The following is an 86,799-nucleotide window of genomic DNA, read 5'->3' on the forward strand; positions in this document are numbered from 1 at the left end:
GGAGAGACCTTCAAAGAGCTTCCTATGCCACCCAAGAGGGCTCTGCATGACCGTCCGTTCCCCTATGGCTAGACCACGTCGGAATCCACGAAGGGCTTATGATGAGAACGGCAAGGAAATCCAACCTGTAACAGTTGCCTCTAGTCGAGCATCGGGTTTGCATACGGTGGCTGTCTTCTGTGAAGCAAGAGGCTGCCACCACGATGCTGTTGTCTCAATCGACGGTTGGCCAGATGATTTGCCCGTGCCTGATATGGCTCTTCGCCTTCGCTGCTCAAAGTGCGGAGGGAAAAGCATCAAAGTGATGATCAACGTGAAGGAGCTATACGCGACAGCTCATGGGGCGGGGTATCAGCGATGAGAGGGCCTCACTGCGGCTTTGACGCATCTGCTTGGATGGTCGCCAGAACAATCGCGGAGGCTTGAGCCAAGGCGTATCTCTCCCCGTCTGTGAAAGTTGAGATGTCCATGCTGCCAACCCGAGGAGCGCCGCTGAGCGCCTGTTGAGAGAATTCGACGAGGGCTTTCTTGGCGAACCTCTGACCATCCTCCGAGCCCATCTCGACGAGCATCTTTGAGACACTCTGGGACAGGTCGGCAGACACCAACTCAACGAGAGCGCTGTGATCCATCGTTCTTATTCCTTGCTATGCGTTGACCTTGGCCAGTTTCATTCAAAGCAAGGCTAGGATGAGGCAGCTATTCTTGAGACAAGCTTAAAGGCCGGACGATACTGCTACAGACAGGCGTTTGCTGCCGCGCGAGGTCCGAGTCCCTCCGGCTAAGAAGTTGCCGCTGGTGACGGGACGGCGACACGGGAAAGGGCATCTTAGAGCTAGGCGGGAACCGAACCGCAGCAATCGCGTTATTGGGGATTGTTGTGTCAGGGGTAGCCCGTGTCCAAGCAGTTGACTTCAGCCATCGACCTAGGGCTTCTGACCACCGCAATCGCAGCCGCGACCGTCGCCCTGACCATCTGCGTTCAACTCCCATAGCCAGATATGAGAAGGGGCCGCACATGGCAGCCCCGGCGGATCTAATGCTCTAGAGCGGAGTTATCCCCACGGCGAGAGCCCTTCATGATGTCTCTAAGTGAATGTTGAGAGCCTCAGGTCCGCGAACCTCCTGGGGCTCTCTTCATGTCTGGGATCAGCCAGCCTTCCGCTCAGGCACACGGCTCCAGATCCAGCCCTGCTTAGGGTTCCAGAAGGCTTCCCACTTGTTGGTCCCGAAGAACAGCCCAAGGCCATCAACGATAAAGAACTTAGAATTGGTACGGATCTCGATAGTCACTGGCAGACGCTACTGATGTGGCTCTCTCAAGCATCTCAAGGGACCTGGATGCACTTGGGGAGGTGCATAGAAGCAGAAGACCAGGGCTTGGACTGATCGCCAAAGATTGGGACCCGAGGGAGCCTAGGAGGATGGTCGCTTGGTTGACCCCTAAGGGGAGGCAGGTAGTGGGCCGGTTGCTGGAGACGGTGGTGCCTTGAAGAGCCGTAAACCTTCTGAAGAGAAGGGATCGTGCTTGATCTTGTGGCCATGGGCGCGAACCTAAGCCCTTAATTGCCCCTACAGGTGAGACCGGAAAGTGTTCTATCATAAGGGGCTTTGTTTTTGGTGCGTGTAACAGTCCCTCGAATCTAGACCCAATCCTCCGCGGAGGGCGCAACGATGGCTGAAGCACGGGTCGGCATAAAGGTTGCTGATGACCAGCAGACGGTCACCATCGATATTGGCCCTATTGAGGGTCCATCAGCGCCTGTAGCTTTAGACCTTGAGCAACTCACCAAGCTCATAAAATTACTTGGTCAGGCAAGGTCGAGTATGGTCGTGGGGACGCGCAAGCAGTCCCTTGATGGACAGACGGTTGAGACGGTCTTCAGTCCGCCGTGGTACATCCAACTCGCCCAGATTGAGGGTTCCCTCCTAGCGTTTGACCATCCCTCTTACGGGCCTATTGCCTATGCAATCCCAAGAGGAGACGTAGCGAGGATTGTTGAGGTCCTGAGCGCCCACCTTACCCTCCCTGAAGCCTCAAAGGCGAAGCCGAACTGAGGCATTCGATAGACTGACCCCTAAGGGGCAGCAGGTGGTGAACCGGCGGCTGAACGCGGTGTCATATCCCGCGTGAGTAGCCTTGATGCGACTGATGCAATGTACAAGACCTGATTAGGCTCAAAGGTATATTCGGCTGACAGTCCAAGGATTCGTCTGGCTTTTGCCCTGTGTTGGCCCAGATTCCACGTAGCGATAACGATCAACAAGAGTTGCGGGAGGTTGCATGAACTTAGATGATCCATTTCCTCTAGAACTAGTCTCTCCGCGAGTAAGGACAGCCATCCTTCGTGAGTTTCAGGATCGACACCCCAGCATCCGTGAGATGACGCGGATTTCGAATAAGGACTGGTTGGCGACGCCTGGCATCGGTGAGACTGCCCTTGAGGATATCCGAAGTGTCGTTGATGACCGACTTTCCAGAGAGGAAAGCTCTTCCTCGACAGTGATGTCAGACGCTGAACTGCTCAAGTGCTTTGCCAATGTTCAGAATGAGCTTAAGCAAATTCGAACAATCATTAGGGACAGGATGACCAACGTTCCTGTGTGATCAGGACTGGGCGTCTGACAGGCCAGAGCGAAATCCAAGCAAGGGCACTTAATGCGCTCGCCAACGTCGACTTAAGGTATCGATGTCGGGTGCTCTATGGACACCCATGACCTCAGATCTCTCGTGATCCCGCTGACGGTCGCCTTTGGCCTCACAATCCTTGGGGTGCTGGTGGCTGTCTATCTTGAGTTGGCTTGGGATTGAGGTGAGGGCGTAAAACGTCACTCCTCACTCTCTGACGTCTGCCACAGGCTCGTTTCTTCTGCTGTAGCTCGCCGTCTGCTCAGAAGTTCAGCCAAGTGGTGGGCTGGAAACCGAACAGTCCTATGAACAGCCTGAATGAAACCATTCTCGTCCAAGTCTAGCAGGCTAATCGTGACAGCGTCGGGTCGCTCCTGATCGAACTCTATATCGAATGATAGGGAGGGATGCTTCTGTCCGAATGAGCCCTCGGCTGAAATGTTCAAGGACGAGACCCGATCGTCAGGCGCGGAAAAGCCGAACCGGATGTCATCAACATGGCCTTGCCCTAGGTGGTGCCCTATGTCGGGATTCATTGGAACACTGAGAGGCACTAACTCGCTAGTTGGCTCACAAGCGGCTGACCCTGATGGAGTCTCAGAGGTGGCTGTGGACGATATAATCGTGGATCTAAGCGACCAAACCTTGTGACGGCGCTTCGGTGTTGGCATCCACTTTGCTTCACCGGACGTGTCGTTGCAGATGTCGTGTTCAGTGATCGAGAGACGCCGCACAGCGTCACTTCGGCTTGCCATCATGATAGATCCCCCAGCCAAGACCGACGGAGGCATAGCGAACGCCTTCAGTCTCCAGCAGACATAATCCTGCTGGAGCTAAGTTAAAAAATAGCGAGGGAAACGCTTCAGGGCTTCCGCCTTCATGCCTACGGTAGGCGTCTCATAGCTCCGCGCTACAGAGCCCGTGCTGTGACCGGTGATGGCATCGCTGAGCCGCTCAGGTACGCCAACAGCTAGGGCCTTGGACTTGAAGGTGTGCCGCCATCCGTGGTTGGGATCTACAGCCTTATCCAGCTTCGTCTGAGCCCTTACCCAATCCGCCAGTTTAATAGCCCGTTGCTCTGACTGTGGAGTCTGAAGTAGCCCCTGAATGGACCGGACACGATCTCCCACCTCGCTAAGAGATAGGAGTAGTGTTGGTGCTATGACTGGTTCTTCCAAGATTGAGGTCCTTGATGGACCGCAACGTCGCCGCCGCTGGACGGCCGCCGAGAAGCTGTCCATCGTCCAGGAGACCTTTGAGCCTGACGCCACGGTGAGCCTGGTCGCCCGCCGGCATGGAGTGGCTCCCAACCAGCTCTTCCGCTGGCGCAAGCTGGCCACCCAAGGAGCCCTCACGGCCACGAGCGCTCAGGAGGAGGTGGTCGCCGCCTCCGAATACCGTGCCCTGCAGAACCAGATCCGCGAGCTGCAGCGACTGCTCGGCAAGAAGACCTTGGAGGCTGAGATCCTCAAGGAGGCGCTGGAGGTCGCCACCGGGCCAAAAAAGCAGCTGTTGCGCTCGCTGTCGTGGCCCAAGGGCGGTTCGCGATGAGCGCCGTCTGCGCCACGCTCCAGGTCGCCCGCTCCAACATCGCCGAGCAGGCGGCAGGGCGGCCAGCCAAGCGCCGGGGCCGTCCTGCGCTGCCGGATGAGGACCTGGTGGCGGCGATCAAGGTGATCATTGGCAACCTGCCGACCTACGGCTACCGTCGCGTGCACGCTCTTCTGGTCCGCCAGGCGCGGGAGCAGGGTCGACCTGCTCCCAACCACAAGCGCGTCTACCGGGTCATGAAGGCTCATGACCTGTTGCTGCAGCGCCATGCCGGCGGGGCCGAGCAGCGCCGGCACGATGGGCGCGTGGCCGTGGAGCGCTCCAACTTGCGCTGGTGCTCGGACGGGTTCGAGATCGGCTGTGACAATGGCGAGAAGGTGCGGGTGGCGTTTGCCCTCGACTGCTGCGACCGGGAGGTGCTGGGGCATGTGGCCACGACTGAAGGGATCAAGGGTGAGGACGTGCAGGACCTGATGATCACCGCGGTCGAGTACCGCTTCGGGCCGGTGAATCGCCTGCCGCAGACGATTGAATGGCTCTCCGACAATGGCTCAGGCTACATCGCGCATGACACGAAGAGCCTGGCACGGGAGATGGGGCTCGAGCCGAGGACCACACCCGTGCAGAGCCCACAAAGCAATGGCATGGCGGAAGCCTTCGTGCGCACGATCAAGCGCGATTACGTCCGCGTCAGCCCGATCCCGGATGCACGGGCGGTCCTGGACAGCCTTCCCTTATGGTTCGAGCATTACAATTGCCTTCACCCGCACAAGGCGCTCGGCTATCGTTCCCCGCGTGAGTTCATCGCCTCACGTCAACTGGGATGATCTGTCCGATCTTTCGGGGGCAACAACAGAGTCTTGGCCTTCCCGGTGCTTCTCTTAGGATCGTAGAAGAGGGGGCCTGTCTTCCTGCTCCTGACGAAATCGATGAAGCCCATCTCGATTAGATGTTCGTGGATAGGGACTGTCCTGGGCTGACCTGTCTTCGTCTTATGAAAGTGCATGACCCAGATGCCGCCTTCCTCTTGGATGTCCTCCACCTTAAGCCCTGTAAGCTCCTGAATACGGGCTCCCGAGTAGGCAGCAAGCCAGGGGCACCAACGCTTCGCAAAAGCTGATGTCGGGTTCTTAGGGTCATCCTTAACGGCTAGGGCAGCCTTGAGGATGGCTGTGATCTCATGAGCCCTGAGGGTAGATTCCCTCTGCTTCTGGACCTTGGGAAGATCGAGGCGAACGTCTCTGGTGACAGGGTTGCCTGGAATCAGCTTTCCACCTTGTCTGCTGGAAGCCCATATGAAGACCGAACTGGCAGCCACAAGGTCAACCTGATTGACCACCTTAGGGCTGATGTTCTCCACATCACGCCTATGGATAGCCCATGCATAGAGATCATCGCTTGTGACGGACTCTGCTGCTTTGCCCTTAGTGAAGGTGGCCAAGGACCGGAGGCTGGCCTCATACCGCTCTATGGTCGTCGGGGCCTTCTTATCCGCATGATAGGTCTTCCATTGCTCCCACAGGTCAGCGACCGAGACCGTAGGGCTGGACTTCCTAGCCTCAGGCTTATGCTCAATAGGCTTCCACTTCGGGAACCGTGAGGCTGCCGGATCAGGCGAGTAATCGAACTCAGCGTTACGCTCTAACTTCGCGGCTGCTGCATCGAGGGCATGAGCGAGAGCCTTGATGAGGAGATTTCTGCTGTCCTGATCAACGGCCAAGCCTTCACGCCTGAGAACGGCATCGGCAATAGGACCGAAGCGGAAAGCCATTGAATGAGCCTGAGCGGCTTCCTTGCCAATCATAAGGGGACCAGCGCCTAACTTTCCGTCTCTAGCCATTTGGTTGATGTTTTGCATCAGAGCCCACCTCTCAGGCGACCCAGGGTTGCGCTCAAGGGTCTCGGCAAAAGCTGTGTAGATGGTGCCAGCTAGGGCGGCTGCTTGTTGATGGCTTAGTCGGGTAGGGGTGTTGTTCCGCTGGCTGTCCCAGAAGCGACGTAGGGCAGCATCGGCCACAGCATGGCGTTCCTTGGCTTCCCTTTGGTCCTTAGTTCGTAACGAGACTTGGACCACCTCTCCGATCTTCACTGAGACGAACCGGTCCCCCACAGGGAGTGTGACTAGATGCCCTTTTAGTTGAATAAGATCCTTAGGAACTCTTTGACGAAGGTGCCAAACGCCACTCTTGGGGTCTTTCCAGGGTCTAGCCATTAACAACGCCATGTGAGCGTCCTGTGTGAGAGTTAGGACGCTTCTAAGTGCTTGTTATCGCTGAAAGCCTTACCACTCAAGGAGAATGAATGGTGCCGGTGGAGAGGATCGAACTCCCGACCTTCGGTTTACAAAACCGCTGCACTACCGCTGTGCTACACCGGCTAATCTCGAAGGGGTGAGGTAGCAGCACGCGAGGCAGGACGCAAGTTCCCTCAAAAAGTAAATATTAAGTGCTCCAGCACACCGAAACCAACCTCCGATTCTGGAATTGTAAGGCAAACAGCAATCACGGAGTTGGTGCTATGAAAGCCTTAGGGGCTTCTGTTCAAACGAGGGTCCTGTCGCAGGGCGCCCTAAAGGTTCTCGTCGTTCTTTCGGTTTTTGCGGGCGCGGGCTTGGTTGGGTCAGCTGAGGCTGCGCCGGCAAGCCACGGTGTGGCTGCAAAGCCTGCCAAGGAGACTGTGACAGCGATTGCCGCCAAGGATGTGGAGACCACGTCGTCGGTTCAGTCCGCCACGGGCAGTGACGCTTACTGCGATATCTCCCGCAAGCGTATGTTCGTTGAGGGCGAGGGCTGGATCGTCCGCCGTGTGACCACCTGCTACTGACGACCGGCTCCCTCCTGGCCCAACGAAAAGCCCCGCCTTTCGGCGGGGCTTTCCTGTTGTGCTCAGTAGCAGGTTGGAGGTTTAGCGCCTCGCGCCAGCGCCCTCGTAGGTCATGATATCCCGGTCCTTGGTCTCCGGCACGAAGAGGAGGCCGACCACGAAGGTCACCAGGGCAATCACGATCGGATACCACAGGCCGTAGTAGATATCGCCGGTGGCTGCCACCATCGCGAAGGCTGTGGGAGGCAGCAGACCGCCGAACCAGCCGTTGGCGATGTGGTAGGGCAGCGACATCGCAGTGTAGCGGATGCGGGTGGGGAAGAACTCCACCAGAGCTGCCGCGATCGGGCCGTAGACCATCGTGACGTAGATCACGAGGATCGTCAGGATGCCGATAGCCTTCAGGGCCTGAGTGTTGCCGAGGGCATCGAAGAAGCCGCCGACCTTCAGGATGCTCGGATCGCCCGCCTTCGGATAACCCGCTTCGCTAGCCGCGGCCGTGAAGGCCGTGATGTTGGCCGCGATGGCTGGAGCGATCGGGGTTTCCTTGCCGTTGAATGTCACCCTCGCAGGCGTGCCTGCCGGAGCGGGGACGAGTTCATACTTGACCGCAGCGCGGGCAAGCGACACGCGAGCAACATCGCAAGGTGAGGTGAAGGTCCGGATGCCCACCGGGTCGAACACCGAGCCGCAGGTAGCAGGATCAGCCACAACCTGGACCTTTCCGGTCTCAAGCGCTTGGTTGAGGCGCGGGCTGATCACGCTCGTCAGAGCCCCGAAGAGCGGGAAGTAGGTGATCGCCGCAATCAGGCAGCCGCCGAGAATCACCGGCTTGCGGCCGATCTTGTCGGAGAGCGCGCCGAAGAACACGAAGCCACCGGTGCCGAGGATCAACGACCAGGCGATCAGCACGTTCGAGGTGAGCAGGTCGACCTTCAGGATGCTCTGGATGAAGAACAGGGCGTAGAACTGGCCCGTGTACCACACCACAGCCTGTCCGATCGCCAGACCGACCAGGGCGATGAGCACCATCTTGGCATTGCTCCATTGGCCGAATGCCTCCTTCAGGGGAGCCTTCGACTGGGTGCCCTCATCCTTCATCTTCTGGAACGCAGGCGATTCGTGCATCTGGAGACGAATCCAGACCGAGATGCCGAGGAGCACCACGGAGAGCAGGAAGGGAATGCGCCAGCCAGCGATCGGCCAGCCTTCGCCCGTCTGGAAGCCCTGCTCACCCATCCAGGTGCGCAGTACGAGAATGACCACGAGGGACAGCAGCAGGCCGACCGTTGCCGTGATCTGAATGAAGCTGGTGTAGAACCCGCGACGGCCCACCGGGGCGTGCTCGGCCACATAGACCGCAGCGCCGCCGTACTCGCCGCCGAGGGCCAGGCCCTGGAGCATGCGCAGCGCGATCAGGACCACCGGTGCAACCCAGCCGATCTGATTATAGCTGGGCAGCAGGCCGACCAGGAAGGTCGAGAAGCCCATGATCAGGATCGTGACCAGGAAGGTGTACTTGCGGCCGACGAGATCGCCGATGCGGCCGAAAAAGATCGCGCCGAAGGGGCGGACTAGGAAGCCGGCCGCGAAGGCCAGGAGCGCGAAGACGTTACGGGTCGTTACGTCGAAGGCGGAGAAGAACTGCGCGCCGATGATCGTGGCGAGAGAGCCGTAGAGATAGAAATCGTACCATTCGAAGACGGTGCCGAGGGAGGAGGCCAGGATGACCTTCCTCTCCTCCTTCGTCATCGGCCGCGGTGCGGCGGCCGAATGCGGCGTCGTTGCTGCTGTTGCCATAGGGTTCCCTTCCATTCATGTGCCCGGTCTGGTCCGGGTTCTGGGCCGCAAGCCCGAATGCCGAGCTTTGAGCCGAGGCATCGTGACTGCTCTGCACAGTCAAGAATCCATCGAATGGGAGGCTACCTCCGGCCTTTCTTTCCACAATTCCCAATTGGTATTTGCGACTTCCGTCTAAGAAGTTGCCAATAACCTATGATTTACAAGCAATAACAGACGGTTCGCTCCAGGCGCGGGTTCGTTATTTGACGTTGCGGAAGGCGCCTTTGACCACAGCAAAAAGGGAAATTGCGGCTGCATTCGAGACGTTGAGGCTCTTGATGGCTCCCGGCATATCCAGGCGTCCGATCGCATCGCAGCATTCCCGCGTTCTCTGTCTCAACCCCTTTCCTTCGGAGCCGAGCACGAGAACGACCGGCAGTCGGATGTTGATCTCATCCAAGTTGGTTTCGCCCGAAGAATCGAGCCCGATTCGCTGATAGCCGCGCTCGCCCAGCGCTGTCAGCGTGTCGCTGAGATTGCGGACGATCATGAAGGGGACATGCTCGAGGCCTCCAGAGGCGGATTTAGCCAAAACGCCTGTTGCGGCGGGGCTGTGTCGGGCCGTCGTGATGATGGCTTCCACGTCGAAGGCCGCCGCCGTGCGGACGATGGCCCCGACATTGTGCGGATCGGTGATCTGGTCGAGAGCCAGCACGACGCGCTGGCCGCTCAAGGTGTCGACGGACGGAGAGGGCAGGGGATCGGCCTCGGCATAGAGCCCTTGGTGGACGGCGTCCGGCTCCAGGAGACGGTTGATTTCGTCCGGCCGGACGATCTCGGGTTCGATCGGCAGAGGGGCATCCAGCTCCTCGCTCAAGCGGCGGGCAGAGTTCTCGGTCGCTAGAAGGCGGCGAATCGTACGCTTGCCGTTGCGCAAGGCTTCGAAGACCGGGTGCCAGCCATAGAGAATGGTCGTGTCGATCTCGAAGTTAGGCCGCCAAGCCTTGGGGTCTCGGCGGCCCGGCTTACCGTGCGGGCGCTGGAATCGGGGTTTGCGGGATTGGAAGGGGCGCTCGCTCATGCTCTTTGGATCTCACGTGTTGTCTGGAGGCCATAGCACAGGGAACGGTCATTCACGACCATCCGATTTCGACGCGCTTTGAGGTTGACACCGGCCATCCACCTCACCATAAGAGCGCCACGGAGCGCCGAGCCAAGGCAAAGCGGTCCGCGGAACAGCCTCGGCGTTGTGCGTTTGGGTTGGGTTCTAAGGGGGAATGTCCCGAGCGGCAAAGGGGGCGGACTGTAAATCCGCTGGCTATGCCTTCGTAGGTTCGAGTCCTACTTCCCCCACCACCCAATCAGACTGGCATGCGGGTGTAGCTCAATGGTAGAGCAGCAGCCTTCCAAGCTGAATACGAGGGTTCGATTCCCTTCACCCGCTCCAATCCCCTAATTCCGACAAATCTTCTCTTCCAGACCTTGGTGCTTTCATGTTTCTCAGGTGCATCGTTGTATCGTTAACATGTGTGTTTCTGGGTGGATGTCTTTCCGTCCCGCCCCATGATTTGGCTGCCGAAGATCTTGGACGATACAGGATCGTCGAGGTTGCTGTGGAAGGTGCAGAGAGCATCCGGTCGTGGCCCACGGAGGAGGAGCGTTTCGTTCAATCCGGCGCCGTCGATGCTGCCACGGGTGATCGGATCAGATCGGAGCCTGCCACGAACTTTCCGCAAGTGGGAGCGCATTTCAAGCAGGTGCTGACGGCGCGACTGAAGGACGAGTTCATTGGCCTGACCGCGCCGGTCTTTGCCGGAAATCAGCCGGCCACAGCGGTGGTTCGTGTGAAGACATTCGACATCCCGTCCGTCGCGCGGCGCGTCTTCGTCGACAATACGGCCAAGTTCCAGGCCGATATCGAGATCCGCGACAAGGCGACGGGGCGAGTTATTCTGCGATACGATGGGCGCTTGCAGACGAAACCGCTGATTGGCGGCGTGGCGACGGGTATCGCTCTGGCTTTCGAAGGTCCGGATCTTGGTTATTCAATGATCACCGATTATCTGTCCACCTATCGAAACTGGCTCTTGCGTAACTGAGCAAAGAGCCCTATTGGGCGGCACGAGTTTGCCGTTCAGGTATCAAGCGTGTCGAGGATCTAAGGACATGGCGAAGGAAAAGTTTGAGCGCAATAAGCCGCACTGCAACATTGGGACGATTGGTCACGTGGACCATGGCAAGACGTCTCTGACGGCGGCGATCACGAAGGTTCTGGCGGAGTCGGGCGGGGCGACGTTTACGGCGTACGACCAGATCGACAAGGCGCCGGAAGAGAAGGCGCGCGGCATCACGATCTCGACCGCTCACGTGGAGTACGAGACCAAGAACCGTCACTATGCCCACGTGGACTGCCCCGGCCACGCCGACTACGTGAAGAACATGATCACGGGTGCGGCCCAGATGGACGGCGCGATCCTGGTGGTGTCGTCGGCCGACGGCCCGATGCCGCAGACCCGCGAGCACATCCTGCTGGCCCGCCAGGTGGGCGTGCCCGCCCTGGTGGTGTTCATGAACAAGGTCGACATGGTCGACGACGCCGAGCTGCTCGACCTGGTTGAGCTCGAGGTGCGCGAGCTTCTGTCGAAGTACGACTTCCCGGGCGACGACATCCCGATCGTGAAGGGCTCGGCTCTTTGCGCTCTGGAGGACCGCCAGCCTGAGATCGGCCGCGATGCGGTTCTCAAGCTGATGGCCGAGGTGGATGCCTACATCCCGCAGCCTGAGCGTCCGATCGACCAGCCGTTCCTGATGCCGATCGAGGACGTGTTCTCGATCTCGGGCCGCGGCACGGTGGTGACGGGTCGGGTGGAGCGCGGCATTGTGAAGGTCGGTGAGGAAGTGGAGATCGTGGGCCTGAAGGCGACGGTCAAGACGACGGTCACGGGCGTTGAGATGTTCCGCAAGCTGCTCGACCAGGGCCAGGCGGGCGACAACGTGGGCGTTCTGCTGCGCGGCACGAAGCGCGAGGACGTGGAGCGCGGCCAGGTGCTGTGCAAGCCGGGCTCGATCAAGCCGCACACGAAGTTCAAGGCCGAGGCCTACATCCTGACGAAGGAAGAGGGCGGCCGTCATACGCCGTTCTTCGGCAACTACCGTCCGCAGTTCTACTTCCGCACGACGGACGTGACGGGCGTGGTGACGCTGCCTGAGGGCACCGAGATGGTGATGCCGGGCGACAACATCACCATGGAAGTGACACTGATTGCGCCGATCGCCATGGAAGAGAAGCTGCGCTTCGCCATCCGTGAAGGCGGCCGTACCGTCGGCGCCGGCGTCGTCGCCGCCGTGATGGACTAACGAGATCCAGGTGGCGGGTTTCCGCCACCTGTTGACCGCCGGAGGAGTGTAGCTCAATCGGCTAGAGCACCGGTCTCCAAAACCGGGGGTTGGGGGTTCGAGTCCCTCCACTCCTGCCAGCGGTCGACAAAGCGAGCGTTTTGTTCTAAAGAGCGCCTCGCAGATGGTTTGAACAGGTGGCGCGAGGCTTGAAAACAGCCTCGCGCCCCTTCAATTTGGGCACAAGCGTGCCTCAGAGGACGTTCGCCGCCGCTCTAAAGGCGGTGCGGGCGCAGAGAAATGGCGAAGACGAACCCGTTCGATTTCATACAGCAGGTCCGCTCGGAAGCCGCGAAGGTGACCTGGCCGACGCGCAAGGAGACCATGATCACGACCGCTATGGTGTTCGTGATGGTGGTGCTTGCCAGCATCTTCTTCCTGGTCGTCGATCAGGCGATCGGCTGGGGCGTTCGCTCGGTGATCCTTGGGCTTGGCAGTTAAGGGGTAGGTGCAATGACGAAGCGTTGGTATATCGTCCACGCCTATTCGAATTTCGAGAACAAGGTCGCCCAGTCGATCAAGGATCAGGCCGCCCAGCGCGGCCTCGAGGACAAGTTCGACGAGGTCATGGTCCCGACCGAGAAGGTCGTCGAGGTGCGCCGCGGCCGCAAGGTCGACACCGAGCGCAAGTTCTTCCCGGGCTATGTGCTCGTGAAGTGCGACCTGACCGACGAGGTTTACCACCTCATCAAGAATACCCCGAAGGTGACGGGCTTCCTGGGCGCCGACAAGTCCAAGCCGGTTCCGATCCCGGATCGTGAGGCCGAGCGGATCAAGGGCCAGGTGGCCGAGGGTGTCGACCACCCGAAGCCCTCCGTCAGCTTCGAAATCGGCGAGCAGGTGCGCGTCTCGGACGGTCCTTTCGCCTCGTTCAACGGCGTTGTCGAGGAAGTCGACCATGCCCGGGCCCGCCTCAAGGTGGCGGTGTCCATCTTCGGCCGCGCGACGCCGGTCGAACTCGAATACGGTCAGGTCGAAAAGGTCTGACCGGCGTGAAGTGGCACCTTACTGGTGGCACTTCTCAGGCTCTCTGAGAGAGCCTTTCATCCGCGGGAGGTCTGCCCGGTCGCCAGCCGGGGTTTTGGACTGGACCGCGATCTGCAACTGCCATTCCGTTCGGTAGGCTCCGGGCGGATGGTCCATTAGGAGCAGTCCTATGGCAAAGAAAATCTCGGGCTACGTTAAGCTTCAAGTGCCCGCAGGCGCAGCCAACCCGTCGCCGCCGATCGGTCCGGCGCTCGGTCAGCGCGGCCTGAACATCATGGAATTCTGCAAGGCCTTCAACGCGAAGACCGCGCAGATGGAGAAGGGCACCCCGATCCCGGTGATCATCACCGCGTATCAGGACCGCTCCTTCACCTTCGAGATGAAGCAGCCCCCGGTCTCGTACTGGCTCAAGAAGGCCGCGAAGATCGACAAGGGTTCGCAGACCCCCGGCAAGGGCGGCAATGTCGGCCGCGTGACCCGCGACCAGATCCGCGAGATCGCCGAGAAGAAGATGGTCGATCTCAACTGCGACACCGTGGAATCCGCCATGGCCATGATCGAGGGCTCCGCGCGCTCGATGGGCATGGAAGTGGCATAAGGAGGGCATGATGGCTGTGAAAGAAGGTAAGCGCATCCGCGCCGCCCGCGAGGGTGTTGATGCCACCAAGCTGTATCCGATCCAGGACGCGGTGAAGCTGATCAAGGAACGCGCCAAGGCGAAGTTCGACGAGACCATCGAGATCTCGATGAACCTCGGCGTCGATCCCCGCCACGCCGACCAGATGGTCCGCGGCGTCTGCAACCTGCCGAACGGCTCCGGCCGTACGGTGCGCGTGGCCGTGTTCGCCCGCGGCGCCAAGGCTGACGAAGCCAAGGCGGCCGGTGCCGACGTGGTGGGCGCCGAGGAGCTCTTCGAGGTGGTCAACGGCGGCACGATCGATTTCGACCGCTGCATTGCCACCCCGGACATGATGCCGCTCGTCGGTCGTCTCGGTAAGGTTCTCGGCCCGCGCGGCCTGATGCCGAACCCGAAGGTCGGAACGGTCACCATGGACGTGAAGGGTGCCGTGGAAGCCGCCAAGGGCGGCGCCGTCGAGTTCCGCGTCGAGAAGGCTGGTATCGTCCATGCCGGTATCGGCAAGGCTTCCTTCGACGAGGTCAAGCTCGTGGAGAACATCAAGGCTTTCGCCGATGCCGTCTCCAAGGCCAAGCCCTCGGGTGCCAAGGGCACCTACATCCAGCGCGTCGCCGTCTCCTCGACGATGGGCCCGGGTGTGAAGGTCGACCCGGCTTCGGTTCTCAACGCCTAAGGTTGTCCTTTTCAGGATTACGGAAGGGCTGGCGTTTAAGACGCCAGCCCTTTTCTATTATGATTTGTATGATTATATGCCGTTAGGTGAGGGCTCTGGACAGAGCCTGATCCGGGTCCACACAATCCTTAAAACTTACTTCACCCTGCCCCTTGGCAAGGTGGGGAAAAAGGATTATAGGGATTCTTTGAGTTTCCAACATAGGCCGAGGCTCCGCTTTTGCGCGGGCGTTAGGCTGAGAATCCGTCCCGGAGACGGGGCGGTGACAGGCCGGCGAGCCAAGAGGCAACTTTTGGCGCGTTCCGGCTATGTCCTGTCCAAGACTGCAGGTGCCGGCTTAGCCGGTTTAATTCGAGAGGGCCTGCATAGACGGGGAAGCCGAGTTTACCATCTGCTAACGCAGATGACGGGAGTCGGTTCGAACCATCTCACCCGGTGCGCCGCCAGGCGTCATTTGGGGGACAGGGCTTGCGAGAGCGTCGTTCAGGATGCCTCGGATGCAAGTCCGGGCCTTGAGCGGCAAATGCAACCGGCGGAAAATTTCCGCCAACCGGAGAGAGCCCAGTGGAAAGAGCAGCAAAGCGCGAGCTCGTCTCGACTCTCAACGACGTGTTTTCGAGCACGAGCGTTGTCGTCGTCGCCCACTATGCTGGCCTCACGGTCGCCGACATGCAGAAGCTGCGCGCGCAGATGAAGCAGGCCGGCGCCACCGTGAAGGTCGCAAAAAACAGCCTCGCCAAAATCGCTCTCGAAGGCAAGGACGTCGCGTCCATCTCGGGCCTTATGAAAGGTCCGACCCTGATCGCTTATTCGAGCGATCCGGTCGCGGCGCCCAAGGTCGTTGTTGATTTCGCCAAGGGGAACGACAAGCTCGTCATCCTCGGCGGCGCAATGGGCACGACCGCCCTGAACGTGGACGGAGTGAAGGCACTTGCCACTCTGCCGTCCCTTGATGAACTGCGCGGCAAGCTGGTCGGCCTTATCCAGGCTCCGGCTACGAAGATCGCTCAGCTCAGCACTGCGCCGGCGGCGAAGCTCGCCCGCGTATTCGGGGCCTATGCCAAGACAGGCGAAGCGGCGTGAGGCCGTACCTCAACACCATCAATCGTTCGAACTGAACCTAAGGAACTAAGAAATGGCTGATCTTGCCAAGCTCGTTGACGATCTTTCGTCGCTGACCGTTCTCGAGGCTGCTGAGCTCTCGAAGATGCTCGAAGAGAAGTGGGGCGTTTCCGCTGCTGCGGCTGTTGCCGTTGCTGCTGCTCCTGGCGGCGCTGCTGCTCCGGCTGCTGAAGAGCAGACCGAATTCACGGTCGTTCTGGCCGGCGCCGGCGACAAGAAGATCGAGGTCATCAAGGAAGTCCGTGGCATCACGGGCCTGGGCCTCAAGGAAGCTAAGGACCTCGTCGAAGGTGCGCCGAAGCCCGTCAAGGAAGGCGTTTCCAAGGACGAAGCCGAGAAGATCAAGGCGACCCTCGAGAAGGTCGGCGCCAAGGTCGAGCTCAAGTAATTTTGCGGCCATCACGGCCGCAGGGTTACCCCCGAGAAATCGGGGCTCAAAGCACACGGTCCCAGGCGTTTTTGCCTGGGGCCGTTGTGTCGTCAAAGAGGCCGGGCTTCTTTGATGATGTCTAGAAGGGCTCGCAAAGAGCCCGGATTGGTTCGAAAACCGGCGCTTTCCGCCGGGCGGCTCATCCAGGGTCCCGATCCCGGGATTCTCGATTAGCCGTGTATGAGGAACGAGGTCCAGATGGCCAATACACTGATCGGCCGGAAGCGCATTCGCAAGTTCTTCGGGAAAATCAAGGAAGTGGCGGAGATGCCGAACCTCATCGAGGTTCAGAAGGCATCCTACGACCAGTTCCTGATGGTCGAAGAGCCAAAGGGTGGCCGGCCGGAAGAGGGCTTGCAAGCCGTCTTCAAATCGGTTTTCCCGATTTCGGACTTTTCTAATACTGCCCTGCTCGAGTTCGTGAAGTACACGTTCGAGCCGCCGAAGTATGACGTGGACGAGTGCCGCCAGCGGGGCATGACCTTCGCTGCGCCGCTGAAAGTCACGCTGCGCCTCATCGTGTTCGATGTGGACCCGGATACCGGCGCCCGCTCCGTGAAGGACATCAAGGAGCAGGACGTCTACATGGGCGACATGCCGCTCATGACCGACAACGGCACCTTTATCGTGAACGGCACCGAGCGCGTGATCGTGTCTCAGATGCACCGTTCGCCGGGCGTGTTCTTCGACCACGACAAGGGCAAGACGCACTCCTCCGGCAAGCTGCTGTTTGCTGCCCGCATCATCCCGTATCGCGGTTCCTGGCTCGACATCGAGTTCGACGCCAAGGACATCGTCTATGCGCGTATCGACCGCAAGCGTAAGCTCCCGGTCACGTCGCTGCTCTACGCCCTCGGCCTCGACGGCGAGGAGATCCTCAACACCTTCTACAACCGCATCACCTACACCCGCGACGGCGACGCCTGGTCGGTGCCGTTCGATGCGGAGCGCATGAAGGGCTTCAAGGCCTCCGTGGACCTGGTCGACGCCAAGTCGGGCGAGGTCGTGCTCGAAGCCGGCAAGAAGCTGACGGCCCGCACGGCCCGCCAGCTCGCCGAGAAGGGCCTCAAGAACCTGCGCGCGACCGATGAGGACCTCTACGGCCAGTATATCGGCGAGGACCTCGTCAACCCGTCTTCCGGCGAGATCTACGCCGAAGCCGGTGACGAGATCACCGAGAAGCTGCTGAAGGGTCTGGACGAAGCCGGGTTCACCGAGATTCCGGTGCTCGACATCGACCACGTCACGATCGGCCCGTACATCCGCAACACGCTTGCGGTCGACAAGGCTTCTTCCCGCGAAGACGCCCTGTTCGACATCTACCGCGTCATGCGCCCGGGCGAGCCGCCGATCCTCGACACGGCGGAAGCGATGTTCAACTCGCTGTTCTTCGATGCCGAGCGCTACGACCTCTCGGCCGTGGGCCGCGTGAAGATGAACATGCGCCTCGACCTCGACGCCGAGGACACCGTGCGCACCCTTCGCCGCGAGGACATCCTCGCGGTCACGAAGGCGCTCGTAGACCTGCGCGACGGCAAGGGCGAGATCGACGACATCGACCACCTCGGCAATCGCCGTGTGCGCTCGGTCGGCGAGCTCATGGAGAACCAGTACCGCCTGGGTCTGCTCCGCATGGAGCGCGCGATCAAGGAGCGTATGTCGTCGGTCGATATCGACACCGTCATGCCGCAGGACCTGATCAACGCGAAGCCTGCGGCTGCCGCCGTGCGCGAGTTCTTCGGCTCCTCGCAGCTCTCGCAGTTCATGGACCAGACCAATCCGCTCTCCGAAGTCACGCACAAGCGTCGTCTCTCGGCGCTTGGCCCGGGCGGTCTGACCCGCGAACGTGCCGGCTTCGAAGTGCGCGACGTGCACCCGACGCACTATGGCCGCATCTGCCCGATCGAGACGCCGGAAGGCCCGAATATCGGTCTGATCAACTCGCTGGCCACCTTCGCCCGCGTGAACAAGTACGGCTTCATCGAGACGCCGTTCCGCCGCGTGCGCGACAGCCGCGTGACCGACGAGGTGATCTACCTCTCGGCCATGGAAGAGGCGAAGTACAACATCGCCCAGGCCAACTCGCTGCTCGACGGCAATGGCACGCTTACCGAAGAGCTCGTGATCTGCCGCCGCGCCGGTGAGAACATCGTCGTGGCTCCGGACCGGGTGGACCTCATGGAGGTGTCGCCGAAGCAGCTCGTGTCTGTTGCGGCCGCGCTTATCCCGTTCCTCGAGAACGACGACGCGAACCGCGCGCTCATGGGCTCGAACATGCAGCGTCAGGCCGTGCCGCTCGTGCAGGCGGACGCTCCGTTCGTCGGCACGGGCATGGAAGCGATCGTGGCCCGGGATTCCGGTGCCGCCATCGGGGCCCGCCGCACCGGCATCGTCGACCAGGTGGACGCGACCCGTATCGTTATCCGCGCGACGGAGAACACGGATCCGACCCGTCCGGGCGTCGACATCTACCGCCTGCAGAAGTTCCAGCGCTCCAACCAGTCGACCTGCATCACGCAGAAGCCGCTGGTCCGCGCCGGAGACATCGTGCGCAAGGGCGACATCATCGCCGACGGCCCGTCGACCGAGTACGGCGAGCTGGCGCTCGGCCGGAACGTGCTCGTCGCGTTCATGCCGTGGAACGGCTACAACTTCGAAGACTCGATCCTGCTCTCCGAGCGGATCGTGAAGGAAGACGTCTTCACCTCGATCCACATCGAGGAATTCGAAGTGATGGCCCGCGACACGAAGCTGGGTCCTGAGGAAATCACGCGCGACATTCCGAACGTGTCGGAAGAGGCGCTGAAGAACCTCGACGAAGCCGGCATCGTGTATATCGGCGCCGAGGTCCATGCGGGCGACATTCTCGTCGGCAAGATCACCCCGAAGGGCGAGAGCCCGATGACGCCGGAAGAGAAGCTTCTGCGCGCCATCTTCGGCGAGAAGGCCTCCGACGTTCGCGACACCTCGCTGCGTGTGCCCCCGGGCGTGACCGGCACCATCGTGGAAGTCCGTGTCTTCAACCGTCACGGCGTCGACAAGGACGAGCGTGCCCAGGCCATCGAGCGCGAGGAGATCGAGCGTCTCGCGAAGGACCGCGACGACGAGCAGGCGATCCTCGACCGCAACACCTATGCGCGTCTGGCCGAGATCCTCTCGGGCAAGAGCGCCGTTGCAGGCCCGAAGGGCTTCAAGAAGGACACGAAGATCACCCGCGAGCTGCTCAACGAGCACCCGCGGTCTCAGTGGTGGCAGTTCGCGGTCGAAGACGATGCTCTGATGACCGAAATCGAGGCCATGCAGAAGCAGTACGACGAGTCGAAGAAGCGCCTTGAGCAGCGCTTCCTGGACAAGGTCGAGAAGCTGCAGCGTGGCGACGAACTTCCTCCGGGCGTCATGAAGATGGTCAAGGTCTTCGTCGCTGTGAAGCGCAAGATCCAGCCGGGCGACAAGATGGCCGGCCGTCACGGCAACAAGGGTGTCGTGTCGCGCATCGTTCCCATCGAGGACATGCCGTTCCTTGAGGACGGCACCCATGCGGACATCGTGCTCAACCCGCTGGGCGTGCCGAGCCGCATGAACGTCGGCCAGATCCTCGAGACGCACCTTGGCTGGGCTGCTGCCGGTCTCGGCAAGCAGGTCGCCCAGGCGGTCGACGCCTACATGCGGTCGGGCCAGTCCAAGGGGCTTCGCGATCAGCTCGTGTCGATCTACGGCAACCTGCCGGAAATCGAGCAGGCTTCCGACGAGGAACTGGCCGAGCTCGGCAACAAGCTGCGCCGCGGTGTTCCGTTTGCCACCCCCGTCTTCGACGGTGCGAAGGAATCGGACATCGAGGTCATGCTGGAGAAGGCCGGCCTCGACCCGTCGGGTCAGGTGACGCTCTACGACGGCAAGACCGGTGAGCCTTTCGACCGCAAGGTGACCGTGGGCTACATCTACATGCTGAAGCTCCACCACCTCGTGGACGACAAGATCCACGCCCGCTCCATCGGCCCCTACAGCCTCGTCACCCAGCAGCCGCTGGGCGGAAAGGCCCAGTTCGGCGGCCAGCGCTTCGGCGAAATGGAGGTCTGGGCACTGGAGGCTTACGGCGCCGCCTACACCCTGCAGGAAATGCTCACGGTCAAGTCGGACGACGTGGCCGGCCGTACGAAGGTCTACGAGGCCATCGTTCGTGGCGACGACACGTTCGAGTCGGGCATTCCGGAGAGCTTCAACGTTCTCGTGAAGGAAATGCGTTCGCTCGGCCTCAACGTGGAGCTGACCAATTCCAAGAAGGCCGCCAACGAGGCGGGGCAGCTGCCCCCGTCCGAGGCTGCCGAGTAAGAGACCGCTCAACTATGACGCTTGGCCGCGGCGATGATGCCGCGGCCCCATGCAATTGCCGGTGAGGGTGCTTATCTAGCGCCCTCCAGCCCAGGAGACGGCGATGAATCAAGAGGTCATGAATCTCTTCAACCAGACGGCCCAGCCGCAGAGCTTCGATCAGATCAAGATCTCGATCGCGAGCCCTGAGAAGATTCTGTCCTGGTCCTACGGCGAGATCAAGAAGCCGGAGACCATCAACTACCGTACGTTCAAGCCCGAGCGCGACGGCTTGTTCTGCGCGCGCATCTTTGGCCCGATCAAGGACTACGAGTGCCTGTGCGGCAAGTACAAGCGCATGAAGTACAAGGGCGTGATCTGCGAGAAGTGCGGCGTCGAGGTGACGCTGGCCCGCGTCCGTCGCGACCGCATGGGCCACATCGAGCTCGCAGCCCCCGTGGCTCACATCTGGTTCCTCAAGTCCCTGCCGAGCCGCATCGGTCTGCTGCTCGACATGACCCTGAAGGATCTGGAGCGCATCCTCTATTTCGAATCCTACATCGTCGTCGATGCGGGCCTGTCGCCGCTCAAGGATCGTCAGCTCCTCTCCGAGGAGGAGTACATCCGTGCTCAGGACGAGTTCGGTGAGGACTCGTTCACGGCCATGATCGGCGCGGAAGCCATCCGCCGGATCCTGCAGGAGCTCGATCTCGAGAAGACCGCTCAGCAGATCCGCGAGGAGATCGCGGTCACCACGTCCGAGCTGAAGCCCAAGAAGCTCATGAAGCGCCTCAAGATCATCGAGGCCTTCGTTCAGTCGGGCAACAAGCCCGAGTGGATGATCATGACGGTCGTTCCGGTGATCCCGCCGGACCTGCGTCCGCTCGTGCCGCTGGACGGCGGCCGCTTCGCGACCTCGGACCTGAACGACCTGTACCGCCGCGTCATCAACCGTAACAACCGTCTGAAGCGGCTCATGGAGCTGCGTGCGCCGGACATCATCGTCCGCAACGAGAAGCGCATGCTCCAGGAGGCGGTCGACGCCCTGTTCGACAACGGCCGCCGCGGCCGCGTCATCACGGGTGCCAACAAGCGCCCGCTGAAGTCGCTCGCCGACATGCTCAAGGGCAAGCAGGGCCGGTTCCGTCAGAACCTTCTCGGCAAGCGCGTGGACTACTCGGGCCGCTCGGTCATCGTGGTGGGTCCGGAGCTCAAGCTGCACCAGTGCGGCCTGCCGAAGAAGATGGCGCTCGAGCTCTTCAAGCCGTTCATCTACGCCAAGCTCGATGCGCGCGGTCTCTCCGCCACCGTCAAGCAGGCGAAGAAGCTCGTCGAGAAGGAGAAGCCCGAGGTTTGGGATATCCTGGACGAGGTCATCCGCGAGCACCCGGTTCTCCTGAACCGCGCGCCCACGCTGCACCGCCTCGGCATCCAGGCTTTCGAGCCCACCCTGATCGAGGGCAAGGCGATCCAGCTGCACCCGCTCGTCTGCGCCGCGTTCAACGCGGACTTCGACGGCGACCAGATGGCCGTCCACGTGCCGCTCTCGCTCGAGGCTCAGCTTGAAGCCCGCGTGCTGATGATGTCGACCAACAACATCCTGCACCCGGCCAACGGTCAGCCGATCATCGTGCCCTCGCAGGACATCGTTCTCGGCCTCTACTATCTGTCCATCGTGTCCGACGGCCAACCCGGCCAGGGCAAGGCTTTCGCCGACATGGGCGAGATCGAGCATGCCCTGAACGAGAAGGTCATCACGCTCCACACCAAGATCCGGTATCGCTGGGAAGGTTTGGACGAGGACGGCAAGCCGGTGTCGAAGATCGTCGACACCACGGCCGGCCGCGTGATGCTCTCGCGTCTCCTGCCCAAGCACCCGATGCTCCCCTACGAGGTCGTGAACAAGCTCATGACCAAGAAGGAGATCTCCAACATGATCGATGCCGTGTACCGGCATTGCGGTCAGAAGGAGTCGGTGATCTTCTGCGACCGCATCATGGGCCTCGGCTTCTACAATGCGTTCAAGGCCGGCATCTCGTTCGGCAAGGACGACATGGTGATCCCGGAGAACAAGTGGGACATCGTCGAGGAGACCCGTGCCCTCGCGAAGGACTACGAGCAGCAGTACCAGGACGGCCTCATCACCCAGGGCGAGAAGTACAACAAGGTTGTCGACGCCTGGGCGAAGTGCTCGGACCGCCTCGCGGCCGAGATGATGAACCGCATCTCGACGGTTCAGAAGGACGAGAACGGACGCGATAAGCCGGTCAACTCGATCTACATGATGTCCCACTCGGGTGCCCGTGGTTCGCCGGCCCAGATGAAGCAGCTCGCGGCAATGCGCGGCCTCATGGCCAAGCCGTCCGGCGAGATCATCGAGACGCCGATCATCTCGAACTTCAAGGAAGGCCTCGACGTTCTCGAGTACTTCAACTCGACCCACGGCGCCCGTAAGGGTCTGGCCGACACCGCGCTCAAGACCGCGAACTCGGGTTACCTGACCCGCCGTCTCGTGGACGTGGCGCAGGATGCGGTCATCCGTGAGCCGGATTGCGGCACCGAGAAGGGCATCAAGATGCGTGCCATCATCGACGCCGGCCAGGTGGTCGCGTCGCTGGCGTCCCGCATTCTCGGCCGCTCGACGGCCGAGGATCTGGTGGCCCAGGACGGCACCGTCATCGTCCCGACAGGCACGATGATCGAGGAGCACCATCTCGAGGCGATCGGCGCTGCCGGTATCCAGGAGGTGAAGATCCGCTCCGTGCTCGTCTGCGCGTCGAAGAACGGTGTCTGCGCCACCTGCTACGGCCGCGACCTGGCCCGGGGTACGCCGGTCAACCACGGCGAGGCTGTGGGCGTGATCGCGGCGCAGTCCATCGGCGAGCCTGGCACGCAGCTCACCATGCGTACCTTCCACATCGGTGGTGCCGCACAGATCGCTGACTCGTCCTTCATCGAGTCGAGCTTCGAGGGCACCATCGGCTTCCGCAACAAGAACATTGCGCGCAACTCCGACGGCGATCTCGTCGTCATGGGCCGCAACGTGGCTGTTGTGGTCATCGGCCAGGATGGCGCCGAGCGGGCGGTTCACCGTCTGCAGTATGGCTCCCGCCTGAAGGTGGACGAGGGCGACACGATCAAGCGCGGCCAGCGTATCGCCGAGTGGGATCCCTACTCCCGCCCGATCCTGACGGAAATCGACGGTACGGTGGGCTACGAGGACCTCGTGGACGGCGCATCGATGATCGAGTCGATGGACGAGTCGACCGGCATCGCCAAGCGCGTGGTCATCGACTGGCGCGGTTCTCCGCGTACGGCCGATCTACGCCCGGCGGTAGTCATCCAGGGCGCCGGCGGCAAGGTGGCCAAGGTCGCTCGCGGTGGCGATGCCCGCTACCTGCTGCCCGTGGACGCGATCCTCGCGGCCGATCCAGGCTCGAAGGTCAAGGCCGGCGACATCCTCGCCCGTGTCTCGACCGAGAGTGCCAAGACCCGCGACATCACGGGCGGTCTGCCGCGCGTGGCGGAGCTGTTCGAGGCCCGTCGTCCGAAGGATGCTGCCATCATTGCGGAGAAGTCCGGTACGATCCAGTTCGGCCGCGATTACAAGAGCAAGCGTCGCCTGACGCTCAATCCGCACGATGGTTCGGAGCCGGTGGAGTACCTGATCCCCAAGGGCAAGCACATCCACCTGCAGGACAACGACGTGGTCGAGACCGGCGACTTCATTGTCGACGGCAACCCGGCACCGCACGACATCCTGGCGATCAAGGGCGTCGAGGAGCTCGCAGCCTACCTCGTGAACGAGATCCAGGAGGTCTACCGCCTCCAGGGCGTGCTCATCAACGATAAGCACATCGAGGTGATCGTTCGCCAGATGCTGCAGAAGGTTGAGATCACCGAGGGCGGCGATTCCGAGCTGCTCACCGGCGAGCAGGTGGATCGTCTCGAACTCGAGGAGATCAACGAGCGTCTTGTGTCCGAGAAGAAGAAGCCCGCCGAAGGCGTGCCGGTTCTCCTCGGCATCACCAAGGCCTCGTTGCAAACCCGCTCCTTCATCTCGGCGGCGTCCTTCCAGGAGACCACCCGCGTCCTCACCGAGGCGGCGGTCAACGGCAAGGTCGACACTCTTGAGGGCCTCAAGGAGAACGTCATCGTCGGCAGCCTGATCCCGGCCGGCACGGGTGCGCTCACCGCTCAGATCAAGGCCGTTGCGACCCATCGCGACGAGCTGATCCTGCAGCAGAAGCGCTCCGAGTCCCAGGCTCAGGTGAGCGAGCTGCCTCCGGCGGCCGAGTAAACCGCGAAGACCTTATAAGAATGGAAAAGGCCGCCCCTGGGCGGCCTTTTCGTGGGCTTTTACTGGGAGGCGCTTGTCCCGAGAGCAATTGTGAGCAGCCCGAGCTTCGCCAGCCACACGAGGGCTCTGACGGTCAGGGCAGGCGAGGCATTTTGGTGCCCGGCAATGATGTTCCGGACGGTCGTGCATTGGCCACCCGCCAGCTTCCACACGGTGAGAAGGAAGGCAGAGGAGATATCCGGCGACGCATTCACCAAGGCCACCCTCAGGCCTAGCCGCTCCAGCACCTCAGCCTCGCTGATCCCGGCTGCCTGAGAGACCACGTAGTGGCTGGAGAAGGGAAGCGACGGGAAGCTGGCGAAGAGATCGAACGGATCGGGTCGAGCCGGCCAGAAGCCGCGCATGGCTTCAGGGGAGGGCGCTGACTGTCCGGCATCTCTCATGGCGGCCAGTTCCTGCCACAACTCCTCATAGGCCTTGACGATAACCTGCCAGTCGAAGCGCTCCCTTGCACGGACCGCGCCGCTAGCGCCCATACGGCGGCGCAGGTCCGGATCGGCCGCGAGGCGCTCGAAGGCTGCTGCCGTTGCATCGACGTCCACCGCGACGGCGGTTGATGCCTGACCGATATAGGAATCGTATGTGTCGACCTCGAGCGCGTGGCGTGTGGCGAGGTGGTGCCCCGCGCCTGGCGGGGCAGCCATGGTCGGGACGGCAAACCCGTCGATGCCGTTCCTCACCGTATCCTTGTATCCATCCAATCGGTCACCACCACCGGCAGCTCGGCCGCCATGGCTTCGATGGGGGTAAGGCCAAATGTCTCCTGAATGTTGTCGGACAGGGAGCAGAACACATCCGCCGCCGCCCAGGCGGTATCTCTGACGTCACTGATGCGACCGTCGAGGACGATGGAGCGCACGGACGGGCAGAGCTTGGCTCTTGCCTCAGACAAAGCCTGGGCGATATGATCGTTGGCCGTCCAGCCGCACTCGATCAGCACGACGCGATGGCGGCGGGCCAAGCGCTCCAAGGCCAGGTACATGGGGGTCGGGTTCGCCTTGGCGTGGAAGGAAAGGCGCCCGAGGAACAGGACCACGAAGTCAGCCGAGCTGATACCGAGAGATGAGCGTGCCTCGTTCCTGCGTTCCATCCGTCCAGCTTGAACCTCGCATTCCACGCCAAGGGGAATCACCGGTAGTTGCGGCCTGACGAAGCGGGTGGCACCCAGGCGCCGGGATAGATGTTCCTCCTGGCGCGCGAAAAGCGTCTCGATAACGGCTCGGGATACTGCCGACGTGCAGATGATCGCGTCCCAGGGCTGCACCGCAGCCGTCAGGAGACTGGTGAGTCCATCTATCGCGGGCGGACGACAGGGTGTGGTTCACCCCGCACAGGCTCCAAGACCTCGGCCCATGAAGCTCCCGCTGCCACGTTTGCGCTGTGTTAATCGGGCTGGGGGTAAAAAGGCAGCCAACCTCCCTGAGGGCACCAGCCTTGCCAGTTGTGATGTAGCGTGGCGAGCGATCTGGGCAGAAGCCTTTGACAAAGCTGCAGAATTGGTTCCCCGCCTTCGCATTCCCCACATAACCGATGGGCGCATTCTCGGAGGAATGACGGGCGAAAGCCGAAAGGAAGCTATGGCCGGCGAAGTGTCGGCCCATCGGTTTCCCATGGGTAACGTCATAAGCCTCCGCCTCGAAGTGAATCGCCGCCGTCACCATCTGCCCTCCATCTTCCGGTGCTACTTCATAACCTTGTGTCAAACGGTGCGAAACCCATGTAGAAGAGACAGGGCCGGCTACATCCCGTCTTCAGGGACAGCCTTTCTGGATCGTTACCGAAAAGTGTTGACTTTGCACGACTCGGGCGCTAGAGAGACCGGACTTTCCGGCTGGCCGTAGGTTTTCGCCAGTCGAGGCGCCTAGCTTCGACGGATGCCACCTAAACGCTGCCGAACTCAACCTTGACTGACACTCGTCAGATTTAGGGCACGACCGCGGTCTAAAAATCGTGGTCCTCTGCAATCGCACCACGCCATGGGCTTACCCAAGTCAATGGCGTGGCTTCGTTTTGTGCAACCTGAAAAGGTCCGCAGAAAGCGAAGAGCGGCGTTCAACCGTTGAAGACACATTCATGGCCACCTGCTGGGTGGCCGGTCAAAGAGGGCACAGGATGCCAACGATCTCTCAGCTGATCCGCAAGCCGCGGACTGCGCAAAAGAGCCGGAATAAGGTTCCCGCGCTTGAGGCCTGCCCGCAGAAGCGTGGCGTGTGCACGCGCGTTTATACGACGACCCCGAAGAAGCCGAACTCGGCTCTGCGTAAGGTCGCTAAGGTTCGTCTGACGAACGGGTTCGAAGTCATCGGGTACATACCGGGTGAGGGTCACAACCTTCAGGAGCACTCCGTGGTCATGATCCGCGGCGGCCGTGTGAAGGACCTTCCGGGTGTCCGCTATCACATCCTCCGCGGTGTCCTCGACACCCAGGGCGTGAAAAATCGTAAGCAGCGTCGTTCGAAGTACGGCGCGAAGCGGCCGAAGTAAGCCGTCAACTGTATTTGAGGTCGGAGCTAGCTCATGTCCCGCCGCCATAGCGCCGAAAAGCGTGAGATCATCCCGGACGCCAAGTTCGGCGATATCGTCGTCACGAAGTTCATGAATTCCATCATGTACGACGGCAAGAAGTCCGCTGCAGAGAGCATCGTTTACGGTGCGTTCGACAGCATCGAAAGCCGTGCCAAGGCGAACCCGCTTGAGGTCTTCAAGCAGGCCCTCGACAACGTCGCTCCGGCAATCGAGGTTCGTTCCCGCCGCGTCGGCGGTGCGACCTACCAGGTCCCGGTCGAGGTTCGCACCGAGCGCCGTCAGGCTCTGGCGATCCGCTGGATCATTCAGGCCGCTCGCGGCCGTAACGACAAGACCATGATCGAGCGTCTCTCTGCTGAGCTGCTCGATGCCTCGAACAACCGCGGCAATGCCGTGAAAAAGCGCGAAGACACCCACCGTATGGCGGAAGCCAACCGTGCGTTCTCGCATTACCGCTGGTAAAGGTCTGAGGAGCTGAGCGATGCCCCGCACGCACGCGATTGAGGACTACCGCAACTTCGGCATCATGGCCCACATCGATGCCGGCAAGACCACCACGACCGAGCGCATCCTTTACTACACCGGTAAGTCCCACAAGATCGGTGAAGTGCACGAGGGTGCCGCCACCATGGACTGGATGGAGCAGGAGCAGGAGCGTGGCATCACGATCACGTCCGCTGCGACCACCTGCTTTTGGAACGACAAGCGCCTGAACATCATCGACACCCCCGGCCACGTCGACTTCACCATCGAAGTCGAGCGTTCGCTGCGTGTGCTCGACGGCGCTGTCTGCGTTCTCGACGGCAACCAGGGCGTCGAACCCCAGACCGAGACCGTGTGGCGTCAGGCCGACAAGTACGACGTTCCCCGTGTCGTGTTCGTCAACAAGATGGACAAGACCGGCGCGAACTTCTTCAGCTGCGTCGCCGATATCATCAAGCGCGTGGCCGGCAAGCCTGTCTGCCTCCAGATCCCGATCGGTGCGGAGAGCGATTTCCGCGGCATGGTCGATCTGATCAAGATGAAGGCCCTTGTCTGGTCCGGCGAGGCGCTCGGCGCCAGCTTCGACGAAGTCGAGATCCCGGACGACCTGAAGGACCAGGCTCTCGAGTATCGTGCAAAGCTCGTCGAAGCTGCGGTGGAGATGGACGACGACGCTCTGGCGGCTTATCTCGACGGCCAGGAGCCGGACGAGACCACCTTGCGTCGCCTGATCCGTACGGCCGTGCAGCGTCGTGCCTTCCATCCGGTGCTCTGCGGCTCCGCGTTCAAGAACAAGGGCGTGCAGCCCCTGCTCGACGCCGTCGTGGACTTCCTGCCGTCCCCGGCAGACCGTGAGGCTATCCAGGGCATCGACTTCAAGACCGAAGAGCCGACGATCCGCAGGCCGACCGACGAGGAAGGCTTCTCCATGCTTGCCTTCAAGATCATGGATGACCCCTTCGTTGGTACGATCACCTTCTGCCGCGTCTATTCCGGCAAGGTGAACGCTGGCGATACGCTGCTCAACTCGTCACGCGACAAGAAAGAGCGCGTTGGCCGCATGCTTCTGATGCATGCGAACAACCGTGAGGACATCAAGGAAGCCTATGCTGGCGATATCGTCGCTCTCGCAGGTCTCAAGGAAGTCCGCACTGGCGACACGCTGTGCGACCCGAGCAAGGCTGTTATCTTGGAGCGCATGGAGTTCCCGGAACCGGTGATCGAGATCGCCATCGAGCCGAAGTCGAAGGCCGACCAGGAGAAGCTGGGCCTTGCCCTGTCGAAGCTGGCCGCTGAGGACCCGTCCTTCCGCGTCTCCACCGACCAGGAGTCGGGCCAGACGATCCTGAAGGGCATGGGCGAGCTTCACCTCGACATCAAGGTCGACATTCTCCGTCGTACCTACAAGGTCGATGCGAATATCGGCGCTCCGCAGGTCGCCTATCGTGAGACGGTCACGAAGAAGGCCGAGATCGACTACACCCACAAGAAGCAGACCGGCGGTACGGGCCAGTTCGCCCGCGTCAAGATCGTCGTTCAGCCGAACGAGCAGGGCGCAGGCTTTGCCTTCGAGTCGAAGATCGTCGGCGGCGCGGTGCCTAAGGAGTACATCCCGGGCGTCGAGAAGGGCCTGCAGTCGGTCGTGGGTGCTGGCGTCGTCGCCGGCTTCCCGGTGGTCGATCTCAAGGTCGAGCTCGTCGACGGTGCCTTCCACGAAGTCGACTCGTCGGCCCTGGCCTTCGAAATCGCCTCTCGCGCTGCTCTGCGTGAAGCCCTCCAGAAGGGTGGATCGGTTCTCCTCGAGCCGGTGATGAAGGTCGAGGTCACGACTCCGGAAGACTATACGGGTTCGGTGATCGGCGATCTGAACTCCCGCCGTGGTCAGATCCAGGGTCAGGACATGCGCGGCAACGCCGTGGTAATCAACGCGATGGTCCCGCTCGCCAACATGTTCGGCTACGTCAATACCCTGCGCGGCATGAGCCAGGGTCGTGCGAGCTACACCATGCAGTTCGACCACTACGAGCAGGTGCCGTCGAACGTGGCTGCCGAGGTTCAGGCGAAGTACGCCTGAACCCATTAAGCGAAATTTGAACGATCAAAGGAACGGGTGCCACGATGGCGAAGGAAAAGTTTGAGCGCAATAAGCCGCACTGCAACATTGGGACGATTGGTCACGTGGACCATGGCAAGACGTCTCTGACGGCGGCGATCACGAAGGTTCTGGCGGAGTCGGGCGGGGCGACGTTTACGGCGTACGACCAGATCGACAAGGCGCCGGAAGAGAAGGCGCGCGGCATCACGATCTCGACCGCTCACGTGGAGTACGAGACCAAGAACCGTCACTATGCCCACGTGGACTGCCCCGGCCACGCCGACTACGTGAAGAACATGATCACGGGTGCGGCCCAGATGGACGGCGCGATCCTGGTGGTGTCGTCGGCCGACGGCCCGATGCCGCAGACCCGCGAGCACATCCTGCTGGCCCGCCAGGTGGGCGTGCCCGCCCTGGTGGTGTTCATGAACAAGGTCGACATGGTCGACGACGCCGAGCTGCTCGACCTGGTTGAGCTCGAGGTGCGCGAGCTTCTGTCGAAGTACGACTTCCCGGGCGACGACATCCCGATCGTGAAGGGCTCGGCTCTTTGCGCTCTGGAGGACCGCCAGCCTGAGATCGGCCGCGATGCGGTTCTCAAGCTGATGGCCGAGGTGGATGCCTACATCCCGCAGCCTGAGCGTCCGATCGACCAGCCGTTCCTGATGCCGATCGAGGACGTGTTCTCGATCTCGGGCCGCGGCACGGTGGTGACGGGTCGGGTGGAGCGCGGCATTGTGAAGGTCGGTGAGGAAGTGGAGATCGTGGGCCTGAAGGCGACGGTCAAGACGACGGTCACGGGCGTTGAGATGTTCCGCAAGCTGCTCGACCAGGGCCAGGCGGGCGACAACGTGGGCGTTCTGCTGCGCGGCACGAAGCGCGAGGACGTGGAGCGCGGCCAGGTGCTGTGCAAGCCGGGCTCGATCAAGCCGCACACGAAGTTCAAGGCCGAGGCCTACATCCTGACGAAGGAAGAGGGCGGCCGTCATACGCCGTTCTTCGGCAACTACCGTCCGCAGTTCTACTTCCGCACGACGGACGTGACGGGCGTGGTGACGCTGCCTGAGGGCACCGAGATGGTGATGCCGGGCGACAACATCACCATGGAAGTGACACTGATTGCGCCGATCGCCATGGAAGAGAAGCTGCGCTTCGCCATCCGTGAAGGCGGCCGTACCGTCGGCGCCGGCGTCGTCGCCGCCGTGATGGATTGATAGATAGAGGATCAAAGGACAGCGGCCGGGTTACGGCTCGGTCGCTTCCCTTGTTGAATGGATAAGCCATGAACGGTCAAAACATTCGTATTCGCCTTAAGGCGTTCGACCATCGGATCCTCGACGCTTCGACACGGGAAATCGTGTCGACCGCGAAGCGGACCGGCGCTCAGGTTCGCGGGCCCATCCCGCTGCCGACGCGCATCGAGCGCTTTACGGTGCTTCGCTCGCCGCACATCGACAAGAAGTCGCGCGAGCAGTTCGAGATGCGCACTCACAAGCGTGTGCTCGATATCGTGGACCCCACCCCGCAGACGGTTGATGCCCTTATGAAGCTCGATCTTGCTGCTGGTGTGGACGTGGAAATCAAGCTCTAAGCCGTTAGGCTGGAGCTTTCGGTAGACACGCCGAGAGGATACGCACATGCGCTCAGGCGTCATTGCACAGAAACTAGGGATGACCCGCATCTTCACGGATGCCGGCGAACACATCCCCGTCACGGTTCTGAAGGTCGACAGCTGTCAGGTCGTCGCCCACAGGACCAAGGAAAAGAACGGCTATACCGCGCTGCAGGTCGGCGTCGGCAAGGCCAAGGTCAAGAACGTTTCGAAGGCCGAGCGCGGCAACTTTGCCGTCGCCAAGGTCGAGCCGAAGCGCAAGCTCGCGGAATTCCGCGTCTCCGAGGATGCTGTCATTCCGGTCGGCGCAGAGATCACCGCTGATCACTTCATTGCCGGTCAGTTCGTGGACGTCACGGGGATCACCACCGGTAAGGGCTTCGCCGGCGGCATGAAGCGCTGGAACTTCGGCGGACTGCGCGCCACGCACGGCGTGTCGGTCTCCCACCGCTCGATCGGTTCGACCGGTGGCCGCCAGGATCCAGGCAAGACGTTCAAGAACAAGAAGATGCCGGGTCACCTGGGTGTCGAGCGCGTCACGACGCAGAACCTGCGCGTGGTGTCGACCGACGTCGAGCGCGGTCTGATCCTCGTCGAAGGCGCCGTTCCCGGCGTTGCCGGCGGTTGGATCTTCGTCCGCGACGCGGTGAAGCGCAAGCTGCCTGCCGAAGTGCCGATGCCCGGCTCCTTCCGCACGGCCAACGACGCTGCGCCGGCCCCCCAGGCTGAGCAGGCCCAAGAGGAGAATGCGTGATGAAACTTGATGTCACCACGCTTGAGGGCAACACCGCTGGTTCGGTCGATCTGAACGAGGCCATCTTCGGTCTCGAGCCGCGCGCCGATCTTCTTGCCCGCTGCGTCCGCTGGCAACTCGCAAAGCGCCAGGCCGGTACGCACGCTGTGAAGAACCGGTCGCTCATCGATCGGACCACGAAGAAGGTCTACAAGCAGAAGGGCACCGGTGGCGCCCGCCACGGCGCCGCGAGCGCTCCCCAGTTCCGGGGCGGCGGTCGTGCCTTCGGCCCGCAGGTCCGCAGCCATGCTCACGACCTGCCCAAGAAGGTTCGCGCTCTCGCTCTGAGGCACGCGCTCTCGTCCAAGGCCAAGGACGCTTCTCTCGTCGTGATCGACGACGTGACGCTGTCCGAGCCGAAGACGAAGGCTCTCGTCGAGCGCTTCGGCAAGCTCGGCCTCGGCAACGCCCTGATCATCGGCGGCGCTGAGATCGAGACGAACTTCCAGCGGGCTGCTCGCAACATCCCGAACATCGACGTCCTGCCGGTGCAGGGCATCAACGTCTATGACATCCTGCGTCGCGAGAAGCTCGTTCTCACGAAGGCGGCTGTCGATGCGCTGGAGGCGCGCTTCAAATGAGCCTGGACCCGCGCCATTACGATGTAATCGTGAGCCCGGTCATTACCGAGAAGGCCACGGCCCTGTCCGAACAGAACAAGGTCGTCTTCAAGGTTCGACTGGATGCGACGAAGCCGCAGATCAAGGAAGCGGTTGAGAAGCTGTTCGATGTCAAGGTGAAGAGCGTTAATACGGTCCTCACCAAGGGCAAAGTGAAGATGTTCCGCGGCACCCGCGGCCAGCGGTCGGACGTGAAGAAGGCGGTTGTAACCCTCGCTGAGGGCCAGACCATCGACGTCACGACGGGCCTCTGATCGGTTGAGAGAGTGATCCGATGGCTTTGAAAACATTCAAACCAATCACCCCCGGCCTGCGCCAGCTGGTGATCGTGGACCGCAGCGAGCTCTACAAGGGCAAGCCGGTCAAGAAGCTGACGGAGGGCAAGAGCTCCTCCGGCGGCCGTAACAACATGGGTCGCGTGACCGTCCGCTTCCGTGGCGGTGGTCACAAGCGCACCCTGCGCCTGGTCGACTTCAAGCGTCGTGCCCGTCTGGGCGATGTGGCGACCGTGGAGCGGATCGAGTACGATCCGAACCGCACAGCCTTCATCGCGCTCATTGGCTACGCTGACGGCGAGCAAGCCTACATCCTGGCCCCGCAGCGTCTGGCTGTCGGCGATCAGGTGTCGGCTGGCGAGCAGGTCGACATCAAGCCGGGCAACGCGATGCCGATCGGCAACATGCCGGTGGGAACGATCATCCACAATGTGGAGCTGAAGGTCGGCAAGGGTGGCGCACTCGCCCGCTCCGCCGGCACCTACGCCCAAATCGTGGGTCGTGACCAGGGCTACGTAACGGTCCGCCTGAACTCCGGTGAGCAGCGTCTGGTCCATGGCCAGTGCTTCGCCAGCGTCGGTGCGGTGTCGAACCCGGACCACATGAACACCTCGATCGGTAAGGCTGGTCGTAACCGCTGGCTTGGCAAGCGTCCGCACAACCGCGGCGTTTCCATGAACCCGATCGACCACCCGCACGGTGGTGGTGAGGGCCGTACCTCCGGTGGTCGCCATCCGGTGTCCCCATGGGGCGTTCCGACCAAGGGCAAGAAAACCCGTTCGAACAAGCGGACCGACAAGTTTATCGTGTCGAGCCGTCACGCTCGGAAGAAGTAAGGATAGAGGCACGTCATGGCACGTTCGCTTTGGAAGGGTCCGTTCGTCGACGGCTACCTCCTCAAGAAGGCCGAGGCTGCCCGTTCCTCGGGCCGCAACGAGGTTATCAAGATCTGGAGCCGCCGCTCCACGATCCTCCCGCAGTTTGTGGGCCTCACGTTCGGGGTCTACAACGGTCAGAAGCACATTCCCGTCAACGTGAGCGAGGAAATGGTGGGTCATAAGTTCGGCGAGTTCTCGCCGACCCGCACCTTCCACGGCCACGCGGCGGACAAGAAGGCGAAGAGGAAGTAAGATGGGTAAGGCCGCGACTCCTCGCGCACTGAGCGACACAGAGGCACAAGCCGTCGCTCGCATGCTGCGCGTCAGCCCCCAGAAGCTCAACCTTGTTGCGGCCCTTATCCGCGGCAAGAAGGTTTCTGCAGCTCTCGCCGATCTCGAGTTCTCCCGCAAGCGCATCGCTCGCGACGTGAAGAAGTGCCTCGAGAGCGCCATTGCCAACGCCGAGAACAACCACAATCTCGATGTGGACGATCTCGTCGTCAGCCAGGCCTTCGTCGGCAAGGCGCTTGTCATGAAGCGCTTCCACGCCCGGGCCCGTGGCCGGGGTGCTCGTATCGAAAAGCCGTTCTCGAACCTCACGATCGTGGTTCGGGAAGTTGCCGAACAGGCATAAAGGAGAACCAGATGGGTCAGAAAGTTAACCCGATCGGTCTTCGGCTCGGCATCAACCGGACCTGGGACTCGCGCTGGTTCGCCGGCAAAGGCGAGTACGCCAAGCTGATGCACGAGGATATGGCGATCCGCGAAGCGCTGATGAAGCAGCTGAAGCAGGCCGCCGTTTCGAAGATCGTCATCGAGCGTCCGCACAAGAAGTGCCGCGTCACCATTCACTCGGGTCGTCCGGGTGTGGTGATCGGCAAGAAGGGTGCCGACATCGAGAAGCTCCGCAAGCTCGTCGCTAAGATGACCGACGCGGATGTGGCGATCAACATCGTCGAAGTCCGCAAGCCGGAAGTCGACGCGACGCTGGTGGCCGATTCCATCGCCCAGCAGCTCGAGCGCCGCGTTGCGTTCCGCCGTGCCATGAAGCGTGCCGTTCAGTCGGCCATGCGTCTGGGCGCCGAGGGCATCCGTATCAACTGCTCGGGCCGTCTCGGTGGCGCTGAAATCGCCCGCCTCGAATGGTACCGCGAGGGTCGCGTTCCGCTGCACACGCTGCGTGCGGATGTGGACTACGGTACGTCCACGGCTTTCACGACCTATGGCACCTGCGGCATCAAGGTCTGGATCTTCAAGGGCGAAATCCTTGAGCACGATCCGATGGCCCAGGACAAGCGGATGAACGACGAAGGAGGCCGCTCCGGTGGCCGCCGCGAGCAAGCGGCGTAACCGAGAGGTCAGGAGAGGTTTGCCATGTTGCAACCGAAGAAAACCAAGTTCCGTAAGCAGTTCAAGGGCCGCATCTCCGGCACCGCGAAGGGCGGCACGGACCTCAACTTCGGCCAGTTCGGCCTGAAGGCGATGGAACCCGAGCGTGTCAACGCTCGCCAGATCGAGGCGGCTCGCCGCGCCATTACCCGCGCCATGAAGCGCGCGGGCCGGGTGTGGATCCGCATCTTCCCGGACGTGCCGGTGTCGTCGAAGCCGACGGAAGTGCGTATGGGTAAGGGTAAGGGCGCTCCCGAATTCTGGGCGGCCAAGGTTAAGCCTGGCCGTATCATGTTCGAGATCGACGGCGTGTCAGAGGATATCGCTCGTGAGGCCCTGCGCCTCGGCGCTGCGAAGCTTCCGATCAAGACGCGCTTCATCCAGCGCATTGCCGAGTAAGGAGGGGATCATGAAGACCAAGCAGAGATTCTCTGATCTTAAGGCAATGTCCGCCGACCAGCTGTCGGATGAGCTGCTGAACCTGAAGAAGGAGCAGTTCAACCTCCGCTTCCAGCGCGCCACGGGCCAGCTCGAGAACACCGGACGCGTCCGTGAGGTCCGTCGGGACGTCGCCCGCGTCAAGACACTGCAGCGCCAGAAGGCCGCTGCGGCCAAGGCTTAAGAGGAAATCAAGATGCCAAAGCGCGTTTTGCAGGGCGTCGTTGTCAGCGATAAGCAGGACAAGACGGTCGTTGTGAAGGTAGAGCGTCGCTTTACGCACCCGGTCATGAAGAAGACCGTGCGTAAGACGAAGAACTACCATGCTCATGACGAGAACAACACTGCCAAGGTGGGCGACACGGTCTTCATCGAAGAGACCAAGCCGCTCTCCAAGCTCAAGACCTGGGTGCTCGTCGACCAAGCGAAGGCCTAAAAAGCCTTCCCTAGGGGTTGTCAATCGAGGGCGGCTCGTGTATACGGCCGCCTTTCTCGACATATGAAGGGCAGGGGACATTAGATCCCCGTCAGGCGTAGTCCGGGGGGCAATCCTGCCTTGGCCTGGAAACCTGTCTGAAACAAAGGAAAGGATCAAAGCCATGATCCAGATGCAGACGAATCTTGACGTCGCCGACAATTCCGGCGCCCGTCGCGTGATGTGCATCAAGGTTCTCGGCGGTTCGAAGCGTAAGTACGCTTCCGTGGGCGATATCATCGTCGTATCCGTGAAAGAAGCTATCCCGCGCGGCCGCGTGAAGAAGGGCGACGTCATGAAGGCGGTCGTCGTGCGCACCGCCAAGGACATCCGTCGCGCTGACGGTTCGGTCATCCGTTTCGACCGTAACGCCGCCGTTCTGATCAACAATCAGAAGGAGCCGGTTGGCACCCGTATCTTCGGCCCCGTTCCCCGTGAACTGCGTGCCAAGAACCACATGAAAATCATTTCGCTTGCGCCGGAGGTGCTCTAATGGCCGCGAAGATCAAGAAGGGCGATAAGGTCGTCGTCCTGACCGGTCGCGACAAGGGCAAGACCGGTGAAGTTGTCCAGGTGCTTCCGAAGGAAGAGCGCGCGGTTGTCCGTGGCGTGAACGTCGTGAAGCGCCATCAGCGCCAGACGGCAAACCAGGAAGCTGGCATCGTCTCGAAAGAGGCCGCCATCCATCTGTCGAACCTGGCTTACGCGGACCCGAAGGACGGCAAGCCGACCCGGGTTGGTTTCAAAGTTCTCGAAGACGGCCGCAAGGTTCGTTTCGCCAAGCGCTCGGGGGACCTGATCGATGGCTAAGGCTCAGGTGGACGGCTACACGCCGCGAATGAAGAAGCACTACGAAGAAGTGGTGCGTCCGAAGCTGATTGAAGAATTCGGCTACAAAAACCCCATGGAAGTTCCGTCGATCGAAAAGATCGTCCTGAACATGGGCGTTGGCGAGTCGACTGCGGACTCGAAGAAGGCGTCGGTGGCCGCTGCCGATCTCGCTCTCATCGCCGGCCAGAAGCCGGTGATTACCAAGGCCCGTAAGGCTATCTCGCAGTTCAAGGTTCGCGAGCACATGCCGATCGGTGCCAAGGTCACGCTGCGCAAGGCTCGCATGTATGAGTTCCTTGACCGCTTCGTGACCATCGCGCTCCCGCGCGTCCGCGACTTCCGGGGCCTGAACCCCAAGTCGTTCGACGGCCGCGGCAACTACGCAATGGGTATCAAGGAGCACCTGGTGTTCCCTGAGATCAATTACGACAGGGTCGAGCAGGTTTGGGGCATGGACGTCATCATCACCACGACGGCGAAGACTGACGATGAAGCCCGCGCCCTGCTGCGTCACTTCAACTTCCCGTTCCGGCAGTGAGGATAACTGTCCTCAAACGCGGACACTGGAGATAAAAGCATGGCTAAGAAAAGCGCTATTGAGAAGAACAAGCACCGTCGTGAGCTGGTGAAGAAGTTCGCCGGCCGTCGCGAGCGCCTCCTGGCGGTCGCCAACGACGAGTCGAAGTCCATGGAGGAGCGCTTCGAGGCGCGCCTCAAGCTGGCCGAGCTGCCGCGCAACGCGAGCCCGACCCGCATCCGCAACCGTTGCGAGATCACGGGCCGTCCCCGCGCTTACTACCGCAAGCTCGGCATGTCCCGTATCGCTCTGCGCGAGCTCGGCAACAAGGGTCTGATTCCAGGCCTCGTGAAGTCCAGCTGGTAAGGGGAGGGCATCATATGATCAACGATCCGTTGGGCGATATGCTCACCCGTATCCGTAACGCGCAGATGCGCCGTCGCGGGACCGTCTCCACCCCTGGCTCGAAGCTGCGCGCTCGCGTTCTCGAAGTTCTCAAGTCTGAGGGCTACATTCGCGACTATTCGCAGACCGAGTTCGGCAATGGCCGGACCGAGTTTTCGATTGAGCTGAAGTACTATGACGGCCAGCCGGTGATCCGCTCGATCGAGCGCGTCTCCAAGCCGGGCCGCCGCGTGTATGCCTCCGTCGACACCATGCCTCGCGTGGCCGACGGTCTCGGCATCACCATTCTCTCGACGCCCCAGGGCGTGATGGCCGATCACGAGGCCCGTGAGAAGAACGTGGGCGGCGAAGTGCTCTGCAAGGTCTTCTAAGGCCAGGCACCCGCACAGAACCACGAGGATTCGAAAATGTCACGAGTAGGCAAGAAGCCCGTTCCGGTTCCGTCAGGTGTGACGGCGACCGTCGACGGTCAGATGGTGAAGGTTAAGGGCTCGAAGGGCGAACTTTCGTTCCTCGTTCCCGAAGAAGTGCTGGTTGCTTTCGAGGACGGCGCCGTGTCGGTGAACCCGCGCGACGAGTCCAAGACGGCCCGTGCGAAGTGGGGCATGTCCCGCGCTCAGGTGGCGAACCTGGTCGAAGGCGTGTCCAAGGGCTTCGAGAAGCGCCTTGAGATCAACGGCGTCGGCTACAAGGCCGCCGTTGCCGGCAAGGTGCTGAAGCTGTCGCTGGGCTACAGCCATGACATCGACTACGCGATTCCGGCAGGCGTGACGATCACGACGCCGAAGCCGACCGAAGTCATCGTCGCCGGCATCGACAAGCAGGTCGTTGGTCAGACCGCCGCCGAGATCCGCGAGTATCGCGGTCCGGAGCCCTACAAGGGCAAGGGCGTCAAGTATGCCAACGAGTTCATCTTCCGCAAGGAAGGCAAGAAGAAGTAAGGACGACGTATCATGGCTGAGAAGAAAGGCGCTGAAGATCGCCGCAAGGCTCGTGTGCGCCGTGCGATCAAGAAAGCAGCGAACGGTCGTCCGCGTTTGTCGGTCTTCCGTTCGTCCAAGCAGATCTATGCCCAGATCATCGACGACGTGCGCGGCCATACGGTCGCTGCGGCTTCGACCCTCGAGACTGACCTGAAGGGCAAGCTCAAGACCGGCGCTACTGTCGACGCGGCGAAGGAAGTTGGCAAGCTCGTGGCTGAACGCGCGGTTGCTGCCGGCGTGAAGCAGGTCATCTTCGACCGCTCGGGCTACCTCTATCACGGTCGCGTTAAGGCTCTGGCCGACGCTGCCCGTGAAGGCGGTCTGGATTTCTAACGGCGGGTTCAATCCAAGCAACCCTTAGCGAGCGGGCCCGCCGCCCGCGCAAGTGAGAGGTCTCATGGCTAGAGAACCAAGAGAACGTGCTGATCGCGAAGAGCGCGACAGCGAATTCGTGGACCGCCTGGTCCACATCAACCGTGTCGCCAAGGTGGTGAAGGGCGGCCGTCGCTTCGGCTTTGCTGCTCTCGTCGTCGTCGGCGACCAGAAGGGTCGCGTCGGCTTCGGTCACGGCAAGGCTCGCGAAGTGCCGGAAGCCATTCGAAAGGCTACGGACGCTGCCAAGCGCTCCATGATCCGCGTTGCGCTGCGCGAAGGCCGTACGCTCCATCACGACGTGAACGGCCGCCACGGCGCCGGCAAGGTCGTGCTGCGTGCCGCTCCCCAGGGTACCGGCATCATCGCCGGCGGCCCAATGCGCGCCGTCTTTGAGGTGGTGGGCATGCAGGACGTGGTCGCCAAGTCGCTCGGCTCGTCGAACCCGTACAATCTCGTTCGCGCAACCTTCGATGCGCTCAAGAACGAGGACAGCCCGCGTTCGGTCGCCGCTCGCCGTGGCCTGAAGGTCTCGACGCTGCAGGCTCGCCGCCGTGACGCTGACACCAGCGAAGCCGCTGGCGCTGAAGCGTAAGGGAGACTTTGACCATGGCAAAGAATCCTGCTTCCGCAGCAAAGACCGTCACCGTTGAGCAGATCGGCTCGCCGATCCGCCGCGAGGCCAAGCAGCGTCAGACGCTGGTCGGTCTCAAGCTCAACAAGCTTCATCGTACTTCGACCTTGGAAGACACGCCTGCGGTTCGCGGCATGATCGAAAAGGTCAAGCACCTCGTGCGCGTTGTCGACGGGCAGTGAGGAGAGCGTCATGAAACTCAACGAAATTCGTGACAACGAAGGTTCTACCAAGAACCGCATGCGTGTCGGCCGTGGCATCGGCTCCGGCAAGGGCAAGACCGGCGGTCGTGGCGTCAAGGGACAAACGTCCCGTTCAGGCGTGGCGATCAAGGGCTTCGAAGGCGGTCAGATGCCTCTGCACCGTCGTCTGCCGAAGCGCGGCTTCAACAAGCCGAACGCAATCGACCTCAACGAGGTCAATGTCGGCCGCATCCAGCAGGCCATCGAGGCCGGCAAGCTCGACAAGGGCGCTGCCGTCACGGTTGAGTCGCTGGTTGCAGCCGGTGTGGTCTCCAAGCCGCGCGACGGCGTGAAGATCCTCGGCGTCGGGGAGCTCAAGACGAAGCTTTCCTTCCAGGTTGCAGGCGCGTCCAAGTCGGCCGTCGAAGCGATCGAAAAGGCCGGTGGCTCTGTCACCCTGCTGGGTGGCGTTGCGCAGGCGTGAGCCAGCGCCCACATTGACTAAGATCCAAGCGGCGGCCCGCGTTAAGATCGCGTGGCCGCCGTTTGCGTGATAACCGTCACGGTTCTAGTATTTCGGGGACACCACTATGGCCTCAGCAGCCGAGCAACTTGCGGCAAACATCAATTTCGGCGCCATCGCCAAGGCCGATGAGCTGAAGAAGCGCATCTGGTTCACCCTGGGCGCCCTCATCGTCTATCGTCTCGGCACCTACATCCCGCTGCCCGGTATCAACCCGGAAGCCCTGGCACAGAGCTTCCAGAATGCCAGCGGCGGCGTTCTCGGCCTCTTCAACATGTTCTCGGGCGGCGCCGTAGAGCGCATGGCGATCTTTGCCCTGAACATCATGCCGTATATCTCGGCCTCGATCATCGTTCAGCTTCTCACCTCCGTTCTGCCCTCGCTCGAGGCGCTCAAGAAGGAAGGGGAGGCGGGCCGCAAGATTCTCAACCAGTACACCCGCTATCTCACGGTAATGCTCGCGGTGTTCCAGTCATGGGGCATTGCAGTGGGCCTGCAGAGCTCCGGCACCATCGTAGACGCGCCTGGTCCGTTCTTCCTGATCTCGACAGTGATCACCCTCACCGGCGGCACCATGTTCCTCATGTGGCTCGGCGAGCAGATCACGTCGCGTGGCATCGGCAATGGCACCTCGCTGATCATCTTCGCTGGAATCGTGGCGAACCTGCCATCAGCCATCGCCGGCACGCTCGAACTCGGCCGTCAGGGCGCGATCTCGACCGGTTTGATCATCGGCGTGATCGTCATGGCCGTTGCCATCATCTACTTCGTGGTGTTCATGGAGCGCGCTCAGCGGCGTCTCCTCATCAACTACCCGAAGCGCCAGGTCGGAAACCGGATGTATGAGGGACAGACCTCGTTCCTGCCGCTCAAGCTGAACACCTCGGGCGTGATCCCGCCAATCTTCGCCTCTTCGCTGCTTCTGCTGCCCGCGACCATCGCCAGCTTCCAGACCAACGCGGATGGAACAGGGTTCATTTCCACGCTGACCGCTTATCTCAGTCACGGGCGTCCCGCCTATATGTTCCTTTACGCGGCGCTGATCGTGTTCTTCGCCTTCTTCTACACGGCCATCGTCTTCAATCCGACGGAGACGGCAGACAACCTGAAGAAGCAGGGCGGCTTCATCCCGGGAATTCGTCCCGGTGAGCGCACGGCGGACTTCATCGACCAGGTTCTCACCCGCATCACGGTGCTCGGCGCAATTTACCTGGTGATCATCTGCCTGATTCCCGAACTGCTGGTGTCTTATGCAGCTTTGCCGTTCTACTTTGGCGGCACTTCGCTTCTGATCGTCGTGTCTGTTACCATGGACACGGTTGCTCAGGTGCATGGTCATCTGCTCGCGCACCAATATGAGGGCCTCGTCAAGAAGGCGAAGCTCAAGGGATCGCGTAGGCGCTAACAATGGACACCTCGCCCGAAGGCGAGCATTCTCGACGAAGTCAGGGGGGCGTCGATGAGGATCATCCTGCTGGGGCCGCCGGGGGCCGGTAAAGGCACTCAGGCTGTGCGTCTGGTGGAGCGGCTGGGGATCCCCCAGCTGTCTACCGGCGACATGCTCCGCGCAGCCGTGGCTGCCGGTACACCGGTCGGCCTCAAGGCTAAGGCCGTGATGGACCGGGGCGATCTGGTGTCGGACGACATTGTCGTCGGCATCATAGCGGACCGTATTGAGGAGCATGACGCCAAAGCCGGCTTCATCCTCGACGGCTTTCCGCGGACTGTCGCTCAGGCTGAAGCCTTCGACCGGATGCTGGCCGATAAGGGCTTGAAGCTCGATTCTGTCATCGAGTTCAAGGTCAACGAAGCCGATCTGGTCGAGCGGATCGTCAGGCGGGCCAAGGACACCGAGGCCCGTGGCGAGCCTGTCCGCAAGGACGACAACCCTGAGGTCTTCAAGACCCGGCTTGAGGCGTATAGAAATCAGACGGCCCCGCTTTCGGCCTATTACGAGCGCACGGGCATGCTGAAGACCGTCGATGGCATGAAGCCCATCGACGACGTGACCCTGGAGATCAAGGAAATCCTCGGTCGCTGAGGGGTAGGGGCTTGACGGACGGGTTAATTTCCGTTAGGGGCAAGCTCTTGCACAAGAACCTGCATATCCAGAGGGTCTCTATGGAGGGGCCCTTCTGGTTTGTTGTGTTTTTCGCATAAGGAACCCGCGCAAGGGCCGGCCTCCACCGGACGCGCGATAATCATAACCCGAAGCTTTTGCTTCCCACATGGAGACGGACGATGGCCCGTATTGCAGGCGTCAACATCCCGACTGCCAAGCGCGTTGTAATCGCGCTTCAGTATATTCACGGCATTGGGGCCAAGAAGGCCCAGGAGATCATCGAGAAGGTCAACATCCCGGCCGAGCGTCGCGTGAACCAGCTGACCGACGCCGAGGTTCTGGCCATCCGCGAGACCATCGACCGCGACTACGTCGTCGAGGGCGACCTGCGCCGCGAAGTGTCTATGAACATCAAGCGCCTGATGGATCTCGCTGCTTATCGTGGCCTGCGCCACCGCCGCAGCTTGCCCGTTCGTGGTCAGCGCACCCATACGAATGCCCGCACTCGCAAGGGCAAGTCGAAGCCGATCGCCGGCAAGAAGAAGTAATTTCCCGAGCGGCCACCCCTGGCGGGTGGCCCTTTCTCCCGAGCGCCTGGCATGACGGGCGCGCTTGAAGGATCTTTGGAATGGCTAAAGAAGCTACCCGCGTCCGCCGCCGCGAACGCAAGAACATCGTTTCCGGCGTGGCGCATGTGAACGCCTCGTTCAACAACACCATGATTACCATCACGGACGCCCAGGGCAACACGATATCGTGGTCCTCGGCCGGCGCGATGGGTTTCAAGGGTTCGCGTAAGTCGACCCCTTATGCGGCTCAGATCGCTGCTGAAGATGCTGCCCGCAAGGCTGCCGAGCACGGCATGCGCACCCTCGAGGTCGAGGTGTCCGGCCCCGGCTCCGGTCGTGAGTCCGCCCTGCGCGCCCTGCAGTCGGCCGGCTTCACCGTCACTTCGATCCGTGATGTGACGCCGATCCCGCACAATGGCTGCCGCCCGCGCAAGCGTCGCCGCGTCTAAGGTTATCCTGCGCGTGGGGCACCCCCACGCGCGTTCCGGTTTCAAGGGCTGGCCTAGGCCTTCCCTTCAAGCCGTACCTCGAGAGGTGTGGTTGTGATCCAAAAGAACTGGCAAGAGCTGATTAAGCCGAACAAGCTCGAAGTCTCCCCAGGCGACGATCCGAAGCGTATTGCGACGGTTGTTGCGGAGCCGCTCGAGCGTGGCTTCGGCACGACGCTCGGCAACTCCCTGCGTCGCGTCCTGCTGTCGTCCCTCCAGGGCGCCGCCGTCACGGCCGTCCATATCGACGGCGTGCTGCACGAGTTCTCGTCCATCCCGGGCGTCCGCGAGGACGTGACGGATATCGTCCTCAATGTGAAGACGATCGCCATCAAGATGCAGAGCGAAGGCGCCAAGCGCATGACGCTCCGCAAGACCGGCCCTGGCGCCGTGACTGCTGGCGACATCAACACGGTCGGCGATGTGCAGATCCTGAACCCCGAGCTCGTGCTCTGCACCCTCGATGAGGGCGCCGAGATCCGCATGGAGTTCACGGTCGATACCGGCAAGGGCTATGTTCCCGCAGAGCGCAACCGCACCGAGGACGCCCCGATCGGCCTCATCCCGGTCGACTCGCTCTACAGCCCGGTGAAGAAGGTCTCCTATCGTATCGAGAACACCCGTGAGGGCCAGATCCTCGACTACGACAAGCTGATCATGACGGTCGAGACCAACGGCGCCGTGACGCCTGAGGATGCCGTGGCCTATGCCGCCCGCATCCTTCAGGACCAACTCCAGGTCTTCGTCAACTTCGAAGAGCCCCGCAAGGAAGAAGCTGCCGCCGCTGCGCCGCAGCTGCCGTTCAACCCGGCGCTCCTCAAGAAGGTGGACGAGCTCGAGCTGTCGGTCCGTTCGGCGAACTGCCTGAAGAACGACAACATCGTCTATATCGGCGACCTGATCCAGAAGTCGGAAGCGGAAATGCTCCGTACTCCGAACTTCGGCCGCAAGTCGCTCAACGAGATCAAGGAAGTTCTGGCCGGCATGGGCCTGCACCTCGGCATGGACGTGCCGGGCTGGCCGCCGGAGAACATCGAAGATCTCGCGAAGCGCTTCGAAGAGCACTACTAAGAATTCCGAAGCCGCCTGTCATTCTTGACGGGCGGCTTCGATCAAGCCCCGCCGGAAACCGGCGGATCAAAAGAGAGACGGTCCGTCCCTTGGCACGGCGGCCGGAAGATTCAGGAGAAAGCCAATGCGTCACGGATTCCGTGGTCGTCGCTTCAACCGCACGACCGAACACCGCAAGGCCATGTTCGCCAATATGGCGGCTGCGCTGATCAAGCACGAGCAGATTGTCACGACGCTCCCGAAGGCCAAGGACCTGCGTCCGGTCGTCGAGAAGCTGATCACGCTCGGCAAGCGCGGTGACATGCACGCCCGCCGCCTCGCCATGTCGAAGCTGCGCGATGAAGCCATGGTCAAGAAGCTTTTCGACGTTCTGGGCAAGCGCTATGGTGACCGCAATGGCGGCTACACGCGCGTCCTGAAGGCGGGCTTCCGCTACGGCGACAACGCCCCGCTGGCCGTGATCGAGTTCGTGGATCGCGACGTTGATGCGCGCGGCCAGGATTCGGGCCCGACCATGAAGGATGAGATCATCGAGGCCGCCGAGTAATTCTCGGTACAAGCGATCTAATCAAGGGCGGCTTTCGAGCCGCCCTTTTTGTTTGCCTGCTCGGCTTCCCATATTTCCGGTGGAGCTTGGACTTTCGTGCCCCGGGCTCTATCGAAGGGATATGTCGACCGAGGGATTCGAGACCATGCGCTTTATGCCATTTCGCCTGTCCATTGCCATCGTGGCCTTTGCTCTAGGGATTGCCGGGGTGCAGGCCCAAACGCAGCGGGTCGTTCCAGAAAGCAAGGCCCAGGTCCAGCTCTCCTTTGCACCCGTCGTGCGGCAGACGGCAGGGGCGGTCGTCAACGTCTACGCTAAGCGGAACGATCGCCGGCAGAATGCCGCCATCGAGGATTATTTCCGCCGTTTCTTCGGCGATAACGCGCCGGGCGTTCCGCGCGGCCGGTCGCAGAGCTCCCTCGGCTCGGGCGTCATCGTCGATCCCTCCGGCCTCGTGATCACGAACAACCATGTGATCGAGAACATGACCGAGGTGAAGGTGGCGCTGGCCGACCGGCGGGAGTTCGAGGCCGATATCCTGCTGCGCGATTCCCGCACAGATATTGCCGTCCTCAAGCTGAAGGACGCCAGCAATCTCCAGGCCGTCGAGCTCGGCGACTCGGAGGCCCTTCAGGTCGGCGACATCGTGCTGGCTATAGGCAATCCATTCGGTGTCGGCCAGACAGTGACCCAGGGCATCGTCTCAGCCCTGGCACGCACCCAAGTCGGCATCTCCGACTACCAGTTCTTCATCCAGACGGATGCCGCCATCAACCCGGGCAATTCGGGCGGTGCCCTCATCGATATGAACGGTCGGGTGGTGGGCATCAATACGGCAATCTATTCCCGCTCGGGCGGCAGCATCGGCATCGGGTTCGCCGTGCCATCCAGCATGGTCCGGGTGGTGCTCAACTCAGCCAAGGGCGGCGCGAAGAACGTGGTGCGGCCTTGGCTCGGAGCCCGCCTCCAGCCCGTCGACGGCGACATCGCCAGCGGGTTGGGATTGGAACGCCCGACAGGCGTCTTGGTGACTGCCGTTTATGACAAGGGACCGGCAGCCGAGGCGGGCCTCAAGCGTGGCGACGCCATCCTGGAAGTTGACGGGCAGCCGGTCGATAACCCGGATTCCTTCGGCTACCGCTTCACCCTCAAGGGAACGGACGGGCAGGCGCCGCTGACCGTTTTGCGGGGCGGAAAGCGGAGCATGATGCAGGTCAGGCTGATGCCGCCGCCCGAGAACCCGCCGCGGGATCCGGTGCGCAGCCGTGGGCGGACCCCGTTTGCCGGCGCGACCCTCGTCAACATGTCCCCGGCGGTGGCCGACGAACTGCAGATCGATGTCGCCGACGATGGAGTCGTCGTGGCCGAACTGGAGGAGCGCAGTGTCGCTGCCAGCGTCGGGTTCGAGAAGGGTGACCAGATCGTCGCCATCAACGGAGAGCGTGTTGCGAACACCCGGGATGCGGATCGGCTGATCAACCGCAACGGCGGCTACTGGGAAATCACCGTCAGCCGTGGCGGGCGGACCTTCACGACGGTGCTTGGCCGTTAGCGCATCGTGCGGAAAAGTGGACCCAGTTTTCCGGTCCACACGATGCGCTCATTAAAAAGTGGAGCATCGGGTTGATCCCAAAAGTGCAAATCCACTTTTGGGTCCGATGCTCTAAGCGCGACGGCGGCGTCAGGATCGGCTATTGATGACGGAACACATTTGAGTCCCTGTTCATCATGAGCGATCTGTTTTCCTCCGCCGGCCTCGACCAGAACGCGCCACGCCCCTTGGCAGACAGGATGCGGCCGATAAAGCTCTCTGAGGTGGTCGGCCAAGATCATCTCGTGGGGCAGGACGGCATCCTCACCCGGCTTATCGCTTCGAAGTCCCTCGGCTCCCTGATCTTCTGGGGACCTCCCGGGACCGGCAAGACCACGGTCGCCCGGCTGATGGCCCATGAGACGGATCTGCATTTCGACCAGATCTCGGCGATTTTCTCCGGCGTGGCGGATCTCAAGAAGGTCTTCGAAGCTGCCCGGCATCGCAGGTCAATGGGTACGGGCACGCTGCTCTTCGTGGACGAGATCCACCGCTTCAACCGGGCTCAGCTCGATGCCTTCCTGCCGGTCATGGAAGACGGCACGATTACCCTGGTTGGCGCGACTACGGAAAACCCGTCCTTCGAGTTGAACGCCGCGCTTCTCTCCCGCGCTCGGGTGCTGCTGTTCAAGTCGCTCGACGAGGATGCGATCCAGAAGATCTTAGCTCGTGCCGAGGAGATCAGCGGCAAGAGCCTGCCGCTCGACGGGGAGGCGAGGGCATCTCTCGTCCGTATGGCGGATGGCGACGGGCGCGCCGTGCTGACGCTGGCCGAGGAAGTCTGGCGCTCGGCCAAGCCCGACGAGATTTTTGACGCAGAGCAGTTGCAGGAAATCATCCAGCGCCGCGCCCCCATCTACGACAAGGGGCAGGAGGGGCACTACAACCTCATCTCAGCCCTGCACAAGACCATCCGTGGGTCCGATCCGGACGCGGCGCTCTACTACCTGTCCCGCATGCTGGACGCCGGCGAGGACCGGCTCTTCATCGCCCGCCGGCTGGTGAGGGCGGCGGTGGAGGACATCGGTATGGCCGATCCGCAGGCTCTGGTCATCGCCAACGCGGCCAAGGATGCCTTCGACTTCCTTGGCTCGCCGGAGGGGGAGTTGGCGTTGGCCCAGGCTGCGGTCTACCTCGCCACCGCGCCGAAATCGAATGCTCTCTACACGGCTTATAAGGGTGCGACGCGGGTCGCGAAGGAGCACGGCTCCCTCATGCCGCCGAAGACGATCCTGAACGCCCCGACCAAACTCATGAAGCAGATCGGCTACGGCGAGAGCTACGCCTACGACCACGACGAGCCGGATGCCTTCTCGGGTCAGGATTACTGGCCGGACAAGCTCGGGCGACAGTCCTTCTATGAGCCGGTCGACCGTGGCTTCGAGCGCGAGATCCGCAAGCGGCTGGATTGGTGGGAGAGGCTGCGCCGCACACGGCGCGGCGAGGGTAGTGAGGACTAGAAGACCGTGAAAGCCTACTTCCTCGTTTTCCTCGGTGCGGGCATCGGCGGAGCCCTGCGTCATGGGGTAAATGTCGGCTGCGCCCGCCTGTGCGGAACCGCCTTTCCGTGGGGAACGCTGACGGTGAACGTCGTCGGCTCCATCATCATGGGAGTTTTTGCCGGATGGCTCGCCTTTAAGGCAGGTGAGGGCTGGAGCCAGCCCCTTCGGCTTTTCCTGACCACTGGTATCCTTGGCGGCTTCACCACCTTCTCGGCCTTTTCCCTTGACGCAGTATTAATCTGGGAGAGGGGACACATGGGCCTCGCTGCGGCTTATGTGTCCGCCTCGGTTATTTTTTCCATCGCAGGCCTGCTCGCCGGTCTGGCACTGATCCGGACGATCACGGCCTAAACCCCGATTGCCGCCCGCGCGGCGCTCTGGTACCCACGGATCATGAGAAAAAGCGGTTCAGGACAGAATGGTGCCCGTGGCGGGCGGAAGGAATCTCGGCAGGGCTTTCGCTCGCGCGAGGACAGGCCTGCGCGCAAGTCGGCCCCGGCGAAGCCGCGCAGCGTGAAGTCGGCTGCGGCCAAGACGCGGGCGCCCTCGGCTGTGCGCGAGAAGCCAGCTGCGCCACGGTCAGAGGCAAAGCCCGCGATTGCGGAGGCTCCGCGCGGGCCGACCCGGGCTCAGGCCAGGGCGGAAGCCCAGGAAGTTTTGGCGACCGGGGTGCAGACCCTCGTGGTCGAGCCCGACGAAGCTGACATGCGCGTCGACCGCTTCCTGGTCGCGCGCTTCCCGCAGCTTGCCTTCACGCATATCCAACGCATCGTCCGCAAAGGCGAGTTGCGCATCGACGGTAAGCGGGCGCAGCCCAACGAGCGGCTTGTGGCCGGCCAGAAGGTTCGGGTGCCGCCCTTGAAGCTCGACCAGCAGCGCCCGGTCTCCCGCAGCCCGGCCAAGGATCAGGACGAGCGCGACTTCCTGAAGTCGATCACCCTCTATGAGGACAAAGACGTCCTCATCATCAACAAGCCGATGGGTCTTGCCGTCCAGGGCGGCTCAGGCACCAAGCGGCATGTGGACGGGATGCTCGATTCTCTGACCGGCGAGGATGGGCAGAAGCCGCGTCTCGTGCACCGCCTCGATAAGGACACGGCCGGCTGCCTCGTCATCGCCAAGACGCGTTTTGCCGCGTCCACCATGGCGAAATCCTTCCGCGCCCGTACGACGCGCAAGATCTATTGGGCGTTAGTTGCCGGCGTACCGCGCGTCCGGCAGGGCAGGGTCTCCACCTATCTCGCCAAGGAAGGCGAGGAGGGCGATGCGCGCATGAAAGTGGCCCAGCACGGTGACGAAGGCGCAAGCCACGCGCTGACCTATTACGCCGTGATCGATACTGCAGCGCAGAAGCTCGCATGGCTGTCCCTGAAGCCGGTCACCGGGCGCACGCACCAGTTGCGCGCGCATGCGGCGCATATCGGCCATCCCATCGTGGGCGATCCGAAGTATTTCGACATCGAAAACTGGGAATTGCCCGGCGGCATTCAGAACAAGCTGCATCTCTTGGCGCGTCGCATCGTCATCGCCCATCCGCGGACGGGCAAGCCGATTGACGTGACGGCGCCGCTGCCGCCGCACATGCAGCAGAGCTTCAACCTGCTCGGCCTGGATACGAGCCAGTACGATCCGATCGTCGAGGCGCCCGAAGACTAGGGCGTCACCTCGTTAATCCGTACTTATGGCGCTGCGTTTACGGAAGTCTCCTCCCGCGCCGCTCTCCGGAACAGCCAGGCCGAGAGGAGCCATAGCGCAGAGAAGAAGCCGGTCAGGACGATGATCACCCGCGGCCAGTTCGCCCCTGTGGAGCCCAGCCCGGCCACCAGGGCTATCACCCCGACGAATGCCTGAGCGAGCGCCGTCGCGGCCAGTGCGCGCGCCATGCCGTGAGGCCGGAATCGCGCGATGAGGCCGCCGAGGATCGCCACGGCAAGCACGCCGCCATACATCAGGTTGGCCGGGTTATCCTCAGACCCGATGATGCCGACGGCAAGGTTCATCCAGATGAGGATGAAGGCTGCCACGACGGCAACGCCGAAGGCCGCTCGGTAGGCGGCGTTCCCTGTCATCCTCGTCGCTAACTCATAGGCACCGCAGGCGCCGAGCAGCATGGCGCCGAACACGAGGAAATCGGTCCCGTCCCAATTCACTTCATCGGTGAACTGCATCGCGACCATGGGCATCAGCAGGAGGAGCGCCGCAACGATCCAGGGCAACATCCTCCCCAAATGCCTGAGCTGTCCGCTGCCGGCTCCCGCGCTTCCTGCCATGTCCTGCTTCCGTACCAGCTGAGGCTTTCAACCTAGCTCAAGGCTTTCGGATTTCCCACCCTGTCGCACTTTCGCCGCGCGGCAGGCGCAGCATCGGGTTATCTCACTCAGCCATCCGGTTGTCTGAGCATTGAGCATCGACGGATCCCAAAGGTGCAAATCCACTTCTGGGTTCGATGCTCCGGCAAGGAGGAGATCGATGGAACACAAGCATCTTGATCAGCTCCGTAGCGTAGCTGACGTTCAGCCAAGACCCTTGTCCCGCGAGGAACGGCTTCAGCGTTGGATAGACCTGCTCGAAAGGGATCCGAAGCGCTCCCTGAACTCCCTCGGTGAGATCGAGTACAAGCCCCCGGCCGAGCGAGCCTTGATCCGCGAGGACAATTCCCCACTCACGGTCGCTTACGAGGATCCGATCCTGCGCGCCGACGGTCTTGCAGGCGACAGGCTCGGCGACGCCATGCGCTATTTCGCGCTCTCAGACGGTCAGGCTCATTATGCCCTCTGCTCGTGCCTCAGCGGGCGCACGATGGACGCCTCGACCTGCGCGCAGCGATTGCGGAACGCGACCGGCAATGTTGCGTGGGAATCGGCCGTGGGTGCCTGGGCGCTGGTGGCTCTCGCGGTGAGCCTGCCCGGTATCGTTTACCTGCTGGGCTGACGCGGATCGCGTCGGGGGCCGATTATTGCATCAGGAGACCGATCGTCTCCTGATGGTGCCTTGGCCGTTGCAGGCTTGCTCTGAATCGGAGACAAAGCTGCAGATCGGATAAAGGCACTCTCACCATGCTGCATATCGAGCCCGTGACCCTCTCGACGGATCGTCTGACCCTCCGCCCGTTAAGCCTCCTCGACGTTCCGGCTTTGGGAGAGGCGGCCAGCGACGGAGAGCTCTGGGAGAAGAAGACCACGACCGTGCCGCGTCCGGAAGGATTTGAGGCCTATGTGCAGAAGGCCTTGGAACTGCAGGAGGCTGGCCTTGCGCTCCCCTTCACAACGGTCGTGAATGACGGCAATCGGGTCATCGGCTCGACCCGATACATGAACATCGATGCGGCCAACAAGCGGGTCGAGATCGGAACCACTTGGATTGCGAAATCCTGGCAGCGGACCTTCGTCAACACCCATGCGAAATTCCTCATGCTGCGGCATGCCTTCGAGGTGCTGGGCTGCAACGCGGTTGAGCTGCGAACCCATCGTCTCAATGACCAGTCACGTGCTGCCATCGAGCGCCTTGGAGCCAAGCTCGATGGAATCCTACGCCAGCATATGATCATGCCCGATGGCCATATCCGCGACACCGCGGTCTACAGCATCGTCCGGGATGAGTGGCCCGGGGTGAAGGTCGGGCTCGAGGGGAAGATGGCCTTGGAAGAGCCGCAGCTCAGATGAGGCCGTGCTCGCGCAACTGCTGGATCGAGGCAGCTGCGCTCCTGTGATGGATGAAGACGCCGCCGGCACCCTCCCAGAGATGGCGGTACTTGTCCCGATCATCGACCAATGCGTCACCGGGGCGGCAATGCTCGCGCTTCAGAGCGGCTGTCGTCGTGATCACCTCGGTGGCCGGGAAGTGCCGCTTAGCCCAGCGCCGCTTCTGCGGCTCCGCCCAGTTGCCGCGGGGCAGACCTGTCAGGATTACGGGGTTAAGGTGTCTCACGGCCTCGAACAGCTCCCTGGCGTCGGGCAAGGGTTCCAGGCTGTTGAAGAAGTCCTCTGCTGAGGCAAGTTCCGACCAGAAGCGCTTGAGGCCGAATCTCTGTTCGTACTTCGCTGGGGGCATGCCGAAGATTCGGGCGGCACCCTTGTCGAAATCTGCCAGGACGCCATCGCAATCCAGAAACACGGTCGGCATCCTGGCTGGTTCTCCCTTCTATCGGTTATGCCGAAACAGACCGCAATCCGGATTGTTCCTGCCTGCGGCCAGCTCAAGCTTGGCTGCTTGCGGAACGCCGCTTGGCGCATCACGTTGGACTTTGACAGTGTTGATCAGGTGAGTTGAGGCATGAGCAGCGACATTCGGGACAATGTGGACCGCCATCGGTTCGAGCTGGAGCGCAATGGGCAGATTGCATTCGCGACCTATGAGCGGCGTGGGTCCGATCTCGTGATCCGGCATGTGGAGGCCGCCATTCCCCTGCGAGGGACCGGGGCTGCCAGCGAGCTCATGCGAGGTGTTGCGGAAATCGCTCGCTCCGAAGGGCGGAAGATCACGCCGCTCTGCGGCTACGCCTTCACCTGGATCCGACGCCATAAGGAGTACAGCGACCTCCTGAACTGACCGGCCCCCTCCATTCATTGGGTGTGCCCATTCGCCGTACTGCGAACTGCGTCAAAATACACTACACAGCGGCTACTCCAAAAAACAAACTGCGCTATGGGGGCGCCGCCGGTGACCAACGTTCTCGAAAAAGCCAGACAGCTTCTGTCCAAAAAAGGCGTGGCTGTTTCAGCCGCCATCCTTGCCCTGATGATCGCGGTCGCGGTTTTCCTTGCTCCCCGCTTCCTGGCTCAGCCGGTTGCCGAGATCACCTATTCGGAGTTCGTGCGGGAACTGGCCCAGAAAAAGGTTCAGAAGGTTCTGATCGAGAGCGGCGGCCTGTCCGTCTCCCTGGCCGACAGGAACGTTTTCGTGCGCATGCCGAACGGGCTCGTGAGCGCGGACTATATCGAGCGCATCACCGTCTCCGGCGCCGAGGTGGACTTCAAGAAGCCCGGCTTCGACCCTGCCCACATGGCAAGCATAATTGTGCCAATCGTGCTGGTTCTGGCCGTGCTCGCCATGCTGGCCATTCAGACCGATTTCAAGCCGACCTCCCGCTGGCCCAAGGTGGTTCGCAGCATCCCGAACCGGTTTGATGACGTGGCTGGGCAGGAAGAGGCCAAGGCTGAACTGCAGGAGGTGATCGCCTTCCTGAAGAACGCAGATGACTTCACCAAGGTCGGGGCCCGAATCCCCCGCGGCCTGCTGATGGTGGGGCCTCCGGGCACCGGCAAGACCCTAATCGCCAAGGCGCTGGCTGGGGAGGCGGGCGTTTCCTTCATGGCGGTGTCAGGAAGCGACTTCTCAGCACCGCTGATCGGAATTGCCAAGGGTCGGGTGTCCAAGCTCTTCGAGCAGGCACGCAAGAAGGCACCCTGCCTGATCTTCATCGACGAAATCGATGCCATCGGTCGCAAGCGTGGGGGCGGGGGATCGGCGGCAGACCGCGAGTTCGAGTCCACCCTGAATCAGCTTCTCGTGGAGATGGACGGCTTCAACACCACGGCCGGCGTGATCGTTATCGGTGCCACGAACCGCGTTGACGTGCTCGACGCAGCGCTGCTGCGCCCCGGCCGCTTCGACCGCCAGGTTCATATCGGTTTGCCCGACATCACCGGCCGCGAGGCAATCCTCAATGTCCATGCCCGCAACATCAAGCTGTCCCACGGGGCGAGCCTTGCCTCCATCGCCAAGGGCACGCCCGGCTTCTCGGGTGCCGATCTCGGCAACCTCTTGAATGAGGCTGCCATCTTCGCTGCGCGTGAGGGTGTCGCCGAGGTGACCCGCGAGCATCTGGAAGCCGCCCGCAACAAGATCATCATGGGGCTCGAGCGCCGCTCCCTCGTGATTACGGATGAGGAACGCCGGCTCGTGGCAGTGCACGAGGCGGGTCACGCTCTCTGCGCTACCCTGCTCCCAGCCTCCGACCAGGTGCACAGCGCCACGATCATTCCCCATGGCCAAGCTCTTGGCCTCGTCATGCGCTTGCCGGAGCATGACCGGTTCTGCATCCCGGTGGAGAAGCTCGAGGCGGATCTTATCGTCGCCATGGGCGGCCGCGCGGCCGAGGAGGTCGTGTTCGGGCCGAAGAAAGTGACGACGGGAGCAGCCAGCGATATTGCGCATGCCACCAACATCGTGACCCGAATGGTGACCGAGTGGGGGATGAGCCCGGCCATCGGCATGGTGCGCGTCACCCGTGCGGGCGATAACCTTCCGCGGGAGGTCGAGCAGGAAATCCGGCGCATCATCGACGAAATGTACGAGGCTGCCAAAGCCTGCATCGAGGACAACCGCGATGCACTTGATGCCTTGACCGAAGCATTGCTGGAGCATGAGACGATCGAGGGCGACGAGGTTCGTCGTATCGTTCATATGCAGCAGGCGAGACTGGCGGCCTGAACCGGCCGTCTTTTCGGGGGCAAAGCTGACCGTTGGTCACCTCCGTGCGTGAGGGCGTGGGCGATGACGTTGCCGGGCACAGCTATCGGGCGCGCAACTCTCCGTCACCCCAGCTATCGCGGGTGACCGGCAGATCGAGTTGCTCTTCGAGAAGCGAAACATAGAGATCTGGTCGCGCTACATAGGGGAAGTGTCCGCCCCATTCGAAACGATAGGCCACCGACGGCTCCAGACGGGTTCTTACGGCATCGCGCATCAGTGATGGAATGAGAGGATCGTCGACACTCTCGATCGTCGCGATGCTTTCCAGCAGTAGGTTGAGGGGCGGCAACTCCGGCCCGCGCTTGAGCGCATTGAGTCGTGCACGCAGTTCCGGCTCCGGGATCCGCCCGCCGACCTCGGCCATGAGAAGATCGACCAGTTCCGCCTGCTCCGGGTGAGCGTCCCGCCAGACGCCGAGGCCACGACCGAACCCGGCGCGGAGCTCCTCGATCGGCGCATTGTCGAGATCGGAAGAGTAGGGTGGCCGGGCCGCAATTCCCGCAACCGAGTGCAGCGTGTTGGCGGCTATGAGCCTCTCGGCAAGGTGCGGATACGCCGCAGCGAAATACTGCGCCAGATATCCTCCAAGGGAGGAGCCGAGGACCGTAACACGGTCATGGCCAATTCTGCTGCAAAGCTCTGCCAGATCATCTGCCCATTCGACGATGCCGCCGCTCTTGGGATAAGTGACGGCGACTATGCGGGCGCGGTCCTTTAGGGCCTCGATCTGCTGCCAGAAGATGTCGCCGCGTCCCAGCGTTCCTGGAATGAGCAGTAGCGCCGGGCCGGTATCGCCCGCCTGGACGTATCCCCATTCGCGGCCGTTGATCAGGATTCTCTGCTCAGGGTGGCGAGCCGTGAAATGATCTCGGGCTGCAATCAGGTGATTGGTCATGAGAGCGGCTCCTCTAATTTCAAGTCGAGCACAGGCTGCCGCAGATAAAGCCTGAACACCAGAGGTGGAGTGCGGCCATCCTTTGTGAGATGTCTTTCAGGCGAGCAGAGGCTTCAGACCTGCTTAGGTGCTCCGCCGCTCGATCAGAACATGACCCGTGTCGATAATGCGTGAGGCGCCTGCAGGGTGCTCACCGTGAATGCCTGCAAGAATTAGGCGCGCGACTTCTTTCCCGATCAGGTCCCCCGAAGGGCGGATTGTCGTAAGAGAGGGAATGCACGAGGTGCTGAAATCGAGATCTCCAAAGCCGACTACGGCAATTCTGTCAGGCACGGCAATTCCCTGGCGCTGGCATTCGAACAGGGCACCTAGGGCAATCAGGTCGTTGGAGCAGGCGATACCATCGAGGCTCGGAACCTGTTGGAGGGCGCGGCCCAACAGCAGCGATCCAGCCTCGACTGTAGCTGCCCCTGGATGATTGATGATCTCGCAGGTTGTCCGCTCAGCAGCAAGTTTTGCCTCTTCGGCAAAACCGCTCGCGCGCTTGGCTGCACGATGATCCTCCTGCATACGGGCACCGAGAAATGCGATGGAACGGCGTCCTTTGGACAGGAGATGGCGGGCCGCGGATGCGCCGACCTGCGGGTGCGAGAACCCCACGGCCATATCGACCGGCTTCCCGCCGATTTCCCACATCTCAACCACAGGGACACCGCTCGCCTGCAGAAGCTTGCGTGTCTCTGGGCTGTGGGATAGGCCTGTCAGAACCACGGCTGCCGGAGCCCAGGCGAGGGCAGTTCGCACCAGAGCCTCCTCCTGATCCTCTCCATATTCGCTATGGCCGAGGATCACCTGCAGGCCTTCCAGCGCCAGTTCCGACTGGAGCGTGGACACCGTCTCGGCAAAGAAGGCGTTTCGGATCGAGGGTACGATGACGCTGACGACCTTTGAGGAAGCCGCCGCAAGTCCCCCGGCCACCAGATTGGGAACGTAGCCCAGGGTCGAAATTGCGCGGGCGATCTCTTGGCCGGCCGCAGGGGAAACAGCGGAGGGTTTGCGCAGGTAGAGCGACACGGTGGAAGGCGAGACCTGAGCGAGCTTGGCGACGTCTATCATCGTCACGCGCTGCATCTTGCGCCGCTTGCGGGGGACGCGGTTCTGCAAGCTGCTCCCAGTATCCATCAATCTTCTCTTTCGTAGCGCTGCGACGGGCTAGCCTCCGTCAATATAGTGATTGAGAGACTATAATCAAAGGAAATGTACCGTAATAGAGCGCAATAACCGCTTTTCGTGGGGTTCGGCCTCCCTCTGAAAGCCGCTTGCGCGATGTCCATCGTAGCGCTATGATGGGTATATTGAGCCGAGAACCTGAGATTCGTCACAGGGCATATGTGCAGGTGTGCCGGGATTGAGTGCGCCGCAAAGCAACAGGGAGGGAGCATGTCATCTGTCAGCTTCCGCAAGCTTGAGAAGAATTACGGTGCGCTGCGGATCGTAAAGGGCATCGACCTGGAAATTGCCGATCGCGAGTTCGTGGTGCTGGTGGGCCCATCTGGATGTGGCAAGTCGACGACTCTGCGCATGCTTGCTGGACTTGAAAGCATCAGCGGTGGCGAGATCCGCATCGGCGAGAACGTGGTGAATAAGCTTCCGCCTCGCGAGCGCGACATCGCCATGGTGTTCCAGGATTACGCGCTTTACCCGCACAAGACCGTTTATGAGAACATGGCCTTCAGCCTGAAGGTGCGCGGGATTCCATCGGCCGAGATCAAGCCGCGTATCACTCAGGCGGCCGAGATGCTCGGCATCACGCAGCTTCTCGACCGCAAGCCCTCTCAACTCTCCGGCGGCCAACGCCAGCGCGTTGCCATGGGGCGTGCCATTGTTCGCCGTCCCCAGGTGTTCCTGTTCGACGAGCCGCTCTCCAATCTGGATGCCAAGCTGCGCGGTCAGGTCCGCACGGAGATCAAGCGTCTCCATCAGGCCATCGGCACCACTATCATCTACGTGACGCACGATCAGGTGGAGGCGATGACGCTCGCCGACCGCATCGTGATCCTCAAAGGCGGCGAGATCGAGCAGGTCGGCACCCCGGATGAAGTTTACAACTCACCAGCCAGCGTCTTCGTTGGCGGCTTCATCGGCTCGCCTGCAATGAATTTCGCCAAGGGTACGATCCGCAGCGGGCAGGTGATATTCGACGGTGGAGCCGGCATTCCGCTTCAGAGCCGCTCGGCCGGTAAGGCCGATGGCCTTGAAGGGCGTGAGGTCGTAGTTGGCATACGCCCGGAACATTTCGGACCGGCTAGCGAGGGCCACGCCCTTTCAGGTCGGGTGCAGGTCGTCGAGCCGCTAGGCTCCGACACGCTTATCCACTTCGCCCTCGGCTCGTCCACGCTCACTGCGCGCGTCGCGCCCGAGATGCGGCCTAGCCCTGGCGAGAACCTCTCCATCGGTGTGGATCCTTCGCGGATCCACTTGTTCGATGCGGTGACGGAACGGGCCATCGCCTGAAAAGGCGCAGGTCAACAAAAGGTGCTGGCAGGAACCGGCATCATCAAACTTCCACGGAGGAAACGATGACTTTGAACAAGACCATGACATTGCTTCTAGCGGGTGCAGCCGTGACTCTGTCTGCCTCTGTGGCAACGGCGCAGACCAACCTGCGGGTTTTCGTGTCTAGCCAGCACCGCCCCGACGTATGGCGCAAGGCCTTCGACATGTACGAAGCCAAGAACGCGAACGTGAAGGTAACGATTGAAACCGGCGGCAACACCTCCGAGCAGCAGTCCCAGTACCTCAATACGGTCATGACGGCGAAAGACTCCTCACTCGACATCATGATCCTCGACGTGATCCGTCCGGCGCAATATGCAGCTGCCGGCTGGACCGTGCCCTTCAATGATGTGCTCGGCAGCGATGCTGCCAATTCCATGAAGCGCTACCTGCCGGCTTATGCCGAGGCCAACACGGTCGATGGCAAAGTTGTGGCGCTGCCTGCTTTCGCCGATGCCATGTTCCTCTACTATCGTAAGGACCTACTCGAGAAACACGGCATCCAGCCGCCGCAGACCTGGGACGAGCTTGCGGTCGCAGCCAAGAAGGTCACTGAGGCCGAGAAGGATGCAAATCTGCAGGGATTATCATTCCAGGGCAAGGCGATCGAGGGCGCGGTCTGCACCTTCCTTCTTCCGTACTGGAGCATGGGCAAGCAACTCGTTTCCGATGGCAAGCTCTCCTTCGACAAAGACGCTGCCGTGAAGTCGCTGAAACTGTGGAAAGACTTCGTCGATCAGGGCGTCGCCAAGAAGAACATCGCGGAAGTCGCAACAGACGATACTCGTAAGGAGTTCCAGGCCGGCAACGTGCTCTTTGCCGTGAATTGGTCCTATGCCTGGGGGCAGTTCCAGGGCGCCGAGTCCGCCGTGAAGGACAAGGTCGGCGTTGTGAAGTTGCCGGCAGTTCAGGGCGGCCAGCCGGCCTCCTGTCTGGGCGGCTGGGAGTGGGGCGTGTCAGCCTATTCCAACAACAAGACTGAGGCGCAGAAGTTCGTTCAGTATCTGTCGAGCCCGGACGTTTCGGAGTTCATGGCGATCAACGCAGCGCTGCTGCCGCAATTCCCTGAGGTCTACACGGATGCAGACGTGACCAAGGCCGTGCCGTGGTTCGCGAATGCCAAGCCTGTTGTCGAGACAGCGAAGGCGCGCCCCGTGACGCCGCGCTACAACGAGGTGAGCGAGATCATCCGCACAACCGTCAACGGCGTTCTGGCAGGCCAATCGACCCCTGAGGAAGGTGCTGCGCAGATGGAAGGTCGTCTGCGCCGCGTACTCCGCTAAGACCCATCTGACGGACGCCTTCGGGCGTCCGTCACCCCGACTTTGCAACCGGGCAGGATGATCACAATGGCAACGGCCAGCGAAACGACCCTGGTGAACACGCACAACGAGAGCGGCACCAAATGGTGGACGCGGTTCCTCGATCCGAGCGAGCGCACTTTGGCCGTGCTGCTGCTGATGCCGGCAGCGCTCCTGCTGACGCTCATCATCGTCTACCCGGTTTGTCGCCTGATCTGGACGAGCTTCCAGAACCTGTCTCTAACCTCCGGCGTGCCGGCAGCCTTCGCCGGACTTGAGAATTACAGTCTCATGCTGGAGGATCCGGTGTTCTGGGAGACGACCTGGAACACTATTCTCATTACGCTCATCACCGTTCCGGGCGCGCTGTTCGTCGGCCTTGCACTCGCCCTGATGGCAAACCTTCCGTTCAACGTGAAATGGCCGGTTCGCCTGTCGCTTCTGATCCCCTGGGCTCTGCCGCTCTCCTTCGCAGGTCTGATCTTCGCGTGGTTCTTCCATTCCGAATACGGCGTGGTGAACGACGTGCTGCGCCGCATCGGCATCGAGGGGGTAATCTGGTTCAACTCCGCCAACTGGGCCTTCGCTGCGATCTGCCTCACGATCATCTGGAAAACCTCGTCCTTCATGGCGCTCATCATCCTTGCCGGTCTCCAGACCATTCCGCGCTCCCTCTACGAGGCGGCGGACGTTGACGGGGCAGGGCGCCTCAGGCAGTTCTTCGAGATCACGCTGCCGTTGCTAAAGCCCGCCATTGTCGTGGCCCTGATCTTCCGCACCATCACGGCGCTTCAGACTTTCGATATCCCGTTCACGATGACACGCGGCGGCCCAGGCACCTCTACCGCGACGCTTGCCATGTACATCCACCAGAACACAGTCGACTTCCTCGATCTCGGCTACGGCTCGGCGCTCGCGGTCGTCATGTTCGTCCTCTCTATGGGCGTGACGGCGGTTTACCTGCGCATGATCCGGGCCAAGGGGTAATAGCCATGAGCCACGATACGAACGCCAACCGCTCGCTATTCTCCGGCAAGCCGCTGCGCATCCTGATCGGCTTCATCCTGGTTGTGAACGGCATGTTCCCGGCGCTGTGGATCCTGTTCACGTCACTCAAGACGGAAGCAGAGCTCACCGTGAAGCCGATCACCTGGCTGCCGCATGCGCCGACCATCGCTAACTACCTGCGCGCCTTCACGGACCAACCCCTGCTGCTGTTCCTGTTCAACAGCTTCATGGTGGCGATCCTCTCCACTGCGTTGACTCTCTTCATATCCGTGCTCGCCGCCTATGCGCTGGCGCGGCTTCAGTTGCGTGGGCGGGATCTTATCTTGTCGGCTATCATCGCGGTGTCGACATTCCCCCTCGTTACGCTGCTGGTGCCGCTCTTCGAGATCATGCGGGCTCTTGGCCTGCTCAACACCTGGGTGGCCCTGATCCTGCCCTATACGGTGCTGAGCCTGCCGGTCTGCACCCTGATCCTGGTGTCCTTCTTCGAGGGCATTCCGCGCGATCTTGAGAATTCCGCGATGATCGATGGCTGCACCCGCATAGGCGCATTGTTCAAAGTCGTGGTGCCGCTCTCCGCGCCAGGCGTGTTCACAGCGGGCATCCTGGCTTTCGTGAACGCCTGGGACGAGTTCCTGCTCGCGTTGTCTTTCAACTCCAACCCAGCCCTGCGCACGCTCCCGGTCGGCATCACGCTCTATCAGGGCGAGTTCGCATTCCCCTGGCCAGTAATCTCCGCGGCCCTGGTCGTCGGCATCGTGCCGGTCGCTGTCCTGATCGTGATCTTCCAGGAGCGCGTCGTGTCCGGCCTGACCTCCGGCGGCATCAAGGGATAAGGATCTTTCAAGATGACAAGCCGATCAATCGGAGAGCTGCGGAGTCAGCGCTGGTTCGCATCCGACGACATGCGCGGCTTCGCGCATCGCCAGCGTACGCAGCAGATGGGCATGCGCCGAGAGGAATTCCTCGGAAAGCCTGTTGTGGCCATCGTCAATACCTGGAGCGATCTGAGCCCCTGCCACTCCCACCTGCGCGACCGCGCAGAGGCAGTGAAGCGCGGCGTCTGGCAGGCAGGAGGCTATCCTGTGGAATTGCCGGCCCTGTCGGTCGGTGAGGTGATGGTGAAACCCACCACCATGCTCTACCGCAACTTCTTGGCCATGGAAGTTGAGGAGCTCCTGCGCTCCCATCCTATCGACGGTGCCGTGCTGCTGGGCGGCTGCGACAAGTCCACGCCTGGCCTCCTCATGGGGGCGATCAGCATGGACATTCCGGTGATCTACTGCCCGGCAGGACCCATGTCGAACGGTCAATGGCGCGGACACAAGACTGGAGCCGGTACTCACACAAAGAAATATTGGGACGAACTCCGCGCCGGCACCATCACGCAGGACGACTGGGTCGATCTCGAGAGCCGGATGACCCGCTCCATCGGCACCTGCAACACTATGGGCACAGCCTCCACCATGACGTCCATCGTAGATGCCATGGGCCTCACGCTCCCAGGCGCATCCTCGATTCCGGCCGCCGACAGCGGACACCCGCGTATGGCCTCGGCCTGCGGCGAGCGCATCATCGAGATGATCTGGGAGGATTTCAAACCCTCCCGCTTCCTCTATGCAAGCAGCTTCCGCAACGGTCTTGTCGCCTACATGGCCCTTGGCGGCTCGACCAATGCCGCCGTTCACCTGATTGCCATGGCGCGCCGGGCCGGCGTTGATCTCAACCTCGACGACATGTCTGACATGGCAGGCCATGTGCCCGTTTGCGCCAATCTCTTTCCGTCGGGCGAATACCTGATGGAGGATTTCTACTTCGCTGGCGGGATTCTGGCGCAGCTCAAAAAGCTGGAACGGCATCTTGATCGCGACGCTATGACTGTCAACGGCAAGACGCTGGGTGAGAACATCGCCGAAGCAGAATGCTGGAACGATGAAGTTATTCGGGGCGAGGACAATCCGGTCGTGCCGCTCTCTCGTGGCAAGACGCTGGCCGTTCTGCGCGGCAACCTTGCTCCAAATGGCGCCGTCATGAAATCTTCGGCTGCCAATCCAAAATTTCTAAAGCATGTCGGGCCTGCGCTGGTCTTCGACAGTCCTGCCGAAATGAACCGCACCATCGACGATCCCGATCTCGATATTACCGAGGACACAGTCATCGTCCTGCGCAATGCCGGTCCGGTCGGCGCACCAGGCATGCCTGAGTGGGGCAATCTACCGATCCCTAAGAAGTTGCTGAAACAGGGTGTGCGCGACATGGTGCGCATTTGCGATGGACGCATGAGCGGCACCCATTACGGCACCTGCCTCCTGCACGTGGCGCCGGAAGCGGCGATAGGCGGACCTCTTGGGCTCCTTAAGACGGGAGATCTCGTGGAACTCGATGTAGAGGCCGGACGCCTCGATATGCGGGTCGACGCAGAGGAGCTGGAACGCCGCCGCGCCGAGTGGAAGCCGGGAGCGCTGCGGTACGAGCGCTCCTTTGCGGCCCTCTACCAGCGCCACGTCTCACAAGCCGATGAAGGCTGCGATTTCGACTTCCTGTCCACGCGCGGCCTCGTGGCTGAGCCGTCAATCTTCTGAAAGCATCATCATGATCAGCATCGAGAATCGCTTCAAAGGCTGGCTGAAAGGGCAAGGTCCTAAGCCGCCGCTCGGCACTTGGCTCATGGCGGCAGCTCCTGCGACTGCCGAGGCCATGGGCTACAGCGGCTTCGACTTTTTGGTTGTCGATATGGAGCACGTGCCAATCGAAGTGTCTGATCTGGCCCATATCCTGCGCGCTATTGGCTGTACGCCGGCCGATGCGGTGGTGCGGCTCGCCTGGAACGATCAGGTGCTCGTGAAGCGCGTGCTCGATGCGGGCGCTCAGACGATCATGTTGCCTTTCGTTCAAACCGCCGAAGAAGCCCGTCAGGCCGTCTCGTTCGCGAAGTACCCTCCGGAGGGCGTGCGCGGCGTTGCCGCCGTGCATCGCGGATCGCGGTTCGGCCGCGCGGCGGATTATCTCAAGCGCGCCAACGATCAGATGGCAGTGATTGTCCAGCTTGAAACGCCGGAGGCGCTCGAGCGGCTGCCGGAGATCGCTGCCGTTCCAGGAGTTGATGCCCTGTTCGTCGGACCGGGCGACCTCGCCGCAGCCATGGGCCATATCGGCAACATCGCACATGCGGATGTTCAGGCGCTGATCGAGAAGGCCGCCAGGACGGCCAAGAAAGCCGGCAAGCCGGTTGGCATCGTCGGTCCCAATCCGGATATGGTGCGCCGCTTTATCGGATATGGCTACAGCTATGTGGCGGTGGCTTCCGATATCGCCATGATGACGAGCCGCGCCTCCGAGTGGCTCGGCGCCCTCAAGGGCGAAGCTGTCCCGGCACCTGCTGTACCTACCGCAGCCTACTGAAAAACTTGAGGAGGTTATCCTGATCGTTACGCTCAGGAGCAGTGCTCTGAAGCTCGATCTGGCGCCGTCCATCGGAGGCGCCATCGCAGGCTTCCGGCATAATGATGTGGCGCTCATGCGGGAGACCCCCGGACAGGCGTTGCGCGACGGGCTGGTGCGGCAGACCAGCTGCTATCCACTCATTCCCTACAGCAACCGCATCGCTAAAGGAGGCTTCTCGTTCGAAGGCGTCGAGTATCGGTTGGCATTGAACTTCGGCGACCATCCGCACTCCATCCATGGCAACGCCTGGCAGAAGCCGTGGCAGGTGGTAGACGCGGATGAGGTGCGCTGCCGCCTCGCTCTCATCCATCGCCCGGATGGCGACGAGGCGAGGGGCTGGCCCTTCGCCTACTGCGCCGAGCAGCTTTTCGAGCTCTCGCCGAGCGGATTGACGCTCACGCTATCGCTTGAGAACCAGGATCATCGCACCATGCCGGCCGGATTGGGACTGCATCCGCTCTTTCCCAAATGCTCGGGAGTTCGGCTGCAATTCGTGGCCGAACATGTCTACCCCAACAGCGAAGATTCTCTTCCGCTGGACGGTATCCCGGTTCCAGATGACTGGAGCTACCGAACCATGCGTGAATTAGGCGATCCTAGCCTCGACAACTGTTTCGCGGGATGGGATGGAACGGCTCGCATCACTTATGTTCAGGAGAAAATCGCCTTGAGCATCGAGGCCGATCCATTGTTCGGCCATGTCGTGGTGTATGTGCCCACACGACGGGATTTCTTCGCCGTGGAGCCCGTGAGCCACATGAACGACTCTATCAATCGGCCTGACCCGGCCAAGCACGGGCTCAAGGCTCTCAAGCCCGGCGAGCGGCTGATGGCGCAGGTGCGGTTCGGGGTGGAGGTGCTGTCGTGAGCCTGACGGTCACACTGGATGTACGTTCCGAACTCGGAGAGTGCCCCTTGTGGTCCGTCGAGGAGCAGGCGCTCTACTTTGTCGACATCAAGGGCAGGGCGCTCCACCGCTTTGAGTCCGTGAAAGGCGCGCATCGAACCTTCGCGATGCCGGAGGAGATCGGATGCATCGGACTCCGAAAAGGCGGCGGCTTCATCGCGGGCTTCCGCTCGAGCCTCTGGCTGCTTGATGCTGATGGCAACCGTACGCAGAAACTCGCCGATAATCCGGAAGACCAGCGTACGAGCCGGTTCAACGACGGGCGCATCGATCCAGCAGGGCGCTTCCTGGCCGGTACCATTGATGAGCCCAAAGACGGTGGCAAGGCGCATCTCTACCGCTACGACGCCCGTGGATTGGCAACGCTTGTTGGTGGTCTTCTAACCTCCAACGGCGTGGCCTTCTCGCCCGATGGCCGCATCCTCTATCACTCGGACACCCCCACCTTCACGGTGTGGCGCTACGCTTATGATCCGGCAACGGGCGAGGCTACGGACAAGACCCTGTTCGTGCGCCTCCAGCCTACAGAAACCGATCGCGGCCGCCCCGATGGCGCGGCGGTGGATGTGGAAGGCTGCTACTGGACCGCTCTGTTCGAAGGTGGACGGATCCAGCGTTATTCGCCGGAAGGTCGATTGCTCGTAGAGTACCCCGTTCCAGCCCGGTGCCCCACTATGGTCTGCTTCGGCGGGGCCGATTTGAAGACTCTCTACGTGACGTCCGCACGCACAGGGCGTTCCGACGATGAGCTTAGGGCCTATCCGCATTCCGGCAGCCTCTTCTCCATGCCGGTCGATGTGCCGGGCCTGCCTGAATACAAGTTTGATCATTCCATCTAAGGCTGGATTGCCATGTCGTTCGATTATAGCACGGCCCAATATCGCTCCCTTGATGGCCGCTCCGTCGTTGTCACCGGCGGTGCCTCCGGGATCGGCGAGGAGATGGTCAAGGCCTTCGTCGCGCAAGGCGCGCGCGTTTCTTTCATCGACATCGCGAAGGATGCGGGCGAAGCCCTATCGGGCACGACGGGTGCAGGCTTCTACGCCTGCGATGTCACCGACATTCCAGCCCTCCGCGAAGTGCTCTCTGTTATCGAGAGCGATCAGAGCGGCGTCGATGTTCTCGTCAACAACGCCGGCAAGGATGACCGGCACGACATGGGTGAGATAGAGCCGGATTATTGGAGGCGCGCGCTGGCGCTCAACCTCGATCACCAATTCTTTGCAACGCAGGCAGTCTCGAAGGGCATGGCTGCACGCGGCAACGGCGCTATCATCATGTTAGGGTCGATCTCGTGGATGCGTGGCCGTCCTGGTATGGTGGGCTACACGACCGCGAAGGCGGCGATCAATGGGATGACGCGCACCCTTGCACGAGAACTGGGCCCGGCCGGGATCCGGGTGAACTGCATCGTGCCAGGGGCAATTCTCACCGAGCGGCAGAAGAAACTCTGGCTGACGCCGGAGTTGAACCAGCAGTTCCTTGATCTCCAGGCCCTGAAGTTCCGGCTCGATGCAAGCCATGTAGCGAAAATGGCTCTCTTCCTGGCATCTGATGAGAGCGGCGGTTGCACGGGTGCGAATTTCATCGTTGATGCCGGCCTGACGCAGAACTGAGATTTGTCATGAAGATCCAGACCACCTCCAACGGCTTCGACCTCGTCCTCGACGGCAGGCCCATCCTACGCCACTGCAGCGATGCTCCGTGTCTGTTCGTCGGCCAGGGCGATGCTCGTATGGACATGTATCGCGGCAACTTCGACATCGAGGATTATATCATCGAGCGCACGCCGCTGGCGCATGCTGTCGTGTCAGGCTCCCAGATTGCTTTCTCGATAGCGCCGGGGCAGCCGGTTCGCCTGACCTTGGAGCTGTCGGGCGACGAGCGGAACGGCGCCATCACGTTCCATGCGGACGATGCAGCTGTCAACCGGCTTTGGATCCGTGTGGCAGCAGAGGAGGGGGAGCATGTCTGGGGCGGCGGCGAGCAGATGTCGTATTTCGACATGCGCGGTCGGCGGTTCCCTCTCTGGACGTCCGAGCCCGGCGTGGGGCGCGACAAGACCACCGAGATCACCTTCAAGGCTGACGTCACCGGCAAGTCGGGCGGCGATTACTGGAACACCAACTATCCGCAGCCGACCTATCTTTCGTCCCGACGCTACGCGCTGCATGTGGAGGCGAGCGCCTACTCGGCTTTTGATTTCCGTCGCGGCGACTTTCATGAGGTCGAAATCTGGGCTGTGCCGGACCGCATCGAGCTGACTGCCCGCCCGACCTTCATTGCACTCGTCGAGGCCATGGCCGAGCGCTTCGGCCGCCAGCCGCCGCTGCCGGAATGGGTCTATGGTGGCGCGATCATTGGGCTTAAGGACGGCGCTAACTCCTTCAAGCGACTTGAGCGCATCATTGCGGCCGGCACGAAGGTTTCCGGCCTGTGGTGTGAGGACTGGGTGGGCTTGCGCCACACGTCCTTCGGCGCACGTCTGTTCTGGGATTGGAAAGCGAACGATGATCGTTATCCAGCGCTACGCCAGTGCATTGCTGAGCTGGAGGACCGAGGTATCCGTTTCCTCGGTTATGTGAACCCTTACCTCGCCGTCGACGGCTCCCTGTTCCCGGAGGCGGAGGCTGCAGGCTATTTCGCCACGGGTGAGAGTGGCAAGACAGCTCTCGTCGATTTCGGCGAGTTCGATTGCGGTGTCGTCGATTTCACGAATCCGGAGGCATCCGCCTGGTTCGCTGAGCGCGTCATCGGTCAGAACATGGTCGATTTCGGACTCTCCGGCTGGATGGCAGATTTCGGCGAGTATCTTCCCATCGACGTGAAGCTCGCCAACGGCATCGATGCGAAGGTCATGCACAATGCTTGGCCGACGCTCTGGGCCGAGGTGAATGCCCGTGCTGTCGTGAGCAGGGGGAAAACCGGCGAGATCCTGTTCTTCATGCGGGCCGGTTTCACCGGCGTTCAGCAGCATTGCCCACTGCTCTGGGCAGGCGATCAGTCGGTGGACTTCACCCGCCACGACGGTCTCGTGACGGTCATCTCCGGGGCTCTCTCTTCGGGTCTCCTCGGCAATGCGTACCATCACTCGGACATCGGGGGCTATACCAGCCTCTTCGGCAATGTGCGCACGCCCGAACTCATCATGCGCTGGGCCGAAATGGGAGCCTTCACATCGGTCATGCGCACCCATGAGGGTAACCGCCCGCGTGACAACCTGCAGATCGATCAGGATCCGCAGGTGCTGGATCATTTCGCCCGGATGACACGAATCTACGTGCATCTTGCGCCATACCTGAAATCCCTCGTGGAGGAGGCCTCCACGCGAGGCCTGCCAGTGCAGCGGCCGCTCTTCCTCCATTTCGAGGACGATGCCCGCACCTATGCCATTCAGGACGCGTACCTGTATGGTGCGGATCTGCTTGTGGCGCCTGTCTCCCAGGCTGGGAAGACCGAATGGACCACCTATCTGCCGACCGGGGCGGTATGGATTCACGTCTGGACGAATGAGACCTTCAATGGCGGAGGAAGCGTGACTGTGTCTGCACCCTTTGGCGAACCGCCTGTGTTCTACCGTGCCGGCTCACGTTTTGCTGAGCTTTTCGCAGGCTTGAGGGCGTTCTGAGCGATGTCAGTTGCGGAGCTTTTCGGCTTTCTCCTGCTGGCAGGCGCTGCAGCTTATGCGCAGACTCTCACCGGTTTTGCCTTTGGCCTGATCACAATGGGGGGCGTTGGCCTGACGGGGCTGCTGTCATTGCCCGATGCTGCCGCGATCGTGAGCGTGCTGACCCTTGTGAATGCCACGCAGATGCTGCTGAAAGGCTGGCGCGACGTAGCGTGGCGGGAGTTCGGGTTTGTCATGGTGGCCAGCATCCCGATGCTCTTCGTTGGCTATTGGCTGCTGGAGTGGCTTGCCGGAACCCGTGCCGATCTCCTGCGCCTGATCCTCGGGCTCGTGATTATCGTATCCAGCCTTCAACTGGCGCGAAAGCCCGAGCCTCTGGCGAAGCAGTCGAGGGACGGGTCGTTCTTCTTTTTCGGCTCGATCGCCGGCCTCATGGGAGGAATGTTCTCAACGGCTGGTCCACCGCTCGTCTACCACTTCTATCGCCAGCCTATGCCCCTGGTGAGGATCCGGGAAACACTCGTCACTGTGTTTGCACTCAATGCTGTCTTCCGCATTGCTCTCGTGGTGATGTCCGGCGATCTACCATCGAGATCAAATCTCACCGGTCTCCTCGCCATTCCGGCGGTCATGGGCGCAACCTTTGCGGCGCGGCGCTGGCCGCCGCCTGTCTCGCCGGCCACGATGCGCCGCATCGTGTTCATTCTTCTCTTTCTCTCAGGCGTATCTCTGGGCGCACCTGCTGTCCTCCGTCTCCTGGGAGCCCTGCCATGACCTTTGCCGGGTTGTAGCGGGTATCGGCTCGGTTATCGATAATCGCCGGATCGGAACCATTCACCGTGAACGCCATTGCTCTGTGAAGCTTAGTGGAGGCTCCGATGCCTGATGAAAAGATCGACCAGAAACGCCCTTTGGATGCGCAGAACGAGTCCAGGCCGACCCAGCAACGACATGTGGATGACACAGTCGATGACAGCTTTCCTGCAAGCGATCCGCCAGCCTGGACCACATCCGCATCGAAGAGCGTTGCAGCGGAATGCGTGCCCGACGCACTGAACGAGGTACCTGTGCCGCCCGGGCAGGGATTTGATGAGGGTCTGTCAACCACCCTCCGGTCAACAGCCGAACAGGCGGCCAATACGGCTCGTGATTTCTACCAGCGAAGCCGCACATACCTGGAGCAGGGCAGGCGGTATGTGCCGGAGGCCGAGCGCTACTACCGGCAAGGGACTGAAACAATCGGCCGCCCCGTGCAGGAGCATCCGGTGGCCGCTCTGCTGGTCATCGGTACGCTTGGCTGTGCCTTGGGATGGATGCTGGGCCGGCGCATGTCCGATATCCCTCCCGCACGGCTTTGGCACACAGGATCGAACCGTCGATTCCGCAATGCACAAGCCTGGCGGCCGGAGCCTCGATCAAACTCCGTGGGTAGGCATTTCCATCCCCGTGACAATGTCGAGGCGGCAAGCCACACGAACAACAGCTTCTGATAATCTCAGCCGCGGTCGATCCGGATGCTTCGGCATTGGCTATCCGACCGCGGCCTCACGGCGGACGCCATTCAGCGCGTTGAAGCTGTTACGTCGAGCGTTACCGGCTTGGCTTCCTGCGCGCTGCGGTAGATGGCCTGCAGGATGCGGACATCGCGCAGGCCTTCCTCTCCGGGTGTCTTTGGATTGCGGTTCTCCATTACGCTTTGCGAGAAGTGGTCCATCTCAGCGGCGAATTGGCTCTGCTCCTTCACCTTCACTTCCTGGCGACCCTTTTCGCTCTGCACGGTGAGCTTGTTGCCCTCATATTCCGTACCCGGATCCAGGATGAGCGAGCCTTTCTCGCCGAAGGCCTGAATACGCTTCACGGAGGCGGTGGAGTATGACGATGACAGATTGGCCACTGCTCCCGAGGGGAAACGCAGCTGAAATGCAACTCTGTCCTCCACTTCACGGAAGCGTGGATCGTCCTTCACATTCGAGATCTGCCCGAAAACCTCGACAGGTTCTTCGCCCGTGAGATAGCGGGCGGCCTGCAGTGAGTAGATCCCGATATCATACAGCGACCCGCCGCCGGCCAGGGATTTCACCATGCGCCACTGATCGGCGGGATCCTTCGGGTCCAGGATACGGCCGTGATCACTGGTGACGAGGTGAAGCGGCCCAATCTCGCCTTCGCGCACCCTGCGGATGGCTTCCACATTGTGCGGCTCGAACTGCGCGCGGTAGGCCACCATGAGCTTGCGGTCGGCCTCTCGGCCTGCACGGATCATAGTCTCGCATTCCTCAACCGTGACGGCCATGGGCTTTTCGCAGAACACATGCTTGCCGGCTTTGAACGACCGTACCGTGTACTCCGCATGAAGGGCGTTGGGCAGGATGATGTAGGTCACATCAACGTCCGGATTGTCGGCGATCCGGTCGAAGGTCTGGTAGTCGTACAGGTTGTGGGTGTCGACGCCGTAGCGTGAGGCGACCTGCTCGGCCTTCTGCCGATTTCCTGAAACCAACGCTACGAGCTTGGACGAACGGCTCTCGGCGAAGGAGGGGAGAATCTGGTTGAGGGCGAACTTGCCGAGGCCCACCACGGCCCACCCGAGCCTGCGCCCCGGCTCCATCGGCATCTCCTGTTCCATTTCTGGGATAGGACGGCCTGTCGGACGCGAGCGCGGCAACTCTGGTAGGTTTCCAGCGCCGCCGCCTTGAGCGAAGGCTGGCCCAACCAGCCCGAGGCTGGAGCCCATTAGCAGTCCACCGCCGGTACCGCGTAAAAACAAACGGCGCGACAGATCGAGCCTGCCGTCCTTCTCGAACAAGGTCATGGTATCTCCATCACACCGGGATGCTCTCGGAAGCACTCCCCGGATTGCCACCGCTGCGGAATATCGTGGAGGGGAGTTGTCGTTCCCATCTCCCATGGGCCAACAACCGGTCGATGCGCTCCACGTTCCACTGGGGAGCTCTGTTCAACAGGGGATTGGGGCTCGCTTCACGCTTTCTTGAGCGCGTCCGGCTTGTGAGCCGCGAGTTTTCCCGACTTGTCGCTCTTCACGATGTATTCGGGCTTATCCTTCGAGGCCGCCACCTTGTGGCCTTTGATCTGTGTTGAGCTGGTCTGCTTCTTCACCACCTTGCCGGTGCTGTGGCCTCCAGAAGAGTCCCAGGACACCTTATCGCCGGCTTTCAATGACTTTGCCATGACTGACTCCTCTCGTGAGATTGAGTTCAGTCGGCAACTCGATCCTGCCAACTCCGTTCCACGCGGCTCGCCCATAGAGGTGATAGCCAGCTTCAACTGACAACCGAAGAGTCCTGGCACAGCATGCGTTCGCTCAAGAGTGCTTGCCGGACTGCACTCTTGTCTTGAGGGCTCCCATGGCCGCAAACGACAGGCTTGGCTGGTGGTCGTCAGCGGCTTCGATCTGGGACTCGCATACAACGCAGTCCACTCCGCTTCTGACGCCCTGAACCCAGTATTGAGGCTCATAGGACGTGAGGGGGAGTTGCTTTACGACAAGGTAGGTATTCCGGCTCGGCCGCAGAGGGCACGCCGGAACAACGGCTTGACCGACTTCGAACTTATGGATCATGGCAGGCTCCATGAGGCCACCAATCAACCCTCGTCTCCTGACGAGTGCTTAAGCCCTTAAAGGAAAATCGAGATCAAAGTTCCATGCTTGGCTGTCGCTCAGACGGAAACCTTCCAGATTTCATCGGCGTATTCGCGGATCGTGCGATCGGACGAGAACCAGCCGACCCTGGAGGTGTTCAGTATGCTGGCACGGCTCCATACGGAAGGCTCCTGCCATAGCTCATCGACCCGGCGTTGAGTTTGCCAATACGAGTCGAAATCCGCAGCCACCATGAATGCATCATCGGATGATAAGGCATGCACGAGGGAATCGAACCTGTGGCGATCATCCGGCGAGAATGTTCCAGCCGTAATCAGGTTGATGGCTCTCTCAAATCGGGCCGACCAGCCCGCCCGGTCGCGGTGCATCCCGGCCTTGCGGTACGCCTCGACCTCTTCGGCCGTCATGCCGAAGATGAAGATGTTGTCGGGGCCGACGCATTCGCGGATTTCGATATTCGCTCCGTCGAGGGTCCCGATGGTGAGAGCGCCGTTTAGGGCGAGCTTCATGTTGCCTGTGCCGGAGGCTTCCATGCCGGCCGTCGAGATCTGCTCGGACAGGTCCGCTGCGGGAATGATGGCTTCAGCTAGGCTGACATTGTAGTTGGGAAGGAAAACAACCTTCAGGCGGCCGGCTACGACAGGATCGGAATTGACGGTGTTTGCAACGTCGTTGGCGAGCTTGATGATCAGCTTTGCCCGGTGGTAGCTGGCTGCCGCCTTGCCGGCAAAGATCTTGACCCGCGGCACCCAGTTCCGCTCGGGCTCCGACCGGATGGCATCGTAGAGCGCGATCACTTCCAGGATGTTGAGCAATTGCCGCTTGTACTCATGAATGCGCTTGATATGGACATCGAACAGGGCCGTGGGATCAATCTGCACGCCCGTCCGCTCAGCCACGATCCTAGCCAGGTTGAGTTTCGATGCTCTGCGCTGATTCCTGAACCGATCCTGGAAAGCACCGTCGTCGGCCAGCTTTTCCAGTTTGATCAGGGCTCCGGGATCATCCAGGACAGCCTCACCCAGTTCCCGCGTCAGAAGCTGCGTTAACTGCGGGTTCGCCTGATGCAGCCACCTGCGGAAGGTGATGCCATTCGTCTTGTTGAGGATGCGGCCGGGGTAGAGAGCGTTCAGATCGCGGAACACCGTCTGGCGCATCAGGTCAGTATGAAGCGCCGACACTCCATTGACCTTGTGAGCGCCAATGAAGGCGAGATGACCCATGCGCACATATCGGCCATGGCTCTCGTCGATCACCGAGACGGATTTGATGAGCTGCACATCGGCCGACCGGCGGATCAGCGGCTCCAGATGCAGCCAATTGATGTGGTAGATGATCTGGAGATGGCGTGGGAGAAGCCGCTCCATCAGCGTCACGGGCCAGCGCTCGAGGGCCTCGGGCATGAGGGTATGGTTGGTGTAGTTCAGCGTCCTGGTTGTGATGGCCCAGGCGGCATCCCAGGCCAGATGGTGCTCATCGACCAGAAGGCGCATCAGCTCCGCTACGGCGAGTGCCGGGTGGGTATCGTTGAGCTGGATCGCCGCGTGGTCCGACAGTGTGTGGAGATCCCCATGCAAGCGCATGTGCCGGGCCAACAGGTCTTGTAGGGAGGCCGAGGTGAAGAAGAACTCCTGGCGCAGACGCAGCACTCGGCCAGCCTCTGTTTCGTCGCCGGGATAGAGCACGCGCGAGATCGCCTCGGCCCGGGTCCGGTCGGCGAGAGCGCCGACATGGTCGCCTGAATTGAAAGCCTCGAGCCGCAGAGGCTCGACAGATCGAGCCGACCACAGCCTCAGGGTGTTGACGTGGCGTCCGTGCCAGCCGACCACGGGGGTATCGAAGGCGACGGCCTGAACGACGTCGGCAGGTCTCCAGACGAAGCCTACTGGGCCCTCCACGTCAGGCACCTGCTCGACAAAGCCGCCGAATGGCACCTGATAGACCAGATCGGACCGTTCGAACTCCCACGGATTGGCCCGGATCAGCCAGTCCTCGGGAAATTCCTGCTGCCACCCGTCACGAAGGCCTTGGCGGAACAGGCCGTGTTCGTAGCGGATCCCATAACCGTAAGCCGGTATTTCAAGACTCGCCATACTCTCCATGAAGCAGGCAGCGAGGCGACCGAGACCACCATTGCCAAGGGCGGCATCCGGCTCGATCGCCCGAATACGGTCCAGATCGACACCGAGGCCGGCGAGGGCATCCCTCGCACAATCGGTCAGGCGGAGGTTGTTCAGGGTATCGGACAGCAAGCGTCCGATCAGGAATTCCAGCGAGAAATAGCAGACGTGCTTGTGACCTGCTTGGTTCAGCCCTTTGGAGGCCATCCAGCGGTCCATGGCGCGGTCGCGCACGGCCAAGGCTGTTGCGGTGAACCAGTCGTGGTCGGTTGCGTGGGTCGGGTCCGTGCCGACATCATAGGTCAGCTTTGCAATGATGGCCTGTTGAAACGCGTCCGTTTCGGTACGCTCTGTCGGCTGCGTCGTCTCACTCACCACATAAGTGGGCTCAGCCTCATCACGATGACTGGAGGAGGGCAAAAGGCCTTGATCGAAACTCTCCACGGACAACCCCTAGTCTTTGATTATCAAGCAAGAGACGATCTCGCCTGTATTGTGTCGGCATTCCTTTAACAAACCGATAGCAACTTCAGAATGATACTCAACAATAGTTATCAAATTACCCAGAGAGCGTGACTCCGCGCCGCAGTTCAAAGCGGGTTTTCCTTTAGGCCAAGCTTCTTGCGGTAAGATGTAGCTGCTCCCACAGCTTATTTCTCGGCAACGGGAACTGCCTCTGAGCCGAATGGTTTAACCTTCACCATTCGTTCAAGGTCAGGCCATGGCCGATATCCCAGACATTACGCGAGAAGCACAGGACCGGGCGGTTCCGCCCCCGTTGGAGGGCCGGCTTGAAGTGCCGGATCCAGTTCCTGAAGCGACCAAGAGGTCACCCCGGTCGGGCCAGAGCAGGAAACAGGTTCCCTCGCCGCCTCAGCAGCGTCTGGTTGTGGTCTCCAACCGCGTTCCCCTGCCCAAGGACGGCGCGAGCAAAGCCGGCGGATTGACGGTCGCGCTTGAGGGAGCGTTGAAGCGGAGTGGCGGCCTCTGGTTCGGCTGGTCCGGCGAGACTCTCGAGAATCCATCGGATGGGGCCAAGGTTTCACAGTCCGGCAACATCACCTTCGCGGTGATGGATCTCTCGCAGAAGGATTATGACGAATATTATGCGGGCTTCGCCAATCGTGCCTTGTGGCCGGTTTGTCACTACAGGCTCGATCTCGTGCAGATCGAGCGGCAGGAGCTTGAAGGGTACTTCCGGGTCAACCGGGCCTTTGCCGCTTCTCTTGCTCCGCTGTTGCGGCCCGACGATGTCATCTGGGTTCATGATTATCATTTCATTCCCCTAGCGGAGGAACTCCGGCGACTGGGTTTCAAGAACCGGATCGGCTTCTTCCTGCACATTCCATGGCCACCGTCGGATGTGGCCAGCGCTCTGCCAGCCTACCAGCAGCTTCTTCATGGCTTGGGTGCCTACGATCTCGTCGGCTTTCACACGCCGCAGGATGCCGAGAATTTTCAGCGCTGTCTGACCCGCGAGGACATTGGATCGTCGACTGGAGCCGGGGAGCACCAGATCGATGGTCATAGGCTCCGGATCGGCGCCTTCCCGGTCGGGATCGATACCGAAGGCTTCGCACGGACGGCCGCCAATGCCGGGCAGAATGCTCTTGTGCGGCGAACCCAGGCAAGCATGGGAGACCGGGACCTGATCATCGGGGTGGACCGGCTCGACTACTCGAAGGGATTGAAGCAGAGGATCGAAGCGTTCTCCTGCTTCATCAAATCCAACCCGGACTTTCGCAACCAGGTTACCTATATTCAGATCACGCCGAAATCGCGCTCGGATGTTCCCGAGTACCAGCGGATGCAGCGCGAGATTGCAGAGCAGGCCGGCTGGACCAACGGAAGCCTCGGCGAGGTGGATTGGACCCCGGTCCGATATGTCAACAGAACGGTCGGACATGCAGCCCTTGCAGGATTATACCGCATGTCCCGCATCGGTCTCGTGACTCCGTTGCGGGACGGCATGAACCTCGTTGCAAAGGAGTTCGTCGCGGCTCAGCAACCGGAGGATCCCGGCGTCCTGATCCTGTCGCGCTTTGCAGGCGCGGCGCACGAACTCGACGGTGCTATTCTCGTCAATCCCTATGATACGGAAGCATGCGCTTCTGCCATCGCACGGGCTCTCCGAATGCCGCTGGAGGAGAGGCGGGAGCGTTGGGAATCGATGATGAGGCGATTGCGGAGCAACACGGTCGAAGCGTGGTGCCAGCACTTTCTCTCCACCCTCAGTGACGCCTCGAACGAGAGCCCAGGAACGCATTTCTCTACAACTGCAGAGAATGGACGGTATCCCTTCTCCGAAGGTGCGCCGGCTTAGGGTTGCTGTCGCCTTTCCCGCTGTACCGGATTGTGTAGGGCAGATCCTGTGAGCGAGCCACAGGTGAACTCGATTTCGGTAGGAACCAAAGGCAAAGGGGGCTGTTTCTGACAGGGAGACTCTGCCAGCCAAGTCTCGGTCCTTCCGAGACCGGCGGTGAGCTCGACCCAGGTTGATCCCATTGAACAGCGGCAGGGCCGAACGTGTCACCAGCAGACAGTCTCCTTGTAAGCTCCCAGACTGTACGGACAAAAGGTGTGAGCCGGAAGGCCCCGCGGATCTATTACGTGCACCCGCTGCTGGCCGGTCCCTTGGATAGCTGGGATGAAATCTTCGATCATGCCGCTGCCTTGGGTTTCGACACCATCCTGATGGCCCCGCCGTTCGAGCCGGGACACGGGGGTAGTATCCTTCTGCCACGTGACATGACCCGGCTTCACCCGAGCCTCGGTGGTGGCGCGGCGGCCGAGGGCGCTGCGCGGCTCGCTGAAAATGCCGGTTCCCGCAACCTCGCCCTGGCACTCGATCTCGTCATTGACCGGGTGGCCGCTGACAGCACCTTCGCCCGCGAACTCGACCTTGCGTTCCCCAGCCCGGATATATTCGATCCCCGTCAGGATCCTGCCGAAAGGGAAGCTGTCCTTGTTCCGTTCGACGACGGTGATCGGGCCGATCATCCCCACCTCAGGGTGCTTGCCGAGCGACTGCGGGAGCTGACGCAAGCGGGGATTTCCAGCTTTCGCTGCCTCCACTGGGACAGGGTTCCCGCGGCAGCCTTGAGGCAGTTCCTATCTGATATCAGGGAAGACGCACCCGAGACACGCTTTCTGGCTTGGACGCCCGGCACGAACTTCCAGGCGAGGCAGTCGCTCCATGGAGTTGGTTTTGACGGGACGTTTTCCTCGCTGTGTTGGTGGGATCTGAAGGAAAGCTGGATTGCTGACGAGCACGAGCAGCTGAGGGGCATTGGCTACGAGATCGCCTTCCCGGAGGTTCCCTTCGACAAGCGCATCACCCATGAGGTGGAGCCGCTCGACGTGCTGGAGCGGCGCGCGGTCCGCGCATTGCGGCTTGCTGCATCCGCAAGCGACGGAATCCTCGTGCCCATGGGCTTCGAGTTCGGCTGCCGGGACAGGCTCGATCCAACCCGTGGCGATGGCGCGGGGCTGAGAGGGTTGCGAGAGCGGGGCAGCTTCGACCTAACGGAAGAAGTCCATGCCGCGAACGAATTGCTGGCCCGCAACGATGAGCCCTTCGCCCGCAAGCCCGTGCATCTCGTCGTGGGGCATGCGTCCCCCGTGACCGCTTTGCTGCGAACCGATGCGGAGGATGTGCGGCAAAGCAAGGCAGCCCGCCTGATCATCGCCAATGCCGATCTCCGCCGAACCGCCCAGGCCAAAGGTGCGTTCCTGGTGTCGGAGAGCGGCGCTCAGTTCATGCCCTTTCGCGAAGTGGGCGAGGGCGGCCTCGAACTCACGCCGGCAACGACCGTCAGACTTGATCCAGGCGAAGTCCGGATCCTGGAGGGACGTCCGCCGAGGCCGATCCAAGGGGCGGTTTCGGTGCCGGCTGTCGACCAGGCCGTCGTGGCGCCGCGGCTCGTCATCGAGAATGTCGCCCCTGCTGTCGATGGTGGCGAGTTCCCGGTCAAGCGGATCGTCGGCGAGGTGGTCCGGGTGGAGGCCGACATCTTCGGTGACGGTCACGATCTCTTGGAGGCTGCGTTGGCCTGGAGGGCGGTCGACGAGGAGCAGTGGCGCGAAACCCGCATGACGCTCCTGGTCAACGATCGCTGGAGCGCGGAATTCCCGCTGGAACGGCTCGGCCGGCATGAATTCGCCGTGCTGGCCTGGCGCGACCCCTTTGCCATCTTCCGCTCGGAGCTGGAGAAGAAATACGCCGCTGGCCTCGACGTGACTCTGGAACTGGAGGAAGGCCGCCTTCTGGTCGAAGAGACAAGGGCTGAGGTCGAGGGAGACATCGCCGGTCGCGTTCACGCGCTGGCCGATAGCCTCGTCGAAGCGGATTACAGCACACGGCTCGAGATCCTCCTGGCGCCGGAGACGTCGGAGATCATGACGGCGGCGGACCGGCGGCCGTTCATGGTGCGCTCCGATGCAATCCCCGTCGATGCCGAGCGTAAAGCGGCCGGGTTTGCGAGCTGGTATGAGCTGTTCCCGCGCTCGATGAGCGACGATCCCAATCGCCATGGAACGTTCGACGATGTGATCCGCAAGCTGCCCTATATCCGCGATATGGGCTTCGACGTTCTCTACATGACGCCGATCCACCCAATCGGTCGAACGCATCGCAAAGGACCCAACAACAGCCTCAACGCAGGGCCGGACGATCCGGGAAGCCCCTATGCCATCGGTTCCGAGGCAGGCGGCCACGATGCCATCCACCCGGAACTTGGGACCTTCGAGGATTTCCGTCGTCTCGTTGCGGCGGCAGCCGATCACGGGCTGGAATTGGCGCTGGACATCGCGGTGCAGGCCTCCCCGGATCACCCCTGGCTGAAGGAGCATCCGGGTTGGTTCGACTGGCGGCCGGACGGAACGATCAAGTACGCCGAGAATCCTCCCAAGAAGTACGAGGATATCGTCAACGTGGACTTTTACGCCGAGGACGCGATGCCGTCCCTATGGCTTGAGCTGCGCGACACCATTCTGCTCTGGGTGGAGCAGGGCGTGAAGCTCTTCCGCATCGACAATCCTCACACGAAGCCATTCCCCTTCTGGGAGTGGCTGATCGGGGAAGTGCGCCGCGACCACCCGGACGTGGCCTTCCTGTCGGAAGCCTTCACGCGGCCGAAGATCATGTACCGGCTCGCCAAGATCGGCTTCTCGCAATCCTATACCTACTTCACGTGGCGCAACGAGAAATGGGAGATGGCGGAGTACCTGACCGAACTCTCGCAGACGGCGCCGAAGGATTTCTTCCGACCGCATTTCTTCGTGAACACGCCCGACATCAACCCGGATTTCCTGCAGAATGCACCTCGTTCCGCCTACATGATCCGCGCGGCCCTTGCGACGACACTCTCCGGACTCTGGGGGATGTACAGCGGATTCGAGCTTTGCGAAGGCCGGCCAGACGTCAAGAAGAAGGAATACGCAGACAGCGAGAAGTACGAGATCCGTGCGTGGGACTGGGACCGGCCCGGAAACATCATCCGGGAGATCTCGATCCTGAACCGGATCCGCCGTGACAATCCGGCCCTGCACTCCCACCTCAATGTCTCGTTTCTCGACGCTTGGAACGATAAGATCCTCTTCTATGAGAAGGCGACCCCGGGACGCGAGAACGTTCTGCTCGTGGCTGTCAGCCTTGATCCGCACAACGTGCAGGAGGCAGACGTGGAGCTGCCCCTCTGGAAGTTCGGCCTTCCGGATCACGGCTCCTTGGCTGTCGAGGATCTCGTGCGTCATCACCGCTTCACCTGGTCGGGCAAGTACCAGCGAATCCGCTGCGATCCGGGCGAAATTCCCTTCTCGATTTGGCGCATTGCCCCTAAGGACTGATAAGAATGCTCAAGAAGAACGACACGTCCCTCAAGAGCGACACGTCCCTTGGAACCGATCCGCTCTGGTACAAGGATGCGATCATTTACCAGCTGCATGTGAAGTCGTTCTTCGATGCCAACAATGACGGCATCGGGGACTTCGCAGGGCTTCTCGCCAAGCTGGATTACATCGCCTCGCTTGGCGTCAACACAATCTGGCTGCTGCCATTCTATCCATCGCCGCGGCTCGATGACGGCTATGACATCGCCGAATATCGTGACGTCAGCCCTGACTATGGCAGCCTCAAGGAGTTTAAGACCTTCGTCCGTGAAGCTCATGCCCGAGGCCTGCGCGTCATTACGGAGTTGGTGATCAACCACACCTCGGACCAGCATCCCTGGTTCCAGCGCGCCCGTCATGCAAAGCCCGGCTCACGCGACCGCGACTTCTATGTCTGGTCCGACACGGATCAGAAGTACCCTGAGACCCGGATCATCTTTCTGGATACCGAAAAATCGAACTGGACCTGGGATCAGGCAGCAGGAGCCTATTTCTGGCACCGTTTCTATTCGCATCAGCCGGATCTGAATTTCGATAATCCGCGTGTTCTCAAGGAAGTCCTGAGCGTCATGCGGTTCTGGCTCGACATGGGCATCGACGGGCTGCGCCTCGATGCCATTCCTTATCTAATCGAGCGGGAGGGCACCAATAACGAGAATCTTCCGGAGACCCACGTGGTTCTCAAGAAGATCAGGGCCGCGCTCGATGCCACATATCCGGACCGGATGCTGCTGGCGGAAGCCAATCAATGGCCGGAGGATACCCAGGAGTATTTCGGTGACGGCGACGAATGCCACATGGCCTTTCATTTCCCGCTGATGCCGCGCATGTACATGGCCATCGCGAAGGAAGACCGTTTCCCCATCACTGATATCCTGCGCCAGACGCCTGAAATTCCTGAGAAGTGCCAATGGGCGATCTTTCTCCGCAACCATGACGAGCTGACGCTCGAGATGGTGACGGATGAGGAGCGCGATTACCTCTGGAATACCTATGCGGCAGACAAGCGGGCTCGCATCAATCTCGGCATTCGCCGCAGGCTGGCGCCTCTCATGCAGCGGGATCGCCGGCGTATCGAGCTGATGAATGCGCTCCTTCTGTCCATGCCCGGAACGCCCGTTGTCTATTACGGCGACGAGATCGGGATGGGCGACAACATCTATCTTGGTGACCGAGACGGCGTTCGCACGCCGATGCAATGGTCGCCGGACCGCAATGGCGGTTTCTCCAGGGCCGATCCGGCGAGCCTCGTGCTGCCAGCGATCATGGACCCGGTCTATGGCTTCGAGTCTGTCAACGTGGAGGCGCAGAGCCGCGACCAGCACTCGCTCCTGAACTGGATGCGCCGCATGCTGATGCTGCGCCGCAATCACCACGCTTTCGGCAGGGGTACGTTCCGGCTTCTCTATCCGTCCAACCGCAAGGTCCTGGCTTATCTGCGCGAGCATGAGGGCGAGACCATCCTGTGCGTCGCGAACCTGTCGCGGACACCGCAGGCGGTCGAGCTCGATCTGTCAGCCTTCGCCGGCCGGGTTCCTGTCGAGATGACCGGCCCATCGCCGTTCCCGCCCATCGGGCAGCTGACCTACCTGCTGACCCTGCCGCCTTATGGCTTCTATTGGTTCCAACTCACGACAGAGGTTGAAAGCCCGCAATGGAGGACGGCTCCGCCTGAGCAGCTGGCCGAGTTCGAGACCTTGGTTCTGCGGGGTGGCCTGCAGGGAGGCTTGGATGAGCGGCATATGCAGGTGATTGCCCAGAACGTCCTGCCCAGCTACCTGCCGATCCGGCGCTGGTTCGCCTCCAAGAACGAGACGCTTCACGAGGCACGCATTCCATGGACGGTGCCCATGTCGTTTGCTGAGGATGTGCTGATGGCCGAGATCGAGGCGAGCGTCGGCAAGCGCACGGAGCGCTACTTCATGCCTCTCGGCATCGCATGGGAAAGCGCCAGTGGGCTGCCCCTGCCGCAGCAGCTCGCCCTGGCTCGGGTCCGCAGGGGGGCCCGTGTAGGATTCCTGACTGATGGGTTCGCTGTCGACCGATGGGCGCATGCGGTCCTGCAGGCCCTGTGCGAGAGGTCCACGATACAGACGCCGGACGGGGAGATCCGGTTCGAGGGTACTTCCGAGCTCGACTGCATGCAGGTCACGCCGGATGCCTCGATCCGCTGGCTCTCGGCTGAGCAGTCGAACAGTTCGCTGATCGTCGGCGACCTCGCGATGATCAAGCTCGTCCGTCGCGTGTTTGGTGGCACCCACCCGGAAGCGGAGATGACCCAGTACCTGACAAAGGTCGGGTATCAGAACTCCGCTCCGCTCCTCGGAGAAGTCCTGCGAGTGTCCGGGGATGGAACGCCCCATACGCTCGCAATCGTTCAGGGGGCGATCCGCAACCAGGGCGATGCCTGGAACTGGATGCTCGAGAACCTGAAGCGCACCCTCGATGAACATGAGTTGATCGAGAATGAAGCGATCCCAGAAGAGGGGATCTTCACCACTCTCGAGAACTTCGCCGAGGTCGTGGGACAACGCCTTGGTGAGTTGCATGTCGCCCTGGCTGCACAGACGGACGATCCAGCCTTTGCCCCGATGGAAGCCGGTGCCGGTGAAATCGAAGGCTGGAAAACCAGGGCCCAGGAGCAACTCGTTTCTGCCTTCGATATCCTGGGCGAGGTCCGTGGGGATCTGGACCCCGAAACCGGTGCGCTCGCGGATAGCATTCTTGAGCGGCGTGACGGGCTGATCGCAGCCGTCGACCGGCTCGCGGAGACCGGTCGCGGGACGCTGCTGACGCGCATCCATGGCGACTTTCATTTCGGACAGGTTCTCGTCGCTCAGGGCGATGCCTACATCATCGATTTCGAAGGCGAACCCGTGCGCGAGCTGGAGGAGCGGCGTGCGAAGACAAGCCCGCTCCGCGACGTCGCCGGTTTGCTGCGCTCCCTTGACTATGTGGCCGTTACGGCGTCGATGCCCGATGATGACATCTCGTCTCAACAGTTCCGGGATATTCGAGGCTCGCTGCTCAAGAACTTCTATGCAGGCGCTCAAAAGGCTTTCCTGGATGCTTACTGGGATGCTACTGCTCAAGCCTCACAGCTCGGGCTCTCACCTGACAGGCACCGTTCGCTCCTTGATCTGTTCCTGCTGGAGAAGGCCGCCTACGAGGTCCAGTATGAGGCCTCCAATCGCCCAAAATGGCTGGCAATCCCGCTCCAGGGCTTGTCCGACATTGTGCATCGCCTCGCAGAAGCGGGCCGCGGAGAACATGAATGACGCGCGGACGTGACGAGCTCCTTGCTGGCGTCGAGCCTAGCAGTGTTCAGGCTTTGGTGGAGGGGCGGCATGGGGATCCGTTCTCGATCCTCGGTCAGCATCCTGCAGGCGGCGGAAGCATTGTCCGCGTTTTCATGCCAGGGGCCAAGTCCGTTGAGGTTTTGCGGCGGCAGACAGATGGCGAGCCCGATAGGCTCCATCTCGTACATGGAGATGGGCTGTTTGCCGGTAGGCTCGATCATCAGGATCCCTACAGGGTGCGCGTCCACTGGCCTGACGCCGTTCAGGAACTGGAGGATCCCTACGGCTTTGGCCTGCTCCTAGGTGAACTCGATTTGCACTTGATCGGGCAGGGCACCCATTACGAGCTCGGCTCTGTGCTTGGCGCGCAACCCATGAGCATCGAAGGCATACCGGGCGTACGATTTGCCGTCTGGGCTCCCAATGCGCGGCGTGTCTCCGTGGTGGGGGACTTCAACGGCTGGGATGGTCGGCGCAATCCCATGCGCCTGCGCCGTGAGGCGGGGGTTTGGGAGCTCTTCGTTCCGCGCCTTGGCCCCGGCGAGCGCTACAAATTCGAGGTGGTTGGTCCGCACGGGCAATTGCTGCCGCAGAAGGCCGATCCCATTGCGCGTGCGGCCGAAGCTGCCCCCGGTTCGGCATCGGTCGTCGCTCGGTCAGAGCCTTTCCGATGGACGGATTCCGAGTGGATGACCACAAGAGCCGCGCGTCAGACGGCAAGCTCGCCGATCTCGGTTTATGAGGTCCATGCCGGCTCCTGGATGCGCCTGGAGCAAGAGGGGAACCGCAGCCTCGACTGGACCGAACTGGCGGATCGCCTGATTCCTTATGTGTCGGGACTGGGCTTCACCCACATCGAGCTTCTGCCGATCACGGAATATCCATTCGGAGGCTCCTGGGGTTATCAGCCGCTCGGGTTGTTCGCGCCCACCGGACGGTATGGGACGCCGGAGGACTTCGCGGAGTTCGTCAACCGCTGCCATGAAGCCGGTTTGGGCGTGATCCTCGACTGGGTTCCGGCCCATTTCCCTACTGACGTCTGGGGCCTTGCACAATTCGACGGGACAGCACTCTACGAGCATCAGGATCCCAGGGAAGGGTTCCACCAGGATTGGAACACCCTGATCTACAACCTCGGTCGCAACGAGGTGAAGGGTTTCCTCATCGCCAGCGCACTTCACTGGCTGGAGCGGTTCCACATCGATGCCCTCCGGGTCGATGCCGTCGCATCGATGCTCTACCGCGACTACAGCCGGAAGGGGGACGAGTGGATCCCGAACAAGTACGGCGGCAGGGAAAATCTCGAGGCTATCGAGTTCTTCAGGCACCTGAACAGCATCGTAACCCAAAGATGCCATGGGGCCATTACGATTGCAGAGGAATCCACTGCTTGGCCCGGCGTGACGCAGCCCGCCGAGGAGGGCGGCCTCGGCTTTACGTTCAAGTGGAACATGGGCTGGATGCACGATACTCTTCACTACGTGGAGCAGGATCCCGTCTACCGGAGTTATAACCACGGCGCCTTTACGTTCGGCATGGTTTATGCCTTTACCGAACGCTTCATCCTTCCCCTGTCGCATGATGAGGTTGTGCACGGAAAAGGATCGCTGATCCGGAAGATGCCGGGCGATGAATGGCAGCGTTTCGCAAATCTTCGCGCCTATTTCGGGTACATGTGGGCTCACCCCGGCAAGAAGCTTCTCTTCATGGGAGGCGAGATCGCCCAGGAACGGGAGTGGAATCACGACGCCTCGATCTCGTGGGATCTGCTGGACCTTCCGCGGCATGCCGGGGTTCAGCGGCTCATCCGCGATCTCAACCGTATTTACGCCGCAGAACCTGCTCTCCACGGCACCGACGCCGACCCCAGCGGTTTCGAATGGGCTGTGGTGGATGATTCCGGGAACTCGGTGTTTGCCATGCTGCGGCTGGCGAAGGACGGAGGTTCGATCATCCTCGCCGTTAGCAACATGACTCCCGTTCCGAGACTATCTTATCGCATCGGCGTGCCGAAAGCAGGGCTCTGGCAGGAGATCCTCAATACAGATGCAGGAATCTACGGCGGCAGCAACTTCGGCAATGGCGGCGCTCTCCAAGCCGAAGAGGTTTCATCCCACGGGCGCCCCTTCTCCTTAAGCCTCATGCTTCCACCACTGAGCACGATCCTGTTACGGTGGGGTTAGCCGATCCTTCGGCACCACCTTCTCAGAAAACGTCGTCTCTCCGAAAGCAGGGGACTGCGCCTTCGTGTTCATGAAACGCAAATGTGCATCGGTGTTCGAGCGCGAAGTCGGAAATGCGTCTGAGAGCCTCGTGGGAGTCATATGAGAGTGTGACCTCACCGAACATCTCTGCCAGCACGTCCTCCGGAACCGTGAGGGTCGCTCCGGGATCCATATGGTCAAGCTTCTGAGCCAGAACGTCTTTGGTCATCCAGGCCTCCATGTCTGCTCTCTACAATACCAACTTCTTCCATGTGAAAATGGAAAACTCGGCCTTGAAGAATTCTGCATTCTGACTGCCATCGAGGTTGGCTCTGTGAAGAGGGTTGTTTAGGGACAGCGTCTCTTCGGGAAACAAGGCCAACATTGGCGCCCGTCGATAGGAAACATGTTTCCAAATCCGGCATTGACCCTGCGCTTGAAGGAGAGGAGCCATCATGACCCAGGATAAAACCGGACCAGATGCGACGCCTCGCATCGGACTCGATCTCGGGCGTCAGATTTTCGATGACCCGAATGGCGGTCGCCAGAAGGATCGCCAATCAGGCGCCAGCGAGGAGGCCATCCGTCAGAAAGCCTACGAGCTGTGGGAGAATGAGGGCCGAGCAGGCGACCCGCACGATCACTGGTACAGGGCAGAGCGTGAGCTGAACCGCAGCCAGCAAGAGCAATCCGCAGCGACAGTCGAGAATGCGCCACCTGCCGTAGCCGTTGGAGCCATGGAGGCCGTGAGTGAACAGCCCGCGGAGGAAGGGCCCGTTCAGAAGAAAACCCGTCGCAAGCGAACCCCCCCGATAAGGTAGCGTCCCGGGGCGTGGTGTAGGAGCAGGCCACCGATGAGGTGGTCATCGCCAGTCTTCGGTTAGAGTGCGGGT

General features: G+C 61.4%; 83 protein-coding genes and 4 tRNA genes. 72 read left to right on the forward strand and 15 right to left on the reverse strand.

Annotation, left to right across the window (positions count from 1 at the left end):
* Positions 1-368: 368 nt before the first annotated feature.
* Complete coding sequence (locus JKL45_RS12675; RefSeq protein WP_201861500.1) at positions 369-632, reverse strand: hypothetical protein; 264 nt, start codon at positions 630-632, stop codon at positions 369-371.
* A 1,042-nt stretch (positions 633-1,674) separates the two neighbouring features.
* On the opposite strand from JKL45_RS12675, the gene JKL45_RS12680 reads away from it, so the two are divergent.
* Positions 1,675-2,058: a hypothetical protein gene (locus JKL45_RS12680; RefSeq protein WP_201861501.1), complete on the forward strand. Its 384-nt coding sequence runs from the start codon at positions 1,675-1,677 to the stop codon at positions 2,056-2,058.
* A gap of 1,732 nt (positions 2,059-3,790) precedes the next feature.
* A protein-coding gene (locus JKL45_RS12685; RefSeq protein ID WP_376771029.1) for an IS3 family transposase occupies positions 3,791-5,007 on the forward strand; the annotation gives its coding sequence in 2 pieces (ribosomal slippage) (positions 3,791-4,120 and positions 4,123-5,007; 1,215 coding nt in all).
* On the opposite strand, the gene JKL45_RS12690 is transcribed toward JKL45_RS12685, so the two are convergent.
* The gene (locus JKL45_RS12690) at positions 4,995-6,404 is read right to left on the reverse strand and encodes a site-specific integrase (protein ID WP_201861503.1); all 1,410 of its coding nucleotides are present in this window, start codon (positions 6,402-6,404) and stop codon (positions 4,995-4,997) included. The genes JKL45_RS12685 and JKL45_RS12690 overlap by 13 nt on opposite strands.
* A gap of 78 nt (positions 6,405-6,482) precedes the next feature.
* Positions 6,483-6,557: transfer RNA gene (locus JKL45_RS12695), tRNA-Thr, on the reverse strand.
* Between the two features lie 140 nt (positions 6,558-6,697).
* Between JKL45_RS12695 and JKL45_RS12700 the strand changes: the two genes are divergently transcribed.
* Positions 6,698-7,003 (forward strand): hypothetical protein, encoded by a 306-nt coding sequence (locus JKL45_RS12700; protein ID WP_201861504.1) that lies wholly within the window; start codon positions 6,698-6,700, stop codon positions 7,001-7,003.
* An 81-nt stretch (positions 7,004-7,084) separates the two neighbouring features.
* Here JKL45_RS12700 and JKL45_RS12705 read toward each other — a convergent pair whose 3' ends face one another.
* Positions 7,085-8,803 (reverse strand): MFS transporter, encoded by a 1,719-nt coding sequence (locus JKL45_RS12705; protein WP_201861505.1) that lies wholly within the window; start codon positions 8,801-8,803, stop codon positions 7,085-7,087.
* A 241-nt stretch (positions 8,804-9,044) separates the two neighbouring features.
* Complete coding sequence (locus JKL45_RS12710; protein WP_201861506.1) at positions 9,045-9,866, reverse strand: TrmH family RNA methyltransferase; 822 nt, start codon at positions 9,864-9,866, stop codon at positions 9,045-9,047.
* Positions 9,867-10,056: 190 nt separating this feature from the next.
* Between JKL45_RS12710 and JKL45_RS12715 the strand changes: the two genes are divergently transcribed.
* The 13 genes from JKL45_RS12715 (at position 10,057) to rpoC (ending at position 24,638) form a co-directional block, all read left to right on the forward strand.
* Positions 10,057-10,141: transfer RNA gene (locus JKL45_RS12715), tRNA-Tyr, on the forward strand.
* Positions 10,142-10,158: 17 nt separating this feature from the next.
* A tRNA-Gly gene (locus JKL45_RS12720) sits at positions 10,159-10,232 on the forward strand.
* Positions 10,233-10,521: 289 nt separating this feature from the next.
* A complete protein-coding gene (locus JKL45_RS12725; RefSeq protein WP_201861507.1) occupies positions 10,522-10,884 on the forward strand; it encodes a hypothetical protein in 363 nt (120 codons plus the stop codon).
* Between the two features lie 67 nt (positions 10,885-10,951).
* The gene (tuf, locus tag JKL45_RS12730) at positions 10,952-12,142 is read left to right on the forward strand and encodes an elongation factor Tu (protein ID WP_196262278.1); all 1,191 of its coding nucleotides are present in this window, start codon (positions 10,952-10,954) and stop codon (positions 12,140-12,142) included.
* A 42-nt stretch (positions 12,143-12,184) separates the two neighbouring features.
* A tRNA-Trp gene (locus JKL45_RS12735) sits at positions 12,185-12,261 on the forward strand.
* 160 nt (positions 12,262-12,421) lie between these two features.
* A complete protein-coding gene (gene secE, locus JKL45_RS12740) occupies positions 12,422-12,622 on the forward strand; it encodes a preprotein translocase subunit SecE (protein WP_201861508.1) in 201 nt (66 codons plus the stop codon).
* A 12-nt stretch (positions 12,623-12,634) separates the two neighbouring features.
* On the forward strand, positions 12,635-13,168 hold the full coding sequence (nusG, locus tag JKL45_RS12745) for a transcription termination/antitermination protein NusG (protein ID WP_183450861.1): 534 nt from the start codon (positions 12,635-12,637) through the stop codon (positions 13,166-13,168).
* Between the two features lie 169 nt (positions 13,169-13,337).
* Entirely contained in the window at positions 13,338-13,766 is a 429-nt protein-coding gene (rplK, locus tag JKL45_RS12750; RefSeq protein ID WP_099511377.1) for a 50S ribosomal protein L11, read from the forward strand.
* Between the two features lie 10 nt (positions 13,767-13,776).
* Entirely contained in the window at positions 13,777-14,478 is a 702-nt protein-coding gene (rplA, locus tag JKL45_RS12755; RefSeq protein ID WP_201861558.1) for a 50S ribosomal protein L1, read from the forward strand.
* A 564-nt stretch (positions 14,479-15,042) separates the two neighbouring features.
* A complete protein-coding gene (gene rplJ / locus JKL45_RS12760) occupies positions 15,043-15,561 on the forward strand; it encodes a 50S ribosomal protein L10 (protein ID WP_196262279.1) in 519 nt (172 codons plus the stop codon).
* A gap of 52 nt (positions 15,562-15,613) precedes the next feature.
* The gene (rplL, locus tag JKL45_RS12765) at positions 15,614-15,988 is read left to right on the forward strand and encodes a 50S ribosomal protein L7/L12 (RefSeq protein ID WP_201861509.1); all 375 of its coding nucleotides are present in this window, start codon (positions 15,614-15,616) and stop codon (positions 15,986-15,988) included.
* Positions 15,989-16,228: 240 nt separating this feature from the next.
* Positions 16,229-20,359 carry a DNA-directed RNA polymerase subunit beta gene (gene rpoB / locus JKL45_RS12770; RefSeq protein ID WP_201861510.1) on the forward strand — a complete coding sequence of 1,377 codons (4,131 nt, stop codon included), beginning with the start codon at positions 16,229-16,231 and terminating at the stop codon, positions 20,357-20,359.
* Positions 20,360-20,462: 103 nt separating this feature from the next.
* Positions 20,463-24,638 (forward strand): DNA-directed RNA polymerase subunit beta', encoded by a 4,176-nt coding sequence (gene rpoC, locus JKL45_RS12775; protein ID WP_201861511.1) that lies wholly within the window; start codon positions 20,463-20,465, stop codon positions 24,636-24,638.
* A 59-nt stretch (positions 24,639-24,697) separates the two neighbouring features.
* Here rpoC and JKL45_RS12780 read toward each other — a convergent pair whose 3' ends face one another.
* Both JKL45_RS12780 and JKL45_RS12785 read right to left on the reverse strand, forming a co-directional pair.
* Positions 24,698-25,399 carry a glycosyltransferase gene (locus tag JKL45_RS12780; RefSeq protein WP_201861512.1) on the reverse strand — a complete coding sequence of 234 codons (702 nt, stop codon included), beginning with the start codon at positions 25,397-25,399 and terminating at the stop codon, positions 24,698-24,700.
* Positions 25,375-25,962, reverse strand: coding sequence for a glycosyltransferase (locus JKL45_RS12785; RefSeq protein ID WP_201861513.1), 588 nt, complete (start codon positions 25,960-25,962; stop codon positions 25,375-25,377). The genes JKL45_RS12780 and JKL45_RS12785 overlap by 25 nt, the downstream gene beginning before the upstream one ends.
* 848 nt (positions 25,963-26,810) lie before the next feature.
* Between JKL45_RS12785 and rpsL the strand changes: the two genes are divergently transcribed.
* From rpsL to JKL45_RS12960, 35 genes are all read left to right on the forward strand, one after another.
* Positions 26,811-27,182 carry a 30S ribosomal protein S12 gene (gene rpsL / locus JKL45_RS12790; protein WP_009764294.1) on the forward strand — a complete coding sequence of 124 codons (372 nt, stop codon included), beginning with the start codon at positions 26,811-26,813 and terminating at the stop codon, positions 27,180-27,182.
* A 33-nt stretch (positions 27,183-27,215) separates the two neighbouring features.
* Positions 27,216-27,686: a 30S ribosomal protein S7 gene (rpsG, locus tag JKL45_RS12795; protein WP_036350590.1), complete on the forward strand. Its 471-nt coding sequence runs from the start codon at positions 27,216-27,218 to the stop codon at positions 27,684-27,686.
* A gap of 19 nt (positions 27,687-27,705) precedes the next feature.
* Positions 27,706-29,781 (forward strand): elongation factor G, encoded by a 2,076-nt coding sequence (fusA, locus tag JKL45_RS12800; RefSeq protein ID WP_201861514.1) that lies wholly within the window; start codon positions 27,706-27,708, stop codon positions 29,779-29,781.
* A 44-nt stretch (positions 29,782-29,825) separates the two neighbouring features.
* On the forward strand, positions 29,826-31,016 hold the full coding sequence (gene tuf, locus JKL45_RS12805; protein WP_196262278.1) for an elongation factor Tu: 1,191 nt from the start codon (positions 29,826-29,828) through the stop codon (positions 31,014-31,016).
* A 68-nt stretch (positions 31,017-31,084) separates the two neighbouring features.
* Positions 31,085-31,393, forward strand: a complete 309-nt coding sequence (gene rpsJ / locus JKL45_RS12810) for a 30S ribosomal protein S10 (RefSeq protein ID WP_009764298.1) — start codon at positions 31,085-31,087, stop codon at positions 31,391-31,393.
* Between the two features lie 46 nt (positions 31,394-31,439).
* A complete protein-coding gene (rplC, locus tag JKL45_RS12815; RefSeq protein WP_201861515.1) occupies positions 31,440-32,168 on the forward strand; it encodes a 50S ribosomal protein L3 in 729 nt (242 codons plus the stop codon).
* Positions 32,168-32,788 (forward strand): 50S ribosomal protein L4, encoded by a 621-nt coding sequence (gene rplD / locus JKL45_RS12820; RefSeq protein WP_201861516.1) that lies wholly within the window; start codon positions 32,168-32,170, stop codon positions 32,786-32,788. The genes rplC and rplD overlap by 1 nt, the downstream gene beginning before the upstream one ends.
* A complete protein-coding gene (locus tag JKL45_RS12825; protein ID WP_036352957.1) occupies positions 32,785-33,081 on the forward strand; it encodes a 50S ribosomal protein L23 in 297 nt (98 codons plus the stop codon). The genes rplD and JKL45_RS12825 overlap by 4 nt, the downstream gene beginning before the upstream one ends.
* 20 nt (positions 33,082-33,101) lie before the next feature.
* Positions 33,102-33,938 carry a 50S ribosomal protein L2 gene (gene rplB, locus JKL45_RS12830; RefSeq protein ID WP_201861517.1) on the forward strand — a complete coding sequence of 279 codons (837 nt, stop codon included), beginning with the start codon at positions 33,102-33,104 and terminating at the stop codon, positions 33,936-33,938.
* A gap of 15 nt (positions 33,939-33,953) precedes the next feature.
* Positions 33,954-34,232: a 30S ribosomal protein S19 gene (rpsS, locus tag JKL45_RS12835; protein WP_036352963.1), complete on the forward strand. Its 279-nt coding sequence runs from the start codon at positions 33,954-33,956 to the stop codon at positions 34,230-34,232.
* A 1-nt stretch (position 34,233) separates the two neighbouring features.
* Positions 34,234-34,614 (forward strand): 50S ribosomal protein L22, encoded by a 381-nt coding sequence (rplV, locus tag JKL45_RS12840; RefSeq protein WP_036352967.1) that lies wholly within the window; start codon positions 34,234-34,236, stop codon positions 34,612-34,614.
* A gap of 11 nt (positions 34,615-34,625) precedes the next feature.
* Positions 34,626-35,330, forward strand: a complete 705-nt coding sequence (gene rpsC / locus JKL45_RS12845; RefSeq protein ID WP_036352970.1) for a 30S ribosomal protein S3 — start codon at positions 34,626-34,628, stop codon at positions 35,328-35,330.
* A 24-nt stretch (positions 35,331-35,354) separates the two neighbouring features.
* Positions 35,355-35,768, forward strand: a complete 414-nt coding sequence (gene rplP / locus JKL45_RS12850) for a 50S ribosomal protein L16 (RefSeq protein ID WP_196262289.1) — start codon at positions 35,355-35,357, stop codon at positions 35,766-35,768.
* A 10-nt stretch (positions 35,769-35,778) separates the two neighbouring features.
* Positions 35,779-35,991 (forward strand): 50S ribosomal protein L29, encoded by a 213-nt coding sequence (gene rpmC / locus JKL45_RS12855; protein WP_190846515.1) that lies wholly within the window; start codon positions 35,779-35,781, stop codon positions 35,989-35,991.
* Between the two features lie 12 nt (positions 35,992-36,003).
* The gene (gene rpsQ, locus JKL45_RS12860; protein ID WP_099511396.1) at positions 36,004-36,243 is read left to right on the forward strand and encodes a 30S ribosomal protein S17; all 240 of its coding nucleotides are present in this window, start codon (positions 36,004-36,006) and stop codon (positions 36,241-36,243) included.
* Between the two features lie 163 nt (positions 36,244-36,406).
* Positions 36,407-36,775: a 50S ribosomal protein L14 gene (gene rplN, locus JKL45_RS12865; RefSeq protein ID WP_009764309.1), complete on the forward strand. Its 369-nt coding sequence runs from the start codon at positions 36,407-36,409 to the stop codon at positions 36,773-36,775.
* Complete coding sequence (gene rplX, locus JKL45_RS12870) at positions 36,775-37,092, forward strand: 50S ribosomal protein L24 (RefSeq protein ID WP_036352982.1); 318 nt, start codon at positions 36,775-36,777, stop codon at positions 37,090-37,092. Before rplN ends, rplX begins: the two co-directional genes overlap by 1 nt.
* Entirely contained in the window at positions 37,085-37,651 is a 567-nt protein-coding gene (rplE, locus tag JKL45_RS12875) for a 50S ribosomal protein L5 (protein ID WP_201861518.1), read from the forward strand. The genes rplX and rplE overlap by 8 nt, the downstream gene beginning before the upstream one ends.
* Before the next feature lie 39 nt (positions 37,652-37,690).
* Positions 37,691-37,996: a 30S ribosomal protein S14 gene (gene rpsN, locus JKL45_RS12880; protein ID WP_036352989.1), complete on the forward strand. Its 306-nt coding sequence runs from the start codon at positions 37,691-37,693 to the stop codon at positions 37,994-37,996.
* 14 nt (positions 37,997-38,010) lie between these two features.
* Positions 38,011-38,406 (forward strand): 30S ribosomal protein S8, encoded by a 396-nt coding sequence (rpsH, locus tag JKL45_RS12885; protein ID WP_036352993.1) that lies wholly within the window; start codon positions 38,011-38,013, stop codon positions 38,404-38,406.
* A gap of 36 nt (positions 38,407-38,442) precedes the next feature.
* Positions 38,443-38,976 carry a 50S ribosomal protein L6 gene (gene rplF / locus JKL45_RS12890; protein WP_201861519.1) on the forward strand — a complete coding sequence of 178 codons (534 nt, stop codon included), beginning with the start codon at positions 38,443-38,445 and terminating at the stop codon, positions 38,974-38,976.
* A 12-nt stretch (positions 38,977-38,988) separates the two neighbouring features.
* Entirely contained in the window at positions 38,989-39,351 is a 363-nt protein-coding gene (gene rplR / locus JKL45_RS12895; protein ID WP_190846512.1) for a 50S ribosomal protein L18, read from the forward strand.
* Between the two features lie 64 nt (positions 39,352-39,415).
* Positions 39,416-39,985: a 30S ribosomal protein S5 gene (rpsE, locus tag JKL45_RS12900; RefSeq protein ID WP_099511403.1), complete on the forward strand. Its 570-nt coding sequence runs from the start codon at positions 39,416-39,418 to the stop codon at positions 39,983-39,985.
* Between the two features lie 14 nt (positions 39,986-39,999).
* Entirely contained in the window at positions 40,000-40,206 is a 207-nt protein-coding gene (rpmD, locus tag JKL45_RS12905; RefSeq protein ID WP_201861520.1) for a 50S ribosomal protein L30, read from the forward strand.
* A gap of 10 nt (positions 40,207-40,216) precedes the next feature.
* Entirely contained in the window at positions 40,217-40,690 is a 474-nt protein-coding gene (gene rplO, locus JKL45_RS12910; RefSeq protein ID WP_201861521.1) for a 50S ribosomal protein L15, read from the forward strand.
* A gap of 106 nt (positions 40,691-40,796) precedes the next feature.
* Positions 40,797-42,134 (forward strand): preprotein translocase subunit SecY, encoded by a 1,338-nt coding sequence (gene secY / locus JKL45_RS12915; RefSeq protein WP_201861522.1) that lies wholly within the window; start codon positions 40,797-40,799, stop codon positions 42,132-42,134.
* 54 nt (positions 42,135-42,188) lie between these two features.
* Complete coding sequence (locus JKL45_RS12920) at positions 42,189-42,770, forward strand: adenylate kinase (protein WP_201861523.1); 582 nt, start codon at positions 42,189-42,191, stop codon at positions 42,768-42,770.
* 200 nt (positions 42,771-42,970) lie between these two features.
* Positions 42,971-43,339 (forward strand): 30S ribosomal protein S13, encoded by a 369-nt coding sequence (gene rpsM / locus JKL45_RS12925; protein WP_201861524.1) that lies wholly within the window; start codon positions 42,971-42,973, stop codon positions 43,337-43,339.
* 80 nt (positions 43,340-43,419) lie between these two features.
* The gene (rpsK, locus tag JKL45_RS12930) at positions 43,420-43,809 is read left to right on the forward strand and encodes a 30S ribosomal protein S11 (protein WP_009764323.1); all 390 of its coding nucleotides are present in this window, start codon (positions 43,420-43,422) and stop codon (positions 43,807-43,809) included.
* 87 nt (positions 43,810-43,896) lie between these two features.
* On the forward strand, positions 43,897-44,919 hold the full coding sequence (locus JKL45_RS12935) for a DNA-directed RNA polymerase subunit alpha (protein WP_376771030.1): 1,023 nt from the start codon (positions 43,897-43,899) through the stop codon (positions 44,917-44,919).
* A gap of 124 nt (positions 44,920-45,043) precedes the next feature.
* Positions 45,044-45,466 (forward strand): 50S ribosomal protein L17, encoded by a 423-nt coding sequence (gene rplQ, locus JKL45_RS12940; protein WP_201861525.1) that lies wholly within the window; start codon positions 45,044-45,046, stop codon positions 45,464-45,466.
* A gap of 145 nt (positions 45,467-45,611) precedes the next feature.
* On the forward strand, positions 45,612-47,018 hold the full coding sequence (locus JKL45_RS12945; protein WP_201861559.1) for a Do family serine endopeptidase: 1,407 nt from the start codon (positions 45,612-45,614) through the stop codon (positions 47,016-47,018).
* Positions 47,019-47,194: 176 nt separating this feature from the next.
* Positions 47,195-48,517, forward strand: a complete 1,323-nt coding sequence (locus JKL45_RS12950) for a replication-associated recombination protein A (RefSeq protein WP_201861526.1) — start codon at positions 47,195-47,197, stop codon at positions 48,515-48,517.
* 6 nt (positions 48,518-48,523) lie between these two features.
* Positions 48,524-48,910 (forward strand): fluoride efflux transporter CrcB, encoded by a 387-nt coding sequence (gene crcB / locus JKL45_RS12955; protein ID WP_201861527.1) that lies wholly within the window; start codon positions 48,524-48,526, stop codon positions 48,908-48,910.
* A gap of 42 nt (positions 48,911-48,952) precedes the next feature.
* The gene (locus JKL45_RS12960) at positions 48,953-50,215 is read left to right on the forward strand and encodes an RluA family pseudouridine synthase (RefSeq protein WP_201861528.1); all 1,263 of its coding nucleotides are present in this window, start codon (positions 48,953-48,955) and stop codon (positions 50,213-50,215) included.
* Positions 50,216-50,238: 23 nt separating this feature from the next.
* Here JKL45_RS12960 and JKL45_RS12965 read toward each other — a convergent pair whose 3' ends face one another.
* Positions 50,239-50,778, reverse strand: coding sequence for a hypothetical protein (locus JKL45_RS12965; protein WP_246498518.1), 540 nt, complete (start codon positions 50,776-50,778; stop codon positions 50,239-50,241).
* Between the two features lie 250 nt (positions 50,779-51,028).
* Here JKL45_RS12965 and JKL45_RS12970 point away from each other — a divergent pair, with 250 nt between their 5' ends.
* Complete coding sequence (locus JKL45_RS12970) at positions 51,029-51,490, forward strand: hypothetical protein (RefSeq protein WP_201861530.1); 462 nt, start codon at positions 51,029-51,031, stop codon at positions 51,488-51,490.
* Between the two features lie 125 nt (positions 51,491-51,615).
* Complete coding sequence (locus JKL45_RS12975) at positions 51,616-52,221, forward strand: GNAT family N-acetyltransferase (protein ID WP_201861531.1); 606 nt, start codon at positions 51,616-51,618, stop codon at positions 52,219-52,221.
* Here the strand turns inward: JKL45_RS12975 and JKL45_RS12980 are convergent.
* Complete coding sequence (locus JKL45_RS12980; protein ID WP_201861532.1) at positions 52,214-52,681, reverse strand: 5' nucleotidase, NT5C type; 468 nt, start codon at positions 52,679-52,681, stop codon at positions 52,214-52,216. The genes JKL45_RS12975 and JKL45_RS12980 overlap by 8 nt on opposite strands.
* 150 nt (positions 52,682-52,831) lie before the next feature.
* On the opposite strand from JKL45_RS12980, the gene JKL45_RS12985 reads away from it, so the two are divergent.
* Together JKL45_RS12985 and ftsH are read left to right on the forward strand one after the other, a co-directional pair.
* Entirely contained in the window at positions 52,832-53,107 is a 276-nt protein-coding gene (locus JKL45_RS12985; RefSeq protein WP_201861533.1) for a GNAT family N-acetyltransferase, read from the forward strand.
* Positions 53,108-53,218: 111 nt separating this feature from the next.
* The gene (gene ftsH / locus JKL45_RS12990) at positions 53,219-54,991 is read left to right on the forward strand and encodes an ATP-dependent zinc metalloprotease FtsH (protein WP_312896955.1); all 1,773 of its coding nucleotides are present in this window, start codon (positions 53,219-53,221) and stop codon (positions 54,989-54,991) included.
* 82 nt (positions 54,992-55,073) lie between these two features.
* Here ftsH and JKL45_RS12995 read toward each other — a convergent pair whose 3' ends face one another.
* Both JKL45_RS12995 and JKL45_RS13000 read right to left on the reverse strand, forming a co-directional pair.
* Positions 55,074-55,928: an alpha/beta fold hydrolase gene (locus JKL45_RS12995; RefSeq protein WP_201861535.1), complete on the reverse strand. Its 855-nt coding sequence runs from the start codon at positions 55,926-55,928 to the stop codon at positions 55,074-55,076.
* Positions 55,929-56,051: 123 nt separating this feature from the next.
* Positions 56,052-57,110: a LacI family DNA-binding transcriptional regulator gene (locus JKL45_RS13000; protein ID WP_201861536.1), complete on the reverse strand. Its 1,059-nt coding sequence runs from the start codon at positions 57,108-57,110 to the stop codon at positions 56,052-56,054.
* A gap of 258 nt (positions 57,111-57,368) precedes the next feature.
* Here JKL45_RS13000 and JKL45_RS13005 point away from each other — a divergent pair, with 258 nt between their 5' ends.
* From JKL45_RS13005 to JKL45_RS13060, 12 genes are all read left to right on the forward strand, one after another.
* Complete coding sequence (locus JKL45_RS13005) at positions 57,369-58,442, forward strand: ABC transporter ATP-binding protein (RefSeq protein WP_201861537.1); 1,074 nt, start codon at positions 57,369-57,371, stop codon at positions 58,440-58,442.
* Between the two features lie 65 nt (positions 58,443-58,507).
* A complete protein-coding gene (locus JKL45_RS13010; RefSeq protein ID WP_201861538.1) occupies positions 58,508-59,767 on the forward strand; it encodes an ABC transporter substrate-binding protein in 1,260 nt (419 codons plus the stop codon).
* Between the two features lie 66 nt (positions 59,768-59,833).
* Complete coding sequence (locus tag JKL45_RS13015; RefSeq protein WP_201861539.1) at positions 59,834-60,772, forward strand: carbohydrate ABC transporter permease; 939 nt, start codon at positions 59,834-59,836, stop codon at positions 60,770-60,772.
* A 5-nt stretch (positions 60,773-60,777) separates the two neighbouring features.
* Positions 60,778-61,629: a carbohydrate ABC transporter permease gene (locus tag JKL45_RS13020; protein WP_201861540.1), complete on the forward strand. Its 852-nt coding sequence runs from the start codon at positions 60,778-60,780 to the stop codon at positions 61,627-61,629.
* A 12-nt stretch (positions 61,630-61,641) separates the two neighbouring features.
* Entirely contained in the window at positions 61,642-63,375 is a 1,734-nt protein-coding gene (gene araD / locus JKL45_RS13025; protein WP_201861541.1) for an L-arabinonate dehydratase, read from the forward strand.
* A gap of 10 nt (positions 63,376-63,385) precedes the next feature.
* Positions 63,386-64,195 carry an HpcH/HpaI aldolase family protein gene (locus JKL45_RS13030; protein ID WP_201861542.1) on the forward strand — a complete coding sequence of 270 codons (810 nt, stop codon included), beginning with the start codon at positions 63,386-63,388 and terminating at the stop codon, positions 64,193-64,195.
* A 70-nt stretch (positions 64,196-64,265) separates the two neighbouring features.
* Positions 64,266-65,105 carry an aldose 1-epimerase gene (locus JKL45_RS13035; protein ID WP_312896956.1) on the forward strand — a complete coding sequence of 280 codons (840 nt, stop codon included), beginning with the start codon at positions 64,266-64,268 and terminating at the stop codon, positions 65,103-65,105.
* Positions 65,102-65,983, forward strand: coding sequence for an SMP-30/gluconolactonase/LRE family protein (locus tag JKL45_RS13040; RefSeq protein ID WP_201861543.1), 882 nt, complete (start codon positions 65,102-65,104; stop codon positions 65,981-65,983). Before JKL45_RS13035 ends, JKL45_RS13040 begins: the two co-directional genes overlap by 4 nt.
* 12 nt (positions 65,984-65,995) lie before the next feature.
* Entirely contained in the window at positions 65,996-66,760 is a 765-nt protein-coding gene (locus JKL45_RS13045; protein ID WP_201861544.1) for an SDR family NAD(P)-dependent oxidoreductase, read from the forward strand.
* A gap of 8 nt (positions 66,761-66,768) precedes the next feature.
* Complete coding sequence (locus JKL45_RS13050) at positions 66,769-68,772, forward strand: alpha-glucosidase (RefSeq protein WP_201861545.1); 2,004 nt, start codon at positions 66,769-66,771, stop codon at positions 68,770-68,772.
* Between the two features lie 3 nt (positions 68,773-68,775).
* Complete coding sequence (locus tag JKL45_RS13055) at positions 68,776-69,546, forward strand: sulfite exporter TauE/SafE family protein (RefSeq protein WP_201861546.1); 771 nt, start codon at positions 68,776-68,778, stop codon at positions 69,544-69,546.
* A 104-nt stretch (positions 69,547-69,650) separates the two neighbouring features.
* Positions 69,651-70,262, forward strand: coding sequence for a hypothetical protein (locus JKL45_RS13060; RefSeq protein ID WP_201861547.1), 612 nt, complete (start codon positions 69,651-69,653; stop codon positions 70,260-70,262).
* Positions 70,263-70,333: 71 nt separating this feature from the next.
* On the opposite strand, the gene JKL45_RS13065 is transcribed toward JKL45_RS13060, so the two are convergent.
* From JKL45_RS13065 to JKL45_RS13075, 3 genes are all read right to left on the reverse strand, one after another.
* Positions 70,334-71,584, reverse strand: a complete 1,251-nt coding sequence (locus tag JKL45_RS13065) for a Gfo/Idh/MocA family protein (protein WP_201861548.1) — start codon at positions 71,582-71,584, stop codon at positions 70,334-70,336.
* A gap of 167 nt (positions 71,585-71,751) precedes the next feature.
* A complete protein-coding gene (locus JKL45_RS13070) occupies positions 71,752-71,961 on the reverse strand; it encodes a hypervirulence associated TUDOR domain-containing protein (RefSeq protein ID WP_201861549.1) in 210 nt (69 codons plus the stop codon).
* Between the two features lie 489 nt (positions 71,962-72,450).
* On the reverse strand, positions 72,451-74,892 hold the full coding sequence (locus JKL45_RS13075; RefSeq protein WP_312896957.1) for a glycogen/starch/alpha-glucan phosphorylase: 2,442 nt from the start codon (positions 74,890-74,892) through the stop codon (positions 72,451-72,453).
* A gap of 343 nt (positions 74,893-75,235) precedes the next feature.
* Between JKL45_RS13075 and otsA the strand changes: the two genes are divergently transcribed.
* From otsA to glgB, 4 genes are all read left to right on the forward strand, one after another.
* Positions 75,236-76,837, forward strand: coding sequence for an alpha,alpha-trehalose-phosphate synthase (UDP-forming) (otsA, locus tag JKL45_RS13080; RefSeq protein WP_201861550.1), 1,602 nt, complete (start codon positions 75,236-75,238; stop codon positions 76,835-76,837).
* Between the two features lie 257 nt (positions 76,838-77,094).
* On the forward strand, positions 77,095-80,361 hold the full coding sequence (locus tag JKL45_RS13085; RefSeq protein ID WP_201861551.1) for an alpha-1,4-glucan--maltose-1-phosphate maltosyltransferase: 3,267 nt from the start codon (positions 77,095-77,097) through the stop codon (positions 80,359-80,361).
* 5 nt (positions 80,362-80,366) lie between these two features.
* On the forward strand, positions 80,367-83,681 hold the full coding sequence (gene treS / locus JKL45_RS13090; protein ID WP_201861552.1) for a maltose alpha-D-glucosyltransferase: 3,315 nt from the start codon (positions 80,367-80,369) through the stop codon (positions 83,679-83,681).
* On the forward strand, positions 83,678-85,885 hold the full coding sequence (gene glgB / locus JKL45_RS13095) for a 1,4-alpha-glucan branching protein GlgB (RefSeq protein ID WP_201861553.1): 2,208 nt from the start codon (positions 83,678-83,680) through the stop codon (positions 85,883-85,885). The genes treS and glgB overlap by 4 nt, the downstream gene beginning before the upstream one ends.
* A 22-nt stretch (positions 85,886-85,907) precedes the next feature.
* Here the strand turns inward: glgB and JKL45_RS13100 are convergent, their stop codons facing one another.
* Positions 85,908-86,135 (reverse strand): hypothetical protein, encoded by a 228-nt coding sequence (locus tag JKL45_RS13100; RefSeq protein WP_201861554.1) that lies wholly within the window; start codon positions 86,133-86,135, stop codon positions 85,908-85,910.
* A gap of 226 nt (positions 86,136-86,361) precedes the next feature.
* Between JKL45_RS13100 and JKL45_RS13105 the strand changes: the two genes are divergently transcribed.
* Complete coding sequence (locus JKL45_RS13105; protein ID WP_201861555.1) at positions 86,362-86,727, forward strand: DUF2934 domain-containing protein; 366 nt, start codon at positions 86,362-86,364, stop codon at positions 86,725-86,727.
* Positions 86,728-86,799: the final 72 nt, after the last annotated feature.

Origin of the sequence: Microvirga soli (assembly GCF_016734765.1) — a bacterium.
Lineage (GTDB): Bacteria > Pseudomonadota > Alphaproteobacteria > Rhizobiales > Beijerinckiaceae > Microvirga > Microvirga soli.

Excerpts from the sequence above, each read along its gene's own strand:
- secY (WP_201861522.1), top strand. The coding sequence starts at position 40,797 with ATGGCCTCAGCAGCCGAGCAACTTGCGGCAAACATCAATTTCGGCGCC.
- rplC (WP_201861515.1), top strand. The coding sequence starts at position 31,440 with ATGCGCTCAGGCGTCATTGCACAGAAACTAGGGATGACCCGCATCTTC.
- JKL45_RS12945 (WP_201861559.1), top strand. The coding sequence starts at position 45,612 with ATGCGCTTTATGCCATTTCGCCTGTCCATTGCCATCGTGGCCTTTGCT.
- JKL45_RS12980 (WP_201861532.1), bottom strand. The coding sequence starts at position 52,681 with ATGCCGACCGTGTTTCTGGATTGCGATGGCGTCCTGGCAGATTTCGAC.
- JKL45_RS13010 (WP_201861538.1), top strand. The coding sequence starts at position 58,508 with ATGACTTTGAACAAGACCATGACATTGCTTCTAGCGGGTGCAGCCGTG.
- JKL45_RS12705 (WP_201861505.1), bottom strand. The coding sequence starts at position 8,803 with ATGGCAACAGCAGCAACGACGCCGCATTCGGCCGCCGCACCGCGGCCG.
- JKL45_RS13020 (WP_201861540.1), top strand. The coding sequence starts at position 60,778 with ATGAGCCACGATACGAACGCCAACCGCTCGCTATTCTCCGGCAAGCCG.
- JKL45_RS13060 (WP_201861547.1), top strand. The coding sequence starts at position 69,651 with ATGCCTGATGAAAAGATCGACCAGAAACGCCCTTTGGATGCGCAGAAC.
- rpoC (WP_201861511.1), top strand. The coding sequence starts at position 20,463 with ATGAATCAAGAGGTCATGAATCTCTTCAACCAGACGGCCCAGCCGCAG.
- JKL45_RS13015 (WP_201861539.1), top strand. The coding sequence starts at position 59,834 with ATGGCAACGGCCAGCGAAACGACCCTGGTGAACACGCACAACGAGAGC.
- rplD (WP_201861516.1), top strand. The coding sequence starts at position 32,168 with ATGAAACTTGATGTCACCACGCTTGAGGGCAACACCGCTGGTTCGGTC.
- otsA (WP_201861550.1), top strand. The coding sequence starts at position 75,236 with ATGGCCGATATCCCAGACATTACGCGAGAAGCACAGGACCGGGCGGTT.
- JKL45_RS13070 (WP_201861549.1), bottom strand. The coding sequence starts at position 71,961 with ATGGCAAAGTCATTGAAAGCCGGCGATAAGGTGTCCTGGGACTCTTCT.
- JKL45_RS13045 (WP_201861544.1), top strand. The coding sequence starts at position 65,996 with ATGTCGTTCGATTATAGCACGGCCCAATATCGCTCCCTTGATGGCCGC.
- rplX (WP_036352982.1), top strand. The coding sequence starts at position 36,775 with ATGGCCGCGAAGATCAAGAAGGGCGATAAGGTCGTCGTCCTGACCGGT.
- rpsS (WP_036352963.1), top strand. The coding sequence starts at position 33,954 with ATGGCACGTTCGCTTTGGAAGGGTCCGTTCGTCGACGGCTACCTCCTC.
- rplQ (WP_201861525.1), top strand. The coding sequence starts at position 45,044 with ATGCGTCACGGATTCCGTGGTCGTCGCTTCAACCGCACGACCGAACAC.
- tuf (WP_196262278.1), top strand. The coding sequence starts at position 10,952 with ATGGCGAAGGAAAAGTTTGAGCGCAATAAGCCGCACTGCAACATTGGG.
- JKL45_RS12965 (WP_246498518.1), bottom strand. The coding sequence starts at position 50,778 with ATGTTGCCCTGGATCGTTGCGGCGCTCCTCCTGCTGATGCCCATGGTC.
- JKL45_RS13105 (WP_201861555.1), top strand. The coding sequence starts at position 86,362 with ATGACCCAGGATAAAACCGGACCAGATGCGACGCCTCGCATCGGACTC.
- JKL45_RS12975 (WP_201861531.1), top strand. The coding sequence starts at position 51,616 with ATGCTGCATATCGAGCCCGTGACCCTCTCGACGGATCGTCTGACCCTC.
- rplE (WP_201861518.1), top strand. The coding sequence starts at position 37,085 with ATGGCTAAGGCTCAGGTGGACGGCTACACGCCGCGAATGAAGAAGCAC.
- rpmD (WP_201861520.1), top strand. The coding sequence starts at position 40,000 with ATGGCAAAGAATCCTGCTTCCGCAGCAAAGACCGTCACCGTTGAGCAG.
- JKL45_RS12970 (WP_201861530.1), top strand. The coding sequence starts at position 51,029 with ATGGAACACAAGCATCTTGATCAGCTCCGTAGCGTAGCTGACGTTCAG.
- JKL45_RS13065 (WP_201861548.1), bottom strand. The coding sequence starts at position 71,584 with ATGACCTTGTTCGAGAAGGACGGCAGGCTCGATCTGTCGCGCCGTTTG.
- rplA (WP_201861558.1), top strand. The coding sequence starts at position 13,777 with ATGGCTGTGAAAGAAGGTAAGCGCATCCGCGCCGCCCGCGAGGGTGTT.
- rpsK (WP_009764323.1), top strand. The coding sequence starts at position 43,420 with ATGGCTAAAGAAGCTACCCGCGTCCGCCGCCGCGAACGCAAGAACATC.
- secE (WP_201861508.1), top strand. The coding sequence starts at position 12,422 with ATGGCGAAGACGAACCCGTTCGATTTCATACAGCAGGTCCGCTCGGAA.
- rpsH (WP_036352993.1), top strand. The coding sequence starts at position 38,011 with ATGATCAACGATCCGTTGGGCGATATGCTCACCCGTATCCGTAACGCG.
- rpmC (WP_190846515.1), top strand. The coding sequence starts at position 35,779 with ATGAAGACCAAGCAGAGATTCTCTGATCTTAAGGCAATGTCCGCCGAC.
- rplF (WP_201861519.1), top strand. The coding sequence starts at position 38,443 with ATGTCACGAGTAGGCAAGAAGCCCGTTCCGGTTCCGTCAGGTGTGACG.
- JKL45_RS13050 (WP_201861545.1), top strand. The coding sequence starts at position 66,769 with ATGAAGATCCAGACCACCTCCAACGGCTTCGACCTCGTCCTCGACGGC.
- rplL (WP_201861509.1), top strand. The coding sequence starts at position 15,614 with ATGGCTGATCTTGCCAAGCTCGTTGACGATCTTTCGTCGCTGACCGTT.
- rplK (WP_099511377.1), top strand. The coding sequence starts at position 13,338 with ATGGCAAAGAAAATCTCGGGCTACGTTAAGCTTCAAGTGCCCGCAGGC.
- JKL45_RS12920 (WP_201861523.1), top strand. The coding sequence starts at position 42,189 with ATGAGGATCATCCTGCTGGGGCCGCCGGGGGCCGGTAAAGGCACTCAG.
- JKL45_RS12985 (WP_201861533.1), top strand. The coding sequence starts at position 52,832 with ATGAGCAGCGACATTCGGGACAATGTGGACCGCCATCGGTTCGAGCTG.
- JKL45_RS13000 (WP_201861536.1), bottom strand. The coding sequence starts at position 57,110 with ATGGATACTGGGAGCAGCTTGCAGAACCGCGTCCCCCGCAAGCGGCGC.
- rpsJ (WP_009764298.1), top strand. The coding sequence starts at position 31,085 with ATGAACGGTCAAAACATTCGTATTCGCCTTAAGGCGTTCGACCATCGG.
- JKL45_RS12995 (WP_201861535.1), bottom strand. The coding sequence starts at position 55,928 with ATGACCAATCACCTGATTGCAGCCCGAGATCATTTCACGGCTCGCCAC.
- fusA (WP_201861514.1), top strand. The coding sequence starts at position 27,706 with ATGCCCCGCACGCACGCGATTGAGGACTACCGCAACTTCGGCATCATG.
- JKL45_RS13100 (WP_201861554.1), bottom strand. The coding sequence starts at position 86,135 with ATGACCAAAGACGTTCTGGCTCAGAAGCTTGACCATATGGATCCCGGA.
- rplP (WP_196262289.1), top strand. The coding sequence starts at position 35,355 with ATGTTGCAACCGAAGAAAACCAAGTTCCGTAAGCAGTTCAAGGGCCGC.
- rplO (WP_201861521.1), top strand. The coding sequence starts at position 40,217 with ATGAAACTCAACGAAATTCGTGACAACGAAGGTTCTACCAAGAACCGC.
- JKL45_RS12950 (WP_201861526.1), top strand. The coding sequence starts at position 47,195 with ATGAGCGATCTGTTTTCCTCCGCCGGCCTCGACCAGAACGCGCCACGC.
- araD (WP_201861541.1), top strand. The coding sequence starts at position 61,642 with ATGACAAGCCGATCAATCGGAGAGCTGCGGAGTCAGCGCTGGTTCGCA.
- JKL45_RS13005 (WP_201861537.1), top strand. The coding sequence starts at position 57,369 with ATGTCATCTGTCAGCTTCCGCAAGCTTGAGAAGAATTACGGTGCGCTG.
- rplB (WP_201861517.1), top strand. The coding sequence starts at position 33,102 with ATGGCTTTGAAAACATTCAAACCAATCACCCCCGGCCTGCGCCAGCTG.
- JKL45_RS12690 (WP_201861503.1), bottom strand. The coding sequence starts at position 6,404 with ATGGCGTTGTTAATGGCTAGACCCTGGAAAGACCCCAAGAGTGGCGTT.
- rplV (WP_036352967.1), top strand. The coding sequence starts at position 34,234 with ATGGGTAAGGCCGCGACTCCTCGCGCACTGAGCGACACAGAGGCACAA.
- rpsL (WP_009764294.1), top strand. The coding sequence starts at position 26,811 with ATGCCAACGATCTCTCAGCTGATCCGCAAGCCGCGGACTGCGCAAAAG.
- nusG (WP_183450861.1), top strand. The coding sequence starts at position 12,635 with ATGACGAAGCGTTGGTATATCGTCCACGCCTATTCGAATTTCGAGAAC.
- JKL45_RS13030 (WP_201861542.1), top strand. The coding sequence starts at position 63,386 with ATGATCAGCATCGAGAATCGCTTCAAAGGCTGGCTGAAAGGGCAAGGT.
- JKL45_RS12700 (WP_201861504.1), top strand. The coding sequence starts at position 6,698 with ATGAAAGCCTTAGGGGCTTCTGTTCAAACGAGGGTCCTGTCGCAGGGC.
- JKL45_RS12680 (WP_201861501.1), top strand. The coding sequence starts at position 1,675 with ATGGCTGAAGCACGGGTCGGCATAAAGGTTGCTGATGACCAGCAGACG.
- treS (WP_201861552.1), top strand. The coding sequence starts at position 80,367 with ATGCTCAAGAAGAACGACACGTCCCTCAAGAGCGACACGTCCCTTGGA.
- JKL45_RS12825 (WP_036352957.1), top strand. The coding sequence starts at position 32,785 with ATGAGCCTGGACCCGCGCCATTACGATGTAATCGTGAGCCCGGTCATT.
- JKL45_RS12960 (WP_201861528.1), top strand. The coding sequence starts at position 48,953 with ATGAGAAAAAGCGGTTCAGGACAGAATGGTGCCCGTGGCGGGCGGAAG.
- rpsG (WP_036350590.1), top strand. The coding sequence starts at position 27,216 with ATGTCCCGCCGCCATAGCGCCGAAAAGCGTGAGATCATCCCGGACGCC.
- rplN (WP_009764309.1), top strand. The coding sequence starts at position 36,407 with ATGATCCAGATGCAGACGAATCTTGACGTCGCCGACAATTCCGGCGCC.
- JKL45_RS12710 (WP_201861506.1), bottom strand. The coding sequence starts at position 9,866 with ATGAGCGAGCGCCCCTTCCAATCCCGCAAACCCCGATTCCAGCGCCCG.
- rplR (WP_190846512.1), top strand. The coding sequence starts at position 38,989 with ATGGCTGAGAAGAAAGGCGCTGAAGATCGCCGCAAGGCTCGTGTGCGC.
- rpoB (WP_201861510.1), top strand. The coding sequence starts at position 16,229 with ATGGCCAATACACTGATCGGCCGGAAGCGCATTCGCAAGTTCTTCGGG.
- JKL45_RS13055 (WP_201861546.1), top strand. The coding sequence starts at position 68,776 with ATGTCAGTTGCGGAGCTTTTCGGCTTTCTCCTGCTGGCAGGCGCTGCA.
- JKL45_RS12675 (WP_201861500.1), bottom strand. The coding sequence starts at position 632 with ATGGATCACAGCGCTCTCGTTGAGTTGGTGTCTGCCGACCTGTCCCAG.
- glgB (WP_201861553.1), top strand. The coding sequence starts at position 83,678 with ATGACGCGCGGACGTGACGAGCTCCTTGCTGGCGTCGAGCCTAGCAGT.
- rpsM (WP_201861524.1), top strand. The coding sequence starts at position 42,971 with ATGGCCCGTATTGCAGGCGTCAACATCCCGACTGCCAAGCGCGTTGTA.
- tuf (WP_196262278.1), top strand. The coding sequence starts at position 29,826 with ATGGCGAAGGAAAAGTTTGAGCGCAATAAGCCGCACTGCAACATTGGG.
- rpsC (WP_036352970.1), top strand. The coding sequence starts at position 34,626 with ATGGGTCAGAAAGTTAACCCGATCGGTCTTCGGCTCGGCATCAACCGG.
- rpsE (WP_099511403.1), top strand. The coding sequence starts at position 39,416 with ATGGCTAGAGAACCAAGAGAACGTGCTGATCGCGAAGAGCGCGACAGC.
- rpsN (WP_036352989.1), top strand. The coding sequence starts at position 37,691 with ATGGCTAAGAAAAGCGCTATTGAGAAGAACAAGCACCGTCGTGAGCTG.
- rpsQ (WP_099511396.1), top strand. The coding sequence starts at position 36,004 with ATGCCAAAGCGCGTTTTGCAGGGCGTCGTTGTCAGCGATAAGCAGGAC.